The organism is Campylobacter sp. RM15925, from assembly GCF_012978775.1.
In the GTDB taxonomy this organism is placed as follows: domain Bacteria; phylum Campylobacterota; class Campylobacteria; order Campylobacterales; family Campylobacteraceae; genus Campylobacter_A; species Campylobacter_A canis.
In genome coordinates, this window is record NZ_LIWP01000007.1 from 1 (window position 1) to 102,195 (window position 102,195).

Here is a 102,195-nt window from a genome sequence, read left to right on the forward strand (position 1 = left end):
AAATTTTTACAAAAATCAAACCTAGGTTTTTCTAAATAAGAATTTAAAAGAGTTAGTATATGTAAAACCGCTTTTCAAATCAAAGTGAATTTACGCTTAAAATCAAAGTGAATTAAATTTGCTTGATTTTTACTTTGATTTCTAACGTTAATTTTATCGTTTTAAATTGTGTTTAAAAGTGTATTAAAACAGTTTAAAATTCCTAAATACTCTTCTGCTATTTTTATGAGTTAGGGTTCTTAAATCCTCATCGCTCTATTTCTCCACCCTCTAGCGTATATCTTATAGCTTGGATTTCTTTCAATCAGTCTATCGTAGTAAGCTATCTCCAGCCTGTCATACTCTTTATCAAATATCTCTTCATCTATTCTATTGATAGCCGTGATGCTTTTTTCTCCCATGTGTCCGTCATCTACTACGCCGGCTACTCTTTGAGCCGTTTTTATAGCCACCCTACATCCGACATTCACCCCAAAGATGAATATCTCATCGGCTTTTTTCTGAGAATTTAGCTCACTTAGTCTCATCCTATCCCAAAAATGCTCTTTGTAAAACTCGGCTACCAGTTCTTGTATATTTGGATCATTATATAGCTTTGTAGAGGCTTCTTTTAAGTCTTTGCTATATCTAACTACACTATACACCTCATTCCAACCTTGCCAATTCGGATTAGCTTTAGCGTATATGCCCATAAAGGTGAGCTCAGGCTCTGTTGGATTTTTATGTAGGGCGTTGCTAGGATTATTAAATTCTAACTCGTATAAAATATCTAGCGATCTACTGAAATTTGGTATCATTCTAACTCCTTGTATGTTTTATTCATGTCTTCATTTCTCGGTATAGGCGGCATATAGTCATGGTCCGAATATCTATCGCTATACCAATCATCTCGCTTTTTTAGTCTGCTGTCTATCACTTTATCAAGTAGGACATTGATCCACTCGGCACCTTTCCATGCAAAAAAGCCACAAGCCGCTAGAGCTACCTTCTGGCTTTGATAGATATGATCTACTATTTCAAAGCTAATCCAGCCAAGAAACATAGAGCTAGCTGTTCCTACTATAAGATTTGCCGCCTTGTGTCCGGTGCTTTTTGAAGGACAAGTTCCTATATTCAAAAGACCGCCTATAAGTCCTATGACTAAAACCCAAAAATATATACCCATCTCTTTTACTATATTAAAGTCATTTGTCATTTAGGCTCTCCTACGCACTCTTTGAGCAGTCTTTCAGTCTCTTCATAATATTTTGCTATGGCTTTGGCGCTCTCTAAATTGTTTTCATCAAATTTTGGCTTATCCGGGATCTTTGCTTCACACTTAATAGGCAGATAGAATCCTGATATACGGTTCTTGTGATGATTTCTGGCTTTTGGCTACATCCCGCTAAAAATACCGCAAAGCTAAGCAGTATGATAAATATGATCTTTCTGATAGTTCTTTCGGTCATATTTTCAAATTTAATCAATGCTTGTATGATCTTCCAGCGTCGCTTTGCTCGCGTAGAAATGCTACTGCGCTCTGCTTTGGTCGCTTTACTCGTTTTCATCTTCCTAACTCCCTAAAAAGGTTCTCGTAATACTTTAGCTTTGCTTGGCACTTGCTTGAAGTATCCGGAGGTTTGATTTTTATACGTATATCCTGCGCTTGATAGATAGCTTGATAAATATCCTGCCGGAGCTGTAGTGAAATTTGATACTAAGCCAGAATACCCGCCGCTAAAGATAGAGTAGATACTCTTTAAATTTGAGACTGCACTTAGTATATTTCCTGCTCCGCCAAACGCGCTATTACCGCTTAAAATTTCACCTGTGCCCGATATTACTACATCTGTGCCATTTACTTGACCGCTAAACCCGCCTTCGGTATTCTTGGTTAATCCGTAAAAAGAAGCGATAGATGCTAAATTTGATCCACCGCCAAGCAATGCACCAAAACCGCCCGATAAGCCTTGCGATAGACTTCTGGCATAAGGGCTAATCATATCTCTAAATAGCCCTTGTCCTATGTCTTTTAACGCGCCTTTTAACGATTTAGTTTTTTGCATAAAGAAATCAAAAAAGCCTTCTTCTACGGTCTTGCTCATGGTAGAGACTGTATCAGCCCAGCTTCCTTTTATATCTTTGAATGAATTTTTAGCTATTTTTGAGCCTTGCAAAAACGCCTTTTCTTCCATTTTTAGCAGCTTATTTAGCTGTTCTTTTGTGATCTTTTCGCCGTTTTCGAATGTAAGCTTCTCATACTTCTCTATGATTTTTGCTTTTTCTATCTGCCAAGCTCTCTCGTATTCGCCTATGGTTTTATAATATTGGGCTCTTAAGTCAAGCTGCTTGGCTACCATCTCGGCTTCACTCTTTTCTACAGCTTTTATGTTTTCATTTGCTATGGCTTCTAGTTTTGAATTTAGGAAGTGTTTTGCTTTGCCTTTGTCTATGCCAAGACTTAGCATTTCATTGTATTTATTAAATACCCCTTGTGTCTTGATTTCAATATCGCTAAAATCAATTTCAGCTATCTCTTTTAGGGCGGATTTTAGAGCTTGTGCGTTTTGAGTGCCCTTGCGTGCAAGATCGTTAAGCTGATTTACAACCTTTTCTCTCTCTATTCTAGCAGCCTCTAACATTTTTGTGCCGCCATTGCCTTCGGATATGTATTTATCAAGCTCAGCTAGTCTCTCTTTTAGTTTAGTAGGAGTTAATACGCCCTCTAAGCTCTTTTCAAGTTCGGCTTAGCTACTTGTAATAACATCTTTGGTTGTATTTTTTAGTCCGTCGGCAATAGAGTTAGCTCCCTCGTATAAGGCTTGCGTGTAGTCGCTAATAGTCTTAGATAGGTCTTGTTGTTCAATCCTTAAATCCTCAATATCCGCCCTTAGAGTTGTTATCTTTTCATTGTATTTGGTAGTAAGAGGAATGCTCCCATCTGGTCGCACTGGTGCTTTTTGAAGGCGATACTCGGTCTTTTCAAGCTCGCGCTCCATTTGTAAAATTTCCTTAGCTATCTCGCTATGACGCTTAGATGCCTTCATTAGTCCAAGCTGTTGCTGGGCTTTGGTTAAATTTATTATCTCTTCAGTCGTTTTTATCAAAGATGCAGTTAGCTTATCGGCTTCACTCTTGCCGTCACTAAAATATCTGATCAATAGTTCAAGGGAGCCAAATACTATAGCCGTCGGTAAAAATGTTTTAAATGTTCTCTTGAGGGTAGTCAAAGTAGTATTAAAGGCATTGGCTGAAAGCGTAGCTAGTTTTATTTGTCCGGCAAATATCGGAAGTATATATTTAACTCCGTCTATCGCCTTACTAAAAGCGAACATCCCGACCTTGGCGGTAGTAATAGAGCCTGCAAGCAACAGCAAGTGTTTAGATGCTTCTGCTAAATAACCGCCGTATTTTACAAGATCCTCTTTGTTTTCGCGAAGTAGATTTGAAAAAGTGACCATGCCTGTGGTTAATGCGCCAAATATAGGTTTTGAAAGCTCTTTATTTAGCTCCGTTAGCTCATTTTTTAAAGATCCAAGCGCTACTTCATATCCATTAGCCGCCTCACCGCTAAGCTCTTTAAATTTAGCCAGCTTTTCAATAAGATAGTCATATACGTTACCGCTTTGGTTTGCCTTTTTAAGCTCCTCATTGGTAAGCCCCACTATCTTCATAAACGAACCCATTTCGCTAGCCGCTATTACGGTGCCGGTAGATAAAGAGTCCATCATAGGCGTTAAATCGCGTATGTTTTTGCCTAGAGCCTGAGCGGCAAGAGCTATACTATCCATTGCCTGTACAGCTTTATCCCTACTTCCTTGTCCTGCTGAAGTGGCATAAAACATATTAAATGCACCGGCTATCTCTTCAAGCGTAAATTTTGTTTTTGCATTAGTCTCGTTGAGCTTTTTTAAGATTTTCTCACTCTCGACCATTCCTAAATTCCATTTAGAGTGAGCGTCAAGAGTCTTGCCAAGAAGACTTACGTTTGATGAGTTTGCAGATATTAGTCCGGTTAGTTGAATTTTAAGATTTTCAAATGAGCGGTTTGCCTCAATACCTGAAGTAGCAACATTTTTAACCGCAACTCCAAGAGCCGTAACTCCGCCTAAAGATAATGCGATTTTGCCAAAAGTTCCTTTTAGGGCATTTGCTACGGTATCGGTATTGGCAAGGCTTTTGCCAAGCTCGTTTACATCTTTTCTGGCAGCATTCAGGCTGTGTGTATGACCGTCAATTATTACTTTAATTTTTACTTCATTACTTGCCATTAGCTACCCCTTTATGGTAAAATATAAGTGTAAAAGGAGCAAAAATGCTGTTTATAGTTAAGAATTTTCTACTTGGCTTTTGGTGGTTTTTTCTAGCAGCTATTGTGGTTGTTGGTGTTTTTGCGATTGCGACATCAGGCTTGGATAAAATTCTAATAATAAGCCTTGTCTCTTTACTTTTTGCAATAGCCAAATATATAGACGATACTCGTGCCAATAAAGCCAAAGATCTATCTATATAATTTACACCCGTACACACTTTAATCCCTTTTATTCATTATTACAATAAAGCTTTTTGAAATTTCGATCATCCATATAAAATCTATTTTAAACCGTTTGCAAAAAGCCTTTAAAATCAAGCTATCGCACTCTATATATCCGCCGCTATATCCCTGCTTGGCTACGCAAGCCATGTTTTGACCACGAAACATCAAAGTTTCGTAGTAATCAAGCCCGAACTCTTTCGGGCTCATTCTGGCTTCTACGCAAGCAAGCAGGCGATCTACTTTTTTGCTCGCTCTTTTTCTATTGCACCATCAACGGCGCTCATAACTGCCGTGTAGCTTAAGCCTTTATCTTCAATCTCAGCCTTGAAAGCTTCAAACTCCTCTCCACTCAAACAAAGATCAAATCTTCTCTTTGCGGTATCATCTACGCTTACCCTCTGTTTTTCAGCCTCTTTAAGTTCTTTTTTCTTCTCTTCTATTTGATCTATGAGCTCAAGAACTTCTTGCATGGCACTTGCTTTAGCTTCGCCTTTTAAGGATGAAGCTATATCTTTTTTGATCTGCTTTTTCTCTTCAAGAGTAGAGATTTCAGCTCCAATTTCTCTTGCGCGACCGACTTTTGAGACAAAATCCTCATAGCTTTTTATGACATCTGTTGCAAAGGCTAGATACGAAAGCCAAATGAACTCGCATGCGCAGTATTTTAGATATGTAGCCATACTTGACTCAAGAGTTCGCCCTAACCACAAAAAACTACATGGACTCATACTTCCTAAAACTGATAAATTTTGGGACAAAAACTATCCGCCTAACGACTGGGGATGTAGGTGCAAGGTTCAAGTATTAACAGAGGATGAGCTTAAAAGCGAAGGCTGGCAAGTGTCTAAAAGCACTCCTTTAAATATAGCCGATAAAGACTGGGCTTATAATGTAGGCAAAGCGGATAACAAGGATAAAATTTTAAAAGAAAAAATCAAAAAAATAGATAAAGACTCCGCCCTTGCAAAAGCTGCACTATCGGAGCTTAAAACCCTAGAGCAAGATCGAAAGCTTTATGTTTGGCAGCAAGGGCTTAATGATATGTTAAAAGTCCTGATTAGCGGCTCAATCATTAAAGATAAAGCCTTTCAAGTAGTTCAAGTGGGCGAGTTAAAACCAAACATAAAAAAGCCCTAAATAATCAAGGTATAACACCAAAGGCTAAAAGTATAGCCATATATCAAAATACGATTTCGCATATCAATAGAGATAGCAAACCGAAAGCAAAAAAGCCGAATATCGATGAAATAAAGGCTATCGTAAGTGTCTTTGATAGAGCTAAACATGTATATTATGATAGTCAAGAAAACGTGTTATTATATTTTTACTCAAGCCTACAGCAAGATAAAATGGTAAATTATGCTGTTGTTAGACTTGACTATGTTTTGAAAAAATTTAAAAGTGACAACTTTATAGCAACAATTAGCAAGATGCCTGATATAAACTATAAAGGCTTTTTAAGGGACAAGAAACGATACAAGAGAATTCGGTAAAGCAAGGCCGGGCATCGAACCCAAGTCATTTATACCCGCAAAGCGGCTATCCCTCTGCCAAATCTGAGGGCATCTCTTGCTTTACCTTTATGTTATTATACCAAAATCACCAAAATTTGACTAATGCTATTTAAACTCGCTCGTTAGCTTCTTGTCTAAAAATTTAAGTATATTTTCTTTTAGATTGGGCTCTAGCTCCCCGTTACTATCTATTGGTAAAAACGGTCTAGCTGGTATATTTAGCTTAGAGCTTCCGAATTGATGAGTAAGTCCGTATGCAAAGCCATTGTTTGAGCTATTATTTGATACGGTTACGCTGTTTTTAGTTGATTTTATATGCCAGTTGTCAGCTAGATCTCCGCTTAGCCTTAGTATTTTCTTTGATCCGCCGGCACCAAATTTATCTAAAAATCCCTTTTTCTGTCTTTTTCCACTCTTCGTATACGCCCTTTTTCTTCCGCCTGCATATCTTAAGGCGGTTTTTGAACTTATGGGTTTCCATCTTTCGCCAAAAGGGCTAGTTTCTGTTTCAAAGGCTCTTTCTATCTTGCTACGGATTATATTGCCCATGGTATCAAAATCGCTTTTATCTAGGTTTTTCAGCTCCTCAAGCCTTTTTAATTTATCTTCAATCTCATCAAACCCCTTTATTTCTATACTCATCTCTTGCTCTTATGAATTTTTCAAGGTATTCGTCGTTTTGTTTAACGGTTTCTATGGTAGTCCACGTCCTACCGCAGCTATCGCATTTTCTAAAGCGAGTTGTTTCAAGACCCTTTACCGTAGCGCTTACTCTGGTCTTTTCATATCCACAAATAAGATCGATGGTTTATAGTAAAGCTTGAAGGAGTACCATTTTAAGCAAGGATGTTTTAATTGTTTGCTGGAGTATTTCTTGTGTCAACTTGACTATTTAACGTTATTGTGTAAGATTATTATGCCTTGCTTGTGTTATATAGCTTTCCAATATAAGCAATTTACAAATAGATAAAACGTTAAGTACGCTAAGTCTCTGCTTGTGGAGTTTATAATAGCAGATTGCATCTCTTTGTTGAAAATATGTCTTTTAAAATTTTATGAATTTTGATTGCAAAATTTAAATAATCATATCTTGCTTTATAGTGTTTGTGGTAATTTTATATAGAAGATTTAGATGGTGACCCATACGAGACTCGAACTCGTGTTACCAACGTGAGAGGCTGGTGTCCTAACCGCTAGACGAATGGGCCAACAAATATAAAAAGATAAAATGGTGCCCCGTGTAGGGCTCGAACCTACGACCCCATCATTAAGAGTGATATGCTCTACCAGCTGAGCTAACGAGGCACACACTAGAATTTTAAAATGGCGCGGCGGACGGGGCTCGAACCCGCGACCTCCGGCGTGACAGGCCGATATTCTAACCAACTGAACTACCGCCGCAACCAAGATAAATGGTGGTCGCTATAAGACTCGAACTTATGACATCCACCTTGTAAGGGTGGCGCTCTACCAACTGAGCTAAGCGACCTAAACTAAATAACAAAAAGCTCAAATTTTAGCTTTTTAATGGCGACCCTTAGAGGATTTGAACCTCTGTTGCTACACTGAGAGAGTAGAGTCCTGGGCCACTAGACGAAAGGGTCACAACCCTAATAAAATAATGGTGTCCTGTGCTGGACTCGAACCAGCGACCCCTTCATTAAAAGTGAAATGCTCTACCGACTGAGCTAACAAGACAAAGTAAAATTTAAAATGGCGCGGCGGACGGGGCTCGAACCCGCGACCTCCGGCGTGACAGGCCGATATTCTAACCAACTGAACTACCGCCGCAACCAAGATAAATGGTGGTCGCTATAAGACTCGAACTTATGACATCCACCTTGTAAGGGTGGCGCTCTACCAACTGAGCTAAGCGACCGAAAATGGTGTCCTGTGCTGGACTCGAACCAGCGACCCCTTCATTAAAAGTGAAATGCTCTACCGACTGAGCTAACAAGACACGATTTCAAAAATTGAAGTTGTGATTATACGCAAAAAGAACTTATTTGTCAAGCTTTTAAGCAGTCTTTGGCTAGATAAATTTAGCTAAACACGTCTATTTTGTAAGTGCCAGCTTAAATTTTAAACTATTGCGTGCTTGAGATTTTCTATGAAATTAAAACAAAAAACAAGTATTAATAATTTTTAGATACATGAATAAAGCTTGCTAGATGAAAATTTAGTTAGTTTTTTAAGCTTAAGCAGAAAGATTTTTGATAGAAAAAAGAGGAGGGTAAAATCTTGGAATTTTTATTGATTTTACCCTTTTTATGTTGCTTTTAAAAATTTAAGCCAATCAAATTAAGGCTAGCAAACTGTATGAAAGCGAGCTTAGTCAACTAGCACGAGTAGCAGGTTTTAAACTCATAAGCCGTAGGACGAGCCTCGTAAGGCCAAACTTGAGTTTCAAATTTATAGTGCTGAAACGCGTCTATAAAGAGCTCGCTCATTATCGGGCTTAGGTATTCGTTATCGCGAATAAGTGCTTCAAGGCTACCGCGCAAAGTGTGCGGCAATTGCTCTATGCCTCTTTCGCGAATTTCATCAAGGTGCAGTTTGAATAAATTCTCATCCATCGGACCGACCGGTTCGATTTGCTTTTTAACTCCGTCAAGTCCTGCCATAAGCATAGCTGAAAACGCCAAATACGGGCAAGCTGTGCTATCAGGGAAGCGAATTTCTGCTCTTACTGATTTTTCGCCCGAGCCGTAAGGAATTCTGATTGAAGCCGAGCGGTTTTGGCTTGAGTATGTTAATATTGAAGGCGCTTCAAATCCCGGAATTAAGCGCTTATAGCTGTTTGTGCTCGGGTTTGTAAATGCCGCCACGCTTCTAGCGTGATGCAAAATTCCCCCGATATACCAGCGTGCAAAATCGCTTAAATTTGCGTAGTTTCCTTTGCCGTAGAATAAGTTTTTGCCATCCTTCCAGACTGATTGGTGTACGTGCATGCCGCTTCCGTTGTCTCCGTAAAGCGGTTTTGGCATAAACGTAGCCGTTTTTCCGTTTAGGTGAGCCACCATTTTAACCACGTATTTGTAAATTTGCACGTTGTCGGCAGCCTCAACCAAAGTGCCAAATTTGACGCCTATCTCGCCTTGTCCTTGAGCTACTTCGTGATGCACGACAAAGGTTTCAAGACCAACTTGCTCAAGCACCTGAACCATCTCCGCGCGCAGATCGACCATGCTATCTGTCGGCTGAGTGGCTAGATATCCGCCCTTTGTGCGCGGTCTATGACCCGTATTGTAGCTATCTGCAAAGTCTCTTGCATCGTTCCATTCGCCCTCTTCGGTATCAACCTCATACATCGCGCAGTTTGCTCTGTCTATGATTTTTACGTTGTCAAATACGAAAAATTCATTTTCCGGACCAAAATACGCCACGTCTCCCATGCCGCTTTCTTTTACGTAAGCCATGGCTTTTTTGGCTATTGAGCGCGGGCATTTCTCATACATTTGATTTTTATATATATCAAATACATCGCAAAAGACAACCGCGGTCATATCGGCTGTAAACGGATCTAAAAACGCGCTTTCGGCTTCAGGTTTAAGTAGCATGTCGGACTTATCTATAGGCTGCCAACCTCCCGTAGAGCTTGCGTCAAAAGGTATCCCGTACTCAAAAGCGTCTTTTTCTATAACTTTAGCATTGTATGTAAGAGAGTGCCATCCGCCGTTCATATCGGTGTATCTAAAATCTATAAATTTAACCTCGTTTTCTTTGCAAAATTCAAAAAAGTGATCGACACTCCTCACAAATTTTCCCATTGTCTTATATCTCCTTGGATTTAAATCTCGTAATTTTACCACATTTTTTAATGTTTAAGTTTGTTTTTATATTTATATTTTACCCGTTTTAAAATTCAACCATAAATTTATCTCTGTTTTTAAAGCAAGCGCATTTGCTAAAGCCGAATTTCTTAGCGATATCTTCGCATTTTTGCCCGTTTAGCCCGACTTGATCTTTTGCGTGCGCGTCAGAGCCAAAAGTTATGGCGATATCTAAATTTGCAAGCTCTTCAAGAAGCAGATTTGACGGATACTGTTCGGTTATCGGCTTTCTAAACCCTGCGGCGTTAATTTCAACTACCAAATTTGCCTTTTTAATGGCGCTTAGAGCGTCTTTAGCTATAATTCTTACATCTTTTTTTGGCAAAAATTTAAACACTTTTATAAGATCAAGATGTCCCACGATGTCAAATTTACCGCTTCTTGCAAGCGCGTTTATGCAGTAAAAATAATCTTCCCAAATTTTATCTATGTCTTTATTTTTGTATTCGCCTATGAATTCGGGATTGTCAAAGCCCCAGCCGTTTATAAAGTGCACCGAGCCGATTAGATAATCAACCTTTCTGCTAAGCACTCGCTCGTCCATAAAGCCATCTAAAAAATCAACCTCATATCCGAGCAAAATTTCGATTTTGTCTTTGAATTCATCTTGCAAATTAAGAATTTCTCTCTCGTAAATTTCCATCTCGTTAAAGCTCATTCTATAAGCTTCGTCAAATTTCATCGGAGCGTGATCTGAAAATCCAAAATAAGAAGCTCCTGAATCAATCGCCGCCAAAACATACTCTCGCGGCTCATCTACTGCGTGTTTGCAAAGCGGAGTGTGGTTATGTAGATCAACCTTCATTAAATTTCCTTTTACTTTATAAATAGCAATCAAAATGCTATCAAAAGTTTATTAAATTTAAAGGCAATTTTTTTTGTTTAAACTAATATTTCGTTAAATTTTAATATAATCTTGCGAAATTTGGATTAGGAGTTGTTATGACGCAAGAAGAGTTAGACGCCCTTATGGCAGGCGGACTTGACGGACTTGATGAAGAAGAGGCGGATAGCGAAAAAAATCCACTTCAAGAAGAGGATAAAAAGATTGAAAATATAAACGAAACAAGTGAGCTTAAAGACGCTGACATTTATGCTGATTACCGAGTATCGGCTAGTGTAGCTTGGCCTCCGCCTCCGCCGACTGACGATCACAAGATGGTTCATCAGCTTGATGATGTGACTAAGGATAGCGAAGAAAAAGCCACTCAGATGTTTGACAAGCTTGATGCGATCAATAACTTTTTTATGGATGCCGAAAGCGGTTGCAACGCTATCATTAAAGGGCTTGAAAGCAACATAGAAATTTTTACGAAGCTAAATGATAAATTCCCTAACGTAGCCGCATTTAAAGACGCTCTTGATAAAAACAACGAGCTTAAAAATAGCGCCGAGGACGTACTTGGAAATATCCAAATGGGTGAAGATGAAGTGATGATGACTATGGACATGATGCAGTATCAAGATATCCACCGCCAAAAGATAGAGCGCGTTATAAACGTTATGCGTGCGCTTAGCAAATATATGAGCAGTCTGTTTGAGGGCAAGATCGATGATGAAAAGCGCGTAGGATCTGCGGTACATATTGCAGGCGATACGACTACTGAAAATTTGGTAAGTAATGATGATATCGAAGCCTTGATCGAAAGTTTGGGTAAGAAGTGAAAAGACCTGAGCTACTAAGTCCTGCAGGAAATTTAACCAAACTAAAAATCGCGCTTGAATACGGAGCGGACGCCGTATATGCAAGTGTAGCAAGTTTCTCGCTTAGAACCCGCTCGGCTAGAGAATTTAACTTGCAAACCTTTGAAGAGGCGATAGATTATACTCATTCAAAGGGCAAGAAATTTTACGCTACGGTTAATGCCTTTCCTTTTAACTCGCAAATAGAGCCTTTAAAGCGCCATTTAAAGACGATTTCGGCGATGAAGCCTGATGCTTTTATCATCGCAACCCCCGGCGTTATGAGCCTAGCTAAAGAGATAGCGCCCGACATAGAGGTTCATCTCTCCACACAAGCAAACGTACTAAATTTCTTGGACGCTAAAATTTATCACGACATGGGCGCAAAGCGTATAGTAGTAGCGCGCGAGATGAATTTAAAGGACGTAATCAAGATAAAAGAGGCAATCCCTACTCTTGATATCGAAATTTTCGTACACGGCTCGATGTGTTTTGCGTATTCGGGGCGCTGTTTGGTAAGCTCCGTGCAAAGCGGTCGTATGGCAAATCGCGGAAGCTGCGCGAATGACTGTCGCTTTAAATACGAGCTTTACGCCAAAAACGATGAGAGCGGAGTGCTATTTCGCCTTGAAGAGGATGAAAACGGCACTCATATCATGAATTCAAAGGATTTAAAGCTCGCTGCTCACGTAGAAGATATCATAAAATCAGGCGTTGTCGATAGCTTTAAGATAGAAGGTCGCACCAAAAGCGAATACTACGCGGCTTGTACCGCAAGAGCATATAAAATGGCGATAGATGACGCTATGGCGGGTAAATTTGACGCGCAAATTTATGACGCGGAGCTAAATACGCTTAAAAATCGTGGCTTTACCGATGGATACTTGGTGCATAGACCCTTTGAAAGACCGAGCACGCAAAATCACTTCAGTAGCCTAGAAGAGGGCACTCATCAGGTAAATGCCATAAGCGAGGACGGGGAGTTCTTTAAGTGCAAATTTAAGATAGTTTTAAACAGACCTTACGAGCTTGTAATGCCAATCGGCAAAGACGCAAGCGAAACTGAAAATGAAATTTGTAAAATTTACTCCAAAGATGGCAAGAAATTTATAGAGTTTAAGAAGCTCATCACTAAAAAAGGCAAAGAGATGAGCGAAATTCACAGCGGAAATGAAAATGAGGTGAATTTAGGCGTGAAGTTGCCTGAATTTAGCTTTTTAAGAGAGGAGATAAGATGAAATTTGTTTCGATTATAATGGGAAGCAAGAGCGATTACGAGATAGTAAATGAAGCGGCGAAAGTTTTAGAAAAATTTGAAGTAAGCTACGAGCTTATCATCTCTTCGGCTCACAGAAGTCCAAAAAGAACTAGTGAATATGTATCAAGCGCGGAAAGCAGGGGAGCTCAAGTATTTATCGCAGCAGCGGGTATGGCGGCTCACTTAGCAGGAGCGATCGCTGCAAATACAACTCGCCCCGTTATCGGCATACCGATGGGCGGAAGCTCATTAAGTGGCGTTGATGCACTTTATTCTACGGTGCAAATGCCTGCAGGCATGCCTGTAGGAACAGTCGCTATCGGCAAGGCCGGAGCGGTGAATGCGGCCTATCTTGCACTTCAAATTTTAGCGCTTAACGATAGCTCGCTTGATGAGAGCTTAAGAGCCGATAGAGAAGCTAAAGCAAAAGCGGTCGAGGAAGACTCGAAAAAAGTGGAGGTCTTACTCGCGTAAAAGGAGCAAAAATGCAGACTTATTTAAGCATCGATGAATTTTGCAAGCTCGTGCATTTGGATCGTGAAGTGATAGAAGGCATGATAAAGCGCGGAGTGCTAAATACAAAAGAGCAAGACGGCAAAATTTACATAGAGGCAAATGAAGGCACGATGAGCGTAGTTCCAAGCGTAAGTGCGAATTTAAGCATAACAAGCAAACCAAGCGAGGGATTTAGCTTCGTTGAAAAGACGATAGGCACTATCTTAAATTTGCACGAAAAAGTGCTTGACGCTAAAGACGAAACGCTTGAGGCTTTAAGAAATGAGAATAAATTTTTAAAAGAGGCGCTTTATTCGATGCAAGAGCTTTACGATGAAGATAGAAAGACGATAGATACGCTTAACGAGCAGCTTAAAAAGGCCAATGAGGAGATTGAGTTCTTAAAGCGTAAATATAAGCTCATGTGGAACAAGGCTGTAGAAAACTTCAAGGATAGTTAGTGCAAATAGTAGAGTTAAAAGAAAACTTTGAAGTTTTTGGACTAAAAATTCGCACGGATAACGCTAGCGAGATGAACGGCGAGGGTAGAATAGCTGATCTATGGAGAGAGTTTTTAAACTCCAGCTATAACGGAACGGATGAAATTTGCGCTGTTTATCATGAGTATGAAAGCGATCTAAACGGCTCTTACTCTTTGCTTGTAGGCACTAAAGGCTCACCGCGCGGAGTTTATGAAAAAGTGACTGTAAAAGCGGGCAAATATGCCGTATTTGGTAAAGAGAGCACCGACAAAAAATCCGTGATAGAGCTTTGGCGTGAAATTTGGGAGTTTTTTGAAAGCTCAAATTTAAAAAGAGCCTACGTGACAGACTTTGAAAAGTATTTAAAAGACAAAATAGAAATTTATGTATCTATAAAGTAAGGATAAAAATGACATTTTCACAAATTATTTTAACACTGCAAAACTACTGGCAAGAGCTTGGCTGTGTGATACTTCAGCCATACGATATGCCCGCAGGCGCAGGAACATACCATCAAGCGACATTTTTAAGAAGCCTCGGCAAGAAGCCTTGGGCGACAGCTTATGTAGCGCCGTCTCGCCGTCCGACCGACGGCAGATACGGAGAAAATCCAAACCGCTTGGGGGCGTATTATCAGTTTCAAGTGCTAATAAAACCGAGCCCTGAAAACATCCAAGAGCTTTATCTAAAAAGCCTTGAAAAACTTGGTTTTGATCTTAAAAAGCACGATATCCGCTTCGTCGAGGATAACTGGGAGAGCCCAACACTTGGCGCATGGGGACTTGGTTGGGAAGTTTGGCTTGACGGTATGGAAGTAACGCAATTTACGTATTTTCAGCAGGTTGGTGGCATCACTTGCGATCTAGTAAGTGCCGAGATAACCTACGGGCTTGAACGCCTTGCGATGTATCTGCAAGATGTTGATAGCGTATATGACATCGTTTGGGACGATAATGGCGGCAATGTCGTAACTTACGGCGATGTGCATAAGCAAGGCGAGTATGAGTGGAGTAAATATAACTTCGAAGTTGCCGATACGAAGATGCTTTTTAATCAGTTTGAAAACGCCTTTAACGAGTGCAAAAACTGCCTGGAGGCTAAAATCTCGCTTCCTGCTTATGATTATTGTATGCTTGCGGCGCATACTTTTAATGTGCTTGACGCGCGTGGAGCGATTTCAGTAACTCAAAGACAAGATTATATCCTGAAAATTCGCGAGCTGGCTAAAGAGTGTGCTCTAACTTACAAGGCTAGCATAGATGAGCAAGAGGCAAATTTGTAAATGAAAATAGCTGAAATTTATAAATTTTTAAATGAGCTAAGCCCGTTTGAAAACCAAGAAAGCTGGGATAATAGCGGACTTATAATCGGCTCGCCTTATGATGAAGTGAATCAAATTTATCTAAGCCTTGATATTGATTTTGAGCTTTTGAGCGAAGTTAAACCAAATTCGCTTATTATTACACATCATCCGCTGATATTTAAAGGGCTAAAAAGCATAAATTCAAGCCTTTATCCAAGCTCGCTCATAACGCAAATGATAAAAAAAGAAATTTCATTAATAAGCCTTCATACGAATTACGATTTAAGCCATCTAAACGAATATGTAGCAAGCGAAATTTTGGGCTTTAAAGAGTATGAAAAAGATGAATTTTTGCTTTATATGGATGTGAATTTCAGCTTTGATGAGCTTTGTGATTTTATAAAGGATAAATTTAGCCTGCAAACTTTAAGAGTTGCAAAAACTACTAACGAAAATAGAATTCGCCGTCTTGCACTTTGCACTGGAAGCGGCGGAGATCTGATATCAAAAGTTAAAGCCGACGTATTTTTGAGCGGGGACTTTAAATATCATCAAGCGCTTGAAGCCAAGATGAACGGACTAAATTTGATAGACATAGGGCATTTTGAAACAGAGCGCTATTTTGGGGAATCCTTGGCAAAATATTTGCAAAATTTGGGAGTTTTCATTATAATAACTAACTCAAAAAACCCATTTGTATACCGCTAAACAAAAAGGAAAGTTATGAATAAATATTTAGAGCAGCTTGTCGATCTTGCCCAAATCGATAAAGAGATTGATGGATTTGGACCTAGACTTGAAAAAGTCGAGCGTGTTTTAAGAGCGACAAAAGACGAGCAAGCAGGCATTGCCGAGCAAATTTCAAATATTGATGAAGCCGTAGCCGAGTTAAAATCTCAAAAATCGCAAACCAACGCTCATATCGCTGAATTTTCTGCCAAGATTAAAGATGTCTCAAAGAAAAGCTCGGCAGCAAAAACCGAAAAAGAGATCAAGGCTCTTCAGCTTGAAGATGAGCTTGCCAGAGAGCAACTTGAGGCTGCGAATGAGGAGATTGAAAGGCTTGAAAAGATAATCGCAAATAAAAACGATCTAAAAACCGAGCTTGAAGCCAAAAGCGCCGAGCTTACAACAAGCCTGCAAAAAATTGAAGCCGACATCGCTCAAGAGGTAAGTGCGATAGAAAAAGAAAGAGCTGAAATTTATGCAAAAAAAGATAAATTAATCGGCGATATGAGTCAAAAAATTCTTACATTTTACGAGAAAATTCGCAAATGGGCTCACAACACCGCCGTAGTACCTGTAAAAAAACAAGCATGCTATGGCTGCTTCATGCAGATAAATGATAAAACTTATTCTGCGGTTATAAAGGGCGAAGATGTCGTTACTTGCCCGCATTGCGGAAGAATTTTATATAAAGAGACGGCTGAATAGCCCTAAAATTTGGTATTAATATATTATATTTTAGCTCTGATTGCGTTTGTGATCGGGGCTTTACCGCTTCTTTTTATCGCCTTTAAAACAAAATATCACCGTTCGATTCCCGCTAGATTTTTTCTTTTCAACAATCCCAAATTTGATGAATCAGACATTCATTTTCATGCTTGCTCGTTTGGTGAAATTCGCTCTATTGCGCCACTTTTAAAAAAATTTAAAAGCATTGCCGTAAGCGTGATAACAAAAACAGGATTTGACGAAGCTAAAAAGATAACGCCAAACACAAGATTTTTGCCGTTTGAAATTTTTATCCCTTTTTGGCTTAAAAGATCTAAAATTTTAGTTATCTTTGAAGCCGAGCTTTGGCTTATGCTTGTATTTTGGGCTAAATTTAAAGGCTCAAGAGTTATTTTGATAAATGCCAGAATTTCAGATAGAAGCTATAAAAGATACTTGAAATTTAGGTTTTTTTATAATGAAATTTTTAAATTTATAGATAAAATTTATGCGCAAAGCGAGCTTGATAAACAAAGACTAATCAGTCTTGGTGCAAAAAACGTAGTCGTAAGCGGAAATATCAAATCGGCTTTTTTACCTAGTATTAGTAAAGCTTACGATAAGCCAAAAGAGCGCGTTATCGTGCTTGCAAGCACGCACAAAGGCGAAGAAGAGCTACTGCTAAATCATATAAATTTAAGTGAAAATGATAAGCTTATTTTGGTTCCGCGCCATCCTGAGAGATTTGATGAAGCAGGTGAAATTTTGGCTAAATTTGCCCGCAATCACGGCTTTGGTTTTGAGAGATTTTCAAAATCTCAAAATTTTAGCGCCAAATGCGTTCTTGTTGATACTATGGGTGAGCTTGTAAATATCTATGCGATATCAGACATCGTGATTTTGGGCGGCAGCTTTGTGCCAAATGTCGGCGGACACAATCCGATTGAGGCGGCTCAGTTTGAAAATAGTATAATTACGGGCGAGTTTATATTTAACCAAAAGGCTCTTTTTGAACAGGTTGATGACGTGGTGTTTGCTAAAGCCGAATATGTCGGCGATTTGCTTAAAAAAGAGCTAAAAAAGAGTAAAATCCGTTCGCTTGGAAGTGCGGATGAGATCATAAAAGACATTAAGGATAGTTGTGAAAGAGGAAAAAGCTTATAAACTCCTTGCTTTGCAAGAGGGGATTTCAAACAACGAAGCAAAGGAGCTTATAGATAGCGGATTAGTAAGCGCAAGGGGACAAAAAATCGTAGTTGCAAGAGCTATGATGAGTGTTACTACTAAATTTAGCGTGCAAAAGATGCCAAAGCCTAGCGTGATATTTGAAGATGAAAATTTAATCGCTATCAATAAGCCTGCGTTTTTGACATCGGAAAAAGTAAGTCAAATTTACAAATTTCCGCTTTTGCACCGTCTTGATAAAGAGACTAGCGGAGTGCTTTTGCTCGTTAAAAATGAGGAATTTCAAAAAAAAGCCATTGAGGAATTTAAACATCACCGAGTGAAAAAAGAGTATATCGCGATAGTTAAAGGAATTTTAAGCGAAGATGTAAGAGTTGATGAACCTATAATCACTCTTAAAAATAAAGGCGGAGCGTATTCGAAAATTTCAAAAGACGGGAAAGAGGCTATTTCTATAATCTCACCTATCATGGTGGCAGGCAAAAAAAGCTTGGTGAAAGTTGAAATCCCAACAGGCAGAACTCATCAGATAAGAGTGCACCTAAATCATATCGGATTTGGTATAGTCGGCGATGAAAAATATGCTAAAAACAGATCAAAGCGAATGTATTTGCATGCGTGTAAGATAGAAATTTTAGGATATAAATTCAGGGCTAATTTGGGAAGTGATTTTAATGATTTTGGCTTTGAGATAGGCAAGAATTTTGAAGTTTAAAGAGTGATAAAGCTAAAATTTAGTAAAATGCGTCCCTTATGTGTTTAAATTAATTATAAATAGGCAAAATTTTAGGCATTTTAAAGTGCTTAGGATAAGCCAAAAGCCATATTTGGCTAGCAAATAAAATTAAAAAAGGTAAAGTTGTGTTTGAACAAATCAGTGAATCTTTTCGTTTGGCCGTTAGTAAAATCAGATTTGTTGATGATGAAAAAGCGTTAAAAAACGCTCTTGATGTTCTTAAAAAGGCTCTTTTAAAAGCCGACGTTCATCACAAAGTTACTAAAGATTTGCTGGCGCTAATTGAAGCTGATTTGAAACAAAGCAGTATAGGGCAAAAGCAGTTTTTAGACTCTATAAAATCAAATTTGACTAAAATTTTAACGGCTCCCGGAAATCAAGGCTTTGTCTATGCGCCTGTCGCCCCAACTGTTGTTTTGATGGCGGGACTTCAAGGTAGCGGTAAGACAACCACGACCGTAAAGCTTGCAAGCTATCTAAAGCTTAGAAAAAAGAAAGTTTTAGTGGCGGCCTGCGACCTTCAAAGACTTGCAGCCGTTGAGCAGCTTCGCCAACTTTGCGAGGCTAACGAGATAGAGCTTTTTAGTATAGAAAACGAAACAAACCCTATAAAAGTTGCTAAAGCGGCACTTGAAAAGGCAAAAAGCGGACTTTATGACGTACTTTTGGTTGATACTGCAGGACGTCTGGCTATAGATGAAGCTTTGATGAGCGAGATAAAAAGCATAAAAGCAGAGCTTAATCCGCATGAAATTTTCTATGTAGCTGATGCGATGAGCGGGCAGGACGGCATAAAATCCGCAGCAGGATTTAATGATGCTTTAACGATAACAGGTGTAGTGCTATCTAAATTTGACTCAGACAGCAAAGGCGGTGTCGCTATAGGAATAGCAAAGCAGCTAAATATACCGCTTAGATTCGTTGGGATTGGCGAAAAAACCGCTGATTTGGAGAGCTTTATACCCGATCGCATAGTAAGCAGGATTATGGGTGAGGGCGACTTGGCCACTTTGGCTGAAAAAACAAGCACTATTATGGATGAAAAAGAGGCAAAAAGACTTAATAAAAAGATAAAAAAAGGTCAGTTTAATTTTAACGACTTTTTAGAGCAGATGGAAAGCGTTAAAAAACTTGGAAATATGAAATCGCTCATAGGTATGATCCCTGGTCTTTCAGGCGTAGCAAATCAGATAAAAGATATAGATTTGGATAACTCAAAAGAGATAATTCATATAAGAGCCATGATAAATTCCATGACTTTAAAAGAGCGTGAAAATCCCGATCTTTTAAACAATAGCAGAAAAAGACGTTTGGCACAAGGCGCGGGTCTCAGTCAGGTAGAAGTTAATAGATTTCTTAAGCAATTTACAAACGCTTCAAAAATCGCTAAGAAATTTTCAGGAAAAGACGGCATGAGAGGACTTGGAAATTTACTCTCTCAAGCCAAGATAAATCGCCCTAGTTAAAAATGGGCTTAAATTTGGGTATAATTGTGCCTAAATTTAAGCCTTATTTAAAAATTTAGAAGGAGAAACAAGATATGGCAACAGTAGTAAGACTAACAAGAATGGGACGCAAAAAAAGACCATTTTATCGTATAGTTGTAACAGACAGCAGAAAAAGAAGAGACGGTGGCTGGATAGAGTCTATAGGATACTATAATCCAATGGTTGAGCCTGAAGTTGTTAAATTTGATGCTGAGCGCCTTGCTTACTGGAAGGGTGTGGGTGCACAACTTAGCGATAGAGTTGCAAAAATAACTAGCAAATAATAACAATGGTTGAAGATTTTTTACGCGAATACGCAAAACTTATAGCAGATTTTCCGGGCAAAGTAAAAGTCGAAAGAGTAGAGTTAGGAGAGAATTTCGCCGAAGCGATAGTCTATGCCGATAAGGTGGATACCGGCAAACTCATAGGAAAAGACGGTAGAATGATAAATGCTATAAAAACTGTAATAATAGGTTGCAAGGCAAAAGATGCGACCTCATATAGGGTTACGGTAAAGCCACTTGAAGAGTGATCTGGTAGAAGTCGGCATACTTGGTAAAAGTGTTGGCTTAAAGGGCTTTGTTAGGCTTCATGACAAAAGTGACTTTCCTAAACAATTTAAAAAAGACGCAAAATTTATAGATAAAGACGGTAATGAGCTAGTTGTAAAAAGCTTTAATAATGCAAATAGCTCTATCCTTTTTTATGATTTTGAAGATATTGATTTGGCTAAAACTCTTACAAATCGCACTATATATACCACTCAAGAACTTACTCGTCAAACTTGCAATCTAAAAAAAGATGAGTTTTTTTATTTTGACATTTTGGGATGTAAAATTTATGAAAATGATCAAAATTTAGGAGTAGTTGAGGATATAGAAGACGGCAGTGCAAATCATCTTTTTTATATCAAGACTGATGAAGAGCTTGTGCAAAAAGGACTTGCTAAGAATTTTTACATACCATATGTAAACGCCTACGTAGAAAAAATAGATATACAAAACAAGATAATTTATACAAAAAACGCTTTTTTGATCTTAGAAAATTCATGATTAAATTCACTTTTATCACGCTTTTTGAAAATTTAATCAAGCCTTATTTTACGGACTCTATTTTAGGTCGTGCAACTAACAAAGGACTAATAAAGCTTGAGTTTGTAAATCCAAGAAATTTTAGTAAAGATAAGCATAAAAAAGTTGATGATTATATGATAGGAGGTGGAGCGGGACTTCTTATGAGCGCTCAACCTCTTGAAGATGCGATAAAATCTGTAAAAGCAAAAAACTCAAATACTCATATTGTTTTTTTAACTCCTGCTGCAAAGAAATTTGAACAAGAAGATGCAAAAAGGTTGTCTAAAAAAGAACATATCTGCTTTATTTGCGGAAGATACGAGGGGATTGATGAGAGAATTGTCGAAAGATACGTGAATGAAGTTTTTTGCATAGGCGATTTTGTGCTTACCGGCGGAGAGTTGCCCGCTCTTTGCATGAGTGATGCGATATCTAGGAATATAAGCGGAGTTTTGGGCAATGATGAGAGTTTAAGTGAAGAGAGTTTTGAACAAGGACTTTTAGAATTTCCGGCTTTTACCAAGCCAAATATATATGAAAATTTAAATGTTGTTTCAGACTTTTTAAAGGGAAATCATGCTAAAATCAGGGCTTTAAAAAATGATATGGCGTGCTTCAAAACTAGGTTTTTCCGTCCTGATTTATACCGAAAATACAAGCCGCTGATGAAGGATAAAAGATGAGAAATAAGTATATTGAAGCATTTGAAAATGCTCAAATCGCAAGTAAGTCTGTGCCTGAATTTCGTGCCGGCGACACACTTCGTGTAGCCATTCGCATTAAAGAGGGCGATAAAACTAGAGTTCAAAACTTTGAAGGTATTTGTATAGCTAGACGCGGAAGCGGAACAGGCGAAACATTTATGATCAGAAAGATCGGCGCAAACAGCGTTGGTGTTGAGAGAATTTTCCCTATTTATAGCGATAGCCTTGAGAGTATAACTGTATTAAGACGCGGTCGTGTAAGACGTGCGAAACTATTTTATCTACGCGATAGACGCGGTAAATCTGCACGTATTAGAGAGCTTAAAAAATAATTTTATACTTGCCAAAAGAGATTTTTTCTTTTGGCTTTTTAACTTTTTCTAATAACTTAGAACTTTGATTTTATATTAAATAATTTTTAATTTAATATCTGCAAGAGGCTATATAGCACCTCTCTTTTTTTATTATTGTAACTTTTAAAGCTGCATTAGCTTGAATTAAACTTTTTATTTTTTAGTTAAAAGCAAGGAGTAAAAATAAAAAGAGCTTTTGTTGATTGTCGGAATTTATTTGTCTAGCTATAATATTAAATTTTTATTACAATTAAGTTTTTGTTTTCTAGAGCAATAACATTATAGTAAAAATATAGAAAGATATGAATCCGAATTTGATTTTGGGCTTGTAATATATGCAATTATATTGTTTATCTTTGGGTTTTAGTTGGACTCATGGAATATGAATTTAATCGGTTTTTATACCTAAAAATGATTTTTACCTAAAGTCTTTTATAAAATTCAAAAAATATAAAAATACTCTTAATTTGAATCAATAAAAAATTAATATCCAAAAGTTAAAATTACCGCATATTTTTAAAAGGATGCAAATGCAAAAGATTGTTTGGAAAGACGAGAATTTTAACGGTATAAAGGTAGTAAAACTATTTGAAGGCTCAGGCAGTAAAGAGATACGCATAAATTTGCAAAAAGGGCATGAAATGAAAGAGCATCAAGCGCCTGGAGCTATAATGGTTCAAGTGCTTAGTGGAAAAATCGAATTTAGCGTAGGAAGCGATGTGCAAATTTTAAATTCTCTTGATATGATCGCACTTGATGCCAATATCCCGCATGCATTAAATGCACTTGAAGATAGTATCGTTAGACTAAGCTTAAGTAAAAACGACGATGTAAGTCGAGTTTTTAAAGTTTTAAACGCTTAAAATCTTAATTTAAAAAATTAAAATTTATATTTTATAAAATACCTCATTCTTTTGTGTAGTTGATAGAATATATTAACTACATATTTACATTTTCTTTATTTAAAACCACATGCTTTAATATAAATTTTATTTTACACTAAAGATAGTATGATCTGTATATTATTTTTTGATAAATATTTCATCTTGACCTTGAAATTTCGCGTATACCAAACATCGAAATTTTTTCAATAATATTTTTTACATATAAAAATAAAAACAATCCTTAATCTAAATATAATTTAAGCAAAGTCTAAAATTATAAATAAAAAATAAATTTAAATATGCAAAAAACCTCTTAAAAATTAATTTTTTAATTTAAAAATTATAAAAGTTGTAGTATAGTTTCAATAATTAAATTTTTTCAAAGGAGAATCCATTATGGGAACTAGAAAAGAACACGATTTTATAGGTGAGCTTGAAATTTCTGATGACGTTTATTACGGCGTTCAGACTTTTAGGGCTCTTGAAAATTTCCACATGACAGGAAGAAAGCTAAGCGAGTATCCTTATTTTATAAAAGCATTTGCTCAAATCAAAAAAGCGGCAGCTCTGGCAAATAAGCAAGTGGGAGTGCTTGATGCCACAAAGGCCGATGCTATCGCTAAAGCTTGCGATAGATTGATCGCGGGAGAATTCCAAGATCAATTTGTAGTCGATATGATCCAAGGCGGTGCAGGAACTTCTACAAATATGAACTCAAATGAGGTTATCACAAACGTTGCTCTTGAGAGCATGGGTCACAAAAAAGGCGAATACCAATACCTTCATCCAAACGATCATACAAATTTGGGTCAAAGTACTAATGACACATATCCAAGCTCTATTAAAGTGGCAGCTTACGCGAAGCTAACAGACCTGCTAAAAGCTATGGAAAATTTGAAAAACGAACTTGAAATTAAAGCAAAAGAGTTTAAAGATATAATAAAAATGGGTAGAACAGAGCTTGAAGATGCGGTTCCTACAACACTTGGAAATACTTTTAACGCATTTGCAAGCTACATAAAAAGCGATATAGAAAAGATTAAAGCAGCTAGAGAGAGCATGACATATCTAAATATGGGCGCTACTGCGATAGGTACAGGTATAAATTGCCATCCTGACTATAAAGCGGCAGTTCATAAAATTTTAAGCGAAATTACGGGTGTTGATTTTAAACCTGCTGAGGATTTTATCGCAGCTACTCAAGATACCGGTGATTTTGTTCATGTAAGTGGCGCTTTAAAAACAGCTGCGGTTCGCCTAAGCAAAATCGCAAACGATCTTCGTCTTATGAACTCAGGTCCAAGATGCGGTCTTGGCGAGATAAATTTACCTCAAATGCAACCAGGTAGCTCAATCATGCCTGGTAAAGTAAATCCTGTTATCGCTGAAGTTGTAGGCGAGGCTTGCTATGAAGTTATCGGCAACGACGTAACTATAATGCTTTGCTCTGAAAGAGGCGAATTTGAACTAAACGCATTTGAACCGGGAATTGCTTATGGGCTATTTAACTCTTTGGTAATTCTTGAAAATGCTATGAATACGCTAGCTGAAAAAGCTATCAAAAAACTAACTGCAAATCCTGAAGCTTGCTTAAAATCAGTTCTAGGATCAGTCGGTATAGTTACTGCATTTAACCCTTATATAGGTTATGAAAAATCAGCAAGCATCGCTAAAGAAGCACTTGCAACAGGTAAAGCGGTCGGCGACATCTGCCTAGAAAGAGGTTATTTAACTAAAGAAGAGATAGATAAAATTTTAGAGCCTAAAAATATGCTAAACCCACACATGGGCGAGTAAAATTAGGTTGAATTAATAGTCGGTGCGTCAAATTTGGTCGGCGCACCAAAATTTGATTAGAAGTGAAAAATAAATTTCATAAAGGAGATTCTTATGGATATAATGCTGATTTTACAGATTATAGTCCTATTTGGGGGTATCTACCTAGGTGTTAAACTAGGAGGTATGGGAGTTGGTTACGCAGGTGGTCTTGGTGTTGTCGTTTTAGCAATGCTTGGCATGAAAGTCGAGATGAAGGGTATTCCTATGGACGTTATCCTCATCATCGCATCAGTTATCTCTGCAATTACTGCTATGCAGGTTGCCGGAGGACTTGATTATCTTGTTCAGGTTGCGTCTAAAATTTTACGCAAAAATCCAAAACAAATTAACTTTTTAGCTCCTATTGTTACTTATCTTTTAACGATATTTGCGGGTACCGGACATACGGCTTTTTCAATGCTTCCTGTTATTACCGAAGTTGCTAAAGGACAAAACATCAAGCCTAGCGCACCTCTTGCGCTTGCCGTCGTTTCATCTCAGGTTGCAATTACCGCAAGCCCGATTTCAGCGGCTTTTGTTGCGATGACAGGCGTTGTAGAGCCTCTTGGCGTTAGCTATCCGATGCTTTTATTTATCTGCATCTCTACGACATTTGTAGCTATGATTGCAACATCGTTTTTCGTAAATAAATTTTACGATCTTGATCTTTCAAAAGATCCTATTTATCAAGAAAGACTCGCAAAAGGTCTTGTTGAAGAGGTTAAAGATGCCGAGTATAAAGAGCTTAAACCTTATGCGAAAAGATCGGTTGCGATATTTGGTATAGGTGTTTTGATTATCGTAGCTTATGCGCTTATGATTTCAAAGAGCGTAGGACTTATCGAAAATCCTATCCTAACAAGAGATAACGCAATTATCAGCTTTATGCTAACTATCGGTTTTGTTATCGTAGTGCTTTGCAAGGTCGATACAGGCAAATTGCTTTCAACCAGCACTTTCCAAAGCGGTATGAATGCGTGCATCTGCGTTATCGGTATTGCATGGCTTGGAACTACATTTGTAAACGGACATATTGAGAGTATCAAAGACATAGCTCAAGCGGTTGTTACCAAGTATCCGTTTATATTGGCCGTAGCGCTTTATTTCTTAAGCTGCTTGCTCTATTCACAAGCTGCAACAACTCGCGTTATGATGCCTGCTGTTGCCGTTGCTCTTGGTATGACAAGCCCTGAAAACGCACAACACGTTTGGATCTTAGTTGCATCATTTGCGGCTGTTTCAGGACTATTTGTTCTTCCTACATATCCGACAACGCTTGGAGCTATCGCAATGGATGATACCGGAACTACGAAAGTGGGCAAATTCGTATTTAACCACTCGTTCTTTATCCCTGGTACTATAATGGTTGCGATATCTGTTGCACTTGGATTTTTAATAGCTCCTGTATTGATATAAGAGCTTTATATAGAAATTAAGCCAAGAGAATTTCTCTTGGCTTTTAAATTTAAGGAAATTAAATGAAACGAATCGGAATTATGGGCGGAATGGGACCTCTTGCGACTATCGATCTTTATGCAAAGATAGTTGAGCTAACGGACGCAAAAAAAGATCAAGACAACATACCTATCATCATAGATAACTACCCTCAAATTCCCGATAGAACGGCTTATATACTTCACGGTGGCGAAGATCCGTTTCCTTTTATGAAAGAAGCAGCACTTAGGCTTAAAAACACAGGATGTGAGGCTGTTTGCATATCTTGCAATACCGCTCACTATTTTGCTCCTAGGCTTGAAGAGGAGTGTGGTATAAACATCCTTCATATAGCAAAAATAGCCACTAAGGCGATAAGCACAAATTTCCCAAATGCTAAAAAAATAGCCGTCATAGCGACTACCGGGACTACAAAAGCTAAAATTTATGAAGATGAGCTGGTTGCAAACGGATTTGAGTGTGTCCAAATTCCTGAAAATTTACTTTCAAATATCATGGACTGCATCTATAAAGGCGCTAAAGCAAACAACTTGGAAGCTTATGTTTCGCTTTTTAACGAAACGATAGAGCGTATAGAGGCTGATGCTTATATAGCGGCTTGTACCGAAATTCCTCTGTTTTTACCTTACGCAGATAAAAAAGATAAATTTGTAGATGCGACTCTTGAGCTTGCAAAAGCGGCTGTGAAATTCGGACTTCAAAAGTAAAATTTAAGCGCAAATTTGAAGCCGATCAGTCAAATTTGCGCTTAAATTCTCAAATTTAACTCTCAATTAAAATAAATTTTTATAAAATCTTTGTTAATTATAAAATTTCAAAGGTTTTTCGTGTCACACTCCGAAACTAGCGGTTTATATTTCGGCGCTTTTGTCATACTTTTTTTAGCGACTTTCGTTTTTAGCTTGATTGTCTTTTTATCAAGCAAGATAGGCGCAAAATTAGCAAATAAAAACTCCGAGCGTCTAAAACTTGCTATATACGAGTGCGGACCTGAAACGATAAAGCAGCCAAACCGCATAAATACTCACTATTTTACATACGCGATACTTTTTATCCTTTTTGACGTTGAGGTTATATTTATGTTTCCGTGGGCGGTTGATTTTAAAATTTTAGGAGTTTTCGGATTTGTTGAGATGCTGCTTTTTATCACGCTTTTATCGGTCGGATTCATCTATGCTTGGGGGAAAGGAGCGTTTGAGTGGCAGGGCGTGAAATGAATTATGCCGCAAACGGCGGTTTGCCGGTAGTTTTAACGACAGTCGATAAGCTTGTGCAGTGGGGTCGTAGTAACTCGCTTTGGGCGCTTAGCTACGGGCTTGCGTGCTGCGCGATAGAGATGATGGCAAGCGGGGCTAGCAGATATGACTTTGACCGTTTTGGAACTATTTTTAGAGCCTCGCCAAGACACTCTGAAGTAATGATAATCGCAGGCACCCTTACAAAAAAGCACGCCGAATTTACAAGAAGACTATATGATCAAATGGCTGAGCCAAAGTGGGTCATATCCATGGGAAGTTGTGCAAACACGGGCGGTATGTTTAACACCTATTCAACGGTGCAAGGAGTTGATAGGATAATACCTGTTGATATCTACTTGCCGGGTTGTGCTCCGCGCCCGGAAACTCTTCAATACGCACTCATGATACTTCAAAAGAAAATTCGCAAGCAAAGTGCCTTTAGAGCTGCAAAACCAAAGAGGCTGATATGATGAGAGAGTATAAAGATAGAAATAACGCTCAGAAAAAGCACTACTATAAAGACAGCTTTTACATACCTGAAAAGACGCAGAAATTTGACATTTACAAGAGTAAATTTGAAGAAGATATAGAGGCTTTGGCTATTGCGGGAGTTCAAATTTTAGACTCATATATAGAGCTTGATCAACTTGTGGTGTATGTAAATAGCGAGGAAAATTTAAAAGCGCTTGAAATTTTAAGAGAGATCGGATATGAAATTTTATGTGAAATTTCGGCTGTTGATTTTATCGCCGGTAAGGGCGGTTTTGAAGTCTTTTATCAGCTTTTATCCGTATCAAAAACAAAGCGCGCAAGGCTAAAGTGCTTCGTAAAAGAGCGCGAAATGCTTGCAAGCGTGACATCACTGTATAAAAGCGCAAATTGGTCCGAGCGAGAGATGTATGATATGTTTGGAATTTTAATCAAAAATCATCCGAATTTAAAGCGTCTTATAATGCCTGATGATTGGCACTCGCACCCGCTTTTAAAGAGCTATCCGCTTCACGGTGACGAGCAGGCGCAGTGGTATGAGGTCGATAAAATTTTCGGACGCGAATATCGAGAGGTCATAGGTCCTGAAAATCGCGACAGCGCAAGGGTTGATAGCAAAGATACGTTTAATTTTTCAAGAATTTATCATGAGGTTGGCAAGGGCGAGCCTCCAAGAGATGACAGAGTACTACAAGAGTATCAAGAGGATGAGGGCGTGGCGTTTGTAAAAAAAGTAAAGCGCGACAAAGCTAAAATTTTAAAGAAAAGACCGTAAATGCAAAATCCAAGCAGACTTAAGCCGTTTTTTGAAAATATCGAATTTGAAGAAAATGACGGCAAGATGATACTAAATTTCGGTCCTCAGCACCCTTCGGCTCACGGGCAGCTTAAGCTCGTGCTTGAGCTTGACGGCGAAAAGGTCGTGCGCGCCATGCCTGAAGTAGGCTTTATGCATAGAGGCGTTGAAAAGATGGCCGAAAACATGACCTTTCAGGAGTTTTTGCCGGTAACGGATAGAGTTGATTATATAGCCTCAAGTGCGAACAACTACGCACTTTGCGCGGCGGTTGAGAAGCTTTGTGATATAGAAGTGCCAAGAAGGGCACAGATAATTAGAACGATGATATTAGAGCTTAATCGCATAAGCTCGCACCTGCTTTTTTTGGCTACTCACGCACTTGATGTTGGCGCTATGAGCGTGTTTTTGTATGCTTTTAGAGAGCGTGAATACGTGCTTGATCTGATGGAGGCTTATTGTGGCGCTAGGCTAACTCATTCAAGCGTTCGCATAGGCGGCATGCCGCTTGATTTGCCAAACGGTTGGCTTGCGCAGATGACTGAGTTTTGCGATAAATTTCCAAACGATATCAAAACTTACGAAACGCTTTTAAGCGATAATAGAATTTGGCGTATGAGACTTGAAGGAGTTGGTGTTTTAAGTAAAGAAGACGCTCTTAGTATGGGCTGCTCGGGCGTTATGCTAAGAGCAAGCGGAGTGCCTTGGGATATCAGAAAGGCAGAACCTTATCTCATCTATGATGAGCTTGAATTTGATGTTCCTTACACTACTAGCGGGGACTGCTATGCAAGATACAAGCTTTATATGGAGGAGATGAGGCAAAGCGTTAGGATTTTGCTTCAATGCGCAAAGCTTTATCATACTACTAGCCCTGAAATTTTAGCCAATTCGCCGCAGTTCGTAAGCGCAAGCAAAGAGCAGATCATGACTCAAAACTACTCTTTGATGCAGCATTTTGTGCTTGTTACTCAAGGACTAAGAGCAAAGCAGGGAGAAGTTTATCACGCTACCGAGTCGCCAAAGGGCGAGCTTGGATTTTATATATATTCAACCGGCGAAGCAAGCCCTTACAGGCTTAAAATTCGCGCTCCTAGCTTCTTTCACTGCGCGCTTTACGAGCATCTTTTAGTGGGGCAATATATCGCCGATGTCGTTACCATAATCGGTAGTTCAAATATCATTTTAGGCGAGATAGACAGATGAAAAGGGTTGATTTAAGGCATTTAAAAGCCAAATTTGAACGCGAATTTGAACGATGTGTTTTGAAGCTAAGAAGCGGTGAGGTCTGTATCTATCTTTTTGAGATCGGGGATTTTGAGTGTATAGAAAGGTGTGCGAATTTGGCTGTTAGAAACGGGTGTGAGATAATGAATTCGCTTAAATTTAACCAAGTTGATTGGATGATGGCGATAAAGAAGAATTAAAAGGCGGGATATGAAATTTAGTGAATTTAACGGCGGCAAGACTTTAAGTATGGCAAGTTTGCTTAGCGTGCAAAATTCAAATTTGGCTGAGAGGTTAAAACAAAACGAGTTTTTGTATATCTCATGCTTTGAGGATCAAAATTTAGGCAACGAAAATCTAATAAGATGCGAGATAGGAGCTGTTAGCTATGTGCTTGCTCTTATTTGTAAATACTGCGTGGAGGGATTAAATTTAACTCCTAAGGCGCGCGAATATCTAAGCGAGCTTGATGAGGGATTTTTAAGCGGCGAGAGTAGCGTAGGAGAAGAGGAATTTGAAGATATTGCCCAGTTTTTAGGTGACGCTAAAAATATCATCATCGACAGCACGTTTTTTACTCATCCTGATTCAAAGCTTATCTTTGAGTTTTTAAATTTGCTTGATTTAAACATCGTGCTAGCAGACGGCGAAGCTAAAGAGGTTGAGACTAGCGGAAATTTAACCGAACTAAAAGAGCTTGAAAGCTTTGATGGAAGCGTTGTTTTTGGGCTTGTCGGAGAGAGTGGCGAACTTGTAGGTTCTGCTTCATTTGCGGCGGCTGCCAAGATAAAAGACGGCGATGAGGTGAGTATAAAAGCGCGCGATCTTGACATAACGCGTAAATTTAGGCTTGATGGCTTGATGAAAGGAACGGTTGGAATTTTTAACGATATAAAGGTTGACGGCTATAACTTTAAGGTTGCAAAAATTTCAAAAATAGGCTAAAGATGAGCGAGCAAATAAGCGTTTTTATCGACGGTATCCACTGCAAGGCGGATGAAAGCGAGAGCATACTAAATATCGCAAGACGCAACGGTATCTATATCCCTGCGATTTGCTATCTTAGCGGCTGTTCGCCTACGCTTGCTTGCAGGCTTTGCATGGTCGAAGCCGAAGGAAAGCGAGTATATAGCTGTAACGCCAAGGCAAAAGACGGCATGGCAGTGGTTACAAATTCGCCCGAGATAATATCCGAGCGAAACGCCATTATGCAAACTTACTGCATAAATCACCCTTTAGAATGCGGAGTATGTGATAAAAGCGGCGAGTGTGAATTGCAAAATTTAACCGCTCTTATGCAGGTTACCGCTCAAAATTACGCGATAAAAGACACTCATAAACCACACGTAAAATGGGGCAAGATAAGCTATGACCCCGCTCTTTGCATAGTTTGCGAGCGATGCATAACGGTTTGTAAGGATAAAATAGGCGAGGGCGCCTTAAGAACCACTGCGCGCGGAGGCGATCAGGTCGCAAAAGAGATGAAAGATCTCATGCCAAAAGACGCCTTTGCCGTGTGGAGTAAATTTCAAAAGAGCCTTATCGCGCCAAGTGCTGGCGAGGCACTGGACTGCTCTTTTTGCGGGGAGTGCACAAGCGTATGTCCCGTAGGAGCGCTTGTGGGAAGTGAATTTAAATACAGCTCAAACGTATGGGAGCTAGAAAAAATCCCTGCTGCAAATCCTCATTCAAGCGACTGCGAGCTGATTTATTATGATGTCAAAACCACGGGCATAAGCGAGCGAAAAAGGAAAATTTATAGAGTTAGCAACGATTTTCACTTCGCTACACTAAATCCCGCTGCAAGATACGGATATGACTTTGCCAATGAAAACGCCTTAAAAGATGAGGCGAATTTTAAGAATATAGCCCGGAAATTTCGCCTAGGAGAGGTTAAAAATATCATATTTAACAGCTTCATAACAAATGAAGAGGCTCTAATTCTAGAAGTTTTAAGAGAGAAATTTGGCTTAAATTTGGTAAATAACGAGGCAAAAAAATATCAGGAATTTTTAAACGAGTATGCTAAATTTAGCGGCGAGAGCTTGTATAACGGCGACGTGGCAAGCCTAAGTAAAACTGACTTCATTATAACCGCGGGAAGCTTCTTAAGATACGATGCGCCAAACGCTAGTTATGCCTTAAACAACGCGCTTAAGATAAACAAATCATCGGCGATCTATTTTCATACGGTTGCTGATGAGGTTGTGAAATCCTACTCTAAAAATTTGCTTTTCATAGAGCATAAAGCGGGCGTTGAGGCTAAAATTTTGCTATGGATATTGCATGAATTTGGCGAGAATTTAGATGGGGATATAAAGGCCTTTTTGGATAAAAATTTAATTGATGTTGAAGTTTTTAAAGATGAAGAGCTTAAAAGCCAAAAATGGCTAAAATTTGCCGCCGAACTTGGGCTTGATGAAGCTAAAATAGCCGAGCTTAGAGCTAAAAAAGAGAGCTTTGCTCTTGTTGTCGGAGAGGATTTTATCTATCATAAAGAGGCGCTAAATTTGGCTTCGCTTTTAGGAATGATCGCTAAATTCAGCAAATTTAAGGTTGTTATATTGCCGCCTTGCACAAACTCGCTAGGAGTTGCTAAAATTTGCTCTTTGAGTGAGCGCGAAATCGGCTTTAGCTTCGGCTACAACGAAAAAGCCGACTTTAGTATGAGCGTATATGGAGGTGATCTTTGTGCGCCTGCACTAACGCAGCAAGAGGGCACATTTGTAAGTTACGACAAGCGCGTAGTGCCTACAAATGCGGCTTTGCCATATCTTGGCTATACGCTAAACGATCTTGCAAACGAGCTTGGGCTTAAGTCTTGCTGCACCATAGACTACACGCCAAAGCTTGCTAGAGTTGGTGAATTTAGCGAAGTGAAATTTGATGATTTGCAAAACTATTACGATAATGCGGGAAATTCCCACCGCGGCTATCTTTTAAATGCCATAGATATAGAGGCGCAGGCTAAATTTGAGTTTGATAAGCTGAAATTTGATGAGCAGGAATTTAACGTTTATAGAGCAAATCCTATTCATCAGTTTTCAAAATTTACAAACAGAGCTTCGCAGTTAAACGAAGCGGGAGCTCTTTATGCTTCGCAGGCTTTTTTGGATAAATTTGAGCTCTGCGAAAATGAGGCGGTAAAGATAAAGTTGGGCGATAAAATTTTAGCCCTCCACGTTAAACTTGATAAAAATTTAAGCTCATGCGTGGCATATATCGGTGAATTTGACGAAAAGATAGATATAGACGCATTTTTCGAGAGCAGATATGCAAATTTAGAGATTTTAAAGGGTGATAGATGAGCGGATTTTATATCGTAGAAACCATCGTAAAAGCTCTTATCATCATCTCGGTTTTTGCTACCCTTGCGGGACTTGGAACCTATGCGGAGCGAAAGGTGCTAGCTTATATGCAAAGGCGCGTTGGACCTAGTATGGTAGGGCCTGCCGGCATACTTCAACTTGTCGCCGACATGATCAAGCTCTTTACCAAAGAGGATATCGTGCCGCAATTTGCCAATAAAAAAGTATTTTTAATAGCGCCTTTAATCTCGGCCATAGGGGCTTTTGCAGCGCTTGCTACGGTGCCGTTTTTGCCCGAATTTGAGCTGTTTGGGTATACGGTTAGGCCAATACTTGCCGATGTGGGAGTCGGAGTGCTTTATGTGCTTGGAGTAAGTGCTGTTTGCGTATTTTCCCCGCTTCTTGCAGGGCTTGCAAGCCATAACAAATACTCTCTTATCGCGGCTGCTCGTGCGGGTATGCAGCTGGTTAGCTTTGAAGTCGTTACGGGACTTTCGCTTTTAAGCGTCATTATGATGGTAGGCTCGCTTTCGCTAATAGACATAAACAACTACCAAGACGCGGGACTTGGCGGTTGGCTTATCTTTAGGCAGCCGCTTGCGTTTGGACTTTTTTTGATCGCGGCATTTGTGGAGACTAATCGAACACCGTTTTGTCTAACGGAAAATGAAACCGAGCTTGTAGCAGGATATGGCACGGAGTATTCGGGCATGCGCTGGGGTATGTTTTTTATCGGCGAATATACTAATATGATAACCGCGTCGTTTCTTGTTAGTCTTATATTTTTAGGCGGATTTAATCCCGTCTGGTTCGTGCCAGGTGCTATTATGATCATTTTAAAAACGGCATTTATATTTTTCTTTTTTCTTTGGACGAGAGCGGCTTGGCCTCACGTAAGAGCCGATCAACTAATGGGTCTGTGCTGGAAGGTTTTGATGCCTTTGGCCGTGGCTAATATCTTGATAACGGGGCTGGTGTTGGTATGAGCGAATATGTTTTGATAGATACTCCGACTCAGCCGAGCGGTAAATTTGAGAAATTTAAAAGATTTGCCTCTCGCGCGATAAAATTTGAGCTATTTGCGGGGCTTTGGGTCGTTTTACGCGAGATGATATGGGGTAAGTCTCATACCGTTTTATATCCGCTTGAAAAGATCGAGCTAAGCCCAAGATATCGCTCGGTGCATAGACTTATGAGGTTTATCGAGAGCGAAAATGAGCGGTGCATAGGGTGCGGGCTGTGCGAGAAAATTTGCGTAAGCAACTGTATCGCCATGCAGACTAAAGAGGGCGAAGATGGACGCAAGAAGGTACTTGAATACTCCATAAACTACGGCAGGTGCGTTTATTGCGGGCTTTGTGCTGAAGTTTGTCCCGAGCTTGCTATCGTGCACGGAAGCGAATACGAAAACGCAAGCGAACAAAGAGCTTATTTTGGGCTTAAAGAAGATCTTTTAACTCCAATTAGCGAGCTTAAAAGCCAAGTCGAATTTAGCGGATTTGGTTCGCTTGGCGAAGATGCAGATAGGTTTGTGAAAAAAACGCCTACTGCTTATAAAAATTTAGATGAAATTTTACGTGAAGAGGTTTATGAGGAAATTTCAAGAGAGGAAGCTTTGAAAGAAAAAGAGCGCAAAGAGCTAAATTCGGATGAAAATTTAAATGCCGAGCAAGCGGTTAAAGAAAGCGTAAAAGATACAAAGGACGGAAGCGATGCTTGAGGCTGTTGCGTTTTATATCTTTGCCGCATTTACTCTTGCTTGTTTTGCTATAAGCGTGTTTAGCAAAAATGTCCTTTACGCGATGACTTCGCTTGCCGGAGGCATGATATTTGTTTCGGGATTTTTCTTTTTGCTTGATGCGGAGTTTTTAGGAGTGGTGCAGATTATCGTATATACGGGTGCCGTTATGGTGCTATACGCTTTTTCGATGATGTTTTTTGATCTTAGTAAAGATGTAAACGAAAGCAGAAGCAAAGCCGCTTCAAGGCTCATATATACGCTTGGCATACTTAGCGCGCTTATACTTGTGCTTATATTTGCAGCTCCGATAGCTTCTGCGAATTTAGAGGCTAGATATCCTATCGTTGAAACTATGGGCAATATAGAGATGATTGGAATTTTGCTCTTTACCAAGTATCTTGTCGTCTTTGAGCTGGCTGCTGTTATGTTGCTTGTCGCTATGGTAGGAGCTATTGCGCTTGTGCATAAGGATATGGATAAAGGAGTGAGCGATGATAACGCTTAGCCACTATCTTATCGTCGCTGCGCTGATGTTTGCGCTCGGGCTTGTGGGTATAATAAAACGAGGAAATCTTATAATGCTCTTTTTTTCAACCGAAATTTTACTAAATTCGGCAAACGTAGCTCTTGCCGCGATATCAAAATTTAACGGCGACATGATAGGACAAATTTTTGCGTTTTTTATTATCGCTGTTGCCGCAAGTGAAGTAGCCATAGGTCTTGGCTTGCTTGTGCTTTGGTATAAAAAGACGGGCTCGATCGAAATTTCAAGCTTAAAAAGCATGAGGAGCGAGTGATGAGTATAATGACTCTTTTTGCCGTGGCTTTATTTGCTCCGCTTTTTGCAAGCATTTTGGCAGGTGCGTTTTCGCATACTGCAAGGTCAGCCTTTGTGGGCATAGCTTGCTCGTTTTTGATAGTTGCAAGCGCGCTTGCATCCATAGCCTTGCTTACTTTAGTAAGCGTTGCGGGTGCGATAGAAGTTTATATTATGGATTTTATTATAGCGGGTGGGTTTGAGAGCGATTTTAGCTTTATGCTTGATGACGTAAGCGTGATTATGATGTGCGTAGTGGGCGTAGTAGCGAGTGTCGTGCATATCTACTCGATCAGCTATATGGCTAATGATATCGGATTTAACAGATACTTTAGTTATCTTGGACTCTTTGTCTTTTCTATGCTCGTTTTGGTTTCAAGCGATAATTTTATAGGGCTATTTATCGGCTGGGAAGGTGTAGGACTTTGCTCGTGGTTGCTTATCGGGTTTTGGTATAAAAAGCCTCGTGCAAGCTGGGCTGCAAACGAAGCCTTTATCATGAACCGAATCGCGGATCTTGGTATGCTTGTGGCGATATTTTTGATATACCGCGAATTTGCAAGCGTGAGATATGTAGACGTGTTTAGGATGGTGCCAAATTCAGACGGCGCCTTGCTTGCTTTGATCGCTTCGTTTTTATTTGTAGGCGCGATGGGCAAGAGTGCGCAGTTTCCGTTTCACACTTGGCTTGCCGACGCTATGGAGGGACCTACGCCCGTTTCGGCGCTTATACACGCAGCTACTATGGTAACGGCAGGAGTTTATCTGGTAATTAGAGCAAATTCCATCTTCGGCGCCGTGCCTGAAATTTCAAACTTCATAGCGTATCTTGGAGTATTTGTAGCGGTTTTTGCAGCCTCTATGGCGGTTGTAAATAACGACTTGAAAAAGATAATTGCCTACTCGACGCTATCTCAGCTTGGATATATGTTCGTAGCTGCAGGGCTTGGAGCGTATTGGGTGGCGCTTTTTCACCTTGCTACGCATGCGTTTTTTAAATCGCTTCTGTTTTTGTGCGCGGGCAACGTAATGCACGCTATGAACGATGAGCTTGATATAAAAAAGATGGGCGGGCTTTATAAATTTATGAAAATAACCGCGATATTTATGATAATAGGCTCGGTGGCACTTGCGGGATTTTATCCGTTTGCCGGCTTTTTCTCAAAGGATAAAATTTTAGAAGCGGCTTTTAGTGGCGATAAATTTGTTATCTATGCTTTGCTTTTAGCCGGTGCTGCTATGACGGCATTTTACAGTTTTAGACTGATTATGCTTGTATTTTTTGGCAAAGCTAAATTTGAGCATGAACCACATGAAGCAAGCAGACCCGCTCTCATATCGCTTATGCCGCTTGTGATTTTGGCTCTGTTTGCAGGGTTTTTTGAGCATAAATTCGAGCTTCTAACGGAAAATATTTTGCCTAAATTCGAATTTGATATACCAAGCGGCACGAGTTTAATCATGATATTTGCCACGCTTGCGTTTGTTTTGATCTCTACGATTTTTGCGGTATTTGCTTACAAAAAAGAGATTTTTAAAAGTAGTTTAGAGGAGCTTAAAATTTACAAGCTGCTAAAAAACGAGTATTTTATCCCGCAAATTTATAGGAGAGTTTTTATAAGCGGATACTTTAATTTGGCTAAAATTTGTAAGAAATTAGACGAAGCGGTGATAGATAAGAGTGTCGATTTGGTCGCGGTTGTGATATATAAATTTGCAAATTTTTCAAACAGCATGCAAAGCGGAAATCTATCTCTTATGTTGCGCCTTATGGTTATAGGCTTTGTTATACTGCTTACTTTGGCGTTTTTTATTAAGGTTGTTTATGCTTAGTTTGGTTATATTTTTCCCTGCGCTTGCTGCGATGCTTGGGTTTTTGATAGAGGAAAAAAGTATCAAGGTCTATGGGGTTTGTATAGCGTTTATAGAGCTTTTGCTTACTCTTTTCATATGGCTTGGCTTTGACTCGGCTAATAGCGGATACAGCTTCGTAAATCAAATTTCGCTCATTGAATTTCTAAACATAAACTACCTTGTGGGTATCGACGGAATTTCTTTGTTTTTGGTTGTTTTAAGTGCGTTTATGACTCTTGTATCTTTAATCGCTCTTACTATAAAAGAAAATTTAAAGCATCTTATCATCTCGATTTTGTTTTTAGAGATGACTATGATGGGCGTATTTTTAGCGCTTGATGCGATTTTGTTTTATATATTTTGGGAGCTTAGTCTGCTTCCTATGCTTTATATTATCGGCGCATGGGGAAGCGGCAAGCGAATTTACGCTGCGGTTAAGTTTTTTATATACACGTTTTTTGGCTCTGTTTTTATGCTTGTTGCGATCTTGGTGATGGCTTATTATCACTACGATATGAACGGAGTTTGGAGCTTTTCGCTTCTTGATTGGCGGGGGTTAAATTTGCCCGAAAATACTCAAATTTGGCTCTTTTTGGCATTTTTTATAGCGTTTGCGATAAAAACGCCGATGTTTCCGTTTCACACATGGCTTCCATACGCTCACGGACAAGCCCCTACCATAGGCTCTACGCTGCTTGCCGCGGTGCTTCTTAAGATGGGCACTTACGGCATGGTGAGATTTTTACTGCCGTTATTTACCGACGCAAGCGTGATGATGTTTGATATAGTAGCGATACTAGCCGTTATAATGGTGATTTATACAGCGTTTATAGCTTACGCTCAAGATGATATGAAGCAAGTAATCGCCTATAGTTCGATATCTCATATGGGTATCGTGGTGCTTGGTATATTTTCTATGAACATAGAAGGCGTTAGCGGGGCGGTGTTTTTAATGATAAGCCATGGCGTAACTAGCGGCGCTCTGTTTTTACTTGTAGGCGTGATATATGAGCGAAGACATACCAAGATGATAGCCGAATTTGGTGGGCTTGCCGCGGTAATGCCTCGTTTTGCCCTTGCTTTTGGCGTAGTGATGTTTGGTAGCATAGGACTTCCTCTTACGATAGGATTTGTAGGAGAATTTTTAAGTCTGCTTGGAATTTTTAAGGCAAATTTCATATATGGAATTTTAGGCACGGTGGGCGTCATAGTGGGCGCTGTTTATATGCTTCATCTTTTTGCTAGGGTATTTTACGGAGAATGCAAAGAAGAAAATTTAAAGCTTGCGGATCTAAATTTAAACGAATTAGTCGCTCTTGTGCCGCTTTGCTTGCTTGTTATTTATCTCGGCGTTAGACCCAATGCGGTTTTAGCGCCTATTGATCTAAGCGTGAAAACCATGGTTGAGAAGATGCATGTAAATGCAAAAACCAAAAAAGCAAAGGAATTTATAGAGTATTCAAACAAGCTAGGAGGGAGCGATGAGTAATCTTACTCTTTTAAATTTACAAGAGCTAAATTTAGCCTCCATAGCGCCTATGCTTTCGCTTATAGTTTTTGGGCTGTTTATACTATGCATCGGCACTTTTAAAAAGGATCTTTCGCGCACTTTTTATACTGTTTTTTGCCTTATCGCCATAATGCTAAATATAGGCATAGTTATTGATTCAAACCGCATGATGAGCGGATTTTTCGGTCTCATGGTGATAGACGGCATATCCATCATCTCTCAGCTTGTCATACTTACGGCTTCTGCGCTGTTTATACCGCTTGCGCTTAGTACAAAGCGGTTTTTTGAATACGAGATGAGCGAGTATTATGCGCTATTTTTGTTTATGATAGCCGGATTTGAATTTATGGCTAGCAGTAATAACCTTATCTTGATATTTATCGGGCTTGAGACCTCATCTTTAGCGCTTTATACGCTTATCGCGCTTCATAACAAACTAAAATCAATAGAAGCTGCGATTAAATATTTTACTATGGGTGCTTTGGGTGCCGGATTTTTCGTATTTGGTGCGGCGATGTTTTATCTTGCAAGCGGAAGTTTGGAGATAAATTTCACCGGAGAGGTTATCAGGGATTTAAATTTGCAAGATAGCATGGTGGTTATATTAGGGTGCGTTTTTATGTTTAGTGCGATTGGATTTAAACTATCTTTGATACCTTTTCATACATGGGTGCCCGATGTCTATGAGGGCACAAACGCCCCTCTTGCAGGATATATGTCGGTTGTGCCTAAAGTCGCGGGATTTATAGTGGCGATGAGGCTTTTTGAAAGTCTTGCAAATTCCGGTATCCAGTGGGTGCACGATATGCTTTATATAAGTGCGGTTTTAACGATGACTATAGCAAATTCGATGGCTCTTGTGCAGCGCGACGTCAAGCGAATGCTTGCTCTTAGCTCCATAGCTCACGCGGGCTTTGTGCTTTGTGCGATAGTTGTCGGCACAAGCGGTGCTAATACGGCGCTGTTTTTGTATTGGATTATGTTTTTGTTTGCGAATTTGGGCGCATTTTCGATGCTTTGGGTTGCACGCTGTGATGATACGGTGTGTTGGGACAGGAGATTTAAGCACCCTTACGAGAAATTTGCAGGACTTGTAAAGACTTTGCCAAGCTATGCCGTGATAATGGCTATTTTTATGGTTGCACTTGCGGGGATTCCTCCTTTTAGCGTCTTTTGGGGCAAAATTTATCTCATCTTTGCAGCCGTTGCAACCGACCACATCGTCTTAGCCGTGATTATGGTTTTAAACAGCGCTTTGGCGATTTATTATTATTTAAAGCTTGTTGTTTATATGTTTTTAAAAGAGCCTGTGGTTAAAGATAAAAACCTCTATATCGCAAATACTTCAAACGCTCTTAAGGTTATCGTCGGCTTTGCGGTCATTACTACTTTAACGGCGATGCTTATGATAAATCCGCTGCTTGAGTTTATCGCCAAATTTGTAGTTGCAAGTGGTTTTTAAAATTAAACATCATATAATATCAATATGAAAAAATTAGCCATTTTATCTATTTTTCTTCTTGCTCCGCTTCTTGCGTTTGGCTTTTCTTTGACCTTAAATTCAGGCAAAGAGGCAAATAGAACTTATAGTGTCCTTCATCTAAAAGACGAGAAGGAATTTAGCTGCAAGGAGCAAATTTTAGCTTACGATAAAAAGCTTTATGTATGCGAAATTTCTAGTAGTTCAATACCTAAAATAGATGACAAGATACTCTCTTTGGTTAAGATAAATTTCACTCAAGATGAAAATACGACCAAGATAACCATAACTCCGCACGCAAATTCAAAGCTGATAAGCTATAAAAGCCCGCTTTTTGGAAGTAGCGACGTAAAAGAAAGCAAAGATGAATTTGCTCTTCATCATACGATACTCATAGATCCTGCTTTGAGCGAATTTGATAAGCCAAAACGAGACGGCATAAATTTCGCTCCCAGCTTTAATGATATGAAACTTCCAAGCGTGGGAGCTCTTGATCTGAACAAAGCTCCGATAGAAAACCCGGACAGCCACGATATAAATTTATATCTTGAAATCAAAAAAGACTATGATGCTAGGCGCTACGAAGCCGTTTTAGTTTCAACTCAAACGGCTTTAAAAAGATATGCAAACAGTATATTTGCAAGCGAGTTTATGCTTTATCGCTTGCGAGCTCTTGATAAAATTTTAGAAAAAGAAGAGAGTTATAATGAAATTTTGCCTATGGATATCGCAAACGAAGGCAAAGCATGGATGAGACGATTTGCCTCTGACGAAAATTACTCCGAAGTGCTTTATCTCGTTACTAAATCATACATCAGGCAGGATATGATGAGCGATGCGAACTACACTCTTGATATACTGATGAACGAGCATTCAAGCTCGCTTTGGACGAAGATGGCGATACTTGAATTTGCAGATAAAATTTACAAAACGGGCAAAGCCGCGGACGCTATAAAAATGTATGAAAAGGTTCTTTACTCAACTAGTAGTGTAGATGTGGCAAGCAGAGCCGCTTTAGCTCTAGCGCAAACCAGTATAAATGCGGCGAAATTTGAGCAAGCTAAAGATTATATACTAAAAATTCTAAACGCAAATGAGAGCTATCTGCTAAACGATATATCTCAAGCCATGGAGCTTGCTGCCGTGTTTCACGAGCGTAAAATGGACGATGTGGCTTCAAGAATTTATGAGATCATAACCCAAAACTCTAACAGAAACGATGATCACTATGAAATAGTGCTTAAAAATTTAGCCCTTAGCTTAAGTAATACAAAAGATGTAAATAAGGCGTACGACTACTTAAAACGCTATAAAGATGAGTTTAAGGAGGGCGAATTTATCTCGCAAGTTCAAATGGGGCTTGATAGACTGTTTTTTGAACTTAACGAAAATAATGCAACCAAACTTCACGAATATTACGATACTCTTATGGATAAATACGGTAAAAACGAAATAGCCCAAAGAGCTCTTAAAGAGCAGACCGGCTTATATCTAAAAGAGGGAAAATTCAGCGATGTGCTTCGCTATACAAACACGGCTCGCGATATGAACGATACTGAGGCGATCATTAGCGTAAATGATGCGGCTTTGGCGCTTGCTAATGAGATGATTCGCCAAGATAACTGCAAAACGGTGGTTTCGCTAGTGGAAAACTATGAGATAGGCGGTCGTATAGAGGCGAAATTTAAGTTGTTTAATTGCTATATGAGGCTTTTGAGGTTTGAAAGCGCTTATGAGCTAGCACGTGTTAATATAAATTCGCAAGATATGCTTGATCGTATCGAGTGGCTCATAAATTTAAGCTCCGCACTTATCAAAGTAGAAAAGTATACCGAGGCTTTGCGCGTGGCTGATGAGGCGCTTGCTATCGCGACTAAAGAGGAATATGCGGACGTTTCACCTGTGCTTTTTTATCGCTTTGAAGCTTTGCTTAAACTTAACCGAATAAGCGACGCGGTAGCTACTATAAGCGCGATAGAGACGCTTAGAGAAGATGACTTTAAGGTTATTGAAACCTATGACAAAATTTCAAGCGCAACTTATGCAAGTAGCGATTTTGTAAAATCCGCCGTCTATGCTAAAAAGGCCATTGATCTACAAAAAAGGCTAAATATCACTACTTTTAGCCCGAAAATAAATTTTGAATACATTGATTCTTTAAATAGGCTTGATAGGCTTGATGAAGCAGTGCAAGCATCAAGAGAGCTTGTAGGTTCGCGACTTTTGCCAAGCGATAGAGCCAGAGCACTTGCTCAAATTTCAGAGATTTATATCAAGCGTAAGCAACCAAGCGAGGCGAAGCCTTATATAAAAGAGTGCTTAGAGCTAAATTTTGAAAGTTCGTGGAAGAGTATCTGCGAGCAACAATTAAGGCTCGTGGAGTAGGGCGCAAGGAAGCCGTTCTTGAATTTGGACGAGAAATTTAGCCTGATACCGGGATATCTAAAGCTAAAATTTAATAAGCTAAGAAAAATTAGAGCTTACGTTTTAGCTCCTTTTTACGCGTGGATTTGCGTATTTGCCTTGTTTATCCTGCTTATGCCTTTTGAATTTGCTTTAAAATCTATCGCAAGCTTGCTTCAAACTCCTGAGCATACTGTTTATTGGGCTTCATGTATCGGTGTTTTTATTTTTTCTCTTGCTTTTTTCTTGCGTAGAGCAAGGAGAGATAAGAGCCTAAAATTTAGCCTTTTGTTTGTAAATAACCCTAGATTTAGCCTTAGAATTTTTAAACTTGAAATGGCTATGTTGTTTTTTATGTTTATTGGAAATTTACTGATTTTGTTTATTATGTTGTTTTTTATTGATTACTTGGATGTTGGGATTGTGGAAAATTTTCTTGCATTTTCATATCCTATCTGTTTTTTGGTTTTTATAGCTTGCGTTTGGGCGAATAAAATTGAATTTGAGCCAAAAAGTGAAGTTTAACAAGAGCTGAAATATACCGCTCTTATTTCTTCTTATCGAAATTTTGAAATTATCTTTTAAACAAATATATTAAGCAAGAGGATGATTAAAATATCATCCCTTCGTTATCTTGCTTGATTAGATTATCCTGAGCGTCTTGCTTTGGAAGCGGTGAAATTTTCGTATAAAGTTCGTCTTTGCCTTCATATATCGTGTGAAAAACACCCTCTGGTTCGGTAAAATTTTTCTTTGAATTTGGAAATTCCTTCATATAGCTTTGCACAAATTTTTTAAAGACAGGCGCGGCTGTTCGTCCGCCACCCTCGATTTTTCTCATCGGAGTGTTGTTATCGTTGCCGTACCATAAAATCACTTGAATTTCAGGAGTATAACCGCAAAACCATGCGTCTATGTTGTTGTTTGTGGTTCCCGTTTTGCCCGCAACCTGTACGCCCGCGATTTTGGCGTTTTGTCCGGTGCCGCTGTTTACGACGGTTTTTAGCATATCGTTCATCAGATATGCCTGCTCAGGCTCGGTTACTCTTGTGCGTTTTGGCTCGAAGATAGTTTCTATGTTTTGCGCGCTCATAACCCTGCGAATGAGCGTTGGCTCAACCATCTCGCCCTGATTTGAAAATATAGAGTAGAATTTAGAAAACTCAAGCGGAGAGATCCCAAGGCTTCCGAGTGCTACGGACAGATCTTTTGGCACGTTTTTAAAGCCAAGCTCGCTTAAGCGTTTATAAACAGTATCAAGTCCTATTTCACTAAGTAAATTTATAGTAGCTAGGTTTCTTGACTGACGAAGCGCGTCTTTAAGTGTGATATAGCCTTGAAAACCGCCGCTATAGTTCTTAGGCTTCCACGCCTCTTGATTTTTACCCGTATCAAACACGCGCGAGATATCAGCAGCTTTGCTCATCGGCGAGTAGCCCAGATCAAGCGCTATCTGGTAGATAAATGGCTTAAAGCTAGAGCCCGGTTGCCTCATACTCTGCGTAGCGCGGTTGTAGTTGCTTTTGGAGTAATCAACCCCTCCGACAAGCGCCAAGATACCCCCGTCTTTGGGTGATGTTACTACGATAGCTCCGTTTAGCACCGAAGCGTTTGCGTCCTTATCTCGCTTTAAAATTTCATTATGCCCGAATTTAAGCGCCTCTATCGCCATATCCTGAATCTTTAGATCAACGCTTGTTTCGATGATATATCCGCCCGTTTTTATGTCGTTAAAGTGTTTTGAAGCCTCTTTTATAACCTCATCTACGATATAAGGAGCTTTGTTTTGCGTAAGGGTATCATCATATACGACAGGCGTTTCCATGAGAGATTTTTCATACTCTTCTTTGTTTATCCAGCCAAGTATATTCAGCCTCCAAAGAACGTTGTTTGCGCGACTTAGCGACAAGTCAAGATGTCTGGTAGGATCGTATGTACTTGGGGCTTTTGGAAGACCCACGAGTATGGCTATCTCTTTTAGGCTAAGTTCGTTTAGCTCCTTTCTAAAATACCCCTTTGCGGCTGTTTTTATACCGTGATAACCATGTCCGAAATATACGTGATTTAGGTATCGCTCTAAAATTTCTTCTTTGCTAAGCTCGTTTTCAAGCTTCATGGCTAACACCATCTCTTTTATTTTTCTTGTAAATTTCTTCTCGCGGGTTAAGACCATATTTTTTACGAGCTGCTGAGTGATGGTGCTAGCACCCTCTACAAGCTTTCTGGCCTTGATGTCTTTTATGATCGCTCTTGTGATGGCTTCGGGATTTACTCCGCCATGCTCAAAAAAGCTAGTATCTTCGATCGCCACAAGAGCTTCTATAAGGCGCGGAGGTATCTCGTCGTATCTTGCGTAAATTCTATTTTCTTCATCAAAGATATTAGCGATTAGCTCGCCGTTTCTATCGTAAATTTGAGTCGTTAGCTTTGGCTTAAATTCAATGATGTTTGTCGCATCAAATCGAATTTGCGAGTAAAGATAGATAATTGCCGCGCACGCGGAAACAAATACGATAAAAAGAAACGAAACTATATATCTCATAAAAATGCCTTTAATTGTTCGTAGTTTAACCCTCTGGCGGTGCTTTCGTTGCCTGTTTGTTTTAGGATGTATTTTTTGTTAAAGCCCTCTATCATCATGGCTCCCGCTTTGCCTTGCCACTCGTTACTTTTGATGTAGGCTTCAAGCTCTTTTTCGTCAAATTTGCCAAACTCATAGTCCGCCACGCTTACGTTTATAAGCTCGAAATTTTCGCCTAAAAATATCATTGCGGTTATTATCTTGGTCGTGCTTTCGCTTTGTAAATTTAGCATTCTGATAGCGTCTTTGGCGTCTTTTGCCTTGCCTAAAATTTCATTCCCACACACGACTGCGCTATCTGCAAGAAGTATGTTTTTTAGATTCGGATGAGATTTTAAAAACTGCTCTTTTTTGCTTTGAACAATTTTTAGGACATAGCTTGCAGGAGGTAGTTTTTTACTTATACCGCTTTCGTCAAATTCAAAGGAAACTTGCTTGAAAGCTACTCCGTTCTCTTCTAAAATTTTAGCTCTAGTAACCGAACTTGAAGCTAAAATTATCATTAAAACCCCCTATATGCGACACCAAGATAGGTCGCAAATAAAGCCGCAACAACGTTAAGCGGTATGAAATAATAAATTATTACGATTAAATTTTCGTGAAGCTCGATATACTCGCTGTCATCGATTGATTTGATAGCTTTTTTTAGCCTATATGTTACGTAAAGGACGTTTATGAGCAAGAAGGCAAATATCGTCCATTTTGTCGCTATTATCGTGTTTGACATAGGATCTGCGATCTTTGAATAGTCGCTATCCTTGATAAGAATGCCCGTTACCGCCATCACTGATAAAGCCGCATAAACCGCGTATCCAAGGCGCTTAAGAGCCTCTATAACCATCAGGTATCTTTTGTGGTTGTTTGCTATGCCTTGCATGAAAAATTTACACATAAACCAAAAGCAAGCCTGAAATCCTATAAATACTATAGTAGCGCTTATGTGCAAAAACGGAATGATGTGGCTTAACTTTGCAAATGCGATGTTAAATTCGGGCATTTTTATCCTTTTAAAAATAATACGGCAAAGGATGCAAGCTATCTTTGCTCATTATACTAGTTTTTCTTTTGCGAATTTCACCGCCGCCTCTTTTGCTTCGTTCATTTTGCCGATGTCTTTTCCGCCTGCGGTAGCAAAATCATCTCTTCCTCCGCCGTTGCCGCCTAAAATTTGAGCTATAAATTTAACCCATTCTCCGGCTTTTAAATTTGCGTTTTTGACTCCTGCGGCGATTATTGCTTTGCCTTCTTTTTCTTGCATAAACAGCACTGCAACGCGTTCGTTCGCATTTTTTATCTCATCAATTGCGGTTTTGATATCTCCGCCCTGAAGGATCTCGACTCCAAATTTTACGCCGTTTAGCTCGCTTAAATTTATGGCTTTTGACCCGCCTGCGTTTTTAAGCTCGTCTTTTAGCGCCTTTATCTCATTTTTTAGTTTTTTAACCGCATTTATAGGCTCGACGCTTTTTAGCTCGGATTTTAGCTCGTCAAGTTCGGCTCTAAATTCTCTTGCCAAATTTAGCGCAGCCTTAGAGCAAACCGCCTCTATTCTTCTTACGCCCGCACTTACTCCGCTTTCTTTAACGATAAAAAAGGCTCCGATCTCGCTTATATCTTTTACGTGCGTTCCTCCGCAAAGCTCTTTACTCACATCGCCAAAGCTTAGCACGCGCACTTTTTCGCCGTATTTTTCGCCAAACAAAGCTATCGCTCCGCTATTTTTGGCTTCATCTAAGTCCATTATTTCTATTTTGGCTTGCGCTCCCTTGGCTATCGCGTTATTTACGAAGTTTTCTATCTTTTCAAGCTCTTCGCTGGTTAGTGCTTTAGGATGCGAGAAGTCAAACCTAAGCTTATTTGCTTCTACGCTTGAGCCGGCTTGGGCTATATGACTGCCTAAAATTTTAATCAAAGCCGAGTGCAAAAGGTGAGTTGCGCTGTGGTGGCGCGCTATCTCGCTTCTTTCGTTAGAAACTTCCGCCTCAACTTCATCTCCTGCTTTTAACTCTTTAGTAACTGAAATTTGAGATAAATTTAGCCCGAAGAATTTTTGCGTATCAAGCACTTTGGCAAAATTCTTTATCTCGCCTTCATCCGCACACTGACCGCCGCTTTGAGCATAAAACGGCGTTACATCAAGCATGATCCAGCCGACTTCGCCTGCTTTTAAGCTTGAAACGCGTTTGAAATCATCATCAAGTAGGGCTAAAATTTTGCTCTTTTGCTCTAGAGTCTCATATCCGCTAAATTTATTTTCGCCAAATTCCTCTAAAAGCTCTTTAAAATCGCCTTTTGCGCTTTTATCTCCGCTTCCTTTCCATGCGGCTTTTGCGCGAGTTTTTTGCTCGTTCATAAGCTCATCAAACCTTGCTTCATCGACTTTTAATCCCTTATCTCTAAGCATATCGGCTGTTAGATCAAGCGGGAAGCCGAAAGTGTCATAAAGCTTAAACGCCGCATCTCCGCTAAAAATTTCTTTTGTTTTTGTCAGTTCATCGTTAAATAGCTCAAGACCCGAAGCGATAGTAGTTAAAAATCTCTCCTCTTCAAGGCGAATTTGCTCTTTAACCGTATCTTTTTTCTCGTTTAGATAAGTGTAGTGAGAGCCCATCAACTCGCATACTTGATCAACTAGCCTATACATAAACGGCTCTTTAATACCAAGCAGGTATCCGTGGCGAATCGCGCGACGTAAAATTCTTCTTAGGACGTATCCGCGCCCCTCTTTGTCAAAGCCTACGCCTTGAGCAAGCAGGAATGTAACCGAGCGTATATGATCGCTAATGACACGGTAACTAGCACCGCTTTCGTATTCGTAAGGTTTGCCGCAAATTTTAGCCACTTCATTTATAATCGGCATAAAAAGCGAGCTGTCGTAGTTGCTAAATTTGCCTTCCATTATCGCAGTTACGCGCTCTAAACCCATACCTGTATCAATTGACGGTTTTGGAAGCGGAGTTAGCTTTCCGTCTGCGCTTCTTTCGTATTGCATAAAGACAAGGTTCCAAATTTCAAGAAACCTATCTCCGTCACCGCCCATATAGTCCTCGTCTGAGTTAAAGTGCTCCGCTCCTTGATCGTAAAAAATCTCCGAACAAGGACCGCAAGGACCCGTATCGCCCATCTGCCAGAAGTTGTCTTTGTCGCCAAATTTGTAAATTCTCTTTTTTGATATATGCTCTTGCCACATCGCGTAAGCCTCGTCGTCGCTTTCATGAACCGTGACATAGAGGCGATCTTTAGGCAGTTTTAGCACATCTGTAACAAATTCCCAAGCGTAAGCGATCGCGTCTTTTTTAAAGTATTCGCCAAAACTGAAATTTCCAAGCATTTCAAAAAACGTGTGGTGGCGCGCAGTATAGCCCACATTATCAAGATCGTTATGCTTACCGCCCGCTCTTATGCAGGTTTGGCAACTAGTGCGGATAGGCGGAGTAGGGCGTGGAACTTCGCCTGTGAATATGCTTTTAAAGGGCACCATTCCCGCGTTTGTAAAAAGCAACGTCGCATCGTTTGGTACAAGCGGCGATGAAGGTATGATCTCGTGACCTTTGCTTGCAAAATAATCCAAATAAGCCTGTCTGATATCCATAATTTTTCCTATCAAATTTTATAAAATAGTGCTGATTTTACCATATTTTTCATTAAATTTTTAAAGGCTTGGTTTTAAAGTTAGAGGTAAGAGGGTTTGAAATTTGTTACATTGTAAAATATATTTTACGAAATTTAAAGTGGATTAAACATATAATTACCAAAATAAAATATAATGTCTATCAAAAAACGGATGAGATTATGAAAAAACGCCTTGCGATCATAGGCTTTGAAGATATCGGCAAGATGCACTATAACGAGCTTAGAAGGTCTGATGATTTTGAACTAGTGGGAATTTATAGTAATAAATGCGGCGATAATCATGCCAGAGTTGAAATTTATGATGATATAAACGAGCTTTTTGAGATAACAAATCCCGAAGCGCTTATAATAACTGACGGAATAGAGTATTTTGATCTGTTTTCAAAGTGTGTAAAAGCATCTAAATTTATCTTTATAAATGCACCTTTGGCTAAAAGCAGTAGCGCTATTCAGGAGATGAAATACTGCTCGAATTTAAGCGGAGCTGTAAGCGCTATGTGCCTTTGCGATAGATTTAACCCCGTGATAGCCTCTTTAAAAAAATCTCTTGAAAAAGAGGAGAAAATTTACTCTATAAATATTACTTGCGGTATTTGCAAGGATGAAAATTTGTCTATGCAAATGCTTTATAATATCGATTTGGCAAGGTATTTAACAAGCAGTGAAGTGGGGGGATTTTTTAAATTTGAATCCAAAAACGACAACAAAAAAGAGGCTCTTAGTATGCTTTATGAGCTAAAGATGAAAAATCAAGCTTTGGTTAGTATTCACGGCTCAAAAGAGTATCCTATCAACCGTTTTATAGTGGAAGTAGCGGCAAAGAGCGGAATTTATTTTGGCGATTTGCTTGGACTCAAACTTAATAAATATACTGCCGAAGGACAGCAAAATTTGAAAGTAAATTGTGATATATCGCCTGCAAGAATGGCTCAGATAGAATTTGGTAAGCTTTGCGAATTGGGAAAATTCGAAAATTTGGCAAGCTTTGACGAGGTGCTTAAGGTTTATGGAGTGTGCGCATGAAAAGGCTTTTGCTGCTTTTAAATATGGGCGGACCAAATAATCTGAGCGAGGTTGAGGTATTTTTAAAAAATATGTTTAACGACCCTTGTATATTAGGGATTAAAAATAAATTTTTGCGTAAATTTATAGCCTTTATGATAACTCGCTCTAGACTTAAAGAGGCTACGCATAACTACGAACAAATCGGAGGCAAGTCGCCTATTTGCGAGATAACCCAAAGGCTATGCGGTAAAATTTCAAGCTTAAGCGATGAATTTGATGCGGTTGATTTTGCTATGAACTACACTCCGCCTTTTGCAAAAGAGGTGCTTAAAAAGTATGAAAATTTTGATGAGATTATAGTTTTGCCTTTATATCCTCATCACTCTATAACAACCGTGGTTTCAAGCTTAAATGATTTTAACAAAGCGTTTGAAGAGCTAAATTTAAAGGCTAAAGTGAAAATCATAGAGCCGTTTTATAAAGATGAGCTTTATAATCAGGTCATAGTAAATTCTATAAAAAATATGGTAAAGGATTTAAAAACAGAGGAGATAACGCTTATATTTTCTGCTCACTCTTTGCCTCAAAAGATTATAGATAATGGCGATGTTTATGAAAAACACACTTTAGAGCATGTTGAAATTCTTTCTGCTTTAATCAATAAAGAGATGAAATTTAAAGAAATTCGCGTTGCTTATCAGTCGCGTTTAGGACCGGTAAAATGGCTTGAGCCGGCGCTTGGAGACGAACTGGCAAAACTTGAAAATAAAAAAGCGCTAATCTATCCTATATCTTTTTGTATAGATAATTCAGAGAGCGTTTTTGAGCTGGCAAAAGAGTATAAAGATGTAGCCGATGAGCTTAAATTTGAGTATTATGATGTTGTTGCTTGCCCTAACGATAGCGAAGAATTTGCTAAATTTTTAATTCAAATAGCCTTAAAATAAATTTATTATCATTAAAATCTTAACTGTATAAATTAAAAAATATATTTTATTATATGGTTAAGATTTAATATCTTATATTCTTATATTGTCTATTTTTATCAATAATTCTAAAATTTAAATACTTAATATAAAATTTTTAAATCCCTAAATATAGGCAATTAATACTAATTTGATTCAAATAATATTAAATAAATATTAAATTTATAAATTGATTTTTTTTCTTAATAAATTTATTTAAATTTAAGCAGATATATGCAAATATAGCATATCTAATATATGCCGTATTTGCATATATAAAAAGGGGAAAACATGACAAAAGAAGGAAAAGTAATCTGTCCGTATTGCGGAACAGGCTGTCAGATCAAGTTGCATGTTGAAAATAATGTTATCAAATATGCAACCGGAGTTGAAGAAAATCCCGTAAATCAAGGAAATCTTTGCTTAAAAGGATTTTACGGGTGGGATTATGTAGGGGCTCCCGATAGACTTACCACCCCGCTTATAAGAAAAAAAGACGGCGTCTTTAGCAAAGATGGAGACTTGGAGGAAGCGAGTTGGGATGAGGCGCTTGATCTGGTCGTTTCAAAGATAAAAGAAGTAAAGGAAAAATACGGTCCGGATGCGATCGTAGGAAATTTCTCTGCAAGATGTACGCTTGAAGATAACTATGTCGCTCAAAAGATCATGCGTGCAGTAATAGGAACAAATAACGTCGATCACTGCGCCAGAATTTGACATGCTCCGACTGTGGCAGGTCTTGCCAAAACAATCGGTAACGGAGCTGCGACAAATAGCTTCATAGAGATAGGTCCTTACAGCAACTGCATCATGATGATCGGATCAAATCCTGAAAACGGACATCCGATAGCTGCCATGCATATTCAAAGGGCTCTAAACAGAGGCGCAAAACTAATCGTAATCGATCCGATTAAGACGGAATTTGCCAGCCGTGCGGACGTGCATTTACAACTTGCGCCCGAACACAATATCGCTGTTATAAATGCGCTTTTATATGTTATTTTTGAAGAGGATTTGGTAAATTGGGATTTTGTAAATGAGTGCACGACCGGCGTAGAGTACGTGCGCGAAGCGGTTAAGGATTATTCGCCTGAAGCAGTTGCGAAGTATACAAATTTAAACCCCGAAGATATCAGAAAAGCCGCCAGAATGTATGCTACGATAAGACCTGCGGTTATTACTCACGGTATGGGTGTTACTCACTTTAACCACGGCGTCGGCGGAGTTTGTGATATATCAAATTTATTTTTGCTGACCGGTAATATCGGCGAGCTTGGAAGCGGCGATCTTCCTATACGTGGCCAAGTAAATGTGCAAGGGTGTTGCGATATGGGTGTTCTTCCAAACGTATTACCAAATTTGGGTTCGGTAACTGACCCTGAGCAGCTTGCTTGGTTTGAGAAGGTTTGGAATTTAGAGCCGGGATTTTTAAGCAACAAGATAGGTATCCATAAGACCGAAGTTCCTGACGCGATACTTGATGGCAGGGTGCATTTCTTCTGGACAATGGGTGAAAATCCCGTAATGACCGATCCAAACACAAACCACTTCTTAAAAGCGATATCAAAAGTGGATATGTATCTTGTGCAAGATATATTCTTAACTGAAACTTCGCGCAAGGCGGATGTTGTTTTGCCTAGTGTCGCAAGTAGTGAAAAGGAAGGTCTCTTTGCCAACGCGGAGCGCCGTGTACAGCACAATGAAGCCGTTATCACGCCTCCTGGAGACGCCAGACAAGATTGGTGGATCATCTGTGAGATAGCTAGAAGGCTTGGTGCCAAAGAGGGATTTAACTTCAAATCTCCTGAAGAAATTTGGGAAGAGGAACGCAAGTGCGATCCTTATAGATACGGCGGAATGAGCTATTATCGTATTAAGAAGTATTACGGGCTTCATTGGCCATGTCCGACAGAGGATGACATGGGCGGACAAAGCTTGTATCTGGACAGGAAATTTTTCACACCTGATGGCAAAGGCAAATTTGTGCCGTGTTTGCATGTAAAAAGTGTCGCCGATATAGAGCCTGCTAAAGCGGAATTTGCAAAACGAATGAATATGCCGGCTGATTATCCGATAATGGCAGGAAGTGTCGATGAACCTGTGGATGAGGAGTATCCTATCCAGCTACTTACTACTCGTAAGGTTTATCAGTATGCAGGCGGAGCGATGACTCGTCGTTCAAAGACGATAGAAGAAGGTGGCGATAGTATAGGCCCTATAGCCGAGATGGGCCCTGCGCTGGCGGATCGATACGGCATAAAACACGGTGATTTTATAAAGGCTTGGAGCAGATACGGCTACATCGTCGTTAAGGCTGATGTGACCGATATCGTGCCCGATGGAATAATACAGATGACTTATCATTACTGGGAGAGTTGCTGTAACGAGATAACAAGTAGCGGTTGGGACTTTATAAGTAAAACTCCTACATTTAAAGCGGCGATTCAGATTAAAAAGATAGACGAGGATGAATTTTTACGCGTTAGAGAGCTAAAACGCGAGAAATTTCAAACAAACAAAGTGATATACGACGACTATCATCACGCCTAAAAGCGCCTTTGGTGTCGCTGATTGATTTGGCGGCACCAAATTTTAAACGGAATAAAATTTGCTTTGTTTCTTTAATAACTATTTGCTCTAAGGAGAAAATTTGAAGATATCAAGCGAAAATTCCGCACTTAAATTTTTAGAGGATTTAAACAACCTTTACAAGACTCAAAAAATAATTCAAAACGACAAAAGCGAATTTCAAAAAGAGCTGGAAAGCATAAATTTAAAGGCTAAAAGCTCGCTAAAGAGCATGGATGTGGATAGCTTTAGGCAAAATTTAACCAAGATGGGGTCAATTAAATTTATAAGCTATCTAAACGAGCTAAAGATAGAAGAGAAGATCGAGGCAAAGCGAGCAGAGCTCATCAAAACTCTTGGACTTGATGAAGAGAGCGCAAAAAGCAAAAGCGTAAATGAGATCAAAGAGCTTCTTGGTGTGCTTGAGGATATGCTTGAAAAATTTAGAAAAGATTTGCTTGCCAAAGCTCAGGATAACTCGCTTCTTGAAAGGCAACAAAAGCTTGCCAGACAAGCATCGCCTTTGAATTTGGCTTTGAATATAATTTAAATTATGCTAATATTTCAGCCTTAAATTTTTATTTATAATATATTTGAGCTTGCTTTTGGTTTTAAATTTGCGTTTAGATAAGCTCTGTTGTTATTTATATGGATTAAGAAATTTATAAAAGAGTAGTTTTAGGTTGAATTTAAAAGAATTTATAAGAAATAGCGATCTTAAGCCCTACGGAGTGCTTGAAACTTTCTGGGCGGTGCTTTTAGCGCTGATCGTCTCTTCGGTTATTACTTTTATCGTTTTGGTTGTATCTATGCTTTTTATAGCCATAGTTTATAACATAATGATGGAGCTTGATCTGCTTACAAGCGGAATCACCGTCTTATACGATATGGCGGTTGATTTTATGAAAAACTATATAATCATAGCCATTACTTTTATATTTTTTTGCTCAAGAGCTTTGAAATCATACATGAAAGATCACGCGGGCTTCATATCCTACGGAGTTTCATTTACTATAGCCGTTATCTGTGCCGTGATATCTATCTCTTTTAACGCTCTTGTGTTGCTTCACTCTTTTAGTCTTGACGGACTTAGTTGGTTTGTTTATTATTTTAGCTCGATTGTCGTGATATGCGTAACGGCTTATAATTTAAGAGATATAGTAAGCGGAAATTTTATAAAAGATAGGCTTTTGATAGCAGGGCTTTTGATGGTTTTTATGGCTTGCTCGTCTATACTTCTCATGAATAGTTTGGATATCAAAATTTAAAGTTAGTTTTGAGCTTTTTATTCTTCCACTAAAGCTAATAAAGCATTTTGTTTTAGAATTTTTATTAGACTAAGATTTATTTAGCGTTTTTATCTTCGGTTAAATTCTCATCGCTTGGTTTTAAAAATCCCTCTTCGATCATCAGATCAACTGTCTTTTTAAATACAGGTAGGGCACTTTGAGCCCCAAAGTGATAGTATGGTTTCTTTGGCTCTCTTGCTAAAACCCCGATAGTATAGCTGTTACCTTCGCTGTCATTTACAAATCCAAAAAACGAACCGTTATATTTGTTTGAATAACCACCTGCAGATGCGATGTGAGCCGTGCCTGTCTTGCCCCCTATTTCAAGTCCTGGAGTTTTTGTTTTTTTGCCTGTTCCGCTCTCAACGGCTTTGATGAGTATTCGCTTCATGCGTTTTGCTACATCTTGAGTAAGTACTTGCGTAGGCTCAGGATTGTTTACTACATAAAATTTACCGTTTTTGTAAAGAGAGCTCACAACTTTTGGCGTTATCATAACTCCTTTGTTGTTAAAGACGTTATACGCTTTTAAAAGCTGTATAAAAGTCGCCTGAAGCCCGTATCCGTAGCTGATAGTTGCCTTATAAATTTGTGAGTTTAGCTTTGCTACGGGAGGCATATTGCCCACTTGTTCGTACGGCATATCGATACCCGTTTTTTGCGTGAAGCCGAAATTTAAAAGCCCCGAGTAAATTTGCGAGCCTTCAAGACGCTGGGCTATCTGTATCATGCCTATATTTGATGAGTGCGCAAGCACGTCTTCTGCGGTCATAAAGGGCTGCGGATGAGTATCTCTTATTATACGTTTGCCAAGCTGATATTTGCCGTTATAGGTGTTTATGCGCTCAAAGGGATTTAGCTTATCTTCGGCAAGCAAAAGTGCAAAAATAAACGGCTTAAATACCGAGCCCACCTCGTAAGCATATTCGGTTGCCGATGAATTTAAGGATTTATAATCTTGCTTTTTTATATTTGAAGGATTGTATCTTGAAGTAGTTGCAAGTGCCAGTAGTTCGCCGGTTTTAGACTCCATAACGCCTACGATTATCTCTTTTGCATTTAGAAATTCTTTTCTTTCGTCTATGATTTGCTCTAACGCGCTTTGAAATTTAAGAGAAACGGTTAAGATGGTATCATACCCGTCTACACGGTTGGCTAAATTTGAATCGCTTGTTAAGATGATGTTGTTTCCGATATCCTTGGGTCCTAAAATTTTAGCATCTTGAATAGCCGAAATGTAGTATTCGTATGACTTCTCAACTCCTTTTACGCCGGTAACTTTGGTGATATTTTCCTTTTCTATTTTTTTTACGTAGCCTATAAGCGGAGTTAAGGCATCTTTTGCCATATACTGCCTGCTTTCGCCGCTTTCGACTATACTCATGCCGCGAAGCGAAGCTATACCGCTATTAGGATCTTCGTAAGGGACAAAAATTTTCTTTCTGTATAGCTTTCTTGCAAGCTCTTGAAGGTAAGCGGCGCCTTTAGAGTCGATCTTGTAAGAGAGAGTTACAAGCCCTTTTGTGCTGTTTATGCTTTTTTTAACCTTTTTTGGATCATCTCCGCTGTAAAGTGAATAAAGCTTAATAAAGAGATCTTTTTTGTTTGGATCGATATTTCTCGTATCGATCATTACTTTATAAAGTTTTTGGCTACTTGCGACGCTAAATCCGTCTTTTGTGACTATATTGCCGCGAAGTGCGGTATTTACTTCGCTTGTTTCAAGCTTTGGCAAGCGTCTTTCGATGTTTGCCCTATAAAAGATAACCGCTAAAAATATGGATATCCCTATTAAGATCAGTGAAAATAAAATTAAAATTTTTGATTTTCTAGAGTTCATTTAAGGCTAAATTTGTGTCCTTGATATCTCTTTGTATGCGCTTATCGCCTTGTTGCGGATTTCAAGCATTAGCTTCATGCTGGTTTCCGCCTTGCCTATGGCGATTGCGGCTTGATGAAGGTCTTTTACTTCGCCTGTTGCTAGATCGGCGATTGCTTTATCGGCATTTACTTGTACTTCGTTTAGCTCTTTAAACGAATTATCAAGCATGGTTGCAAATTCATTTTGGCTTTTTTGAGTCAAATTTGCATTTTCTTTTTTAAATGGCGAAGCAACAGAGCTGATTTTATCGATATTTGTCATTTTTATTAACCTCTTAATAGTTCTATCGCACTTTGAGCGATTGTCTTTGCGCTTTGAAATGCAGAGACGTTTGCCTGATAGGCTCTTGTGGCCTCGATCAGATCAGCCATTTCGATGACCGGATTTATATTTGGATATGCGACGTATCCTTTGGCATTAGCATCAGGGTGGCTTGGATCATATTTTAGTTTAAAATCCTTATCGTCGCGCACCACTTTATCAACTACGACGCTCATTATAGCAGGTTTTGCGTCTTTTTGCCAAAAGCTATCATCAAGCGGGTTTTCATACTCAAGCATATTTGTTTTTTTTGCGATTTGCTCATTTAGCGTGCTATCGAAATCAACCGCTTTAAATATCACTTCGCGTCGGCGATAAGGTCCGCCTTCAGCCGTTCTTGTAGTGTTTGCATTAGCTATGTTTGAGCTAATTACGTTCATTCTAAATCTCTGTGCGCTTAGTCCGTAACCGCTTATATCAAAATCGCTTAAATAACTCATCTTAATTTCCTTTAAATCTTGCTACTTGCTTCAATCACGCTTTTAAAGTTCGCGCTATCGCGCTTCATTGCGTTATCAAGTGCAGTTATCATGATCGCATTTTTACTAAGCTCTGTTGTCTCCACATCAAGATCGACCGTGTTGCCGTCATTTCTAGCCATGTGTCCGTCACGAAGAAAGATCGTAGCTAGCTTTGAGTCGGGAAATTTTACCTTTGGCAAATGAGCCTCGTCAGTATTGGCAAGCTCAAGCTCTTTGCTTTCTTTTTTGCCGTAAATTTCAGCTGCTCTTTCGCTTAGAGCTCTTTCAAATGCAATATCGCGTGATTTATAAAACGGCGTATTGATGTTTGCTATATTGCTTGATATGAGCTGCTGGCGCAAATTTCTGCTAGCCAGTGCGCTTTCTACTAGCTGTTTTGATTTTGAACTTGATATTCCTGCAAACATCTTTAGCCTTTTTGATTAAATTTCACTAGATTTACAAGCAAGTTTTGTTCCTAAAATTCTAAATTTTAAACCAAATTTTCCAAATCTTTGAAATTTTCAAATCCGCTTGTCTCTTTTTTTAAAATTTCAAATCTTTTTAAAAACTCATCGCGCTTCATAGCTTTTGCGCCCATAAATTTAAGGTGGTCATTCATCACTTGGCAATCAATCATAAAATCAAATTTGCCTAAAGCCTCGCAAAGCTTTATGAGAGCGACTTTTGAAGCGCCTGTTTTTAGGCTTATCATACTCTCTCCGCAAAAGACTTTGCCAAAAACTAGCCCATAAAGTCCGCCGATTAGTTTTTCATCCTCATAAACTTCCACGCTATGAGCATATCCGGCTTTAAACATGGCAGTATAGGCTTCTGCGATGTTATCGCTTAGCCAAGTGTCTTCCTTTGCGGCGCGTTCGTTTTTGCAAATTTGTAAAAAACTTGCAAAGTCGTGATCAAATTTGACGTTAAATTTTTTAAGTGCAGATTTTATGCTTTTTTGGATTCTGATATCTTTTGGAAACAGCACTGCTCGTGGATCTGGACACCACCAGCATATCGGCTCGTGCGGTAAAAACCAAGGAAAGATTCCTTTGTCGTAAGCTTGCAAAAGCGCTTCGACACTTAAGTCTCCGCCTATGCAAAGCGGAGCATGTGAAGGAGCAAGGCTTGGATCGGGGAAGTTGTAAATTCTTGTAAATTCCACTTCCAAGCTCGCTCTTATCTGTTTTATTTTGCTAATTTATCAAATTTAAAATCTAATTTGCCGTCTTTTACACCGATATTTAAAACACCGCCGTTTTTAAGCTTGCCAAATAAAATTTCCTCGCTAAGCTTGGTTGAAATTTCATCTTGAACTACGCGTTTTAGATTTCTAGCGCCAAATTCCTTGCTGTATCCCTTTTCCCAAAGGTATTTTTTGGCTTTCATGTCGGCTTTGATGACCACTTTTTTATCTTGCAAGCTTGCGCTTATCTCATCTAGTATCTTTTGAGTTATGAGGGCTAGCACATCTTCGTTTAGGTCATTAAAATGCACTATCGCATCGATTCTGTTTCTAAATTCCGGGCTAAAGAAATTTTTAACCGCACTGTCTGCTTTGCCGCTTTCATCCTTGCTAAAGCCCATTTTAGGAGCTTCTTTTGAGCCTAAATTTGATGTTATTATGATGATAGTATTTCTAAAATCGCTCTTTGCGCCGGTATTGTCGGTTAGGCTTGCACTATCAAAAATTTGTAAAAATACGTTCACAAGCTCGTCGTTTGCCTTTTCGATCTCGTCAAATAAGATCACGCTGTAAGGATGCTTTTTGATAGCGTTTGTAAGCATGCCTCCGCCTTCAAAGCCGACATACCCCGGAGGCGCTCCGATGAGTCTTGAAACGCTATGTTTTTCCATGTATTCGCTCATGTCAAAGCGCTCGAAATTTATACCTAAATTTCTAGCCAGCGATATCGCCAGCTCGCTTTTGCCGACTCCGCTTGAGCCTGTAAATAAAAACACTCCGATGGGAGAGGTTGGGTTTTTAAGCCCTGCGTATGAGCGTTTGATCGCATCGGCTAGAGTTTTAACCGCGCTATCCTGACCGAAAATTTCAGATTTCAGCTTGTTTTCTAAGTTTTTAAGGAATGAGATATTGTCAGTCTTTAAATTTGTATCCGGGATATTTGCTATCTTGCTTACGACCGCGGTTATATCGCTTTGTTTGACCTTGGTATTTTTGGCTTGTTTTAGCGACAAGCTGGCTCCGACTTCATCTACTAGATCAATTGCGCTATCGGGCAAAAATCTATCGTTTATATATTTTTTAGCTAACTCCACGCTTAGTTTTAAAATTTCATCGCCATATTTTACACCGTGAAATTTCTCGTATTTACTTCTAAGCCCTTTTAAAATTTCAAAGCTCTCATCTATACTAGGCTCTTCCACGTCAAGCTTTGCAAAGCGTCTTGAAAGCGCCTTTTCCTTCTCAAAAAAGCTTCTGTATTCCGCATAAGTAGTAGCGCCGATGCAGCGAAGAGCACCGCTTGCAAGGGCGGGTTTTAGCAAATTTGACATATCAAGGCTTCCGCCGCTTGTAGAGCCTGCGCCTATGATCGTGTGAATTTCGTCTATAAAGATTATCGCATTTTCTTGCTCGCTTGCCTCATCTATCACGTCTTTTAGGCGTTTTTCAAAGTCGCCTCTATATTTTGTGCCTGCTATCATAGCGCCCAAGTCAAGAGCGAAAATTTGCACATCCTGAAGCTTATCGGGCACTTCTTTATTTGCAATCTTAAGCGCTAAGCCCTCAACTATGGCAGTTTTTCCGACACCCGCTTCTCCTACAAGCAGGGGATTGTTTTTCTTTCTGCGGCTTAAGGTTTGCATCATGCGTTCAAGTTCAACTTCTCTTCCGATAAGCGGATCTATCTTGCCTTCTCTTGCAAGATCGGTTAAATTTATAGAGAATTTTGATAAATTTTGAGCTTTGTCACCTTTTTCTTCTTTTTCTTGTTTTAGCTTGTCCGCTTCAACTCCATAAAATTCAAGCGCTTTTGCACAAAAGCTATCCTTGCTTGTGGCGATTTTATAGAGCAGATCTTTTATTCCGATATTTTTATTTTGAGTTTTTACCTCATCGCCAAGCTCTTTGAAAATTTGCTCCAGCAAAAGGGTCATGCGAGGATGCTTAACCGGCGTTATGCGCTCGTTATTTTGCGAAAGATATTTTTTTAAGTCGTTTTTAAGAGACTCCATATCGTTAAGACCAGCTGCTATGAGTATATCTCTGCTCTCTTCGTTTAGATTTATAAGCACGAAGAGTATGTGCTCGCTAGTTAAGTATTCGTGAGAATTCGAGTAAGCAAACTGCTCCGCTTTTTCTAAAAAATAGCTTAAATTTGAATCCAGCATTACTCCTCCTCAACCTTTACTTTTAAAGGATACCCCGCGCCAATCGCGGCTTTGCGCACGTCTTCTTGCTTGCTGAGTGCAATTTCCTTAGGGTACACTCCGCAAATCGCACTTCCTTCATTGTGCACTTTAAGCATTATCGTTATAGCATTTTGGGCGCTATGATGAAAAATTTGCGTTAATACATCAACTACAAAATCCATACTCGTAACATCATCGTTTAGCAAGATGACTTTAAATTTCTTCGGAAACTCCAACTTCTCTTTTAGGCTTGTAAATTCGTGTTCTTGCTTGCCTGTTTTAGTTGGCATTTCTAATGCGCTCCATGTCCTTTTCAAGCTTGCCCATGTGAATTCCGCCAAGATAGTAAGGCACTCCGAAATTCCCGCTTCCGATATCGGTCAGTGTTTGATAAATGCCGTTTTTAAGCACCATTTTAATCGGCACCGATTCAAGACGCGGATATTTGATGTCTTCAAGCAGTTGCGCGCTTATCTTGTCATTTACAGGCATATCGTTTGATATAAAATAGTAAGCGTTGTATTTTTGTGCGAAATTTTCGATTACGTACTCGTTTGTTACGTTTTCAAAATGAGTAAGTCCGATAAGTATGAAATCTTTGTCGTTTTTAAGCTGATAATCCATAAGTTCAGGCGCTTCTTTTTGGCATGGCGGACAAAAAGTTCCAAAAATATCAAACATAATAATTTTGCTTTCATCGCCCTTTATCACGAAGCCCCCATCCGTTCTAAGCAGAGTGAGGTCTTTGCCAAATACGCTTGTAAGCTTAATCTCTTCGCCTGTTTTGTATCCTTCTATCTTTTTAGGAGCTTTTGCGCTCTCATCCTCTTTGCCGCAACCTACTAAAAATAGCGCACATAAAAGCGCTACAAATATCTTTTTCATCTCTTTCCTTTTTTTAGTTTTTGTAGATTTTACGAAAAAACGCTCAAATTTGCAAGGCTAGATATATCTTTTTATGGCGGCACGAGCCTCTTTATCGGCTTCGCGTTTTTTGAGACTTTCGCGCTTATCGTGCAAATTTTTACCTTTTGCAAGAGCAACTTTTACTTTAACTATATTTTTATCGTTTAGATAAAGTACCAGCGCAACCAGCGTTAGCCCCTCTTGCGTAACCGCACCAAACAGCTTATCTATCTGCTTTTTGTGCATTAAAAGCTTCCTTGGCGCTCTTTCATCGGGTCTAAAGTGCGAATGCGTCGTATCCAAGTGGCTGATGTGAGCGTTTAGCAGAAACATCTCGCCTTTTATCACACGCACGAAGCTGTCTTTTAGATTTGCCCTTCCTGCGCGCAAAGCCTTTACTTCGCTACCTTTTAGTACGATACCCGCTTCAAAAGTTTCAAGTATAGTAAAATCATGAAGCGCTTTTTTATTTTTTGCTAAGTCCTTGCCCATTTTTCTCTCATTTCAAACAAAACACGCTGCTTCCGCTTCCGCTTAAAAACATATCTTTGTATTTTTGCATTTGCGGATAAAGCTTAAAGCATGGCGCATAAAGATCGTTTAGTTCGCTGTTTTTATAGCTTGCAAGCAGTTGCTCGCTAGTCAAATTTGACATTTTGTTTGCTAAATTTGCGTCTATCTTGTTTATAAAATTTGTTCTAAATTCGCTATAAACCGCAGGTGTTGAAGCGAAAATTTCAGGAGTAAATAGCTCTAAGCTTGGAATTTCATCTTTAAATTCCTCTATCACTTCGCCTATACCGCTTACGTTTGCAGCCTCAAAGTCGCTTACGAAAAACGCTACGTCAGCTCCGATTTGCTCGGCTATCTTGTAAAGTTTTTCGCGAGGAATTTTTAAATTTAGCTCCTCGTTTGTCATCTTTAAAAATGTCGCTGCGTTACTGCTTCCGCCGCCAAGTCCTGCGCCTATCGGGATGTTTTTATTGATGATTATTTTATGCGAGCTAAAGAATTCATTAAGCTCGTCTTTAAAGCCTGCGTTTTCAAGTGCTTCTTTTGCTTTTAAGACTATATTGTTTTTTATGTTTTGATTATTGCACTCTACACTAAATTTGTCCGAGCGAACGAAATTTATCTCGTCAAAAAGCCTGCGCCAAAGCACAAACCTAGAAACTATCTCATGATAGTTTCCTCTGGTTCCGACAACTTTTAAAAAGATATTTATCTTTGCAAAGCTTTTCATTTTTGTATTTTTTTACTAAGCTCGCTTAGACTTGCATCATCGGCTAAATTTATAGCCTCTTTATTTTTGTTTGCAACCTCCTGAGCAAGCTCGGAGCGTAGTATAATCATATTTTTAGGAGCCTCTATACCAAGCTTAACGCCGCTTTTTGATATGCCAACGACCGTGATCTTGATATCCTTACCAAGAAGTATGCTCTCATCTTCTTTCCTTGAAAGTATTAGCATAGTGTAGCCTTGTTTAATCGGTACGTAACCGTTTGATCTTTTATCTCAATGATGCTTAAAAATTTATCAAAAGATATTAAATATATTTTATTTTCTCTCTCTTTGAAATCTGCCACGCTTAGCTTCTTGCCGTCCATTAAGTCTCTTGTATCGCCTAGGTATTCGTTGCGCGGTAGGTTTAAAATTTCAAGAGGATTGAGGAATTTTTCGTTTTCAAATTTTAGCCCACCTTCGCTTACTCTATGAAGCGCGCTAAGTGTAGCTACTTCGCCTAGTTTTGAGGCCAAAATTTGCGCGTAAGAGCGGATGTATGAGCCCTCATTTACACTTAGCTTTACTGTTAAAAACGGATGCATATAGCTTAAAATTTGAGCTTCATATACTCTCATGATCTGCTCTTTAAGCTTAAATTCCACTCCTTCGCGAGCTAGTTTATAGGCTCTTGTGCCATTTATATGTTTTGCGCTAAATTTTGGAGGAGTGTAAGCTATCTCTCCCGTTAAATCGCTTAAAATTCGCTTTATATCGCTTAAATTTAGCTCTTTTACGTTTTTTACTTCGCTTATATTTTCATTATCCAGACTCTCGCTTTGCGCTCCAAACCAAATGGTAGCTATGTAAACTTTTGGCGTTTTATTTATGTAGTTAAAAAATCTAGTATAGCTTCCGAGCGCTACTAAAAGACACCCGCTTGCAAAAGGATCAAGAGTACCTGAAAACCCTGCCTTTTTCACGCCGTATTTACGCTTTAAGCGTGTTAAAAAGCGGTTGGAACTAACTCCTATGGGTTTATTTGCAACAAAAATCGCGTTCATACGACTTTTTCAACGAAGCTTGACATTATATCACGCTCTATGCCGCCGAAATTTATGCTGAGTTTGAGCTCTTTTTTGACTTTACTAACGCCGGTAACACGACCTATACCGAAAATTTTATGTTTTACCAAATCGCCTTTTTTGTATTCGTTTGAAGTTTGCGTTTGGATTATAATGCTTCCGGAGCATACACCCGCTTCGTTTAAAAACCTGCTTCTTTCAAGCCTTGTGCGCTGCCCTTTGTAAAATCTTGAATTTACGCAGCTTAGCGTGAGCGTTTTTTTGGCTCTTGTTATGGCTACATAAGCCAGTCTTCGCTCCTCTTCTATGTCGCTTCCTTCGCCGATTAGCGGGAAAAATCCCTCCTCGAGACCGATTACGAAAAGATGATCAAATTCAAGCCCTTTGCTTGCGTGTATGCTCATGATTGATATGGCGTCTTCGCTTATGCCGTCTTGCTCGCTTTGAAGAGTTAGTTCGTTTAAAAACTCTTCAAGCTCGAAATTTGGATTTTGCTTTATCTGATCTTTTATCATCGCATAAAATTCATCGATGTTTGCTACTCTTTCAGCTCCGTCAGGCAGGCTTTCGTAGTATTTTTTGATACCGAATTTCGCCTCAAGCTTATCTATGAGCTCATATAAAGAGTCGCACTCTTTCAGATCTTTTAAATTTAGGACAAATTCGTTAAGTGAGGATATGATTTTTTTGCTAAACGCTTCATCTTTTTCATCTAAATTTAAAATCGCTTCAAAAATGGAAATTTTGTTTTCGTAGGCTATCTTTTCTATTTTGGCTAGACTTACTTTGCCAAGTCCTCGTTTAGGGCGATTTATGATACGCTTGATTGAAAAATCATCGTTTTCATTTGTGATAAGCCTTAGGTAGCTGATGACGTCTTTAACTTCGGCTCTTTCATAAAATTTCACTCCGCCGACCATTTTATAAGGGATTTTTTCTTTATTAAGACCCTCTTCAAGCGAGCGAGAAAGGGCGTTTATGCGGTATAAAACAGCTATATCGCTTGCATCTACGCCTTTATTTAAGAGATCTTTTATATGCTTTGCTATCTTGCTAGCTTCCATACTCTCATCGTTTGATTCCAGAAACACTATCTCTTCGCCTGCTTCTTTGGTGCTTACAAGCTTCTTGCCGAGGCGGTTTCTATTGTGATCTATGAGCTTGTTTGCAGCTTTTAAAATCGCACTTGTGGAGCGGTAGTTGTGCTCTAGTCTTACTATTTTCGTGTTTTTAAATTGATCTTTGAAATTTAAGATATTTTCTATCTTTGCGCCTCGCCAACCATAGATGCTTTGATCGTCATCGCCTACTACGCAGATATTCTCGTGAGTCTTGCACAACTTGCGAAGTAGCTTATACTGCAAATCGTTTGTATCTTGGTACTCATCTACCATTATATAGCGGTATCTTTTGGAAATTTCGTCAGCCAAGCCTTCGTTTTGATCTAAAATTTTATAAGTTAGGCAGAGCAAATCATCAAAATCAACAAGATTATTTGAGCTTAGATACTCTTCGTATTGTTTGTATGAATTTGCGATCTTAAGATAGTACCTGTCTTTGTTTTTGGACGTGTCGCTATAAAGGCTTAAATTTGCAAATACATCCTCAACGCTTAAAAGAGAGTTTTTAAAATTTGAAATTTCGCTTGATAGGGCAGGGGTTGGAATTTGGCTTTCAAAGCTTTTTAAAATTCTTTTTTTATCATCGGTATCAATTATTACGAAGCTATTTTTGCGGTTGAGATTGTCTATATAAAATTTTAAGAACAAAAGCCCGAATTTATGAAAGGTGCAAAGCAGGGGAGTTAAATTTTTACTGTTTTCGCCAAGCATATTTATGGCTCTTGTTCGCATTTCATTTGCGGCTTTGTTTGTAAAAGTAAGAGTAAGGGTATTTGCAGGATCTATACCCACTTCGCTTATAAGATAGGCAAGGCGAGTGGTTATCGTTTTTGTTTTGCCGCTTCCTGCGCCTGCAAGTATAAGCATGGCGCCGTCTAAATGAGTTGCCGCTTCTCTTTGTTTATCATTTAAAGATTTTAAAAATTTTTCCATTAAATTTCCAAGAAATATATTTAGTGTATTTAGATTGTAACACAACAACCTTAAAAATCAGCGTTTTTAATATCTATTTCAGTGTAATTTTAGTATTTATTACTATAATTATTCGATGCGTGATATTATAATTTTTCTTAATAATATTATGTTATCTTAAAAAAAGAAAAGAGAACAAGAGTATGATTAATGATTTTAGTAAAATTTACACTTTCATGGAGATAGTTAAAGAAAGAAGCTTTTCAAAAGCTTCAAAATCCCTTGGTATCTCTCAACCGGCAGTTACTTTACAGATCAAAAAGCTTGAGGAAATCTTAAAAGTAACTCTTATAATGCGTAAGAAAAACGGCATAATCTTAACCAGAGAGGGTGAGAAATTTTACAAACTCTGTCTTCGCTTTGAAAACGCAATGTTTAGGTTTAAGGATGAAATTTCTCATATCAAAAACGATAAAGCGCCTCTTGTTATCTCAACTACACAGCTCATAGGCGAGACTTTTATACCGCTTATGCTTGATAAAATTTCAGAAGTGATTGACGCCGAGCTTGATATAAGGATAAAAGAACAAAACGAACTGATCGCACATTTAAAAGACAGAAGAAGCGATATCTGTATCATCTTGGAGCAGTCGCTTGATGAGAATTTGATTACTAAAAAGCTCTTTGACTACGAAATTATCTTGGTTTCAAACAAAAAACTCGTAGATAGCGTTAAGCTTGAGGAGCTTTATAAATTTAAATTTATTAAAGATAGAACCAAGTCTTATCTAAACGACTTTTTTAGCAAATACGGTATTAATTACGCTGATTTGAAAAGCGCTTATTTGCTTGACGGCTCGATAATGGTTCAACGAGCGATACTAAACAACTTTGCAGATGACTATGTAACGTTTGTACCAAGATTTTTGGTTGAGGAGCATATTAAAAGCGGAAAGCTGTTTGAAATTAAAATGAATAAGATAAAGCTTGTAAGAACGGTTTATGCTGCTGCTCTTAAAGAAAATGAAGATGTCTTAAATAACTTTATAAAGATTAAAGATGGGTTTCAATTTTAAAATTTAATAATAAATCCGTTTTGCAACGGATTTATTTCTTGAAAAGCTCTCTATTTTTTGGATTTGACATGAACATTGACATGGATTTTTCCGTTTTGTTTTTGTTTTCTTTTTCTTTATGAATTGCAAAATTTATTAAAATCGGGCTGTTTTCAACCAAAATTTGAACTATCGCGCCAAGCGGAAAACTAACGAAAGAGGCGAAATTATCCGCCCCAAAACCAGCTTCAAAGCTAAGCTCATCCCCACTAAGTTTTGCACTTTGAAACGTATATCCGTCAAGTGTAAAAACTATCACCGGAGGCCTAAACGCAGAGCTTATCTCTGTGGGTAGCTCGGGATTAAATTTAACCAAATCCAAATTCGTCATCACGGAAAACGGCTGATCGTTTTGCAAAAGATAATCAATGCACTCATAAACGTGCATTTTCATAAGCAGTCCGAATTTCTCGTCGTCTAAGATATCCTCTAGCATTTTAACTCCTCAAATTCATCAACAAGCTTCTTAACCTCTTTTATACCGATATCCCAAAATTTCTCGCTCTCTATATCAAAGCCAAATTTTGCAACCATATCTTTTGGGCTCATACTTCCGCCAAGACTTAAAAATTCAGTATAAATTTCCACGAAATTTTTACATTTTCCGCTTTTGTAAAGCCCAAATATCGCAAGAACTAAAAGCTGCGCATAAGAGTAGGCATAGCAATAAAAAGGCGAGTGTATGAAGTGTGGTATATAGCTCCACCAAATTTTATAATAATCATTTAAGGTAACGCTTTTGCCAAACATCTTTTTGCTCTCTTCAAGCCAAATTTTGTTTAGCTCCTCAAGTGAAATTTCACCTTCATACGCATGAACTCTGCGCTCAAAGGTAGTAAAATTTATCTGGCGATAAAGCGTGGCAAATATATCTTCTATCTTTCCTGCCAGAAGTGAAATTTTGTCTTTATCGCTTAAATCTTTCTTGATGTAGTCAAACACAAGCATCTCGCAAAATACCGATGCGGTCTCAGCGGTAGTAAGCGGCGTATCCGAATTTAAGTAACCTACCTTGTAAGATAAATGCTGATGTATCGCATGGCCCAGCTCGTGAGCCAAGGTAAACAGATCTCTTCTGCCGTCCGTGTGGTTTAGCAACACATAAGGATGAGCGTCGCTTGAGCCCGAGTGGCTAAATGCTCCTCCGCGCTTGTTTGGCGTAGGATAGACATCGCACCAGCCTTCTTCAAACGCTCTTTTGGCTATATTTGCAAATTCGGGGCTGAAGTCGTTAAACGCTTTTAAAACTATCTGCTTGCATTTGTCGAATTTATACTCGCCGTCTCCTTCAAGAGGTGCGTATCTATCGTAATCATAAAGCTTTTTATAGCCTAAAATTTTACGCTTCTTCTCATAAAATTTACTAACTAAATTAAAATTTTTCTCAGCTGTTTTTATGAGCGCATCTACGCTTTGCTTTGTGATCTGGTTGCTTTCGTGCCTTGGCTCTTCGGCGCTTTTGTATTTGCGTAGTTCGCAGCTTGTTTTTAGGCTAGTTTTTATCATATTATATATGTATCCGAGCAAATGTTGATTTTTAGCTAGCGTATAGCTTAATGATTTTGCCGCAAGCTTTCGCACGCTTCTATCTTTATCGTGAAGCTTGCTTAAAATTTGCTCTTCGCTTAAAAGCTCATTTTTGAATTTAAATTTAAGATTACTCATTGTTTCGTCAAATAGCCTTGCAAACCCATCTCTTCCGGTATTTGCAGTGCGAAGCAAGACCTGCTCTTCTTTTAAGCTCAGCTGATGAGCCTTTGACTTAGCGAGATTGCTTAAATAGTATCCATGGGTTTTTGAAGCCTTTATGATCTCTTTTTGTTTTTCATCTTCAAATTCGTTAAATTTGATCTCAAAAAAGAGCAAATTTTCTTGAGCCTTTGTGGCAATCTCTTCAAATTTAGCGTAAAACGCTCCTTTTGAAGTGTCTTTAGCAAATACCAAAAAGGCATAAGTCATAACTTTTGAAATTTTAGCAAGCAGTTTTTCATACTCGCTAAACGCCTTTAAAAATTCATTTGTGTTTAAATTTGCAAATTTATCCGAATAAGTTTTTTCAAATTTTTCACACTCTTTTTTTAAGTTTAATGCTGATTTTTCAAGCTCTTTTTCATCCTTAAAAAGAGGTTTTAGATCCCAACTCGTCATATATTTTCCTTAAAATTTTTAGAGTATTTTACACAAAATTTGTCTTAAATTTATAAAAGTTATAGTTAAAAGAGGAAATTTAGCGCCAAAAAGACGCTAAATTTATTAAAGATTTATTCTGTAGTCTCTGAAGCGATAGCCGTAAATACAACGTCAGAAGAGCTATTTACCGCAGTTTCAACCGAGTCTTGTATAACTCCGATGATAAATCCTATAGCAACTACTTGCATCGCGATATCGTTTGAAATTCCAAAAAGTGCGCAAGCAAGAGGCACAAGAAGAAGCGATCCTCCTGCAACACCAGAAGCTCCGCAAGCTCCGATAGCCGAAATAAAGCTAAGAAGTAAGGCGTCTCCGAATGTTACCGTTATCTCAGGGATTGAATTAACGGCAGCAAGCGCAAGGATACTTATAGTAACGGCAGCTCCGGCCATATTTATAGTAGCTCCAAGCGGTATAGAGATAGAGTAAAGCTCCTCTTTAAGACCAAGCTTTTTGCAAAGTGCGATATTTACAGGGATGTTTGCAGCCGAGCTTCTTGTGAAAAACGCTGTTACGGCACTTTCTTTGATGCAAGTCATGATAAGAGGGAAAGGATTTTTCTTGATTACCACAAAAGCTATAATTGGATTAACGATAAACGCAACCACAAGCATTGCTCCTACTAGAACGGCGATTAGCTTGAAGTAGCCTTTAAGAGCCTCAAATCCTGTTTCGTGTATGCTGATAGCAACAAGTCCGAAGATTCCAAAAGGTGCTAGACGAATAACGAATCTTACTATCTTAGTAACCCCCTCGCTTACGTCTGAAAATACTTTTTTAGTCTCCGCCGAGCATCCTCTCATAGCTATACCGCCGCCAACAGCCCAAGCGATGATTCCTATATAGTTACCCGTAGCTATAGCTTGAAGAGGGTTTTGAACTATCTTAAACATAAGATCTTTTAAGACATCAACTACGTTTTGAGGTGCGCTCATGGCAGCACTCTCAACTCCTTTTAGCACAAGTTCAACAGGGAAAAGAAAACTAGCCGCAACCGCAACGCAAGCTGCTAAAAATGTACTAACAAGATATAAAACAACGACTTTTTGCATGCCTTTTGCATTGCCAAAGTCTTTGGTAATTATCGAAGTTGCAACAAGAACGAAGATCAAGATAGGAGCAACTGCTTTTAAAGCGCCGACAAACAAGTTTCCAAGTATCGAGATGGAATTTACGATTTTATTAGCAAGTTCGGCAGATTCACCGCCTGAAACAACTTGGGCATTACCCCAAAAGCCTATAACGGCGCCCAGAAGAATTCCGATTAGAATTTGAACGATTAGGTTTCCGTCGGCAAATTTTCTTGCCATATTGCAAACTGCACTCATGTATTTACCTTAAATTTAAATTTGAAAAAGCCTAGTATAGCAAACAAACCTGAAATTTTAAACAAATTCTAAGCGATTAATATGGATTTTATTTTGAAATGTTACAATTTCAAAGTTTTAAAAATACCCATTTTAAGGAAAAATATGTATCTATTTACATCTGAAGTCGTAAGCCCGGGGCATCCTGATAAATGCGCAGATATCATAGCAGATAGCATCGTGGATACCATCTTGACTCAAGATCCAAACGGAAGAGTCGCAAGCGAGGTTTTTGTAGCGGGCAAAAATGTAATAATCGGCGGAGAGATAAATTCGAAAGTAAAATTAAGTTTTAAGGATTATGAAGCCATAGTCAAACATGCGCTTGCTAAAATAGGGTATGACGGCAAGTCAAATTTCACTAAAGAGCAGTGTTTGCACCCTGATGATATCGAAGTTAAGGTTTGCATTAATCAGCAAAGTAGCGATATTAATCAAGGCGTAGATCAAGCTAGCGGCGAGATAGGGGCAGGCGATCAGGGCATAATGTTTGGTTTTGCAAGTTGCGAAGCGAGCGAATACATGCCTGCAGCTATTACTTACGCAAGAATGCTTTGCGATAAGGTGTATAAATTTGCCAAGGCAAATCCCGACAAGCTCGGAGTTGATATCAAAACTCAGGTTACTATTGATTACGGCACCAAGGATAACTTTGAAAATTGTAAGCCCGAAAGCATACATACCATAGTGGTTTCGGCTCCTTGCGTAGAGACAATGAAAATAGAAGAGCTTAGAGCTCTTGTACAAGAACTTATAGACGGCTCAAATTTACCAAAAGAGCTTTATAAAAAAGAAAAGACACTTATTTATATAAATCCTACAGGCAGATACGTAAATCACAGCTCGCTTCACGATAGCGGCTTAACAGGTAGAAAGCTTATCGTAGATAGCTTTGGCGGATACGCTCCGATAGGAGGCGGCGCTCAGAGCTCAAAAGACTATACGAAAGTTGATCGTAGCGGACTGTATGCCGCTAGATGGATAGCTAAAAATATCGTTGCTGCAGGACTTGCTAAAAAGTGCATAGTGCAGCTAAGCTACGCTATCGGAGTTGCTAAGCCTACTTCAGTTAGCGTAGATACTATGGGAACCCATATAGAAGGCGTAAATGACGATAAATTATCTGCTTTTGTAAGCGAAAATTTCTCTTTGACTCCACGCTGGATAAAGGATAAATTCGGACTTGACAAACCCGGCAAAGATACGTTTTTATACGCAAAGGTAGCTGCAAAAGGACAGGTCGGAAACGCTAAGTATCCTTGGGAGAAACTTGACGCGATAGATACGTTTAAGGCTTTGATTAAATAATTTTCGCAAGCCCGCTAAATTTAACGCGGGCTTAATTTGCTCTCAAAATTTAAGGCTTTGTATGAGAATTTGCCTAGCTTTGCATCTTAAATTTTACCTCAAAAACCACGCGGCAAAATTTAAAGAGATTTAAAAATGCAAACGGCGATAAATCAAAACGGCAAAAGCAAGACGCTTGGACTCGTTTTACTTGGACTTTGCATTTTTTATTTTCTTTTGGCGCTAGGCATTTTTATTCTGCCTTTTGACGTGCTGTCGCACTCGTCTCTTGCGTTTTGGTTTGTGGAGGCTATGCTTGAAATTTATCCCGCCGTCAAGCGCGCCTTTACTCATACTGATTTTACGCAAAAAGCTGCATTTTATATCGCTTATATGGGGATCGTGAAAGTTGTCACGCTTACGGGTTTCGTTGCGGCTTGTTTGCTGTGTGGCAGTAAAGAAAATAAAGCTTGCGCGATAAAAGAAGTAAGAAAAGAAAATCCCGTAGTAAGAGTTTTTATTTCATTTTTTTGTATTTTGTGGGTTTGTTTTTTGACAAATAGGGATTTTACGGGTTATGATATCGGATATCGTAAGCCAAGAAACTCGCCCGGATACGAATGGATTTTGAAGTTTCCCGGTGAGCTGTTTTGGCAGATGATGTTTGATCTTATATTTTTAGCTATTGTGGCAGCTTGTATACTTTACGTAGCATTGCAAATTCAGCTACTTTTTCACAAGAGTAATAACGCCTGAATTTAGTAAAAATTACTTAAAAAATTTATCGAACAAGCCGCGTTTTGGCGTGATTATCTCAGATGGCGAGCCATTTACGCTGTGATAAATCGTTTTGTTGTATTTGGTTGAGTAGTATTTAAGCAAAAGGCGTTGTAAATTTGGCTCCGTTGAAGGCACGAACCAGCCGTTGTTTGTGATAGCTATCATCACGTCAAATTCGCCCTTAAACAGTTCGTCTCGCGTAGCTTCATAGCAAATCGCGTTGCGAATTTTAACTCCGTCTATCTCATAATCGCTAACCGAATTTGCGGTTTTAAAATCCTTACTACCGTCAAAAAACAGCTTATTTATCAAATTTTTCATAAAATTTGGAAGCGGAATTTCTTCGCCGAAGGGTACTAGCACAAGCTTATCAAAGCGCTTCATTTCGCCTTTATCAAAGAAAAAAGTAGAGTTGTAGCTTTGAGAATTTTCGTAAGCAAGAGCGCCTGTGATGATAGCGATTTTTTGAGATTTCTCTTTAAGCTCGGCAGTTAAATTTCGCTCCTGCGTCATAAATGTCGGAAATACGCTTTCAGGCATGATTATGGCTCTTTTGCCCTCATTTATCGCCTCATCTATCATCTTTAAATTTTCATTTATAAACTCGTTTTTAAGTGATTTTTCCCATTTTAGAGCTTGAGGGACGCTTGTGGTTGTAAGAGCTACTTCAAAAGGTAAAATTTTAGCTTTAGCATCATCATACTGAACGGCAAAAAGTAAAAGCGTGATGAAAGCTAAAAATTTAAGCTTGGTTTTTATATAAAACAGCGATAAAATCGCAGCAAATACAAAAACAAACCCGTATAAATTCGGCTTAAAAATTCCAACAACAAATATCGCCTCAAAATTTAGCCAGTTAAAATTAAAAGGATGCAAATTTGAAATTAAAATAAGTAAGATCGCTTTAAGCCAAATTTGAGTAGGAATTCCTGCGATAAAAAACATAACTCCATATACGATGCCGATAAATAAAATTTCAATCGGGATTAGGTAGCCAAAGTCGTAATAAATAAGGCTAAAACTGATCCAATAAAACCACAAAATTCCTACGAAAAATCCTGTCGTAAAAAACTCATAGAGATTAAAGTTAAAAAGTAGGTAAAAGCCTAAAATAGCAAGAAACGGCGAGATGAAATTTAGCACTTCAGAATCAAAAAGCGAAAGAAATATAAAATTTGATATCAAAAATGCACTAAAAAAGGCTTTTCTTATAATTTTAGTGCTAAAATATTTGATTAAAAAATTTTTTACTAAGGAATACAATGCAAGAAGGCAATTTTTTAGCTTCATTACTACCTCTGATCGTGCTTTTCGCGATTTTTTACTTTTTGGTTATCAGACCGCAGCAAAAACAGCAAAAAGAGCATCAAAAGATGCTTGCAGCCCTAGAAAAGGGCGATAAGATCATCACTGCGGGCGGACTTTATTGCGAAGTCATAAAACCTGAAGACGATTTTATCAAAGTTAAACTTAATGACGATGTAATAGTGCGCATAGGACGCGAGTTTGTCGCTAGAAAAATCGAGACTAAAGTCAATGCGTAGCGCAAAGGTAACGTATAGGCTCGTTATATTTATCATCGCTTTGGTTTTAGGTATAGGCTTTTCCGCACCTTCGTTTTTTAAGGATATGGGCGGAGCTAAGATTAGCCTCGGGCTTGATCTTCAGGGCGGACTTCATATGCTACTTGGCGTAGAGACCGAGGAGGCGATACACTCTAAGGTAAAATCAATCGCTTCAAGCATTAACTACTACGCAGGCAAAGAAGATATCCTGATAGATAATTTTAAAATTCGTCAAGATTATGTAAATTTCGAGCTTTTAGATAGCGATGATCAGCGCAAGATAGATGACATGCTTAAGGAAATAAAAGGGCTTGATGTAACCAAAGAAGCCCTCAAATACACCATAAGGCTAAGTGATAGCGAAAAGGCTGAAACGATAGAGTATGCCATAAATCAAGCTGTTGAAACCATAAGAAACAGGCTTGATCAGTTTGGTTTGGCAGAACCTACCGTGGCAAGACAAGGCGAAGAAAAGATACTTGTAGAGCTTCCGGGCGTAAAAACACAAGCCGACGAGCAGCGCGCTAGAGAGCTAATCGCAAAAGCCGCGCATTTGCAACTGATGGCTCTTGATGAGAAAAGACAACCTCAAGCAAATACTCTAAGTGCTGTAGAGGCTGAAAGCTACGGCAGTATAGTTTATCCTGACGTTAAAAATGAGCAACAAAAATACGTAGTAAAAAATATCCCCGTTCTTGACGGTTCTATGCTAACTGACGCCAGAGTGACTTTTGATCAGCGCACTAACGCTCCCGTTATTAGCTTTACGCTAAATGCCGAAGGTGCTAGAATTTTTGGTGATTTTACGGGCGCAAATGTCGGCAAGCGTCTTGCTATAGTGCTTGACGGCAAGGTTTATTCCGCACCTGTCATAAATGAGCGCATAGGCGGTGGAAACGGACAGATAAGCGGCGGATTTAGCGTAGAAGAAGCTCATGACGTAGCTATCGCGCTTAGAAGCGGTGCGCTTTTAGCTCCCGTAAAGATGCTTGAAAAAAGGAGCATCGGGCCAAGTTTGGGCGCTGATAGTATAAACCAAAGTATGACGGCTCTTGCAAGCGCAGGAGTGCTTGTAGTGTTATTTATGATAGTTTATTACGGATTTGCGGGAATTTTGGCAAATTTTGCTCTTATTGCAAATATCTTGATACTTGTTGCTGTTATGGCGATGTTTGGTGCCACTTTAACTCTGCCTGGTATGGCGGGCGTGGTTTTAACCATAGGTATGGCGGTTGACGCAAACGTAATTATAAACGAGCGTATAAGGGAATTTTTACGAGACGGACACGGTATAGCGGCAAGCGTCAAAAAGGGCTATGAAAATGCCATGAGTGCGATAATAGACGCAAATTTAACCACCCTAATAACATCCGCAGTTCTTTACGCATACGGCACGGGTCCCGTTAAGGGGTTTGCCGTAACTATGAGTATAGGTATCCTAGCTTCCATGCTTACCGCCATACTCGGCACTCGCGGAATGTTTGACGCGCTTATGAACAGGATAGAAAAAAGCGGCAATACGCAAATTTGGTTTGGTTACAAGAGAGGATAATAATGCAAATTTTTTCAAAAGCACATGTATATGATTTTATGGGCAAGCGTTATATTGCTCTTGCGTTTTCCGCTATCTTGTTTTTTGGTTCGATTTTTTTGCTTGTTACCAAGGGGCTAAACTACGGTATTGATTTTTCCGGCGGAACGCTTATACAAGTAAAATATGAAGACAAAGCGCCTCTTGATAAGATTAGGGCGGCACTTGCTACCGATGAGACGTTTAAAAACGCTTCGGTTACCGAATTTGGCTCTGATAGCGAAGTTGTTATTAGATTTTCGTCTTCAAATTCAAGTATCGGAAGCGACGTGGGCGCTAGTGTAGGCGAGCTTATTAAAGATACGGGCAAGTTTGAAATTCGCCGTGTAGATGTCGTAGGACCAAAGGTAGGAAGCGAGCTTAGACAAAAGGGAATGATGGCTATCGGCATATCTCTTGTGGGAATTTTACTATATATAGCGTTTAGGTTTGAGTGGAGATTTGCCATGGCGGCTATCGCTTCTGAAATTCACGACGTTGTAATTACTCTTGGAGCCATTAGTCTTTTTGGCATAGATGTGAATTTAGACACTCTTGCGGCTATTCTTACGGTAGTCGGATATTCGCTAAATGATACTATTATCATATTTGACCGCATTAGAGAGGGTATTCAAACCAGCAAGAACTCCGATCTTGACGTTATCATCAACGAATCGGTTTCCGCAACTCTTTCAAGGACTATATTAACCTCAGGAACGACTTTGGTTGTCGTTGTTATATTATTCCTTTATGGCGGCGACATGATAAACGGCTTTGCCTTAGCGCTTATAGTGGGAATTTTAGCAGGTACTATCAGCTCTATTTACATCGCTTCTCCGATACTTCTTTGGTTTAAATTTAGCGTAGATAACTATAGAGCCAAAGAGGCTGAAAAGATGAAAGCAAGAAAAGAGCGAGAGCGACATAGGGCTATGTTTGAAAAAGGCGTTGTGTAAGGAGGATTTATGAACTGGGGAAAAGTTGTTTATATATTTTTCGCGCTGATGAGTCTAACGACTACGGCGGGCTTTTTGTATGATAAAAACGAGATAGCGCTATTTGTAGCGGCAAGCGTAAATTTAGTCTCTACACTGCTTAAAATTGGTGTAAAAAATGTCTTATCGGCCGAGCTGTTCGCTAGTTCGCTTGTGGCTGATTTGCACCTTATACCTGCGTTTGTAGTGCTTCAAACAACAGGAAATATGACCGTTGTTTATTCGCTTGCAATCGGCGCTGCTATCGCAAACTTTTTTTCACTTTCGCTTGTTTTGGTTGAAGCAAGTAAGACTCAAGAAGAATTTTAGGAGATAAAATGGCTGAAAATTTGAAGTATGACGCCTTAAAAATTGAGAAAAAATGGCAAGAAATTTGGTTAAAAGATGAAGAATTTGAGCCAAAAGATGATTATAGCTTGCCTAAAAAATATATATTAAGCATGTTTCCATACCCAAGCGGACGTATCCACATGGGGCACGTAAGAAACTACTCAATAGGCGATGTACTGGCAAGATATTACAGAAAGCAAGGCTATAACGTGCTTCATCCGATAGGATTTGACAGCTTTGGCATGCCTGCTGAAAATGCGGCTATACAGCATAAAATTCATCCTAAAATTTGGACTTATGAAAATATCGATTATATGAGAAAAGAGCTTCACTCTCTTGGATTTTCATTTTCTAAAAACCGTGAATTTGCCTCGTCTGATCCGCTTTACACCAAATACGAGCAGGAATTTTTCATCAAAATGTATGAAAAGGGACTTGTTTACCGCAAGAATGCCGTGGTGAATTGGTGCGAGCACGATCAAACCGTTCTTGCAAACGAGCAGGTTGAGGATGGCTGCTGCTGGAGATGCGGAAATAGCGTGATCCAGCGTGAGTTGCCGGGGTATTATCTAAAGATAACCGATTATGCCGAGGAGCTTTTGGCCGATCTTGAAAAACTAAAAGACAAGTGGCCAAATCAAGTAATCACCATGCAGGAAAACTGGATCGGAAAGAGCTTTGGTCTAGAGTTTAAATTTAGCCTCGATGAGGCTTCAAAAGAGCTTTTGGGTGGAGAAATTCAAGGATTTGAGGTTTTTACTACTCGTCCTGATACGATTTACGGAGTTAGCTATACTGCACTTGCTCCTGAGCACAAGATAGTTAAAAAGCTGCTTGAGAGTAGAAATTTAAGCGATGAGGCAAATGAGAAAATAAAAGCTATGCTAAATCAAAGCCCAAGAGAGCGCCAAGCAAGCGAAAAAGACGGTGTATTTTTAGGAATTTACGTAACTCATCCTTTAACGGGCGATAAAGTGCCTGTTTGGGTGGCGAATTTTGTTTTGGCTGACTATGGAAGCGGGGCCGTTATGGCGGTTCCTGCGCATGATGAGAGGGATTTTGAATTCGCTAGTAAATTTAACCTGCCTATCAAGCAAGTGATTAGACCTATTGACGGAGAAATGGATAGTTCAAAAGCATTTACCGAAAGCGGAATTTGTATAAATTCGCCACTTATAAATGGGCTAAATAATGAAGAAGCAAAGCTTAAGATCATAGAAAAATTTGAAAGCGAAAAGATCGGAAAAAGAGTTGTAAATTTTAAAATTCGCGACTGGGGAATTTCTCGCCAAAGATATTGGGGTGCGCCTATTCCTATGATTCATTGTAATAAGTGTGGGGTAGTTTGCGAAGATATAAAAAATCTGCCTGTTACTCTGCCTGATGATGTTGAGATAACGGGTGAAGGCAATCCTCTTGATAAACATCCAAGCTGGAAACATACCAAGTGTCCAAAATGCGGCAGCGATGCAATTCGTGAGACCGATACTATGGATACGTTTTTTGAGAGTAGCTGGTATTTCGCCAGATATGCAAGCGATCATAAGACTTGGAATGAAAAAGCCTTTGATGAAAAGAGCGTAAATTACTGGATGAACGTCGATCAGTATATCGGCGGGATAGAGCATGCGATACTGCATCTTTTATATGCGAGATTTTTCCAAAAGGCGCTTAGAGATCTTGGGTATTTGCGTGATGATGAGCCTTTTGAGAGGCTGCTTACTCAAGGAATGGTGCTAAAAGACGGCAAAAAGATGAGTAAGAGTAAGGGCAATGTCGTAGATCCTGATGATATAATTAAAAACTACGGAGCCGATACTGCAAGGCTGTTTATACTATTTGCCGCACCTCCTCAAAAAGAGCTTGAATGGAACGATAGCGCGGTTGAAGGTGCGTTTAGATTTTTAAATAGGCTTTATGATAAAGCAGGAAGCGTTAAAAAGTGCTCTAAAATTCCTGAAATTGATCACCCTGAGCTTAATAAAGAAGAAAAATATGCTCGCGCGAAAGTCTATGAAGCGCTTAAGAAATCTCAAGAGGTATATACTCAAAGCTTTACTTTTAATACTCTCATAGCTGCGTGCATGGAGGCTTTAAACGCGGTAAACGCGCAAAACAACGAAGATGTAACTACTGAAGCGTTTTTTATCATACTAAATTTACTTGAGCCGATCGTGCCTCATATCGCAAACGAGTTAAGCGAAAATTTATTTAACAGAGCAAATTTCGGAAGCATTGAGATAAAAGAAGAGGTGTTTGAAAAAGATAGCCTAAATTTAGCCATTACGGTAAACGGTAAAAGAAGAGGCGAGGTTGAAGTGCTAAGCGACGCTAGCGAAGCTGAAATTTTAAAATCGGCTAAAGAAACCGTATCTAAATGGCTTGAAGGAAAAGAGCTTGTAAAAGAAATTTATGTGCAAGGAAAGCTTGTAAATTTGGTGGTAAAAGGTTAGATATGAGATTTGTAGCCGCAATTTTTATCGCTGTTTTTTTAATCGGGTGCGGATATAAGCCTGTTTCAAAGATAGCTAACGAGATAATGGATGAGAGTGTGTATGTAGATGTGCTCATCGATAAATCCGAGCCTAAAAATAGCGTCTGGATAAAAGATAGCGTAAAAGAGGGCATCGTATCAAGGTTGAATAGAAATTTAAGCGACGATAAAAATGCGGGCACAACCATAAACGTAAGTATCAGATCTATGAATTTTCAAGCACTTCTTTATGATGAGGACGGGTATGTTTCGCTTTATAAGGCGGTGTTAAATTTGGAGTTTGATACGAAATTTAAAAACGGCAAAAGCTACAAGATAGTTACCAGTGGAGAGCATGACTTTAGTATATCAAGGAAGATTAAAGACGTTCGTTATGCAGATAGCGTTATCAGCGAGACAGATAAGTATAACGCTATAAGAACCGCTTCGCAAGAAGCCTTTGACGAATACATAACCACTCTTGCCGTTAAGGGATTTAAAGATGTCAACAAAGATTAATCAGATAATTAGAGATACTATAGGAGTTATGAAGGAGAGAAATTTAATCTTAACTCCTGATAACTATGCCGAAACGTTTTGCGAGATAGCCAAGAAAAACGGTGTAGTAGTGCCTGATTGCCAGAAACTTGAAAAGTATATCTCAAGGCTAAACTCAGACTTGCAAGAGCAGCTTAAAAGCAAAAAAGTTAAAAATTTAGACGAGCTTTTTGCATTTCTTAGCGCTAGGCTAAACGCAGCAGGTTCAAATGATTCATTAAAGCTAGCCAATGCTCTATCTTTAATGAGTAAAAGAATTCTCCAAGCCACTGCCGCGCTTCATAACAAAGAAGCTAGGAAGTTATCTGACATGAGCATAGAGGCGCTTAATCGCAAGCTTGATGTGGCTACGGTAGAAAAAGTTAAAGACAAATGGTTTGAGTTTTTGACGAGTTATGATGACTCGTTTTTTAACCGACTTAATAGCTATGGCGTGAAAAACTATGACGATATACAAAGCCTTATCATAGATCTTGATAACTCGCTTATGAGATCGCACGATAGCGCTTATATCTGCCAAAAAATGATACCTCTCATAGCTTTAATGCTAACCCCTTCGATATCAGATCAGATGGATAGTGAAATTAGCGCCTTTGAGCTAAATTTAAAAAGCGATCCGAAATCCATTGAGCAAGAGAGTGTAAAAACTGAGATACAAAAACTTGTTAAAAAGCGTATAGAGCTTGACAAGGCGGAAATTTCAAGCAAGGTTTCGGCATTAAACGAAGTGCTTGAGAGTATCAATATACGCGTTACAAATCTCATGGGTAGCTCCACCATAAGCTCAACCAAGATGCAAAGCATTAAAAGAGACTTAAGCGAGATAAATTTAAAGCAAGATAGTTTTGAGGGTATTAGAAATAAGCTTATGAGCATAGCCGATATGCTTGATAGCGAGACTAGAGAGCTTGGTAATCAGATGAGCTCCAATCAAAAAACCATCAAAGAGCTTCAAGATAGGGTAAATCGACTTGAGGGCGAACTTGAGAACGTAAAAGCCGAGAGCAAAGAGGATTTCTTAACCAAAACGGCGACTAGAAGAGCTCTTATGGAAGAGCTTGATCGCAATGAAGAGGTTTATAAAAGATTTGGCACGGATTACTCGATATGCTTTTTTGATATCGATCACTTTAAGAGGATTAACGATACTTACGGGCATGAGGCGGGCGATGTCATTATATCAAGTGTAGGCAAGATGCTTAGAAAATACTCCCGCCAAATAGATATAGTAGGCAGATACGGCGGAGAGGAATTTGTAGTGATGCTTCCTCAAACTCCACCCGCAAACAGCGTTAAATTTGCAAATAAAATTCGCAAAATAATTCAAAGCTCTAAATTTATGTATAAAGATGAACGCATTAACGTAACTATAAGTTGCGGAGTTGCGGTAAGAAGTGAAAATAACGATCTGGCTTCCACTCTTGAAACGGCGGATAAGATGCTTTATGCAGCAAAACAATCAGGCAGAAATATGGTAATGCCAAAATCCAATGAAGCTTGATAAATTTTTAAGCCAAAAGCCGCTTTTTTATAAAGAGATCGACTATACTCGCATGCCGCGTGCATGGGAAAGTATAAAAGATAGCCTAAATCCCTTTAAGATAATACATATAATAGGCACAAACGGTAAGGGCTCAACAGGAAGGTTTTTAGCTCAAATTCTGCATCTTCAAGGCAAGAGCGTGGGGCATTACACAAGCCCTCATATATTTGATTTTCGCGAAAGATTTTGGCTAAACGGAGATGTCGTTTCTGCAGATGTTTTAGAGGCTGCGCATAAGCGTTTGCAAGCTATGCTAAGCGATGAATTTAAGATAAAAACCAGCTATTTTGAATACGCTACCTTACTTGCTGCGGTGCTATTTCATGAATGCGATTTTTTTATCTGCGAAGCCGGGATGGGGGGCGAGCTTGATGCGACAAACGTCTATGAGAAGCTATTTAACATCTTCACTCCTATCGGACTTGATCATGTCGGCGTTCTTGGAAATAATATCGAAGAGATATCAACTACTAAATTTAACGCCTTAGAGCATGATGCCAAAGCTCTTTTAAGCGACAGTATGGATAAAAAAAGCGTTAAGATACTAAATCAAATCGCACAAAAAAAGAGCGCTTCGGTAAAATTTGCAAGTGAAATTTTAAATGAAGCCGACAAAGAAGCCATAGCTGAATATGCCTTGAAATTTAGCCTGCCTGAGTTTCTAGCTTCGAATTTGACATTGGCAGGAGCTGCTAGTAAGGCGCTTTTGGGCAAATTTGAGATATCTGATTTAGATGAGTTAAATTTGCACGGAAGATGCGAAAGGATAGCTTCAAATGTCTGGGTTGACGTAGGGCACAACGAACTTGCGGCGTTTGCTATAGCTAAAAAATTTAGAGGCAAGAAGCTAACTCTTATCTATAACTCATTTGCCGATAAGGATTTTAAAGCGGTTTTAAAGGCGTTAAAACCTATCATAAAAGATGTCTTAATCTACGAATACGAAAGCCCCGAAAGAGAGCTTGCGACAAATCAGATAAAGCTAGTGCTTGATGATATGGGTGTTGCTTATGATGACTTTAAGGGATTAAAATTTACGGAGTCGCAAAAAAGCAAAGAGAAATACTTGGCCTTTGGCTCATTTTTCTTAGTTGAAGCCTTTTTAAGGCAGTTTGATGCAAGCTAGGATATATGAGTATCTTTTAAAACCAAATGAAGCCCAGATTATCGTTTGTGAAGATGATAAGGAGGCTTTATTTATCGAAAATGCGGTTAAATTTGCGGGTGTTTGTCCGTTTAGCTTGCCTGATTTTAGAGCGCATTTTGGCGATGATCTACGCTCTTTTAGCGCAGAGCTTTATGAGCTTTCGGCTAAGCTTTCTAAATTTTACGAATTTGAGGGCAAAAAGCTTCTTATAGCTCCTATTTCAACCATCTTAAACAAACTTCCCGGCAAAAAACATCTACAAAAAATCACTCTGAAATTTGGCGATAAGTTAAACTTAAACGAGCTAGCTGACGAGCTTACGCGCTTTGGTTACGAGCCTGTGGATATCGTTGAGAGCGAGGGCGAGTTTTGCTTGCGCGGAGATATCATTGATATATTTTGCATAGGAAGCGACGAACCTCATAGAATTTTGCTTTTTGACGATGAGATAGAAAGTATCAGAAACTACTCAACCAGCACTCAAATTTCAAACAAAACCGAACTTGAAAGCGTTGAAATTTCACCATTTATCGCAGCGCTTAGCAAGGATGAATTTGAAAAAGCAAGCCAAAAAGCGCAGCAGCTAAAAAGTGAGGCTTTGATAAATGACCTTAATTCGCTTGGATTTTGGGCGATAGACGGGTTTGTTGATTACACCAAGGAGTTTAAGACCGTCCTTGCAAAAGAGTTTAAATTCGAGGATTTTGAGAGAGATACGAGTGCACTTCATGATTTGCCCGTGATTCCTGAAGCAAAAATTTATAAAGACCTGTCCGTAACGCCTAATAAGGACTTTTTTGAACTTAACGCCAATAAAAATATCAAGGTCATAGCCCGAAACGACGGGCTTTTTAACTCATTAAATTTAAGCGAATATAAAAATATAGAATTTATTAAAAGCGATGTTGTCGTAAATCTAACTTCCGGTAACGAAATCATCGTTTCGCTTAATAAATTTGAAAAGAAGCGCCGCGTTAAGCGTGCAAGTTTAGTGATTGACGAGCTAAAGATAAATGACTACGTCGTACATGAAGAGTATGGTATAGGTCGATTTGTGGGACTTGATAAGATAACCGTGCTAGGAAGCATGCGCGAATTCGTAGTTATCGTTTATCAAAACGACGACAAGCTTCTTTTGCCTGTCGAAAATATAAATTTAATCGATCGCTACATAGCTCAAAGCGGCTCTATAGCGGCACTTGATAGGCTTGGTAAGGCTAGCTTTGCCAAGATAAAAGAAAAGGTTCGCCAAAAGCTATTCATAATCGCTTCAAAGATCATCGAACTTGCCGCTAAAAGAGAGCTAATTCGCGCCGAAATCATACAAAAAGATGATGCCGAATACTTAAATTTCTTGCAAAATGCGGGCTTTGATTATACGATTGATCAAGAAAAGGCTGCAAGCGAAATTTCAAAAGATCTTGCAAGCGGCAAGGTTATGGATAGGCTTTTAAGCGGAGATGTCGGCTTTGGTAAGACTGAAATCGCGATGAATGCGATATTTAAATGCGTTAAATCAGGATTTCAGGCACTATTTTTCGTACCTACGACGTTGCTTTCGGCTCAGCACTTTAAGAGCCTAAAAGACAGGTTTGACAAATTTGAAATTCCAGTTTTTAGACTTGATAGATTTAGCTCGGCAAAAGAAAAATCAGCCGTCAAAAGAGCGCTTGAGGAGGGACTTGCTTGCGTTTGCGTCGGCACTCACTCGCTTTTAGGACTGAAGGCTTTAAATTTAGGGCTTATTATCATCGATGAAGAGCATAAATTCGGCGTTAAGCAAAAAGAGAAGTTAAAAGAAATTTCAAGCAACTCACATATCCTTTCAATGAGCGCGACACCTATCCCAAGAAGCCTAAATATGGCGCTTAGCAACGTAAAAAGTTATAGCGTGCTTCAAACTCCGCCAAGCTCTCGTTTAGACGTGAGAACGAGCGTAAGGGAGTGGGACGAAAAAGTGATTAAAGAGGCGATTTTGCGGGAGCTAAGAAGAGGTGGGCAAATTTTTTATATCCACAATCATATAGCCACTATGGATCAGGCAAAAAGGCAGATTAAGAAAATTTTGCCAAACTTGCGCATCCTCATACTTCATTCAAAGATAGATGCAAATACCACAGAAGACGAGATGATGAAATTTAAAGCCGGCGAATACGACATCTTGCTTTGCACAAGCATTGTTGAAAGCGGAATTCACCTGCCAAACGTAAATACGATAATCATAGAAAATGCAAACAAATTCGGCATGGCGGATCTTCATCAGCTAAGAGGCCGCGTGGGTAGAAGCGATAAGCAGGCGTATTGTTATTTCTTGGTTGAGGATAGAAGCGAGCTTACGCCCGAGGCATTAAAGCGGCTTGTAGCACTTGAGAGCAATTCGTTTTTAGGCTCGGGTTCCGTGCTTGCTTATCATGATTTAGAGATTAGAGGCGGAGGAAATTTAATCGGAGAGGCTCAAAGCGGGCATATCGAGGCTATCGGGTATTCGCTTTATATTAAAATGCTTGAAGACGAGATAAATAAGCTTTTAAATAAAGAGAATTTCAAGAGTAAAAAAGTTGATCTCAAGCTCAGTATAAACGCATTTTTAAATCAAGATTTTATCCGTGAAGACAGGCTTCGTCTTGAGCTTTATCGTCGCCTTAGCAAGTGTGAAGAGGTAAGCGAAGTGCATGCCATAGAGAGTGAGCTTGAGGATAGATTCGGAAAGATTGACATTTATACCAAGCAGTTTTTATCGCTCATAATAATTAAAATTTTAGCCGCAAAAGCTGGCTTTAAGCTTGTCTCAAACAGCGGTCAAAACATCGTTCTTACAAATTTAAACGACGAGAAAACGGTTTTAAAATCAAAAAGCAAAGATGATGACGATATAATAGATGAAATTTTAATCCATCTAAGAAAGGCGTCAAGATGATTGATTGGAGCTTGAGTCACGCTGCTGTTTTTAGGCGTAGGATAGGGGCTTTAAGGACTGTGCATGAGATTGATTTTGTTGAGCTTGATAACCTTGTCGGCATGGAAAGACAAAAAGAACAACTAATCGCCAACACGCAAAATTTCATAGACGGCAAAGAGGCTAACAACGCTATCTTATGGGGAGCAAGAGGGTGTGGCAAGAGCAGCTTGGTTAAGGCTGTTTTTACTAAATTTCATAACGAGGGCTTAAGACTCATAGAGCTTAGAAGCGATGAACTTGAATTTATCGTTGATATCATCGATGAGGTTCGCAGAAGCAATTATAAATTTATTATTTACTGCGATGATCTAAGCTTTGAAGCGGGAGATACGAACTATAAATTTTTAAAGCCGATTTTAGAAGGCTCGATAGAAAAAGCCCCTAAAAACGTGCTTATATACGCCACTTCAAATCGCCGTCATCTAATCAGCGAGCTAAAAAGCGACAATGAAGGCACAAGCGTAACTAGTGACGAGATCCATTACGCAGAAAGCGTTGATGAGAAAATTTCGCTATCTGATCGCTTCGGCCTTTGGATAAGCTTTTATCAGGGAAGCTTTGCCGAGTATCTTAAGATCGTGGATTTTTATTTTAAAGACTACGCGGGCGACAGGCAGATGCTTCACGAGCTTGCTAAAAACTACTCCGCGCTTAGGGCTAGCAGGTCGGGGCGAACCGCAAAGCAGTTTTATCTATCTTATAAAGAGAAGCTTTTGTGAGAGCGGGATTTATAGGCGATATCGTAGGGCGAGCGGGTCGTAAGATCGTGGCTGAAAACGTTAAAAAGATGCGGGATAAATTTGAGCTTGACTTTGTCATCGCAAACTGCGAAAATGCAAGTGGGGGCTTTGGACTAAGCGCTCAAAACGCAGCCGAACTCCTTGGGTGCGGGATAGACGCGATAACGGGAGGTAATCATAGCTTTGATAAAAAGGAGATCGCCTCGCTTATGGATAGCTTGCCGATCATTCGTCCGTATAACCACTTCGCAGGCACTGCGGGCAAAGGCGTGATAAATTTAAAAAGAGGCGAGAAAAGTTTAAGTGTCATAAATTTAATGGGGCATTACGCTATGCCCCATACGAATAACGCCTTTTTAGAGGTGCAAAACGCTCTAAAAGAGTGCGAGAGCCAAAATATACTCATTGATTTTCACGCCGAGGCAACAAGTGAGAAAAATGCGATATTTGGCTATCTAAACGGACAAGTTAGCGCGATATTTGGCACGCATACTCACGTTGGCACTGATGATTTGCAAATTTTAAATCATACCGCTTATGCAAGCGATGTGGGTTTAAGCGGAGCCTTTGACGGAGTTATCGGTATGGACAAAGAGGCGCCTATTAAGACGTTTTTAACGGGCTTTAAGCACTCTTTTAAGGTAAATGAAAGGTGCAGGCGGATCTTTCAAATGATAGTTTTTGAGTGCGAAGAGAGCAGGTGTATAGACGCTTTTAAAGTTAGAGTCATAGACGACATAGAAGATATACAGGTGCAAAACGCACTTAAATTTCATAGATAGGTTGAAATTTGAGAAGCGAAGAACTATTAATAACGCTTTTAAACGCGGGAATTAAAGCGGATTTGCAAGATGAGCTTTGGTGGCCAAATTCGCGTAGCTTTGAAGTGGTTGTAGGTGCAGTTTTAGTGCAAAATACTGCATGGAAAAACGCTCAAAAAGCGCTTGATAATCTAAAAAATAGCGGAAATTTAACTCTTGAACGTTTAGCGAATTTAGGCACGGCGAGCATTGCGATCATGATTAAACCAAGCGGCTTTTACAACACTAAAGCAAAGAGGTTAAGCTTGCTTTGCAAGGCGATATACGAGGAATTTGGCAGCTTTGAGAGCTTTAAGCAAAACGTGAGCAGAGAGTGGCTTCTTGGCATTAGAGGCATAGGTGCCGAGACTTGTGACGCGATACTTTGCTATGCTTGTGAGCGCGAAGTGATGTGCGTGGATAGCTACGCACTTAGGATTTTGGCTTATTTCGGATATGAATTTGAAAGCTACGAAGAGGCGCGCGAGTGGTTTGAAGATATCGATACAAGCGCAGTTTACAGAGCTTACGGAAAAGAGCTTGGTCTAAATCAAATTTTTGCGCGCTATCACGGCAAGATAGTGGAATTTGGCAAAGCTCACTTCAAAGGAAAGAAGATTGACGAAGCAGGCGCTAAACTGCTTGATACGTTAAGGTGATATCGTGAAAAAAGTTTTATTTATCGATACCGGTCTTGAGTGCGGAGGGGGCACGAGAAGTCTTATATACCTTTTGCGTGAGTTTACAAAAAAAGATAACTACGACATATCGGTATTTTTTGAAAGAGATTACTATATAGACGGCAAGAGAGTATCGGAAGCTATGAGCGATATCGGTGTTAAGTTTATAAAATTTGAAGAAAAACCGCAAATTTCCAAGTTTAAAAGAGAAGTTTTAAGAGCTTTTTCGAAAGAAATTTTAGCCAAAAATTTATACAAAAACGAGTTTAAATTCGCTCTTAGTCTGTTTAAAAGCGTAAAAACGGACATAATTTATCTAAATAATCATTTTTCAACGAATTTGGCATATATCGATGCGGCTAACGCCCTTGGTATTAAGGTAATTCAGCATTTAAGAAAAAATGCCGAAGTGGAAAATTTTAAGGTTGAAATTTTAAAAAAGCTTAAATTTACTCCTATCAGCGTTTCAAATTCAACGCATGAATTTTATGACAATCAGCTAAAGATAGAAAAGAACGTAGTATATGACCCTGTAATTTTTAACTCTAATTTTAAAGATAATAGCCCAAAAGATAGTATAAATTTAATAATGAGTGCGAATTTTTTAGAGCTTAAAGGGCATGAGCTTGTATTTGACGCCTTGCTTGGACTCAAGCGAGATGATATCAAACTTACTTTGGCGGGTGGCGGTAAATTTAAAGAGAGGGCGCAAGAAAAGCTAAATCGTTTAGAAAAAGAGGGCAAAGTAACAAATCTTGGCTTTGTTAAAAACATGGATGAAATTTACTCGCAAAACGACTATCTGCTTGGTTTTTCAAGCACGGAAGGCATGCCACGCGTAGTTTTAGAAGCTCTTGGCTATGGGCTTGGAGTGATATTTTCAGATATCGCTGCGATAAGAGAAATTTATGAAATTTCATCAAATAAAGAAAATTTTCATATCTTAAATCGAGATAGCGCAGAGCTTTTAAAATGCCTTGAAAATCTTAAAAAGCCAATTCAAAAAACGCCCGATGAGGAAATCATAAAAAGATTTAGCATGGATAACTATATCCGTGATATAGATAAAATTTTAAGCAAAATTTAAAGGAATAAAATGATATATGATAATATAATTCAAACGATAGGAAAGACGCCTGTAGTAAAATTAAATAGCTTAAAACAAGCAGGCATGGCAGAAATTTACGCCAAGCTTGAGTTTTTTAACCCGGGCGGCTCGGTAAAAGATAGGATCGCTGCAAATATGATTCTTGAGATGCAAAAAGACGGCGCGTTGAAAAATGGTGATATCATAGTTGAGCCCACAAGCGGAAACACGGGCATCGGCATAGCCATGACGGCAAGCGCGCTTGGATATGAGGTCGTGCTAACTATGCCTGAAACAATGAGCATAGAAAGGCGTAAAATTTTAGCCGCTTATGGGGCCAAGCTTGTGCTAACCGAGGGTGCAAAAGGCATGAAAGGTGCTATTCAAAAGGCAAATGAGCTTGTAAAACAGCCAGGATATGTGATGCTAAGCCAGTTTGAAAACGCCTATAATCCGCAAGCTCACGTAAAGACTACCGTAGTTGAGATAATGAGTGATTTTAAGCATCTTGACGCTTTTGTAGCCGGTGTCGGCACGGGCGGGACGCTAAGCGGTGTTTCTAAAGTGCTTAAAGAAAATGGCTATAACACACAGATAATCGCAGTTGAGCCAAAGGATTCCGCCGTGATTTCCGGAAATCCGGCAGGCGCACATAAAATTCAAGGCATAGGAGCGGGATTTATCCCCGATACTCTTGATACTTCTTTAATCGACACAATAGAGCTAGTTGGTAATGAAGAGGCTTTTGAGGCGGCTAGGTCCTTGGCAAAAAGCGAGGGAATTTTGCTTGGGATCTCCGGAGGCGCCGCTCTTGCTGTAGCTATCCGCACGGCAAAAAGGCTAGGCGAGGGCAAAAAAGTGCTGTTTATAGCTCCCGATAATGGCGAGAGATACCTAAGTACGGCGTTATACGAGGCTTAAAATTTGAAGATAATTGAAGAGATAAAAGAGCTGGTTGCCACTGTCGGCGAGAAAGATCCCGCCGCAAACGGATGCTGCTTTTGGGCAGTGCTTATAAACACCCCGGGCATTCATGCGGTGGTTTTTCATAGATTTTCGCATTTTTTATACGTGAAGAAATTCTTTTTTATTGCTCGATTTATCTCTCAAATTTCAAGATTTATAACGGGCATTGAGATACATCCGGGCGCAAAGATCGGCTCAAGACTCTTTATCGATCACGGCATGGGGGTAGTTATTGGAGAAACAGCCGAGATCGGAGATGATGTTACGATGTATCATCAAGTAACTCTTGGCGGAACGGGTAAAGAAGTAGGCAAGCGTCATCCGACTATTAAAAACGGTGTTGTCATAGCAGCAGGTGCAAAGGTGCTTGGAGCTATAACGGTAGGCGAAAATTCAAAAATCGGCGCAAATTCCGTCGTGCTTAAGGATGTGCCCGATAATGCAACGGTGGTCGGCATACCCGCTAGAGTTGTGAGGATAAACGGCGAGAAAATCGAAAGCTAAAGCCCGCAAACTCTAAAATTTAAGCTTTTTATATAATTTAGATTAATTGCGAGCGGGTAGAGCTTAAAAATCACTCTTCAAAATTTATCACGGTTTGAGCGCTAATTGTGGGTCTTTTGACCGTATTTGCGGTTTTGCTAAACTCTATAAGATCTTCCGTGTACCTTACTACACTTGGAGTATTTTTAATTGCGGCTTTAAAAATTTCAGCTGCGGCGATAGCGTCGTTCATCGCTCTATGATGGGTGTTTTGTATGCCTAAAACCTCTTTTAGCGCGCCAAGCCCGTATTTAAGCGAGGGGATTGTTCTACGAGCTAGATCGATAGTGCAAATTTTGCGATTTAGCATGGTGCCAAGTCCGAATTTCTCAAAGCTGGCGCTGATAAATCCATAGTCAAATTTCACGTTGTGCGCTACGAAAACGCACTCGGCTAAAAAAAGTCTAAATTTCTCAAGCACGCTTGCAAGGCTTGGAGCGCCTTTGAGATCCTCTACTTGTATGCCCGTAAGCGCGGAGATGTTTTCAGGTATATTGCTTGCATACACGAGAGTTTCAAATCTATCAAGCTCAATTCCGTCTTTTATCTTGATCGCGCCGATTTCTATGATCTGTCCGCTGTTTATGCCGCCGCTCGTTTCGATATCCACGACGCAAAAAGTTTGATCGTCTATATTTCTTTTTCTTGTGTTTAACTCTATCTCATTTGAGCCGTTTCGCTTAATGTCAAGCCCTAAAATTTGCCACATAGCAAGGTCTCTTACGTCAAATATCGAGCTTAATTCTTCTATCTCGTTTGCTTTTGAGATAAATTCATAATAGCTTAAATTTTGCTTGCAGAGTAAATTTATGAGATTTTCTAGCTTTTGGTTCAAAACTCAAGCTTTAGCGCTCTTATCGCCTCCGCGTAAGAGTTTGATGAAAATATATAATTGCCCGCAACGACGATATCAACGCCAGCTTCATCAAGTTCGGCTACGTTTAGTCCCGTTACTCCGCCGTCAACTTCTATGAGGCATTTTGCGTTTTTGCGCTCTATCATTTCGCGTAGTTTGCGAGCTTTTTCAAGCACTGAAGGGATAAATTTCTGTCCGCCAAAGCCCGGATTTACACTCATTAAAAGCACCATATCAATCTCGTTTATGATGTATTCAAGAGTTTCAATAGGCGTGTGCGGATTTAGCGTGATAGCAGGGCTTACGCCGTTTTTTCTGATATGGTCTATTAGTCTTAGCGGATGCTTTTCTTCCTCTATATGAAAGCTTAAAAATTTAGGCTTAAGCGGCAAGAAAAGATCGGCAAAAAACGTGTTGTTTTGCACCATCAAGTGTATATCAAGAGGCTTTGTGGAAGCCTTTGCAACTGCACTTACCACAAGCGGTCCGATGGTTAAATTCGGCACAAAATGCCCATCCATAACATCAACGTGCACAAGATCGCAACCCGCTTCGCAGATCGCCTCTATTTCCGCTCTTAAATTTCCAAAATCAGCCGATAAAATACTCGGAGCAACGTACATATAATTCCTTTATTATCTACTTAAAAATAGCGCACCGTCGGTGCCGTCGACTTTAAGCTCGACGAACGCGCCCTTGCTTACGGTGTCGCCGTAACTCATATAATCATCAAATACATTAGGCATCGTAAGCTCTACCTTAAGACGCTTTGACTCAAACCATGCTAAAAGCTTATTTGCGATTATTACCATCAAATTCCCGTAAGCGTCGTTTAGCGATGTTTCGTCATCGTCTTGCAGTAAGACGCTGCAGGATTTTGTTGCCGTCTTTTTATCAAGACATAGCAAAATTTTAGCATCTACATCGCCGTAAAATGCAATGCAGCCTGTGAGCACATCTTTATTAAAGCAAAATTGTTTTATGCTTACATCGCCTCTGCTTACGCTTGCTTTTGCAATTAGCGAGATCGTATCCATGGTCGTTTTTAGCACTAGCGGAAGCAGCTCTACAAGGCTTTTTGTGATGTTTCTAGGCTTTGCTTCAAGCATACCCGCACCGCCTTCTATAGTGCTTTCATCGCTAAAAAAATCTTCGATGCCATTATATAGTAAAATTCCCGAATCCTCTAAATCGTTTTTTAAAGTTTCTGAAGTATTTGCGTCGCTAAGTCCGCAAATAGCGATTGTCGCGCCGTATTCCGCGCTTGCGGTTGAAAGCTTGGCAAGGAAGCTAACTCCGTGGATATTGATCGATCTTGCCTTGGCCGCATCAAATACAAAAAATTTAAAACCGACTTTAAGCGAGTTGGTGTGAGCTTTCATATCGAAATTTTCGGCGAAATTTGAGTCTATGTAGCCTGTTAGCTTGTAGATGATAACATTTTCTCGTACCTTTATCGTTAAATTTCGTTCGTTTAAATTTATGTGAATTAGCGAAATTTTTATATCGTACTCGTCATAAAGCCTTCTAAATTCTTTTATCTCTTTTGCTACATAGATATCATATCCTCGCTCAACGAGCCTTAGCGCGATCTGGTTTTTTTGCTCTTGATTGTCGTGAAATAGCAGAATTTTTTTATTTTTAGAGTTTTTTTTTGGGCTTGTGAAAAACAGCATCGCTATCTCTTGAGTTTCAAAGAGCGAAAAATTCAAGTTGTTTGCCGACATGCTTTTTATCGCTTTAAATTTCGTTTCGTTATAGTCGCAAAATGCGATGTTTGCGTCGATTTTTTTTGCAAGTTCATAGACGGACTCTACGATAGAGCTTAGCCCTCTTTTGTTAAAATAAACGACTTTTTTTAAAGAGATTAGAATGCACTCAAATTTTCTAGAAAGGATTAGCTCCTTGTCGATAGCTTCGATTTCATATTTTGAGCCGTCTCCGTCAAGAAATCCGTGCGGAGAAAAGACAACCACGCTCTCTTTAAATTTAGGCTTCATAAGATACGGCTCTCATGAAAATTTCAATTTCGTCTTCGCTAGGCTCTAAATCAAACTCAAAGAGCTCTCCAAAGCCTGTGTTTCTAAATTCCGACTTTGAGAGTTCATAAGAGATCAGCAAATTTATATAGGTTGTTATCTTATCTTGTCTGTCTTTTTTGCCAAGTCTTGAAAATATGTCTATGATAGTGGAGCTTAACTGCCACTTTTGACCTACCAGACAGCATAGCTCAAATATATCAAGCCCGCTTTGCCTTCTTAAAATTTCGTTATAACTAACTCCGCTTGTCTTGTTTATCAGCCTTAAATCATCCAAATTCGTTTCGAAAATTTTTTCGCATAGACAGATGCTTGCGGGAATTAGAGTGATAGATTTTAAAATTTCTTTATCGTTTACTGAAATTTCTTTTAAAATTTGCCCCCAATTAAACATAAAATTAGCCTGTAAATTTGCAAATTTATGCGTATCCATATCAAAAATTTGCCATTTTTTAGGGGTTGTTAGCAAAACATAATAGGAATAAAGCACATTTATAGTTTCATCCACTCCAAGCGTTGCGAAAATTTGGGATATGTCCTTTATCTCTTTTTTGAAGCCAAAGATTGGTTTATTTATGATAGAGCGCATATATCCTACCAGCGCTAAGTCGTTGCTTGCAACTGCTGCGGCCTTGGCTAAATCTCCGCTTGCAAGAGCACTTTGGCAGGTTTTTAATATAGCAGGAATTGCCGGAATTTGAGATATTATCCTATCTATGTCCGCTTGATTTATCATTATCGCATTTCGCTTCTATTGAAATTTTATTAATAATTGGATATTTTAACCTTTGTATTCATAAAAAAAGATTAAAATTCAAAAGTTTATAGTTGCTTTTTAGGCAAGACTTAAGAATTTATTTAAGTTAATATTTGGTTTGTTTTGGATAAAATCAGCAGAAATTTTTGTTTCGAAGGAAAAATTATGTCAAGAATATGCGCAATTACAGGCAAAGGTCCTATGGTTGGAAACAACGTAAGCCACGCCAAAAACAGAACTAAAAGAAGGTTTTTACCAAATCTTAGAACTATAAGAGTTATGCTTGAAGACGGCACGACAAGAAAGATCAAAGTAGCCGCTTCTACGCTTAGAACAATGAGAAAACAGTCACGCTCTTAAAATTTTAAGTAAAGGAGGAATATATCTTTGTTAAGAAAGATTAAAAAATTCCTCAACTGGTCTAGCTTCGCAAAACCGGAAATAAACCTAAACACGGAACTATACGAACAGCTTCGCCCATTTCGCCTTCCTCTTATCTTAGTTGTTTTGATGATGATGATAGGCTCGGCGGGGTATGTTTTTATAGATAATTTTAGCCTGATAGACGCTATTTATCAGGCAGGAATGACCTTTACTACGGTAGGATTTACGGAAGTCGCTCCGATTTCCCCTGCCGGACGTCTTTTTACTATCACTTTTATCTTACTTGGATTTTGTGTCTTTACTTTTTCCATCGGTCTTTTGGTGGAAGTTTTAAAAAAAGGTGCGTTAGTTTCAGTTATCAAGGAGAGGCAAATGCTTTATAAGATTGCAAGGCTCAAAAATCACTTTGTCATCTGCTATCATAATTTATACACCATTGAGTTAAGTGCGCAGTTTAGGGAAAATCATATACCTTTTGTCGTTATAGACCCGCGCGAAGATCTGCCTGAGATCGCAGAAAAATATCGCTATCCTTACTATATCATCTCTCAGCCGCATACCAAAGTAGCGCTTTTAAAAACCCACTTATCAAGCGCAAAAGGACTTATCACTCTTAGCTCAAATATAGCCGATAATATCGCCCTTATCGCAACCGTAAGGCTATATGAAAAAGAGATCGGACGAAAAAGACCGTATTTTATAATGACAAATTCCGACAACGACGATGATACCGAGCGCCTTAAAAAGCTTGGTGCAAATAGCGTGGTTTCGCCTTCAAAGCTCGTCGCACAGCGCCTTAGCGCCATGAGCGTGCGCCCTGATATGGAAAATTTGCTCGAGCAGTTTTTGTATAAGAAGGATTCGCCTATCGATATCGAAGAGATTAGTGTGCCTGATTACTCTTGGATAAGATTTAAGCGTCTTAAAGAGACAAATTTAAGAAATATCACAAATGCCGATGTGGTAGGTATTAGAGATGTAAATAATAAATTTATCCCGATGCCAAGAGGCGATACTCTCATAGGAACAGGTACCAAACTGCTTGTTATAGGTACTGCAGAGGCAATTCGTCTTACAAAAAAGGTAGTAAAAAACAAACATAAGCCTGAGGAATTTAAATATGTGTGAGATCAAATGGCTTGAAAAAGGGTTTGAAAATATCGGAGGATTTTACTTCGGCGGAGTAAATGCGGGCTTTAAAAAAGAAGGTAACGACCTAGGGTTTATCCGCACAGATGAGCCAGTAGATGTTGCAGCCGTCTTTACTAGTAATAAATTTAAAGCCGCTCCTGTAAGGCATTTTTTAAAAAAAGAGCAAAATTTCAAGACAAATTTTATCTTGCTCAATTCCAAAAATGCAAATGCTATGACTGGCGAAGCGGGCATAAACGATATCGATGAAATTTTTGCAAATTTAGGCAAAAATATGAATTTGATAAATCCTGTAATGAGTTCAACAGGCGTCATAGGATATAGGTTAAATAAAGAAAAAATTTGTGCAGCGTTTGATAAATTTGACTTCGGTTCGCGAGATTCAAACGGCGTCGCAAGTGCGATAATGACGACAGATAGCTTTAAAAAAGAGCTTGCTTTAAGCGTTAAGACAAAAGACGGAGAATTTAAGATAGCTGCGATTTGCAAAGGGGCGGGCATGATAAATCCTGCGCTTGCGACTATGCTTTGCTTTATCTTAACGGATGCCGATATCCCAAAATGCGATATGGACGAGCTTTTAAAGGATGCTTGCGAGGCCAGTTTTAACTGTGTAAGCGTAGATGGCGACACTTCCACGAACGATACTATCATGCTTTTAAGTTCTAAAGAGGCTAAATTTTATGACAAAGAGGCTTTTAGGAGAGCGTTGAATTTAATAACTAAAGAGCTTGCCTTGATGCTTGTTCGTGATGGCGAAGGAGCTACTAAGGTGGTGGAATTTGAGATTATCGGAGCATTAAATTTAAATGAAGCCAAAAAGGCAGCTAAAGCTCTTTCAAATTCGCTTCTTGTAAAAACCGCTTTATTCGGAGAGGATCCAAACTGGGGCAGGATAGCTTCAACTATCGGCGCAAGTGGCGTTGAATGCGACGAAGAAGAGCTTGAAATTTATTATGATGATGTGCTTGTGTATGATAAATTTCATAAAGAGCTCGATGCCAAAAGAGAAGTAGCTGCTCATGAGGTTATGAAAAAACCAAGTTATAAGATAAGATGCAATCTAAACGCAGGAGAGGCTAAATTTAGCTCTTACGGATGCGATTTGGGACATAAATACGTAAGCATAAACGCAGATTACCGTTCTTAACCCATTATTTAGGGTTGAGTTGCTAAAATTCCATAAACAATCCTCAAGGAGAAAAAATGCTACACGAATATAGGGATATCATAACAGAACTAAAAGTTTCAAACGCTAGATTTGCGTCTATCTTTGATAAACATAACGAACTGGATCAAAAAATAAAAGACGTTGAAGAGGGTAGGGAGTATGCAGATCAACTCCGTCTTGAAACGATGAAAAAAGAGAAGCTAAAACTAAAAGATGAAGCGTATGCGATCATTTTAGAGTATAAAAAAGAAAAAGGACTCTAAGCTCTAAAATTAGCCCGCTTTGAAAACTTGAAGCGGGTTTTAATCCACTGAAATTTTCTTAAGAATATAAAAAATCACCAAACAAACAATCAAAATTCCCGTAGCCGTAACATACTCCGCCACCGCAAATCCTTTGTAACAACTTAAATAAAGCGTATTATACACACATAAAGAAAAATTATCAAATAATAAGAGCTTTCTAAAATGAAATTTGATAAAATCCACTTAAATTGCCGTAAAAAAGGGAATATGATGACAGAAAAAAGAAGTGTTTTTATAAATCGTGAGCTTAGCTGGCTTAGATTTAACTCGCGCGTTTTAGCGCAATGCGATAAAAATTTGCCTCCGCTTGAAAAGCTCAAATTTATCGCTATTTATATGACAAATTTGGATGAATTTTATATGATACGCATAGCAGGACTTAAGCAACTTTTTGCCGCAGGAGTTGTCTCTAGCGGTAGTGACGGCATGAGTCCGCTTGATCAGTTAAGAGATATAAGAAAATATATAAAAGAAGAGCTAGCCGTCGTAGAAAAGCACTACAAAGATACTTTAATCGAGCTTGGAAAGCATAATCTTTTTATAAAAAATTATGATGAAATTTCGCCCGATCTTAAGAAAAAATGCGATGATTATTTCTTTTCAAACATCCTTCCAGTGATAGTTCCGATCGCCGTAGATACGACTCATCCGTTCCCACATCTAAACAACCTTAGCTTTTCGCTTGCCGTTAAGCTTGCCGACATGGAGCATCCTGAAATTTTAAAATACGGCATGATACGCATTTCTCGCGTTTTACCTCGCTTTTATCAGGCAAGCGATAATGTTTATGTGCCTATTGAGACTATCGTTCAGCGTCATGCTGAAGAAATTTTCCCAGGGTATAAGCTAATTAGCTCCGCCGCTTTTAGGGTTACGCGAAATGCCGATATTATCATCGAAGAAGAAGAGGCCGATGACTTTATGCTCATACTTGAGCAAGGTCTTAAGCTAAGACGAAAAGGTGCTTTTGTAAGAATGCAGATACAAAAAGACGCCGATGCGGATATAGTCGAGTTTCTAAATACTCACATGAAGATTTTTTACAAGGATATTTACGAATACACGGTTCCGCTTACCTTAAATTCGCTATGGCAGATAGTAGGAAATAAAGAATTTTCTCATCTTGCGCTTCCTCCATATACGCCTAGGACTCTACTTCCTTTTAGCGAGCACTCTTCTATTTTTGACGTGATTGATAAGGAAGACGTGGTCGCGATTCACCCTTACGAGAGCTTTGATCCTGTAGTGCAGTTTATCAAAGAGGCAAGCAAGGATCCTAAAGTAATATCTATACGCATGACGCTTTATAGAGCCGATAAAAATTCGCCTATCATTCAGTCTCTGATAGATGCGGCAAGCGATGGTAAGCAGGTAACGGTCATGGTTGAGCTTAAGGCGCGCTTTGATGAGGAAAACAACCTTCATTGGGCTAAGGCGCTTGAAGACGCAGGTGCGCACGTGATATACGGCATAGCGGGCTTTAAGGTGCATGCTAAGGTTAGTCAGGTTATCCGTCAAGTAGGTGATAAGCTTAAATTTTATATGCACTTTGGTACGGGTAATTATAACGGCGGCTCTGCTAAAATTTATACAGATGTTAGTTATTTTACGAGCAAAAGCCCTTTTGCAAGCGATTCGACTACATTTTTTCATATACTTTCGGGCTTTTCCAAACATCGCAGATTAAGCACGCTTTCAATGTCGCCGATGCAGATAAAAGAGCGAATTTTACAGATGATTAAGACCGAAACCAAGCACGGCAAAGATGGGCAAATCATAGCTAAAATGAACGCTTTAGTGGATAGCGATATCATAAACGCGCTAAGCGAGGCAAGTGCGGCGGGGGTTGGTATCGATCTTATCGTTCGCGGGATTTGTTGCATACGCCCGGGCATAAAAGGCGTAAGCGAAAATATCCGAGTGCGCTCTATCATCGGCAAATACCTAGAACACGCGAGAATTTTATACTTTAAGCATGCAAGCCCACAAATTTACATCTCAAGTGCGGACTGGATGCCAAGAAATTTAGAACGCAGACTTGAGCTTATGACGCCGATTTTTGATCCGAATTTGCAAGATAGGCTTTTGGAATTTTTAAAACTTCAGCTAAGCGATAATGAGCTTGCGTTTGTGCTTGAAAATAGCGGCGAATACCGCAAAATAACCCCAAAAGAGGGCGAACCAAGCATAAATTCGCAAGAAATTTTTGAAGAGTACGTAAGTAAAATTTATAAAACTACTAAGAAAGATACCGATAAAGTTAAGCGAGAGCAGATAGCTTCAAAGCTTTTTAAAGAAAGCTAGAATCTAAATTTAAGGCAGGGCTAAATTTGGCTTTGCCTTAAAATCAATACAATCCTTATATCTAAGAACCAAAATTTTATCTACACTAAAAAATAAGCCATATCTACAACAAATATATTAAATTTGATTAGCTCATTTCAAATTTTACGAAGCTTTGCTATCTCGTCTCTAAGTGCAGCAGCCTTTTCAAACTCAAGCTTGCTTGCGGCTTCAAGCATCTGTTTTCTTAGCTCTTTTACTATTTTAGCGCGCTCGGCAGCAGGCATCTTTTCTAGATTTTCGCCTTGGCGATAAATTTCACCATCATCTTCGATCTTTAGGCTCTCTTCGATATTTCTGCTTGCGGAGCGTGGAGTGATGCCATGCTTTTTGTTGTATTCATCTTGCAGCTTCCTGCGCGCTAAGGTCGTATCCATCGCTTCTTGCATAGAGCGCGTGATTTTTTTTGCAAACATCAGCACTCGCCCGTTTACGTTTCTAGCCGCTCGTCCCATGGTTTGGATTAAGCTCGTAGTAGAGCGCAAAAAGCCCTCTTTATCGGCATCCATTATCGCTATCAGACTAACTTCAGGCAGGTCAAGCCCCTCGCGAAGCAAATTTATGCCTATTAGCATGTCAAAATCCCCGCTTCTAAGCCCTCTTATGATCTCGTTTCGCTCGATAGCGTCGATATCTGAGTGCATGTATTTGACCTTGATGCCAAGCTCTGTGTAGTAGCGGCTTAGCTCCTCTGCCATCTTTTTGGTTAGCACCGTTACCAAAACGCGCTCATCACGTTCTATCACTCGCTTTGCCTCATCAAACAAAATTTCAACCTGATTGTCGCTATCTTTTATCTCGATTTGCGGATCAAGCAAGCCTGTAGGACGTAAAATTTGCTCATAAATACGCCCTTTGCTAAGATCCAGCTCAAGCTCGTTTGGAGTTGCCGATACAAAGAGAAATTTCGCTTTTTTAGAGATAAACTCATCAAATTTCAAAGGACGGTTATCAAGTGCGCTAGGTAGGCGAAATCCATACTCCACAAGCGTTTCCTTACGGCTTCTATCGCCTGCATACATTCCGCGAAACTGCGGCAAGCTCACGTGGCTTTCATCGATTATCACTAGATAGTCCTTGCCGCTAACTTCAAAATAATCAAACAGCGTATACGGTGTCTCGCCCGGCTTTTGCCCGGTCAAATGGCGCGCATAGTTCTCAACCCCTTTGCACATACCGGTTGAGCTTAGCATCTCAAGGTCAAACTCAACCCTCTGCTTTAGCCTTTGAGCCTCTACCAGCTTGCCCTCGGCGTTAAATTCCTTAAGCCTTTCATCAAGCTCGGCTTCTATCTGCTTTATAGCGATTTTTAGCCTATCTTCACCCACCACAAACTGACTTGTCGCATAAAGTGTAAATTTCGTCACGTTTTTGGTTTTTTTATTTTCCAGCACGTCGAAGTGATACATCTCATCGATCTCATCGCCAAAAAACTCTATCCTAAGCGCCTCGTCGTGATAATATGCAGGATAGACATCGACTACATCGCCGTTTACGCGAAAGTCACCGCGGTCAAAGTAAGCGTCATTTCGCTTGTAGCCCATATCCACAAGCTTGCTAAGCAATTTGCGCTGATTTAGCGTGTCGCCTGTTTTTAGATACAGCACCATGCCTTGGTACTCGCTTGGATTTCCTAAGCCGTAGTTTGCAGACACCGAAGCTACACATATCACATCATCAAAGCTTAGCAGGCTCGCAGTAGCCGACAGTCTCATGCGCTCAAGCTCCTCGTTTACGGAGCTATCTTTTTCTATAAACAAGTCTTGGCGCGGGATATAAGCTTCTGGTTGATAGTAGTCATAGTAGCTGATGAAGTATTCCACGTGATTGCGTGGGAAAAAGCCCTTAAATTCGCTGTAAAGCTGCGCTGCAAGAGATTTGTTGTGAGTCATGACAAGGGTCGGCATATTTAGCTCTTTTATCACGTTTGCCATCGTAAAAGTCTTGCCCGAGCCTGTTACGCCAAGCAAAGTCTGGTAGTTTGAGCCTGAATTTATCGATTTTACTATATTTTTGATAGCTTTAGCTTGATCAGGACTTGGGCTAAATTTGGATGAAATTTCAAAATTTGTCATTAAACGCCTTT

102 protein-coding genes and 9 tRNA genes are annotated in these 102,195 nt (G+C 39.2%); 66 read left to right on the forward strand and 45 right to left on the reverse strand.

Features of this window, described 5'->3' with window-relative positions; translation table 11 throughout:
- Positions 1 to 239 precede the first annotated feature (239 nt).
- The 5 genes from CDOM15925_RS05420 to CDOM15925_RS05440 form a co-directional block, all read right to left on the reverse strand.
- Positions 240 to 797, reverse strand: a complete 558-nt coding sequence (locus tag CDOM15925_RS05420) for a putative peptidoglycan-binding domain-containing protein (protein WP_211436681.1) — start codon at positions 795 to 797, stop codon at positions 240 to 242.
- On the reverse strand, positions 794 to 1,195 hold the full coding sequence (locus CDOM15925_RS05425) for a phage holin family protein (RefSeq protein ID WP_169941890.1): 402 nt from the start codon (positions 1,193 to 1,195) through the stop codon (positions 794 to 796). Before CDOM15925_RS05425 ends, CDOM15925_RS05420 begins: the two co-directional genes overlap by 4 nt.
- 73 nt (positions 1,196 to 1,268) lie before the next feature.
- On the reverse strand, positions 1,269 to 1,547 hold the full coding sequence (locus CDOM15925_RS10070) for a hypothetical protein (protein WP_249934696.1): 279 nt from the start codon (positions 1,545 to 1,547) through the stop codon (positions 1,269 to 1,271).
- A gap of 12 nt (positions 1,548 to 1,559) precedes the next feature.
- On the reverse strand, positions 1,560 to 2,621 hold the full coding sequence (locus tag CDOM15925_RS05435; protein ID WP_169941892.1) for a hypothetical protein: 1,062 nt from the start codon (positions 2,619 to 2,621) through the stop codon (positions 1,560 to 1,562).
- Positions 2,622 to 2,726: 105 nt separating this feature from the next.
- Complete coding sequence (locus CDOM15925_RS05440) at positions 2,727 to 4,250, reverse strand: hypothetical protein (RefSeq protein ID WP_169941893.1); 1,524 nt, start codon at positions 4,248 to 4,250, stop codon at positions 2,727 to 2,729.
- Between the two features lie 44 nt (positions 4,251 to 4,294).
- Here CDOM15925_RS05440 and CDOM15925_RS05445 point away from each other — a divergent pair, with 44 nt between their 5' ends.
- On the forward strand, positions 4,295 to 4,492 hold the full coding sequence (locus CDOM15925_RS05445; protein ID WP_169941895.1) for a hypothetical protein: 198 nt from the start codon (positions 4,295 to 4,297) through the stop codon (positions 4,490 to 4,492).
- Between the two features lie 18 nt (positions 4,493 to 4,510).
- On the opposite strand, the gene CDOM15925_RS05450 is transcribed toward CDOM15925_RS05445, so the two are convergent.
- On the reverse strand, positions 4,511 to 4,723 hold the full coding sequence (locus tag CDOM15925_RS05450; protein WP_169941897.1) for a hypothetical protein: 213 nt from the start codon (positions 4,721 to 4,723) through the stop codon (positions 4,511 to 4,513).
- 29 nt (positions 4,724 to 4,752) lie between these two features.
- Positions 4,753 to 5,196: a hypothetical protein gene (locus CDOM15925_RS05455; protein WP_169941899.1), complete on the reverse strand. Its 444-nt coding sequence runs from the start codon at positions 5,194 to 5,196 to the stop codon at positions 4,753 to 4,755.
- Here CDOM15925_RS05455 and CDOM15925_RS05460 point away from each other — a divergent pair.
- On the forward strand, positions 5,159 to 5,653 hold the full coding sequence (locus tag CDOM15925_RS05460) for a phage head morphogenesis protein (RefSeq protein WP_249934697.1): 495 nt from the start codon (positions 5,159 to 5,161) through the stop codon (positions 5,651 to 5,653). The two genes, CDOM15925_RS05455 and CDOM15925_RS05460, sit on opposite strands and share 38 nt — an antisense overlap.
- Before the next feature lie 482 nt (positions 5,654 to 6,135).
- On the opposite strand, the gene CDOM15925_RS05465 is transcribed toward CDOM15925_RS05460, so the two are convergent.
- The 12 genes from CDOM15925_RS05465 to CDOM15925_RS05520 all read right to left on the reverse strand — a co-directional run bounded on the left by CDOM15925_RS05465 (position 6,136) and on the right by CDOM15925_RS05520 (position 10,668).
- Positions 6,136 to 6,672 (reverse strand): phage virion morphogenesis family protein, encoded by a 537-nt coding sequence (locus tag CDOM15925_RS05465; protein ID WP_169941903.1) that lies wholly within the window; start codon positions 6,670 to 6,672, stop codon positions 6,136 to 6,138.
- Positions 6,673 to 7,163: 491 nt separating this feature from the next.
- Positions 7,164 to 7,238: transfer RNA gene (locus CDOM15925_RS05470), tRNA-Glu, on the reverse strand.
- A gap of 21 nt (positions 7,239 to 7,259) precedes the next feature.
- Positions 7,260 to 7,335 (reverse strand) — tRNA-Lys (locus CDOM15925_RS05475).
- 19 nt (positions 7,336 to 7,354) lie between these two features.
- Positions 7,355 to 7,431, reverse strand: a tRNA-Asp gene (locus CDOM15925_RS05480).
- A 12-nt stretch (positions 7,432 to 7,443) separates the two neighbouring features.
- Positions 7,444 to 7,519, reverse strand: a tRNA-Val gene (locus tag CDOM15925_RS05485).
- Between the two features lie 39 nt (positions 7,520 to 7,558).
- Positions 7,559 to 7,634: transfer RNA gene (locus CDOM15925_RS05490), tRNA-Glu, on the reverse strand.
- Between the two features lie 18 nt (positions 7,635 to 7,652).
- A tRNA-Lys gene (locus CDOM15925_RS05495) sits at positions 7,653 to 7,728 on the reverse strand.
- Positions 7,729 to 7,744: 16 nt separating this feature from the next.
- A tRNA-Asp gene (locus tag CDOM15925_RS05500) sits at positions 7,745 to 7,821 on the reverse strand.
- 12 nt (positions 7,822 to 7,833) lie between these two features.
- A tRNA-Val gene (locus tag CDOM15925_RS05505) sits at positions 7,834 to 7,909 on the reverse strand.
- Between the two features lie 5 nt (positions 7,910 to 7,914).
- Positions 7,915 to 7,990 (reverse strand) — tRNA-Lys (locus tag CDOM15925_RS05510).
- Between the two features lie 379 nt (positions 7,991 to 8,369).
- Positions 8,370 to 9,800, reverse strand: coding sequence for a type I glutamate--ammonia ligase (glnA, locus tag CDOM15925_RS05515; protein WP_169941905.1), 1,431 nt, complete (start codon positions 9,798 to 9,800; stop codon positions 8,370 to 8,372).
- An 88-nt stretch (positions 9,801 to 9,888) separates the two neighbouring features.
- Complete coding sequence (locus CDOM15925_RS05520; RefSeq protein ID WP_169941907.1) at positions 9,889 to 10,668, reverse strand: histidinol-phosphatase; 780 nt, start codon at positions 10,666 to 10,668, stop codon at positions 9,889 to 9,891.
- A 137-nt stretch (positions 10,669 to 10,805) separates the two neighbouring features.
- Here CDOM15925_RS05520 and CDOM15925_RS05525 point away from each other — a divergent pair, with 137 nt between their 5' ends.
- The 36 genes from CDOM15925_RS05525 (at position 10,806) to CDOM15925_RS05700 (ending at position 43,604) form a co-directional block, all read left to right on the forward strand.
- Positions 10,806 to 11,528 carry a chemotaxis protein gene (locus CDOM15925_RS05525; protein ID WP_169941909.1) on the forward strand — a complete coding sequence of 241 codons (723 nt, stop codon included), beginning with the start codon at positions 10,806 to 10,808 and terminating at the stop codon, positions 11,526 to 11,528.
- On the forward strand, positions 11,525 to 12,784 hold the full coding sequence (locus tag CDOM15925_RS05530) for a peptidase U32 family protein (protein ID WP_169941911.1): 1,260 nt from the start codon (positions 11,525 to 11,527) through the stop codon (positions 12,782 to 12,784). Before CDOM15925_RS05525 ends, CDOM15925_RS05530 begins: the two co-directional genes overlap by 4 nt.
- A complete protein-coding gene (gene purE, locus CDOM15925_RS05535; protein ID WP_169941913.1) occupies positions 12,781 to 13,278 on the forward strand; it encodes a 5-(carboxyamino)imidazole ribonucleotide mutase in 498 nt (165 codons plus the stop codon). The genes CDOM15925_RS05530 and purE overlap by 4 nt, the downstream gene beginning before the upstream one ends.
- A gap of 11 nt (positions 13,279 to 13,289) precedes the next feature.
- Positions 13,290 to 13,760 carry a DUF3972 domain-containing protein gene (locus CDOM15925_RS05540; RefSeq protein WP_169941916.1) on the forward strand — a complete coding sequence of 157 codons (471 nt, stop codon included), beginning with the start codon at positions 13,290 to 13,292 and terminating at the stop codon, positions 13,758 to 13,760.
- Positions 13,760 to 14,182, forward strand: coding sequence for a GyrI-like domain-containing protein (locus CDOM15925_RS05545; protein WP_169941918.1), 423 nt, complete (start codon positions 13,760 to 13,762; stop codon positions 14,180 to 14,182). Before CDOM15925_RS05540 ends, CDOM15925_RS05545 begins: the two co-directional genes overlap by 1 nt.
- 8 nt (positions 14,183 to 14,190) lie before the next feature.
- The gene (gene glyQ / locus CDOM15925_RS05550) at positions 14,191 to 15,063 is read left to right on the forward strand and encodes a glycine--tRNA ligase subunit alpha (RefSeq protein ID WP_169941920.1); all 873 of its coding nucleotides are present in this window, start codon (positions 14,191 to 14,193) and stop codon (positions 15,061 to 15,063) included.
- Entirely contained in the window at positions 15,064 to 15,792 is a 729-nt protein-coding gene (locus tag CDOM15925_RS05555; RefSeq protein ID WP_169941929.1) for a Nif3-like dinuclear metal center hexameric protein, read from the forward strand.
- 15 nt (positions 15,793 to 15,807) lie between these two features.
- The gene (locus CDOM15925_RS05560) at positions 15,808 to 16,518 is read left to right on the forward strand and encodes a zinc ribbon domain-containing protein (RefSeq protein ID WP_169941932.1); all 711 of its coding nucleotides are present in this window, start codon (positions 15,808 to 15,810) and stop codon (positions 16,516 to 16,518) included.
- A 9-nt stretch (positions 16,519 to 16,527) separates the two neighbouring features.
- The gene (gene waaA, locus CDOM15925_RS05565) at positions 16,528 to 17,682 is read left to right on the forward strand and encodes a lipid IV(A) 3-deoxy-D-manno-octulosonic acid transferase (RefSeq protein WP_169941933.1); all 1,155 of its coding nucleotides are present in this window, start codon (positions 16,528 to 16,530) and stop codon (positions 17,680 to 17,682) included.
- Positions 17,660 to 18,418, forward strand: coding sequence for an RluA family pseudouridine synthase (locus CDOM15925_RS05570; RefSeq protein ID WP_169941935.1), 759 nt, complete (start codon positions 17,660 to 17,662; stop codon positions 18,416 to 18,418). Before waaA ends, CDOM15925_RS05570 begins: the two co-directional genes overlap by 23 nt.
- 146 nt (positions 18,419 to 18,564) lie before the next feature.
- Entirely contained in the window at positions 18,565 to 19,905 is a 1,341-nt protein-coding gene (gene ffh / locus CDOM15925_RS05575; RefSeq protein WP_169941937.1) for a signal recognition particle protein, read from the forward strand.
- A gap of 74 nt (positions 19,906 to 19,979) precedes the next feature.
- Positions 19,980 to 20,210 carry a 30S ribosomal protein S16 gene (gene rpsP, locus CDOM15925_RS05580; RefSeq protein ID WP_169941939.1) on the forward strand — a complete coding sequence of 77 codons (231 nt, stop codon included), beginning with the start codon at positions 19,980 to 19,982 and terminating at the stop codon, positions 20,208 to 20,210.
- Positions 20,211 to 20,215: 5 nt separating this feature from the next.
- On the forward strand, positions 20,216 to 20,461 hold the full coding sequence (locus CDOM15925_RS05585) for a KH domain-containing protein (RefSeq protein ID WP_169941941.1): 246 nt from the start codon (positions 20,216 to 20,218) through the stop codon (positions 20,459 to 20,461).
- Complete coding sequence (gene rimM, locus CDOM15925_RS05590; protein ID WP_169941943.1) at positions 20,451 to 20,981, forward strand: ribosome maturation factor RimM; 531 nt, start codon at positions 20,451 to 20,453, stop codon at positions 20,979 to 20,981. Before CDOM15925_RS05585 ends, rimM begins: the two co-directional genes overlap by 11 nt.
- Positions 20,981 to 21,685 carry a tRNA (guanosine(37)-N1)-methyltransferase TrmD gene (gene trmD, locus CDOM15925_RS05595; protein ID WP_169942087.1) on the forward strand — a complete coding sequence of 235 codons (705 nt, stop codon included), beginning with the start codon at positions 20,981 to 20,983 and terminating at the stop codon, positions 21,683 to 21,685. Before rimM ends, trmD begins: the two co-directional genes overlap by 1 nt.
- On the forward strand, positions 21,682 to 22,038 hold the full coding sequence (rplS, locus tag CDOM15925_RS05600) for a 50S ribosomal protein L19 (RefSeq protein ID WP_169941944.1): 357 nt from the start codon (positions 21,682 to 21,684) through the stop codon (positions 22,036 to 22,038). The genes trmD and rplS overlap by 4 nt, the downstream gene beginning before the upstream one ends.
- 551 nt (positions 22,039 to 22,589) lie before the next feature.
- The gene (locus tag CDOM15925_RS05605; RefSeq protein WP_169941946.1) at positions 22,590 to 22,922 is read left to right on the forward strand and encodes a cupin domain-containing protein; all 333 of its coding nucleotides are present in this window, start codon (positions 22,590 to 22,592) and stop codon (positions 22,920 to 22,922) included.
- A gap of 417 nt (positions 22,923 to 23,339) precedes the next feature.
- Positions 23,340 to 24,740, forward strand: coding sequence for an aspartate ammonia-lyase (locus CDOM15925_RS05610; protein WP_169941949.1), 1,401 nt, complete (start codon positions 23,340 to 23,342; stop codon positions 24,738 to 24,740).
- Between the two features lie 93 nt (positions 24,741 to 24,833).
- Positions 24,834 to 26,177 carry an anaerobic C4-dicarboxylate transporter gene (locus tag CDOM15925_RS05615; RefSeq protein ID WP_169941951.1) on the forward strand — a complete coding sequence of 448 codons (1,344 nt, stop codon included), beginning with the start codon at positions 24,834 to 24,836 and terminating at the stop codon, positions 26,175 to 26,177.
- Between the two features lie 62 nt (positions 26,178 to 26,239).
- Entirely contained in the window at positions 26,240 to 26,923 is a 684-nt protein-coding gene (gene cuyB, locus CDOM15925_RS05620) for a cysteate racemase (RefSeq protein ID WP_169941953.1), read from the forward strand.
- Positions 26,924 to 27,043: 120 nt separating this feature from the next.
- Positions 27,044 to 27,433 carry an NAD(P)H-quinone oxidoreductase subunit 3 gene (locus CDOM15925_RS05625; RefSeq protein WP_169941955.1) on the forward strand — a complete coding sequence of 130 codons (390 nt, stop codon included), beginning with the start codon at positions 27,044 to 27,046 and terminating at the stop codon, positions 27,431 to 27,433.
- Positions 27,430 to 27,924, forward strand: a complete 495-nt coding sequence (locus tag CDOM15925_RS05630; RefSeq protein WP_211436690.1) for a NuoB/complex I 20 kDa subunit family protein — start codon at positions 27,430 to 27,432, stop codon at positions 27,922 to 27,924. Before CDOM15925_RS05625 ends, CDOM15925_RS05630 begins: the two co-directional genes overlap by 4 nt.
- Positions 27,924 to 28,718, forward strand: coding sequence for an NADH-quinone oxidoreductase subunit C (locus tag CDOM15925_RS05635; protein WP_169941959.1), 795 nt, complete (start codon positions 27,924 to 27,926; stop codon positions 28,716 to 28,718). Before CDOM15925_RS05630 ends, CDOM15925_RS05635 begins: the two co-directional genes overlap by 1 nt.
- Positions 28,719 to 29,945: an NADH dehydrogenase (quinone) subunit D gene (nuoD, locus tag CDOM15925_RS05640; RefSeq protein ID WP_169941962.1), complete on the forward strand. Its 1,227-nt coding sequence runs from the start codon at positions 28,719 to 28,721 to the stop codon at positions 29,943 to 29,945.
- Complete coding sequence (locus CDOM15925_RS05645; RefSeq protein ID WP_169941964.1) at positions 29,942 to 30,166, forward strand: NADH-ubiquinone oxidoreductase subunit E family protein; 225 nt, start codon at positions 29,942 to 29,944, stop codon at positions 30,164 to 30,166. Before nuoD ends, CDOM15925_RS05645 begins: the two co-directional genes overlap by 4 nt.
- 10 nt (positions 30,167 to 30,176) lie before the next feature.
- Entirely contained in the window at positions 30,177 to 30,911 is a 735-nt protein-coding gene (locus CDOM15925_RS05650; protein ID WP_169941966.1) for a hypothetical protein, read from the forward strand.
- 14 nt (positions 30,912 to 30,925) lie between these two features.
- Positions 30,926 to 33,274: an NADH-quinone oxidoreductase subunit G gene (locus CDOM15925_RS05655; RefSeq protein WP_169942089.1), complete on the forward strand. Its 2,349-nt coding sequence runs from the start codon at positions 30,926 to 30,928 to the stop codon at positions 33,272 to 33,274.
- Entirely contained in the window at positions 33,271 to 34,260 is a 990-nt protein-coding gene (nuoH, locus tag CDOM15925_RS05660; protein WP_169941968.1) for an NADH-quinone oxidoreductase subunit NuoH, read from the forward strand. Before CDOM15925_RS05655 ends, nuoH begins: the two co-directional genes overlap by 4 nt.
- The gene (gene nuoI / locus CDOM15925_RS05665; protein ID WP_169941970.1) at positions 34,257 to 34,994 is read left to right on the forward strand and encodes an NADH-quinone oxidoreductase subunit NuoI; all 738 of its coding nucleotides are present in this window, start codon (positions 34,257 to 34,259) and stop codon (positions 34,992 to 34,994) included. The genes nuoH and nuoI overlap by 4 nt, the downstream gene beginning before the upstream one ends.
- Positions 34,987 to 35,520: an NADH-quinone oxidoreductase subunit J gene (locus CDOM15925_RS05670; RefSeq protein ID WP_169941971.1), complete on the forward strand. Its 534-nt coding sequence runs from the start codon at positions 34,987 to 34,989 to the stop codon at positions 35,518 to 35,520. Before nuoI ends, CDOM15925_RS05670 begins: the two co-directional genes overlap by 8 nt.
- Positions 35,507 to 35,812: an NADH-quinone oxidoreductase subunit NuoK gene (gene nuoK, locus CDOM15925_RS05675; RefSeq protein WP_169941973.1), complete on the forward strand. Its 306-nt coding sequence runs from the start codon at positions 35,507 to 35,509 to the stop codon at positions 35,810 to 35,812. The genes CDOM15925_RS05670 and nuoK overlap by 14 nt, the downstream gene beginning before the upstream one ends.
- Positions 35,813 to 35,820: 8 nt before the next feature.
- Positions 35,821 to 37,665, forward strand: a complete 1,845-nt coding sequence (gene nuoL, locus CDOM15925_RS05680; protein ID WP_169942091.1) for an NADH-quinone oxidoreductase subunit L — start codon at positions 35,821 to 35,823, stop codon at positions 37,663 to 37,665.
- Positions 37,658 to 39,175 carry an NADH-quinone oxidoreductase subunit M gene (locus CDOM15925_RS05685; protein ID WP_169941975.1) on the forward strand — a complete coding sequence of 506 codons (1,518 nt, stop codon included), beginning with the start codon at positions 37,658 to 37,660 and terminating at the stop codon, positions 39,173 to 39,175. The genes nuoL and CDOM15925_RS05685 overlap by 8 nt, the downstream gene beginning before the upstream one ends.
- Complete coding sequence (gene nuoN / locus CDOM15925_RS05690; RefSeq protein WP_169941977.1) at positions 39,168 to 40,658, forward strand: NADH-quinone oxidoreductase subunit NuoN; 1,491 nt, start codon at positions 39,168 to 39,170, stop codon at positions 40,656 to 40,658. Before CDOM15925_RS05685 ends, nuoN begins: the two co-directional genes overlap by 8 nt.
- A 24-nt stretch (positions 40,659 to 40,682) precedes the next feature.
- Complete coding sequence (locus CDOM15925_RS05695; RefSeq protein WP_169941979.1) at positions 40,683 to 43,061, forward strand: DUF7494 domain-containing protein; 2,379 nt, start codon at positions 40,683 to 40,685, stop codon at positions 43,059 to 43,061.
- 18 nt (positions 43,062 to 43,079) lie between these two features.
- Positions 43,080 to 43,604: a hypothetical protein gene (locus CDOM15925_RS05700; RefSeq protein WP_169941981.1), complete on the forward strand. Its 525-nt coding sequence runs from the start codon at positions 43,080 to 43,082 to the stop codon at positions 43,602 to 43,604.
- Between the two features lie 85 nt (positions 43,605 to 43,689).
- On the opposite strand, the gene CDOM15925_RS05705 is transcribed toward CDOM15925_RS05700, so the two are convergent.
- From CDOM15925_RS05705 to alaS, 4 genes are read right to left on the reverse strand one after another with little or no spacing between them, the layout of a single operon-like run.
- Entirely contained in the window at positions 43,690 to 45,621 is a 1,932-nt protein-coding gene (locus CDOM15925_RS05705; protein ID WP_169941983.1) for a transglycosylase domain-containing protein, read from the reverse strand.
- A complete protein-coding gene (gene maf / locus CDOM15925_RS05710; protein ID WP_169941985.1) occupies positions 45,618 to 46,163 on the reverse strand; it encodes a septum formation inhibitor Maf in 546 nt (181 codons plus the stop codon). The genes CDOM15925_RS05705 and maf overlap by 4 nt, the downstream gene beginning before the upstream one ends.
- The gene (locus CDOM15925_RS05715; protein WP_169941987.1) at positions 46,163 to 46,657 is read right to left on the reverse strand and encodes a 3-isopropylmalate dehydratase; all 495 of its coding nucleotides are present in this window, start codon (positions 46,655 to 46,657) and stop codon (positions 46,163 to 46,165) included. The genes maf and CDOM15925_RS05715 overlap by 1 nt, the downstream gene beginning before the upstream one ends.
- A 51-nt stretch (positions 46,658 to 46,708) precedes the next feature.
- The gene (gene alaS, locus CDOM15925_RS05720) at positions 46,709 to 49,252 is read right to left on the reverse strand and encodes an alanine--tRNA ligase (RefSeq protein ID WP_169941989.1); all 2,544 of its coding nucleotides are present in this window, start codon (positions 49,250 to 49,252) and stop codon (positions 46,709 to 46,711) included.
- Positions 49,253 to 49,452: 200 nt separating this feature from the next.
- Between alaS and CDOM15925_RS05725 the strand changes: the two genes are divergently transcribed.
- The 5 genes from CDOM15925_RS05725 (at position 49,453) to CDOM15925_RS05750 (ending at position 55,099) form a co-directional block, all read left to right on the forward strand.
- Positions 49,453 to 50,316, forward strand: a complete 864-nt coding sequence (locus CDOM15925_RS05725; protein ID WP_169941991.1) for a Gfo/Idh/MocA family oxidoreductase — start codon at positions 49,453 to 49,455, stop codon at positions 50,314 to 50,316.
- Positions 50,313 to 51,245 carry a ferrochelatase gene (gene hemH / locus CDOM15925_RS05730; RefSeq protein WP_169941993.1) on the forward strand — a complete coding sequence of 311 codons (933 nt, stop codon included), beginning with the start codon at positions 50,313 to 50,315 and terminating at the stop codon, positions 51,243 to 51,245. The genes CDOM15925_RS05725 and hemH overlap by 4 nt, the downstream gene beginning before the upstream one ends.
- 309 nt (positions 51,246 to 51,554) lie before the next feature.
- The gene (fdhF, locus tag CDOM15925_RS10205; protein WP_349644330.1) at positions 51,555 to 53,813 is read left to right on the forward strand and encodes a formate dehydrogenase subunit alpha; all 2,259 of its coding nucleotides are present in this window, start codon (positions 51,555 to 51,557) and stop codon (positions 53,811 to 53,813) included.
- Between the two features lie 100 nt (positions 53,814 to 53,913).
- Positions 53,914 to 54,381: a response regulator gene (locus tag CDOM15925_RS05745; RefSeq protein WP_169941997.1), complete on the forward strand. Its 468-nt coding sequence runs from the start codon at positions 53,914 to 53,916 to the stop codon at positions 54,379 to 54,381.
- Between the two features lie 133 nt (positions 54,382 to 54,514).
- The gene (locus tag CDOM15925_RS05750; protein ID WP_169941999.1) at positions 54,515 to 55,099 is read left to right on the forward strand and encodes a hypothetical protein; all 585 of its coding nucleotides are present in this window, start codon (positions 54,515 to 54,517) and stop codon (positions 55,097 to 55,099) included.
- A gap of 76 nt (positions 55,100 to 55,175) precedes the next feature.
- On the opposite strand, the gene CDOM15925_RS05755 is transcribed toward CDOM15925_RS05750, so the two are convergent.
- From CDOM15925_RS05755 to CDOM15925_RS05815, 13 genes are all read right to left on the reverse strand, one after another.
- Complete coding sequence (locus tag CDOM15925_RS05755) at positions 55,176 to 56,960, reverse strand: peptidoglycan D,D-transpeptidase FtsI family protein (protein ID WP_169942001.1); 1,785 nt, start codon at positions 56,958 to 56,960, stop codon at positions 55,176 to 55,178.
- A 6-nt stretch (positions 56,961 to 56,966) separates the two neighbouring features.
- On the reverse strand, positions 56,967 to 57,263 hold the full coding sequence (gene fliE, locus CDOM15925_RS05760) for a flagellar hook-basal body complex protein FliE (protein WP_169942003.1): 297 nt from the start codon (positions 57,261 to 57,263) through the stop codon (positions 56,967 to 56,969).
- Between the two features lie 5 nt (positions 57,264 to 57,268).
- On the reverse strand, positions 57,269 to 57,763 hold the full coding sequence (gene flgC / locus CDOM15925_RS05765; RefSeq protein WP_169942005.1) for a flagellar basal body rod protein FlgC: 495 nt from the start codon (positions 57,761 to 57,763) through the stop codon (positions 57,269 to 57,271).
- Positions 57,764 to 57,774: 11 nt separating this feature from the next.
- Complete coding sequence (flgB, locus tag CDOM15925_RS05770; RefSeq protein WP_169942006.1) at positions 57,775 to 58,212, reverse strand: flagellar basal body rod protein FlgB; 438 nt, start codon at positions 58,210 to 58,212, stop codon at positions 57,775 to 57,777.
- 65 nt (positions 58,213 to 58,277) lie between these two features.
- Positions 58,278 to 58,958, reverse strand: a complete 681-nt coding sequence (aat, locus tag CDOM15925_RS05775) for a leucyl/phenylalanyl-tRNA--protein transferase (protein WP_211436685.1) — start codon at positions 58,956 to 58,958, stop codon at positions 58,278 to 58,280.
- Between the two features lie 17 nt (positions 58,959 to 58,975).
- Positions 58,976 to 61,141: an AAA family ATPase gene (locus tag CDOM15925_RS05780; RefSeq protein ID WP_169942008.1), complete on the reverse strand. Its 2,166-nt coding sequence runs from the start codon at positions 61,139 to 61,141 to the stop codon at positions 58,976 to 58,978.
- Positions 61,141 to 61,452: an ATP-dependent Clp protease adaptor ClpS gene (locus CDOM15925_RS05785; protein WP_169942010.1), complete on the reverse strand. Its 312-nt coding sequence runs from the start codon at positions 61,450 to 61,452 to the stop codon at positions 61,141 to 61,143. The genes CDOM15925_RS05780 and CDOM15925_RS05785 overlap by 1 nt, the downstream gene beginning before the upstream one ends.
- Positions 61,442 to 62,047 (reverse strand): thioredoxin domain-containing protein, encoded by a 606-nt coding sequence (locus tag CDOM15925_RS05790; protein ID WP_169942012.1) that lies wholly within the window; start codon positions 62,045 to 62,047, stop codon positions 61,442 to 61,444. The genes CDOM15925_RS05785 and CDOM15925_RS05790 overlap by 11 nt, the downstream gene beginning before the upstream one ends.
- Positions 62,048 to 62,104: 57 nt before the next feature.
- The gene (smpB, locus tag CDOM15925_RS05795) at positions 62,105 to 62,560 is read right to left on the reverse strand and encodes an SsrA-binding protein SmpB (protein WP_169942014.1); all 456 of its coding nucleotides are present in this window, start codon (positions 62,558 to 62,560) and stop codon (positions 62,105 to 62,107) included.
- Between the two features lie 7 nt (positions 62,561 to 62,567).
- Complete coding sequence (locus CDOM15925_RS05800) at positions 62,568 to 63,311, reverse strand: 4-(cytidine 5'-diphospho)-2-C-methyl-D-erythritol kinase (RefSeq protein WP_169942016.1); 744 nt, start codon at positions 63,309 to 63,311, stop codon at positions 62,568 to 62,570.
- Positions 63,308 to 63,538: a carbon storage regulator CsrA gene (csrA, locus tag CDOM15925_RS05805; protein ID WP_169942018.1), complete on the reverse strand. Its 231-nt coding sequence runs from the start codon at positions 63,536 to 63,538 to the stop codon at positions 63,308 to 63,310. The genes CDOM15925_RS05800 and csrA overlap by 4 nt, the downstream gene beginning before the upstream one ends.
- Positions 63,532 to 64,353: a tRNA pseudouridine(55) synthase TruB gene (gene truB / locus CDOM15925_RS05810; RefSeq protein WP_169942020.1), complete on the reverse strand. Its 822-nt coding sequence runs from the start codon at positions 64,351 to 64,353 to the stop codon at positions 63,532 to 63,534. The genes csrA and truB overlap by 7 nt, the downstream gene beginning before the upstream one ends.
- Positions 64,350 to 66,428 carry an ATP-dependent helicase gene (locus tag CDOM15925_RS05815; protein WP_169942022.1) on the reverse strand — a complete coding sequence of 693 codons (2,079 nt, stop codon included), beginning with the start codon at positions 66,426 to 66,428 and terminating at the stop codon, positions 64,350 to 64,352. The genes truB and CDOM15925_RS05815 overlap by 4 nt, the downstream gene beginning before the upstream one ends.
- Before the next feature lie 182 nt (positions 66,429 to 66,610).
- Here CDOM15925_RS05815 and CDOM15925_RS05820 point away from each other — a divergent pair, with 182 nt between their 5' ends.
- The gene (locus tag CDOM15925_RS05820) at positions 66,611 to 67,483 is read left to right on the forward strand and encodes a LysR family transcriptional regulator (protein ID WP_169942024.1); all 873 of its coding nucleotides are present in this window, start codon (positions 66,611 to 66,613) and stop codon (positions 67,481 to 67,483) included.
- 31 nt (positions 67,484 to 67,514) lie between these two features.
- Here CDOM15925_RS05820 and CDOM15925_RS05825 read toward each other — a convergent pair whose 3' ends face one another.
- The 3 genes from CDOM15925_RS05825 to sstT form a co-directional block, all read right to left on the reverse strand.
- On the reverse strand, positions 67,515 to 67,958 hold the full coding sequence (locus CDOM15925_RS05825) for a hypothetical protein (RefSeq protein ID WP_169942026.1): 444 nt from the start codon (positions 67,956 to 67,958) through the stop codon (positions 67,515 to 67,517).
- A complete protein-coding gene (locus tag CDOM15925_RS05830; protein WP_169942028.1) occupies positions 67,952 to 69,670 on the reverse strand; it encodes a M3 family oligoendopeptidase in 1,719 nt (572 codons plus the stop codon). Before CDOM15925_RS05830 ends, CDOM15925_RS05825 begins: the two co-directional genes overlap by 7 nt.
- A gap of 113 nt (positions 69,671 to 69,783) precedes the next feature.
- Positions 69,784 to 71,040, reverse strand: a complete 1,257-nt coding sequence (gene sstT / locus CDOM15925_RS05835; RefSeq protein ID WP_169942030.1) for a serine/threonine transporter SstT — start codon at positions 71,038 to 71,040, stop codon at positions 69,784 to 69,786.
- Between the two features lie 144 nt (positions 71,041 to 71,184).
- Here sstT and metK point away from each other — a divergent pair, with 144 nt between their 5' ends.
- Positions 71,185 to 72,387 (forward strand): methionine adenosyltransferase, encoded by a 1,203-nt coding sequence (gene metK / locus CDOM15925_RS05840; RefSeq protein ID WP_169942032.1) that lies wholly within the window; start codon positions 71,185 to 71,187, stop codon positions 72,385 to 72,387.
- Between the two features lie 135 nt (positions 72,388 to 72,522).
- Positions 72,523 to 73,122, forward strand: coding sequence for a hypothetical protein (locus CDOM15925_RS05845; RefSeq protein WP_169942034.1), 600 nt, complete (start codon positions 72,523 to 72,525; stop codon positions 73,120 to 73,122).
- A 12-nt stretch (positions 73,123 to 73,134) separates the two neighbouring features.
- Here CDOM15925_RS05845 and CDOM15925_RS05850 read toward each other — a convergent pair whose 3' ends face one another.
- A complete protein-coding gene (locus CDOM15925_RS05850) occupies positions 73,135 to 74,436 on the reverse strand; it encodes an apolipoprotein N-acyltransferase (RefSeq protein WP_169942036.1) in 1,302 nt (433 codons plus the stop codon).
- On the opposite strand from CDOM15925_RS05850, the gene yajC reads away from it, so the two are divergent.
- Genes yajC through epsC form a run of 15 tightly spaced genes read left to right on the forward strand, consistent with a single transcriptional unit; the run spans position 74,409 to position 91,063 of the window.
- Positions 74,409 to 74,690 carry a preprotein translocase subunit YajC gene (gene yajC / locus CDOM15925_RS05855; protein WP_169942038.1) on the forward strand — a complete coding sequence of 94 codons (282 nt, stop codon included), beginning with the start codon at positions 74,409 to 74,411 and terminating at the stop codon, positions 74,688 to 74,690. The genes CDOM15925_RS05850 and yajC overlap by 28 nt on opposite strands.
- Entirely contained in the window at positions 74,683 to 76,263 is a 1,581-nt protein-coding gene (secD, locus tag CDOM15925_RS05860; protein ID WP_169942040.1) for a protein translocase subunit SecD, read from the forward strand. Before yajC ends, secD begins: the two co-directional genes overlap by 8 nt.
- A 2-nt stretch (positions 76,264 to 76,265) precedes the next feature.
- On the forward strand, positions 76,266 to 77,237 hold the full coding sequence (gene secF, locus CDOM15925_RS05865) for a protein translocase subunit SecF (protein ID WP_169942042.1): 972 nt from the start codon (positions 76,266 to 76,268) through the stop codon (positions 77,235 to 77,237).
- Between the two features lie 9 nt (positions 77,238 to 77,246).
- The gene (locus CDOM15925_RS05870; RefSeq protein WP_169942044.1) at positions 77,247 to 77,585 is read left to right on the forward strand and encodes a DUF6394 family protein; all 339 of its coding nucleotides are present in this window, start codon (positions 77,247 to 77,249) and stop codon (positions 77,583 to 77,585) included.
- An 8-nt stretch (positions 77,586 to 77,593) separates the two neighbouring features.
- Positions 77,594 to 80,059, forward strand: a complete 2,466-nt coding sequence (gene leuS, locus CDOM15925_RS05875) for a leucine--tRNA ligase (RefSeq protein ID WP_169942046.1) — start codon at positions 77,594 to 77,596, stop codon at positions 80,057 to 80,059.
- Between the two features lie 2 nt (positions 80,060 to 80,061).
- On the forward strand, positions 80,062 to 80,598 hold the full coding sequence (lptE, locus tag CDOM15925_RS05880; RefSeq protein WP_169942048.1) for an LPS assembly lipoprotein LptE: 537 nt from the start codon (positions 80,062 to 80,064) through the stop codon (positions 80,596 to 80,598).
- Entirely contained in the window at positions 80,582 to 82,138 is a 1,557-nt protein-coding gene (locus CDOM15925_RS05885; RefSeq protein WP_169942050.1) for a GGDEF domain-containing protein, read from the forward strand. Before lptE ends, CDOM15925_RS05885 begins: the two co-directional genes overlap by 17 nt.
- Positions 82,128 to 83,306: a folylpolyglutamate synthase family protein gene (locus CDOM15925_RS05890; RefSeq protein WP_169942052.1), complete on the forward strand. Its 1,179-nt coding sequence runs from the start codon at positions 82,128 to 82,130 to the stop codon at positions 83,304 to 83,306. The genes CDOM15925_RS05885 and CDOM15925_RS05890 overlap by 11 nt, the downstream gene beginning before the upstream one ends.
- Entirely contained in the window at positions 83,296 to 86,244 is a 2,949-nt protein-coding gene (gene mfd / locus CDOM15925_RS05895) for a transcription-repair coupling factor (protein ID WP_169942054.1), read from the forward strand. The genes CDOM15925_RS05890 and mfd overlap by 11 nt, the downstream gene beginning before the upstream one ends.
- Positions 86,241 to 87,005, forward strand: coding sequence for an ATP-binding protein (locus CDOM15925_RS05900; protein WP_169942056.1), 765 nt, complete (start codon positions 86,241 to 86,243; stop codon positions 87,003 to 87,005). Before mfd ends, CDOM15925_RS05900 begins: the two co-directional genes overlap by 4 nt.
- Positions 87,002 to 87,808: a TIGR00282 family metallophosphoesterase gene (locus tag CDOM15925_RS05905; RefSeq protein WP_169942059.1), complete on the forward strand. Its 807-nt coding sequence runs from the start codon at positions 87,002 to 87,004 to the stop codon at positions 87,806 to 87,808. The genes CDOM15925_RS05900 and CDOM15925_RS05905 overlap by 4 nt, the downstream gene beginning before the upstream one ends.
- A gap of 8 nt (positions 87,809 to 87,816) precedes the next feature.
- Positions 87,817 to 88,485, forward strand: a complete 669-nt coding sequence (locus tag CDOM15925_RS05910) for a 3-methyladenine DNA glycosylase (RefSeq protein WP_169942061.1) — start codon at positions 87,817 to 87,819, stop codon at positions 88,483 to 88,485.
- A gap of 4 nt (positions 88,486 to 88,489) precedes the next feature.
- Positions 88,490 to 89,593 carry a glycosyltransferase gene (locus CDOM15925_RS10155; protein WP_169942063.1) on the forward strand — a complete coding sequence of 368 codons (1,104 nt, stop codon included), beginning with the start codon at positions 88,490 to 88,492 and terminating at the stop codon, positions 89,591 to 89,593.
- A 9-nt stretch (positions 89,594 to 89,602) separates the two neighbouring features.
- Positions 89,603 to 90,514: a cysteine synthase A gene (gene cysK, locus CDOM15925_RS05920; RefSeq protein WP_169942065.1), complete on the forward strand. Its 912-nt coding sequence runs from the start codon at positions 89,603 to 89,605 to the stop codon at positions 90,512 to 90,514.
- 12 nt (positions 90,515 to 90,526) lie between these two features.
- Positions 90,527 to 91,063, forward strand: coding sequence for a serine O-acetyltransferase EpsC (gene epsC / locus CDOM15925_RS05925; RefSeq protein WP_502707279.1), 537 nt, complete (start codon positions 90,527 to 90,529; stop codon positions 91,061 to 91,063).
- 70 nt (positions 91,064 to 91,133) lie between these two features.
- Here epsC and CDOM15925_RS05930 read toward each other — a convergent pair whose 3' ends face one another.
- Genes CDOM15925_RS05930 through CDOM15925_RS05945 form a run of 4 tightly spaced genes read right to left on the reverse strand, consistent with a single transcriptional unit; the run spans position 91,134 to position 94,733 of the window.
- Entirely contained in the window at positions 91,134 to 91,937 is an 804-nt protein-coding gene (locus CDOM15925_RS05930) for a 3'-5' exonuclease (RefSeq protein ID WP_169942067.1), read from the reverse strand.
- Positions 91,934 to 92,581, reverse strand: coding sequence for a ribulose-phosphate 3-epimerase (gene rpe / locus CDOM15925_RS05935; protein WP_169942069.1), 648 nt, complete (start codon positions 92,579 to 92,581; stop codon positions 91,934 to 91,936). Before rpe ends, CDOM15925_RS05930 begins: the two co-directional genes overlap by 4 nt.
- Before the next feature lie 12 nt (positions 92,582 to 92,593).
- On the reverse strand, positions 92,594 to 93,958 hold the full coding sequence (locus tag CDOM15925_RS05940; protein WP_169942071.1) for an STAS domain-containing protein: 1,365 nt from the start codon (positions 93,956 to 93,958) through the stop codon (positions 92,594 to 92,596).
- Entirely contained in the window at positions 93,948 to 94,733 is a 786-nt protein-coding gene (locus CDOM15925_RS05945; protein ID WP_169942073.1) for an HDOD domain-containing protein, read from the reverse strand. The genes CDOM15925_RS05940 and CDOM15925_RS05945 overlap by 11 nt, the downstream gene beginning before the upstream one ends.
- A 186-nt stretch (positions 94,734 to 94,919) precedes the next feature.
- Between CDOM15925_RS05945 and rpmB the strand changes: the two genes are divergently transcribed.
- The 5 genes from rpmB (at position 94,920) to CDOM15925_RS05970 (ending at position 100,070) form a co-directional block, all read left to right on the forward strand.
- A complete protein-coding gene (rpmB, locus tag CDOM15925_RS05950; protein WP_169942076.1) occupies positions 94,920 to 95,114 on the forward strand; it encodes a 50S ribosomal protein L28 in 195 nt (64 codons plus the stop codon).
- Between the two features lie 21 nt (positions 95,115 to 95,135).
- On the forward strand, positions 95,136 to 96,266 hold the full coding sequence (locus tag CDOM15925_RS05955) for a potassium channel family protein (protein ID WP_169942099.1): 1,131 nt from the start codon (positions 95,136 to 95,138) through the stop codon (positions 96,264 to 96,266).
- Positions 96,259 to 97,440 carry a bifunctional glutamate N-acetyltransferase/amino-acid acetyltransferase ArgJ gene (argJ, locus tag CDOM15925_RS05960; protein WP_169942078.1) on the forward strand — a complete coding sequence of 394 codons (1,182 nt, stop codon included), beginning with the start codon at positions 96,259 to 96,261 and terminating at the stop codon, positions 97,438 to 97,440. The genes CDOM15925_RS05955 and argJ overlap by 8 nt, the downstream gene beginning before the upstream one ends.
- Before the next feature lie 56 nt (positions 97,441 to 97,496).
- Positions 97,497 to 97,724 (forward strand): HP1242/YdcH family protein, encoded by a 228-nt coding sequence (locus CDOM15925_RS05965; protein WP_169942080.1) that lies wholly within the window; start codon positions 97,497 to 97,499, stop codon positions 97,722 to 97,724.
- A 249-nt stretch (positions 97,725 to 97,973) separates the two neighbouring features.
- Positions 97,974 to 100,070: an RNA degradosome polyphosphate kinase gene (locus CDOM15925_RS05970; RefSeq protein WP_283956674.1), complete on the forward strand. Its 2,097-nt coding sequence runs from the start codon at positions 97,974 to 97,976 to the stop codon at positions 100,068 to 100,070.
- Between the two features lie 137 nt (positions 100,071 to 100,207).
- On the opposite strand, the gene uvrB is transcribed toward CDOM15925_RS05970, so the two are convergent.
- The gene (uvrB, locus tag CDOM15925_RS05975) at positions 100,208 to 102,184 is read right to left on the reverse strand and encodes an excinuclease ABC subunit UvrB (protein ID WP_169942083.1); all 1,977 of its coding nucleotides are present in this window, start codon (positions 102,182 to 102,184) and stop codon (positions 100,208 to 100,210) included.
- Between the last annotated feature and the right edge of the window lie 11 nt (positions 102,185 to 102,195).

Excerpts from the sequence above, each read along its gene's own strand:
- CDOM15925_RS05420 (WP_211436681.1), bottom strand. The coding sequence starts at position 797 with ATGATACCAAATTTCAGTAGATCGCTAGATATTTTATACGAGTTAGAA.
- CDOM15925_RS05425 (WP_169941890.1), bottom strand. The coding sequence starts at position 1,195 with ATGACAAATGACTTTAATATAGTAAAAGAGATGGGTATATATTTTTGG.
- CDOM15925_RS10070 (WP_249934696.1), bottom strand. The coding sequence starts at position 1,547 with ATGAAAACGAGTAAAGCGACCAAAGCAGAGCGCAGTAGCATTTCTACG.
- CDOM15925_RS05435 (WP_169941892.1), bottom strand. The coding sequence starts at position 2,621 with ATGTTAGAGGCTGCTAGAATAGAGAGAGAAAAGGTTGTAAATCAGCTT.
- CDOM15925_RS05440 (WP_169941893.1), bottom strand. The coding sequence starts at position 4,250 with ATGGCAAGTAATGAAGTAAAAATTAAAGTAATAATTGACGGTCATACA.
- CDOM15925_RS05445 (WP_169941895.1), top strand. The coding sequence starts at position 4,295 with ATGCTGTTTATAGTTAAGAATTTTCTACTTGGCTTTTGGTGGTTTTTT.
- CDOM15925_RS05450 (WP_169941897.1), bottom strand. The coding sequence starts at position 4,723 with ATGAGCCCGAAAGAGTTCGGGCTTGATTACTACGAAACTTTGATGTTT.
- CDOM15925_RS05460 (WP_249934697.1), top strand. The coding sequence starts at position 5,159 with ATGAACTCGCATGCGCAGTATTTTAGATATGTAGCCATACTTGACTCA.
- CDOM15925_RS05455 (WP_169941899.1), bottom strand. The coding sequence starts at position 5,196 with ATGGCTACATATCTAAAATACTGCGCATGCGAGTTCATTTGGCTTTCG.
- CDOM15925_RS05465 (WP_169941903.1), bottom strand. The coding sequence starts at position 6,672 with ATGAGTATAGAAATAAAGGGGTTTGATGAGATTGAAGATAAATTAAAA.
- glnA (WP_169941905.1), bottom strand. The coding sequence starts at position 9,800 with ATGGGAAAATTTGTGAGGAGTGTCGATCACTTTTTTGAATTTTGCAAA.
- CDOM15925_RS05520 (WP_169941907.1), bottom strand. The coding sequence starts at position 10,668 with ATGAAGGTTGATCTACATAACCACACTCCGCTTTGCAAACACGCAGTA.
- CDOM15925_RS05525 (WP_169941909.1), top strand. The coding sequence starts at position 10,806 with ATGACGCAAGAAGAGTTAGACGCCCTTATGGCAGGCGGACTTGACGGA.
- purE (WP_169941913.1), top strand. The coding sequence starts at position 12,781 with ATGAAATTTGTTTCGATTATAATGGGAAGCAAGAGCGATTACGAGATA.
- CDOM15925_RS05540 (WP_169941916.1), top strand. The coding sequence starts at position 13,290 with ATGCAGACTTATTTAAGCATCGATGAATTTTGCAAGCTCGTGCATTTG.
- glyQ (WP_169941920.1), top strand. The coding sequence starts at position 14,191 with ATGACATTTTCACAAATTATTTTAACACTGCAAAACTACTGGCAAGAG.
- CDOM15925_RS05555 (WP_169941929.1), top strand. The coding sequence starts at position 15,064 with ATGAAAATAGCTGAAATTTATAAATTTTTAAATGAGCTAAGCCCGTTT.
- CDOM15925_RS05560 (WP_169941932.1), top strand. The coding sequence starts at position 15,808 with ATGAATAAATATTTAGAGCAGCTTGTCGATCTTGCCCAAATCGATAAA.
- rpsP (WP_169941939.1), top strand. The coding sequence starts at position 19,980 with ATGGCAACAGTAGTAAGACTAACAAGAATGGGACGCAAAAAAAGACCA.
- CDOM15925_RS05585 (WP_169941941.1), top strand. The coding sequence starts at position 20,216 with ATGGTTGAAGATTTTTTACGCGAATACGCAAAACTTATAGCAGATTTT.
- rplS (WP_169941944.1), top strand. The coding sequence starts at position 21,682 with ATGAGAAATAAGTATATTGAAGCATTTGAAAATGCTCAAATCGCAAGT.
- CDOM15925_RS05605 (WP_169941946.1), top strand. The coding sequence starts at position 22,590 with ATGCAAAAGATTGTTTGGAAAGACGAGAATTTTAACGGTATAAAGGTA.
- CDOM15925_RS05610 (WP_169941949.1), top strand. The coding sequence starts at position 23,340 with ATGGGAACTAGAAAAGAACACGATTTTATAGGTGAGCTTGAAATTTCT.
- CDOM15925_RS05615 (WP_169941951.1), top strand. The coding sequence starts at position 24,834 with ATGGATATAATGCTGATTTTACAGATTATAGTCCTATTTGGGGGTATC.
- cuyB (WP_169941953.1), top strand. The coding sequence starts at position 26,240 with ATGAAACGAATCGGAATTATGGGCGGAATGGGACCTCTTGCGACTATC.
- CDOM15925_RS05630 (WP_211436690.1), top strand. The coding sequence starts at position 27,430 with ATGAATTATGCCGCAAACGGCGGTTTGCCGGTAGTTTTAACGACAGTC.
- CDOM15925_RS05635 (WP_169941959.1), top strand. The coding sequence starts at position 27,924 with ATGAGAGAGTATAAAGATAGAAATAACGCTCAGAAAAAGCACTACTAT.
- nuoD (WP_169941962.1), top strand. The coding sequence starts at position 28,719 with ATGCAAAATCCAAGCAGACTTAAGCCGTTTTTTGAAAATATCGAATTT.
- CDOM15925_RS05645 (WP_169941964.1), top strand. The coding sequence starts at position 29,942 with ATGAAAAGGGTTGATTTAAGGCATTTAAAAGCCAAATTTGAACGCGAA.
- CDOM15925_RS05650 (WP_169941966.1), top strand. The coding sequence starts at position 30,177 with ATGAAATTTAGTGAATTTAACGGCGGCAAGACTTTAAGTATGGCAAGT.
- nuoH (WP_169941968.1), top strand. The coding sequence starts at position 33,271 with ATGAGCGGATTTTATATCGTAGAAACCATCGTAAAAGCTCTTATCATC.
- nuoI (WP_169941970.1), top strand. The coding sequence starts at position 34,257 with ATGAGCGAATATGTTTTGATAGATACTCCGACTCAGCCGAGCGGTAAA.
- CDOM15925_RS05670 (WP_169941971.1), top strand. The coding sequence starts at position 34,987 with ATGCTTGAGGCTGTTGCGTTTTATATCTTTGCCGCATTTACTCTTGCT.
- nuoK (WP_169941973.1), top strand. The coding sequence starts at position 35,507 with ATGATAACGCTTAGCCACTATCTTATCGTCGCTGCGCTGATGTTTGCG.
- nuoL (WP_169942091.1), top strand. The coding sequence starts at position 35,821 with ATGACTCTTTTTGCCGTGGCTTTATTTGCTCCGCTTTTTGCAAGCATT.
- CDOM15925_RS05685 (WP_169941975.1), top strand. The coding sequence starts at position 37,658 with ATGCTTAGTTTGGTTATATTTTTCCCTGCGCTTGCTGCGATGCTTGGG.
- nuoN (WP_169941977.1), top strand. The coding sequence starts at position 39,168 with ATGAGTAATCTTACTCTTTTAAATTTACAAGAGCTAAATTTAGCCTCC.
- CDOM15925_RS05695 (WP_169941979.1), top strand. The coding sequence starts at position 40,683 with ATGAAAAAATTAGCCATTTTATCTATTTTTCTTCTTGCTCCGCTTCTT.
- CDOM15925_RS05705 (WP_169941983.1), bottom strand. The coding sequence starts at position 45,621 with ATGAGATATATAGTTTCGTTTCTTTTTATCGTATTTGTTTCCGCGTGC.
- maf (WP_169941985.1), bottom strand. The coding sequence starts at position 46,163 with ATGATAATTTTAGCTTCAAGTTCGGTTACTAGAGCTAAAATTTTAGAA.
- CDOM15925_RS05715 (WP_169941987.1), bottom strand. The coding sequence starts at position 46,657 with ATGCCCGAATTTAACATCGCATTTGCAAAGTTAAGCCACATCATTCCG.
- alaS (WP_169941989.1), bottom strand. The coding sequence starts at position 49,252 with ATGGATATCAGACAGGCTTATTTGGATTATTTTGCAAGCAAAGGTCAC.
- CDOM15925_RS05725 (WP_169941991.1), top strand. The coding sequence starts at position 49,453 with ATGAAAAAACGCCTTGCGATCATAGGCTTTGAAGATATCGGCAAGATG.
- hemH (WP_169941993.1), top strand. The coding sequence starts at position 50,313 with ATGAAAAGGCTTTTGCTGCTTTTAAATATGGGCGGACCAAATAATCTG.
- CDOM15925_RS05755 (WP_169942001.1), bottom strand. The coding sequence starts at position 56,960 with ATGAACTCTAGAAAATCAAAAATTTTAATTTTATTTTCACTGATCTTA.
- fliE (WP_169942003.1), bottom strand. The coding sequence starts at position 57,263 with ATGACAAATATCGATAAAATCAGCTCTGTTGCTTCGCCATTTAAAAAA.
- flgC (WP_169942005.1), bottom strand. The coding sequence starts at position 57,763 with ATGAGTTATTTAAGCGATTTTGATATAAGCGGTTACGGACTAAGCGCA.
- flgB (WP_169942006.1), bottom strand. The coding sequence starts at position 58,212 with ATGTTTGCAGGAATATCAAGTTCAAAATCAAAACAGCTAGTAGAAAGC.
- CDOM15925_RS05780 (WP_169942008.1), bottom strand. The coding sequence starts at position 61,141 with ATGCTGGATTCAAATTTAAGCTATTTTTTAGAAAAAGCGGAGCAGTTT.
- CDOM15925_RS05785 (WP_169942010.1), bottom strand. The coding sequence starts at position 61,452 with ATGCCAACTAAAACAGGCAAGCAAGAACACGAATTTACAAGCCTAAAA.
- CDOM15925_RS05790 (WP_169942012.1), bottom strand. The coding sequence starts at position 62,047 with ATGAAAAAGATATTTGTAGCGCTTTTATGTGCGCTATTTTTAGTAGGT.
- smpB (WP_169942014.1), bottom strand. The coding sequence starts at position 62,560 with ATGGGCAAGGACTTAGCAAAAAATAAAAAAGCGCTTCATGATTTTACT.
- CDOM15925_RS05800 (WP_169942016.1), bottom strand. The coding sequence starts at position 63,311 with ATGAAAAGCTTTGCAAAGATAAATATCTTTTTAAAAGTTGTCGGAACC.
- csrA (WP_169942018.1), bottom strand. The coding sequence starts at position 63,538 with ATGCTAATACTTTCAAGGAAAGAAGATGAGAGCATACTTCTTGGTAAG.
- truB (WP_169942020.1), bottom strand. The coding sequence starts at position 64,353 with ATGAACGCGATTTTTGTTGCAAATAAACCCATAGGAGTTAGTTCCAAC.
- CDOM15925_RS05815 (WP_169942022.1), bottom strand. The coding sequence starts at position 66,428 with ATGGAAAAATTTTTAAAATCTTTAAATGATAAACAAAGAGAAGCGGCA.
- CDOM15925_RS05820 (WP_169942024.1), top strand. The coding sequence starts at position 66,611 with ATGATTAATGATTTTAGTAAAATTTACACTTTCATGGAGATAGTTAAA.
- CDOM15925_RS05825 (WP_169942026.1), bottom strand. The coding sequence starts at position 67,958 with ATGCTAGAGGATATCTTAGACGACGAGAAATTCGGACTGCTTATGAAA.
- CDOM15925_RS05830 (WP_169942028.1), bottom strand. The coding sequence starts at position 69,670 with ATGACGAGTTGGGATCTAAAACCTCTTTTTAAGGATGAAAAAGAGCTT.
- sstT (WP_169942030.1), bottom strand. The coding sequence starts at position 71,040 with ATGAGTGCAGTTTGCAATATGGCAAGAAAATTTGCCGACGGAAACCTA.
- metK (WP_169942032.1), top strand. The coding sequence starts at position 71,185 with ATGTATCTATTTACATCTGAAGTCGTAAGCCCGGGGCATCCTGATAAA.
- CDOM15925_RS05845 (WP_169942034.1), top strand. The coding sequence starts at position 72,523 with ATGCAAACGGCGATAAATCAAAACGGCAAAAGCAAGACGCTTGGACTC.
- yajC (WP_169942038.1), top strand. The coding sequence starts at position 74,409 with ATGCAAGAAGGCAATTTTTTAGCTTCATTACTACCTCTGATCGTGCTT.
- CDOM15925_RS05850 (WP_169942036.1), bottom strand. The coding sequence starts at position 74,436 with ATGAAGCTAAAAAATTGCCTTCTTGCATTGTATTCCTTAGTAAAAAAT.
- secD (WP_169942040.1), top strand. The coding sequence starts at position 74,683 with ATGCGTAGCGCAAAGGTAACGTATAGGCTCGTTATATTTATCATCGCT.
- secF (WP_169942042.1), top strand. The coding sequence starts at position 76,266 with ATGCAAATTTTTTCAAAAGCACATGTATATGATTTTATGGGCAAGCGT.
- CDOM15925_RS05870 (WP_169942044.1), top strand. The coding sequence starts at position 77,247 with ATGAACTGGGGAAAAGTTGTTTATATATTTTTCGCGCTGATGAGTCTA.
- leuS (WP_169942046.1), top strand. The coding sequence starts at position 77,594 with ATGGCTGAAAATTTGAAGTATGACGCCTTAAAAATTGAGAAAAAATGG.
- lptE (WP_169942048.1), top strand. The coding sequence starts at position 80,062 with ATGAGATTTGTAGCCGCAATTTTTATCGCTGTTTTTTTAATCGGGTGC.
- CDOM15925_RS05885 (WP_169942050.1), top strand. The coding sequence starts at position 80,582 with ATGTCAACAAAGATTAATCAGATAATTAGAGATACTATAGGAGTTATG.
- CDOM15925_RS05890 (WP_169942052.1), top strand. The coding sequence starts at position 82,128 with ATGAAGCTTGATAAATTTTTAAGCCAAAAGCCGCTTTTTTATAAAGAG.
- mfd (WP_169942054.1), top strand. The coding sequence starts at position 83,296 with ATGCAAGCTAGGATATATGAGTATCTTTTAAAACCAAATGAAGCCCAG.
- CDOM15925_RS05900 (WP_169942056.1), top strand. The coding sequence starts at position 86,241 with ATGATTGATTGGAGCTTGAGTCACGCTGCTGTTTTTAGGCGTAGGATA.
- cysK (WP_169942065.1), top strand. The coding sequence starts at position 89,603 with ATGATATATGATAATATAATTCAAACGATAGGAAAGACGCCTGTAGTA.
- rpe (WP_169942069.1), bottom strand. The coding sequence starts at position 92,581 with ATGTACGTTGCTCCGAGTATTTTATCGGCTGATTTTGGAAATTTAAGA.
- CDOM15925_RS05940 (WP_169942071.1), bottom strand. The coding sequence starts at position 93,958 with ATGAAGCCTAAATTTAAAGAGAGCGTGGTTGTCTTTTCTCCGCACGGA.
- CDOM15925_RS05945 (WP_169942073.1), bottom strand. The coding sequence starts at position 94,733 with ATGATAAATCAAGCGGACATAGATAGGATAATATCTCAAATTCCGGCA.
- rpmB (WP_169942076.1), top strand. The coding sequence starts at position 94,920 with ATGTCAAGAATATGCGCAATTACAGGCAAAGGTCCTATGGTTGGAAAC.
- argJ (WP_169942078.1), top strand. The coding sequence starts at position 96,259 with ATGTGTGAGATCAAATGGCTTGAAAAAGGGTTTGAAAATATCGGAGGA.
- CDOM15925_RS05965 (WP_169942080.1), top strand. The coding sequence starts at position 97,497 with ATGCTACACGAATATAGGGATATCATAACAGAACTAAAAGTTTCAAAC.
- CDOM15925_RS05970 (WP_283956674.1), top strand. The coding sequence starts at position 97,974 with ATGATGACAGAAAAAAGAAGTGTTTTTATAAATCGTGAGCTTAGCTGG.
- uvrB (WP_169942083.1), bottom strand. The coding sequence starts at position 102,184 with ATGACAAATTTTGAAATTTCATCCAAATTTAGCCCAAGTCCTGATCAA.